The organism is Bradyrhizobium sp. CCGUVB1N3 (genome assembly GCF_024199925.1).
Lineage (GTDB): Bacteria > Pseudomonadota > Alphaproteobacteria > Rhizobiales > Xanthobacteraceae > Bradyrhizobium.
The window spans coordinates 401,651-516,993 of the sequence record NZ_JANADR010000001.1; the positions used below are offsets into that span (position 1 = coordinate 401,651).

Annotated in this window: 104 protein-coding genes (2 of these 104 running past the window's edge); 62 read left to right on the forward strand and 42 right to left on the reverse strand. The window is 63.3% G+C overall.

Annotated elements, in window-relative coordinates:
- The 3 genes from NLM33_RS01800 to NLM33_RS01810 all read right to left on the reverse strand — a co-directional run.
- Positions 1-401: the beginning of an Ldh family oxidoreductase gene (locus tag NLM33_RS01800; RefSeq protein ID WP_254094143.1), read on the reverse strand. 658 nt of this gene lie to the left of the window's left edge; 401 of the gene's 1,059 nt are visible here — the first part of the coding sequence; it begins with the start codon at positions 399-401; its stop codon lies beyond the left edge, outside the window.
- A 24-nt stretch (positions 402-425) separates the two neighbouring features.
- Positions 426-824, reverse strand: coding sequence for a cupin domain-containing protein (locus tag NLM33_RS01805; RefSeq protein WP_254094145.1), 399 nt, complete (start codon positions 822-824; stop codon positions 426-428).
- Between the two features lie 113 nt (positions 825-937).
- Positions 938-1,849 (reverse strand): GntR family transcriptional regulator, encoded by a 912-nt coding sequence (locus NLM33_RS01810; RefSeq protein WP_254094147.1) that lies wholly within the window; start codon positions 1,847-1,849, stop codon positions 938-940.
- Positions 1,850-1,974: 125 nt separating this feature from the next.
- Here NLM33_RS01810 and NLM33_RS01815 point away from each other — a divergent pair, with 125 nt between their 5' ends.
- From NLM33_RS01815 to NLM33_RS01865, 11 genes are all read left to right on the forward strand, one after another.
- On the forward strand, positions 1,975-2,529 hold the full coding sequence (locus NLM33_RS01815) for a gluconate 2-dehydrogenase subunit 3 family protein (RefSeq protein WP_254094149.1): 555 nt from the start codon (positions 1,975-1,977) through the stop codon (positions 2,527-2,529).
- A 6-nt stretch (positions 2,530-2,535) separates the two neighbouring features.
- Positions 2,536-4,110: a GMC family oxidoreductase gene (locus NLM33_RS01820; protein WP_254094151.1), complete on the forward strand. Its 1,575-nt coding sequence runs from the start codon at positions 2,536-2,538 to the stop codon at positions 4,108-4,110.
- Between the two features lie 27 nt (positions 4,111-4,137).
- A complete protein-coding gene (locus NLM33_RS01825; protein WP_254094153.1) occupies positions 4,138-5,712 on the forward strand; it encodes a GMC family oxidoreductase in 1,575 nt (524 codons plus the stop codon).
- Between the two features lie 280 nt (positions 5,713-5,992).
- A complete protein-coding gene (locus NLM33_RS01830; protein ID WP_254094155.1) occupies positions 5,993-7,063 on the forward strand; it encodes a putative 2-aminoethylphosphonate ABC transporter substrate-binding protein in 1,071 nt (356 codons plus the stop codon).
- A gap of 108 nt (positions 7,064-7,171) precedes the next feature.
- Entirely contained in the window at positions 7,172-8,263 is a 1,092-nt protein-coding gene (locus NLM33_RS01835; RefSeq protein WP_254094157.1) for a putative 2-aminoethylphosphonate ABC transporter ATP-binding protein, read from the forward strand.
- Positions 8,256-10,001, forward strand: coding sequence for a putative 2-aminoethylphosphonate ABC transporter permease subunit (locus NLM33_RS01840; RefSeq protein ID WP_254094159.1), 1,746 nt, complete (start codon positions 8,256-8,258; stop codon positions 9,999-10,001). Before NLM33_RS01835 ends, NLM33_RS01840 begins: the two co-directional genes overlap by 8 nt.
- Before the next feature lie 23 nt (positions 10,002-10,024).
- Positions 10,025-10,969 carry a LysR family transcriptional regulator gene (locus NLM33_RS01845; RefSeq protein WP_254094160.1) on the forward strand — a complete coding sequence of 315 codons (945 nt, stop codon included), beginning with the start codon at positions 10,025-10,027 and terminating at the stop codon, positions 10,967-10,969.
- 115 nt (positions 10,970-11,084) lie between these two features.
- On the forward strand, positions 11,085-12,476 hold the full coding sequence (leuC, locus tag NLM33_RS01850; RefSeq protein WP_254105623.1) for a 3-isopropylmalate dehydratase large subunit: 1,392 nt from the start codon (positions 11,085-11,087) through the stop codon (positions 12,474-12,476).
- On the forward strand, positions 12,473-13,063 hold the full coding sequence (gene leuD, locus NLM33_RS01855) for a 3-isopropylmalate dehydratase small subunit (protein ID WP_254094161.1): 591 nt from the start codon (positions 12,473-12,475) through the stop codon (positions 13,061-13,063). Before leuC ends, leuD begins: the two co-directional genes overlap by 4 nt.
- Positions 13,064-13,104: 41 nt before the next feature.
- Complete coding sequence (leuB, locus tag NLM33_RS01860) at positions 13,105-14,190, forward strand: 3-isopropylmalate dehydrogenase (protein WP_371930101.1); 1,086 nt, start codon at positions 13,105-13,107, stop codon at positions 14,188-14,190.
- 112 nt (positions 14,191-14,302) lie between these two features.
- A complete protein-coding gene (locus NLM33_RS01865) occupies positions 14,303-15,301 on the forward strand; it encodes an ornithine cyclodeaminase family protein (protein ID WP_371929890.1) in 999 nt (332 codons plus the stop codon).
- A 51-nt stretch (positions 15,302-15,352) separates the two neighbouring features.
- On the opposite strand, the gene NLM33_RS01870 is transcribed toward NLM33_RS01865, so the two are convergent.
- Positions 15,353-16,300, reverse strand: coding sequence for a 2-hydroxyacid dehydrogenase (locus NLM33_RS01870; protein WP_254094165.1), 948 nt, complete (start codon positions 16,298-16,300; stop codon positions 15,353-15,355).
- Between the two features lie 104 nt (positions 16,301-16,404).
- Between NLM33_RS01870 and NLM33_RS01875 the strand changes: the two genes are divergently transcribed.
- A complete protein-coding gene (locus NLM33_RS01875) occupies positions 16,405-17,160 on the forward strand; it encodes an SDR family oxidoreductase (protein WP_254094167.1) in 756 nt (251 codons plus the stop codon).
- Positions 17,161-17,286: 126 nt separating this feature from the next.
- Positions 17,287-18,168, forward strand: a complete 882-nt coding sequence (locus NLM33_RS01880) for an NAD(P)-dependent oxidoreductase (protein WP_254094169.1) — start codon at positions 17,287-17,289, stop codon at positions 18,166-18,168.
- 22 nt (positions 18,169-18,190) lie between these two features.
- On the opposite strand, the gene NLM33_RS01885 is transcribed toward NLM33_RS01880, so the two are convergent.
- The 8 genes from NLM33_RS01885 to NLM33_RS01920 all read right to left on the reverse strand — a co-directional run bounded on the left by NLM33_RS01885 (position 18,191) and on the right by NLM33_RS01920 (position 26,889).
- Positions 18,191-19,096: an SMP-30/gluconolactonase/LRE family protein gene (locus NLM33_RS01885; protein ID WP_254094171.1), complete on the reverse strand. Its 906-nt coding sequence runs from the start codon at positions 19,094-19,096 to the stop codon at positions 18,191-18,193.
- A gap of 33 nt (positions 19,097-19,129) precedes the next feature.
- Positions 19,130-19,468 (reverse strand): antibiotic biosynthesis monooxygenase, encoded by a 339-nt coding sequence (locus tag NLM33_RS01890; protein ID WP_254094172.1) that lies wholly within the window; start codon positions 19,466-19,468, stop codon positions 19,130-19,132.
- Between the two features lie 104 nt (positions 19,469-19,572).
- Positions 19,573-20,673: a substrate-binding domain-containing protein gene (locus tag NLM33_RS01895; protein ID WP_254094173.1), complete on the reverse strand. Its 1,101-nt coding sequence runs from the start codon at positions 20,671-20,673 to the stop codon at positions 19,573-19,575.
- Positions 20,674-20,771: 98 nt separating this feature from the next.
- Entirely contained in the window at positions 20,772-21,824 is a 1,053-nt protein-coding gene (locus NLM33_RS01900) for an ABC transporter permease (RefSeq protein WP_254105625.1), read from the reverse strand.
- Positions 21,825-21,877: 53 nt separating this feature from the next.
- Positions 21,878-23,377: a sugar ABC transporter ATP-binding protein gene (locus tag NLM33_RS01905; protein WP_254094174.1), complete on the reverse strand. Its 1,500-nt coding sequence runs from the start codon at positions 23,375-23,377 to the stop codon at positions 21,878-21,880.
- Positions 23,378-23,520: 143 nt separating this feature from the next.
- Positions 23,521-24,519, reverse strand: coding sequence for a LacI family DNA-binding transcriptional regulator (locus NLM33_RS01910; protein WP_256570601.1), 999 nt, complete (start codon positions 24,517-24,519; stop codon positions 23,521-23,523).
- Positions 24,520-24,889: 370 nt separating this feature from the next.
- A complete protein-coding gene (locus NLM33_RS01915; RefSeq protein WP_254094176.1) occupies positions 24,890-25,555 on the reverse strand; it encodes a class II aldolase/adducin family protein in 666 nt (221 codons plus the stop codon).
- A 14-nt stretch (positions 25,556-25,569) separates the two neighbouring features.
- Positions 25,570-26,889, reverse strand: a complete 1,320-nt coding sequence (locus NLM33_RS01920) for an iron-containing alcohol dehydrogenase (protein WP_254105626.1) — start codon at positions 26,887-26,889, stop codon at positions 25,570-25,572.
- 142 nt (positions 26,890-27,031) lie between these two features.
- Between NLM33_RS01920 and NLM33_RS01925 the strand changes: the two genes are divergently transcribed.
- From NLM33_RS01925 to NLM33_RS01965, 9 genes are all read left to right on the forward strand, one after another.
- Positions 27,032-28,069 carry a sugar-binding transcriptional regulator gene (locus NLM33_RS01925; RefSeq protein ID WP_254094178.1) on the forward strand — a complete coding sequence of 346 codons (1,038 nt, stop codon included), beginning with the start codon at positions 27,032-27,034 and terminating at the stop codon, positions 28,067-28,069.
- 66 nt (positions 28,070-28,135) lie between these two features.
- Positions 28,136-29,077, forward strand: a complete 942-nt coding sequence (locus NLM33_RS01930; protein WP_254094180.1) for a carbohydrate ABC transporter permease — start codon at positions 28,136-28,138, stop codon at positions 29,075-29,077.
- The gene (locus NLM33_RS01935) at positions 29,077-29,967 is read left to right on the forward strand and encodes a carbohydrate ABC transporter permease (RefSeq protein ID WP_254094182.1); all 891 of its coding nucleotides are present in this window, start codon (positions 29,077-29,079) and stop codon (positions 29,965-29,967) included. The genes NLM33_RS01930 and NLM33_RS01935 overlap by 1 nt, the downstream gene beginning before the upstream one ends.
- A gap of 48 nt (positions 29,968-30,015) precedes the next feature.
- Entirely contained in the window at positions 30,016-31,221 is a 1,206-nt protein-coding gene (locus NLM33_RS01940; protein ID WP_254094184.1) for an ABC transporter substrate-binding protein, read from the forward strand.
- Positions 31,218-31,529 (forward strand): hypothetical protein, encoded by a 312-nt coding sequence (locus tag NLM33_RS01945; protein ID WP_254094186.1) that lies wholly within the window; start codon positions 31,218-31,220, stop codon positions 31,527-31,529. Before NLM33_RS01940 ends, NLM33_RS01945 begins: the two co-directional genes overlap by 4 nt.
- A gap of 66 nt (positions 31,530-31,595) precedes the next feature.
- Entirely contained in the window at positions 31,596-33,125 is a 1,530-nt protein-coding gene (locus NLM33_RS01950; RefSeq protein ID WP_254094188.1) for an FGGY-family carbohydrate kinase, read from the forward strand.
- A complete protein-coding gene (locus NLM33_RS01955; RefSeq protein ID WP_254094190.1) occupies positions 33,122-33,925 on the forward strand; it encodes an HAD hydrolase family protein in 804 nt (267 codons plus the stop codon). The genes NLM33_RS01950 and NLM33_RS01955 overlap by 4 nt, the downstream gene beginning before the upstream one ends.
- Before the next feature lie 16 nt (positions 33,926-33,941).
- Positions 33,942-35,051, forward strand: a complete 1,110-nt coding sequence (locus NLM33_RS01960) for an ABC transporter ATP-binding protein (protein ID WP_254094192.1) — start codon at positions 33,942-33,944, stop codon at positions 35,049-35,051.
- 151 nt (positions 35,052-35,202) lie between these two features.
- Positions 35,203-36,816, forward strand: a complete 1,614-nt coding sequence (locus NLM33_RS01965) for a choline dehydrogenase (protein WP_254094194.1) — start codon at positions 35,203-35,205, stop codon at positions 36,814-36,816.
- A gap of 70 nt (positions 36,817-36,886) precedes the next feature.
- Here the strand turns inward: NLM33_RS01965 and fhuB are convergent, their stop codons facing one another.
- The 5 genes from fhuB to NLM33_RS01990 form a co-directional block, all read right to left on the reverse strand.
- The gene (gene fhuB, locus NLM33_RS01970; RefSeq protein WP_254094196.1) at positions 36,887-38,869 is read right to left on the reverse strand and encodes a Fe(3+)-hydroxamate ABC transporter permease FhuB; all 1,983 of its coding nucleotides are present in this window, start codon (positions 38,867-38,869) and stop codon (positions 36,887-36,889) included.
- Entirely contained in the window at positions 38,862-39,710 is an 849-nt protein-coding gene (locus tag NLM33_RS01975) for an ABC transporter substrate-binding protein (RefSeq protein WP_254094198.1), read from the reverse strand. The genes fhuB and NLM33_RS01975 overlap by 8 nt, the downstream gene beginning before the upstream one ends.
- A 74-nt stretch (positions 39,711-39,784) precedes the next feature.
- Complete coding sequence (locus NLM33_RS01980) at positions 39,785-41,116, reverse strand: lysine N(6)-hydroxylase/L-ornithine N(5)-oxygenase family protein (protein WP_254094200.1); 1,332 nt, start codon at positions 41,114-41,116, stop codon at positions 39,785-39,787.
- A gap of 32 nt (positions 41,117-41,148) precedes the next feature.
- Positions 41,149-45,174: an amino acid adenylation domain-containing protein gene (locus NLM33_RS01985; RefSeq protein ID WP_254094202.1), complete on the reverse strand. Its 4,026-nt coding sequence runs from the start codon at positions 45,172-45,174 to the stop codon at positions 41,149-41,151.
- A 43-nt stretch (positions 45,175-45,217) separates the two neighbouring features.
- Complete coding sequence (locus NLM33_RS01990; RefSeq protein WP_254094204.1) at positions 45,218-45,436, reverse strand: MbtH family NRPS accessory protein; 219 nt, start codon at positions 45,434-45,436, stop codon at positions 45,218-45,220.
- Positions 45,437-45,605: 169 nt separating this feature from the next.
- Between NLM33_RS01990 and NLM33_RS01995 the strand changes: the two genes are divergently transcribed.
- The 10 genes from NLM33_RS01995 (at position 45,606) to NLM33_RS02040 (ending at position 56,826) form a co-directional block, all read left to right on the forward strand.
- Positions 45,606-46,691 carry a GNAT family N-acetyltransferase gene (locus tag NLM33_RS01995; protein WP_254094206.1) on the forward strand — a complete coding sequence of 362 codons (1,086 nt, stop codon included), beginning with the start codon at positions 45,606-45,608 and terminating at the stop codon, positions 46,689-46,691.
- On the forward strand, positions 46,688-48,106 hold the full coding sequence (locus NLM33_RS02000) for an MATE family efflux transporter (RefSeq protein ID WP_254094208.1): 1,419 nt from the start codon (positions 46,688-46,690) through the stop codon (positions 48,104-48,106). The genes NLM33_RS01995 and NLM33_RS02000 overlap by 4 nt, the downstream gene beginning before the upstream one ends.
- A gap of 50 nt (positions 48,107-48,156) precedes the next feature.
- Positions 48,157-48,579 carry an N-acetyltransferase gene (locus tag NLM33_RS02005; RefSeq protein WP_254094210.1) on the forward strand — a complete coding sequence of 141 codons (423 nt, stop codon included), beginning with the start codon at positions 48,157-48,159 and terminating at the stop codon, positions 48,577-48,579.
- Positions 48,576-49,772: a PLP-dependent transferase gene (locus NLM33_RS02010; protein WP_371929891.1), complete on the forward strand. Its 1,197-nt coding sequence runs from the start codon at positions 48,576-48,578 to the stop codon at positions 49,770-49,772. The genes NLM33_RS02005 and NLM33_RS02010 overlap by 4 nt, the downstream gene beginning before the upstream one ends.
- Before the next feature lie 52 nt (positions 49,773-49,824).
- Complete coding sequence (locus tag NLM33_RS02015) at positions 49,825-50,892, forward strand: helix-turn-helix transcriptional regulator (protein ID WP_254094212.1); 1,068 nt, start codon at positions 49,825-49,827, stop codon at positions 50,890-50,892.
- Positions 50,893-51,175: 283 nt separating this feature from the next.
- Positions 51,176-53,377 (forward strand): TonB-dependent siderophore receptor, encoded by a 2,202-nt coding sequence (locus NLM33_RS02020; RefSeq protein WP_256570509.1) that lies wholly within the window; start codon positions 51,176-51,178, stop codon positions 53,375-53,377.
- A gap of 120 nt (positions 53,378-53,497) precedes the next feature.
- The gene (locus NLM33_RS02025) at positions 53,498-54,025 is read left to right on the forward strand and encodes a sigma-70 family RNA polymerase sigma factor (RefSeq protein WP_254094215.1); all 528 of its coding nucleotides are present in this window, start codon (positions 53,498-53,500) and stop codon (positions 54,023-54,025) included.
- Positions 54,026-54,061: 36 nt separating this feature from the next.
- Positions 54,062-54,961 (forward strand): alpha/beta hydrolase, encoded by a 900-nt coding sequence (locus NLM33_RS02030; RefSeq protein WP_254094216.1) that lies wholly within the window; start codon positions 54,062-54,064, stop codon positions 54,959-54,961.
- Complete coding sequence (locus NLM33_RS02035) at positions 54,958-55,794, forward strand: ABC transporter ATP-binding protein (RefSeq protein WP_254094217.1); 837 nt, start codon at positions 54,958-54,960, stop codon at positions 55,792-55,794. The genes NLM33_RS02030 and NLM33_RS02035 overlap by 4 nt, the downstream gene beginning before the upstream one ends.
- Before the next feature lie 240 nt (positions 55,795-56,034).
- A complete protein-coding gene (locus NLM33_RS02040; protein ID WP_254094218.1) occupies positions 56,035-56,826 on the forward strand; it encodes a 4'-phosphopantetheinyl transferase superfamily protein in 792 nt (263 codons plus the stop codon).
- Between the two features lie 21 nt (positions 56,827-56,847).
- Here the strand turns inward: NLM33_RS02040 and NLM33_RS02045 are convergent, their stop codons facing one another.
- Positions 56,848-57,579, reverse strand: coding sequence for an IclR family transcriptional regulator (locus NLM33_RS02045; protein WP_254094219.1), 732 nt, complete (start codon positions 57,577-57,579; stop codon positions 56,848-56,850).
- Between the two features lie 237 nt (positions 57,580-57,816).
- On the opposite strand from NLM33_RS02045, the gene NLM33_RS02050 reads away from it, so the two are divergent.
- The 9 genes from NLM33_RS02050 to dusA all read left to right on the forward strand — a co-directional run bounded on the left by NLM33_RS02050 (position 57,817) and on the right by dusA (position 72,218).
- The gene (locus tag NLM33_RS02050; protein ID WP_254094221.1) at positions 57,817-58,647 is read left to right on the forward strand and encodes a transporter substrate-binding domain-containing protein; all 831 of its coding nucleotides are present in this window, start codon (positions 57,817-57,819) and stop codon (positions 58,645-58,647) included.
- 20 nt (positions 58,648-58,667) lie between these two features.
- On the forward strand, positions 58,668-59,384 hold the full coding sequence (locus tag NLM33_RS02055) for an amino acid ABC transporter permease (RefSeq protein WP_254094224.1): 717 nt from the start codon (positions 58,668-58,670) through the stop codon (positions 59,382-59,384).
- Entirely contained in the window at positions 59,384-60,199 is an 816-nt protein-coding gene (locus tag NLM33_RS02060; RefSeq protein ID WP_254094226.1) for an amino acid ABC transporter permease, read from the forward strand. The genes NLM33_RS02055 and NLM33_RS02060 overlap by 1 nt, the downstream gene beginning before the upstream one ends.
- The gene (locus NLM33_RS02065) at positions 60,196-60,942 is read left to right on the forward strand and encodes an amino acid ABC transporter ATP-binding protein (RefSeq protein ID WP_305880482.1); all 747 of its coding nucleotides are present in this window, start codon (positions 60,196-60,198) and stop codon (positions 60,940-60,942) included. The genes NLM33_RS02060 and NLM33_RS02065 overlap by 4 nt, the downstream gene beginning before the upstream one ends.
- A gap of 124 nt (positions 60,943-61,066) precedes the next feature.
- On the forward strand, positions 61,067-62,383 hold the full coding sequence (locus tag NLM33_RS02070; RefSeq protein ID WP_254094227.1) for an FAD-binding oxidoreductase: 1,317 nt from the start codon (positions 61,067-61,069) through the stop codon (positions 62,381-62,383).
- A gap of 42 nt (positions 62,384-62,425) precedes the next feature.
- Positions 62,426-63,742 (forward strand): FAD-binding oxidoreductase, encoded by a 1,317-nt coding sequence (locus tag NLM33_RS02075; RefSeq protein ID WP_254094228.1) that lies wholly within the window; start codon positions 62,426-62,428, stop codon positions 63,740-63,742.
- 325 nt (positions 63,743-64,067) lie between these two features.
- On the forward strand, positions 64,068-65,717 hold the full coding sequence (locus NLM33_RS02080; protein ID WP_254094230.1) for a ShlB/FhaC/HecB family hemolysin secretion/activation protein: 1,650 nt from the start codon (positions 64,068-64,070) through the stop codon (positions 65,715-65,717).
- Positions 65,718-65,749: 32 nt separating this feature from the next.
- Entirely contained in the window at positions 65,750-71,071 is a 5,322-nt protein-coding gene (locus NLM33_RS02085) for a filamentous hemagglutinin N-terminal domain-containing protein (protein ID WP_254094232.1), read from the forward strand.
- Between the two features lie 151 nt (positions 71,072-71,222).
- On the forward strand, positions 71,223-72,218 hold the full coding sequence (gene dusA / locus NLM33_RS02090) for a tRNA dihydrouridine(20/20a) synthase DusA (RefSeq protein WP_256570510.1): 996 nt from the start codon (positions 71,223-71,225) through the stop codon (positions 72,216-72,218).
- Positions 72,219-72,284: 66 nt separating this feature from the next.
- Here dusA and NLM33_RS02095 read toward each other — a convergent pair whose 3' ends face one another.
- From NLM33_RS02095 to NLM33_RS02120, 6 genes are all read right to left on the reverse strand, one after another.
- Positions 72,285-72,953: an outer membrane protein gene (locus tag NLM33_RS02095; RefSeq protein WP_254094234.1), complete on the reverse strand. Its 669-nt coding sequence runs from the start codon at positions 72,951-72,953 to the stop codon at positions 72,285-72,287.
- A 171-nt stretch (positions 72,954-73,124) separates the two neighbouring features.
- Complete coding sequence (locus tag NLM33_RS02100; protein ID WP_254094236.1) at positions 73,125-73,637, reverse strand: TIGR02281 family clan AA aspartic protease; 513 nt, start codon at positions 73,635-73,637, stop codon at positions 73,125-73,127.
- A gap of 22 nt (positions 73,638-73,659) precedes the next feature.
- On the reverse strand, positions 73,660-73,863 hold the full coding sequence (locus NLM33_RS02105; protein WP_254094237.1) for a DUF1289 domain-containing protein: 204 nt from the start codon (positions 73,861-73,863) through the stop codon (positions 73,660-73,662).
- 43 nt (positions 73,864-73,906) lie between these two features.
- A complete protein-coding gene (locus NLM33_RS02110; protein ID WP_254094238.1) occupies positions 73,907-75,502 on the reverse strand; it encodes a HAMP domain-containing sensor histidine kinase in 1,596 nt (531 codons plus the stop codon).
- Between the two features lie 148 nt (positions 75,503-75,650).
- Complete coding sequence (gene nhaD / locus NLM33_RS02115) at positions 75,651-76,928, reverse strand: sodium:proton antiporter NhaD (RefSeq protein WP_254094239.1); 1,278 nt, start codon at positions 76,926-76,928, stop codon at positions 75,651-75,653.
- Between the two features lie 24 nt (positions 76,929-76,952).
- Entirely contained in the window at positions 76,953-77,822 is an 870-nt protein-coding gene (locus NLM33_RS02120) for an NAD(P)-dependent oxidoreductase (RefSeq protein WP_254094240.1), read from the reverse strand.
- A gap of 214 nt (positions 77,823-78,036) precedes the next feature.
- Between NLM33_RS02120 and NLM33_RS02125 the strand changes: the two genes are divergently transcribed.
- The 9 genes from NLM33_RS02125 (at position 78,037) to NLM33_RS02165 (ending at position 86,311) form a co-directional block, all read left to right on the forward strand.
- Positions 78,037-78,474, forward strand: coding sequence for a VOC family protein (locus NLM33_RS02125; RefSeq protein WP_254094241.1), 438 nt, complete (start codon positions 78,037-78,039; stop codon positions 78,472-78,474).
- A gap of 143 nt (positions 78,475-78,617) precedes the next feature.
- On the forward strand, positions 78,618-79,748 hold the full coding sequence (locus NLM33_RS02130; RefSeq protein WP_254094242.1) for an Mrp/NBP35 family ATP-binding protein: 1,131 nt from the start codon (positions 78,618-78,620) through the stop codon (positions 79,746-79,748).
- A 192-nt stretch (positions 79,749-79,940) separates the two neighbouring features.
- Positions 79,941-81,029: a TRAP transporter substrate-binding protein gene (locus NLM33_RS02135; protein ID WP_254094243.1), complete on the forward strand. Its 1,089-nt coding sequence runs from the start codon at positions 79,941-79,943 to the stop codon at positions 81,027-81,029.
- A 172-nt stretch (positions 81,030-81,201) separates the two neighbouring features.
- Positions 81,202-82,290, forward strand: a complete 1,089-nt coding sequence (locus NLM33_RS02140; RefSeq protein WP_254094244.1) for a TRAP transporter substrate-binding protein — start codon at positions 81,202-81,204, stop codon at positions 82,288-82,290.
- Between the two features lie 542 nt (positions 82,291-82,832).
- Positions 82,833-83,156: a PadR family transcriptional regulator gene (locus tag NLM33_RS02145; RefSeq protein ID WP_254094245.1), complete on the forward strand. Its 324-nt coding sequence runs from the start codon at positions 82,833-82,835 to the stop codon at positions 83,154-83,156.
- Entirely contained in the window at positions 83,156-83,728 is a 573-nt protein-coding gene (locus tag NLM33_RS02150; RefSeq protein WP_254094246.1) for a DUF1700 domain-containing protein, read from the forward strand. Before NLM33_RS02145 ends, NLM33_RS02150 begins: the two co-directional genes overlap by 1 nt.
- Before the next feature lie 19 nt (positions 83,729-83,747).
- Positions 83,748-84,665, forward strand: coding sequence for a GIN domain-containing protein (locus tag NLM33_RS02155; RefSeq protein ID WP_254094247.1), 918 nt, complete (start codon positions 83,748-83,750; stop codon positions 84,663-84,665).
- Positions 84,666-84,707: 42 nt separating this feature from the next.
- Positions 84,708-85,061, forward strand: coding sequence for a hypothetical protein (locus tag NLM33_RS02160; protein WP_254094248.1), 354 nt, complete (start codon positions 84,708-84,710; stop codon positions 85,059-85,061).
- A 140-nt stretch (positions 85,062-85,201) separates the two neighbouring features.
- Complete coding sequence (locus NLM33_RS02165; protein ID WP_254094250.1) at positions 85,202-86,311, forward strand: alpha/beta fold hydrolase; 1,110 nt, start codon at positions 85,202-85,204, stop codon at positions 86,309-86,311.
- 28 nt (positions 86,312-86,339) lie between these two features.
- Here the strand turns inward: NLM33_RS02165 and NLM33_RS02170 are convergent, their stop codons facing one another.
- The 3 genes from NLM33_RS02170 to NLM33_RS02180 all read right to left on the reverse strand — a co-directional run bounded on the left by NLM33_RS02170 (position 86,340) and on the right by NLM33_RS02180 (position 88,791).
- Complete coding sequence (locus NLM33_RS02170; protein WP_254094252.1) at positions 86,340-86,822, reverse strand: GNAT family N-acetyltransferase; 483 nt, start codon at positions 86,820-86,822, stop codon at positions 86,340-86,342.
- Between the two features lie 198 nt (positions 86,823-87,020).
- Positions 87,021-88,268: an acyltransferase family protein gene (locus NLM33_RS02175; protein WP_254094254.1), complete on the reverse strand. Its 1,248-nt coding sequence runs from the start codon at positions 88,266-88,268 to the stop codon at positions 87,021-87,023.
- Between the two features lie 232 nt (positions 88,269-88,500).
- Positions 88,501-88,791 (reverse strand): hypothetical protein, encoded by a 291-nt coding sequence (locus tag NLM33_RS02180; RefSeq protein WP_254094256.1) that lies wholly within the window; start codon positions 88,789-88,791, stop codon positions 88,501-88,503.
- A 49-nt stretch (positions 88,792-88,840) separates the two neighbouring features.
- Here NLM33_RS02180 and NLM33_RS02185 point away from each other — a divergent pair, with 49 nt between their 5' ends.
- From NLM33_RS02185 to NLM33_RS02200, 4 genes are all read left to right on the forward strand, one after another.
- The gene (locus NLM33_RS02185) at positions 88,841-89,074 is read left to right on the forward strand and encodes a hypothetical protein (RefSeq protein WP_254094258.1); all 234 of its coding nucleotides are present in this window, start codon (positions 88,841-88,843) and stop codon (positions 89,072-89,074) included.
- A gap of 171 nt (positions 89,075-89,245) precedes the next feature.
- Positions 89,246-90,007, forward strand: a complete 762-nt coding sequence (locus tag NLM33_RS02190) for an enoyl-CoA hydratase-related protein (RefSeq protein ID WP_254094260.1) — start codon at positions 89,246-89,248, stop codon at positions 90,005-90,007.
- Positions 90,008-90,375: 368 nt separating this feature from the next.
- Complete coding sequence (locus NLM33_RS02195; RefSeq protein WP_254094262.1) at positions 90,376-91,050, forward strand: response regulator transcription factor; 675 nt, start codon at positions 90,376-90,378, stop codon at positions 91,048-91,050.
- Between the two features lies 1 nt (position 91,051).
- Entirely contained in the window at positions 91,052-92,407 is a 1,356-nt protein-coding gene (locus NLM33_RS02200) for a HAMP domain-containing sensor histidine kinase (protein ID WP_254094264.1), read from the forward strand.
- Here NLM33_RS02200 and NLM33_RS02205 read toward each other — a convergent pair.
- The 4 genes from NLM33_RS02205 to NLM33_RS02220 all read right to left on the reverse strand — a co-directional run bounded on the left by NLM33_RS02205 (position 92,371) and on the right by NLM33_RS02220 (position 96,572).
- Positions 92,371-93,087 (reverse strand): hypothetical protein, encoded by a 717-nt coding sequence (locus NLM33_RS02205; RefSeq protein ID WP_254094265.1) that lies wholly within the window; start codon positions 93,085-93,087, stop codon positions 92,371-92,373. The genes NLM33_RS02200 and NLM33_RS02205 overlap by 37 nt on opposite strands.
- A 69-nt stretch (positions 93,088-93,156) precedes the next feature.
- Positions 93,157-94,761 (reverse strand): TRAP transporter large permease subunit, encoded by a 1,605-nt coding sequence (locus NLM33_RS02210; protein ID WP_254094266.1) that lies wholly within the window; start codon positions 94,759-94,761, stop codon positions 93,157-93,159.
- A complete protein-coding gene (locus NLM33_RS02215; protein WP_254094268.1) occupies positions 94,758-95,297 on the reverse strand; it encodes a TRAP transporter small permease subunit in 540 nt (179 codons plus the stop codon). The genes NLM33_RS02210 and NLM33_RS02215 overlap by 4 nt, the downstream gene beginning before the upstream one ends.
- Before the next feature lie 357 nt (positions 95,298-95,654).
- Positions 95,655-96,572: a LysR family transcriptional regulator gene (locus tag NLM33_RS02220; protein WP_254094270.1), complete on the reverse strand. Its 918-nt coding sequence runs from the start codon at positions 96,570-96,572 to the stop codon at positions 95,655-95,657.
- 103 nt (positions 96,573-96,675) lie between these two features.
- Between NLM33_RS02220 and NLM33_RS02225 the strand changes: the two genes are divergently transcribed.
- The 3 genes from NLM33_RS02225 to NLM33_RS02235 are packed head-to-tail and all read left to right on the forward strand — an operon-like array spanning position 96,676 to position 100,484.
- Positions 96,676-97,548 carry an NAD(P)-dependent oxidoreductase gene (locus NLM33_RS02225; RefSeq protein WP_254094272.1) on the forward strand — a complete coding sequence of 291 codons (873 nt, stop codon included), beginning with the start codon at positions 96,676-96,678 and terminating at the stop codon, positions 97,546-97,548.
- An 8-nt stretch (positions 97,549-97,556) separates the two neighbouring features.
- Complete coding sequence (locus tag NLM33_RS02230; protein WP_254094274.1) at positions 97,557-99,086, forward strand: aldehyde dehydrogenase family protein; 1,530 nt, start codon at positions 97,557-97,559, stop codon at positions 99,084-99,086.
- Between the two features lie 39 nt (positions 99,087-99,125).
- Positions 99,126-100,484 (forward strand): DUF3100 domain-containing protein, encoded by a 1,359-nt coding sequence (locus NLM33_RS02235; protein WP_254094276.1) that lies wholly within the window; start codon positions 99,126-99,128, stop codon positions 100,482-100,484.
- A gap of 14 nt (positions 100,485-100,498) precedes the next feature.
- Here the strand turns inward: NLM33_RS02235 and moaA are convergent, their stop codons facing one another.
- The 3 genes from moaA to gph all read right to left on the reverse strand — a co-directional run bounded on the left by moaA (position 100,499) and on the right by gph (position 102,962).
- Entirely contained in the window at positions 100,499-101,533 is a 1,035-nt protein-coding gene (moaA, locus tag NLM33_RS02240; protein ID WP_254094277.1) for a GTP 3',8-cyclase MoaA, read from the reverse strand.
- A gap of 108 nt (positions 101,534-101,641) precedes the next feature.
- A complete protein-coding gene (locus NLM33_RS02245) occupies positions 101,642-102,136 on the reverse strand; it encodes a hypothetical protein (protein ID WP_254094278.1) in 495 nt (164 codons plus the stop codon).
- A 127-nt stretch (positions 102,137-102,263) separates the two neighbouring features.
- Positions 102,264-102,962 carry a phosphoglycolate phosphatase gene (gene gph / locus NLM33_RS02250; RefSeq protein WP_371929892.1) on the reverse strand — a complete coding sequence of 233 codons (699 nt, stop codon included), beginning with the start codon at positions 102,960-102,962 and terminating at the stop codon, positions 102,264-102,266.
- A 179-nt stretch (positions 102,963-103,141) separates the two neighbouring features.
- Between gph and rpiA the strand changes: the two genes are divergently transcribed.
- The 3 genes from rpiA to gor are packed head-to-tail and all read left to right on the forward strand — an operon-like array spanning position 103,142 to position 105,810.
- Positions 103,142-103,855, forward strand: coding sequence for a ribose-5-phosphate isomerase RpiA (gene rpiA / locus NLM33_RS02255; protein ID WP_254094279.1), 714 nt, complete (start codon positions 103,142-103,144; stop codon positions 103,853-103,855).
- Between the two features lie 2 nt (positions 103,856-103,857).
- Entirely contained in the window at positions 103,858-104,388 is a 531-nt protein-coding gene (locus NLM33_RS02260) for a DUF2059 domain-containing protein (protein WP_254094280.1), read from the forward strand.
- 33 nt (positions 104,389-104,421) lie between these two features.
- Positions 104,422-105,810: a glutathione-disulfide reductase gene (gor, locus tag NLM33_RS02265; RefSeq protein WP_254094282.1), complete on the forward strand. Its 1,389-nt coding sequence runs from the start codon at positions 104,422-104,424 to the stop codon at positions 105,808-105,810.
- Between the two features lie 8 nt (positions 105,811-105,818).
- Here gor and NLM33_RS02270 read toward each other — a convergent pair whose 3' ends face one another.
- Positions 105,819-106,760 carry a LysR family transcriptional regulator gene (locus NLM33_RS02270; RefSeq protein ID WP_254094283.1) on the reverse strand — a complete coding sequence of 314 codons (942 nt, stop codon included), beginning with the start codon at positions 106,758-106,760 and terminating at the stop codon, positions 105,819-105,821.
- Between the two features lie 124 nt (positions 106,761-106,884).
- On the opposite strand from NLM33_RS02270, the gene NLM33_RS02275 reads away from it, so the two are divergent.
- Complete coding sequence (locus NLM33_RS02275; RefSeq protein ID WP_254094284.1) at positions 106,885-107,439, forward strand: hypothetical protein; 555 nt, start codon at positions 106,885-106,887, stop codon at positions 107,437-107,439.
- A 44-nt stretch (positions 107,440-107,483) separates the two neighbouring features.
- Here the strand turns inward: NLM33_RS02275 and NLM33_RS02280 are convergent, their stop codons facing one another.
- The 5 genes from NLM33_RS02280 to NLM33_RS02300 form a co-directional block, all read right to left on the reverse strand.
- Entirely contained in the window at positions 107,484-108,935 is a 1,452-nt protein-coding gene (locus NLM33_RS02280; RefSeq protein WP_254094285.1) for an aldehyde dehydrogenase, read from the reverse strand.
- Positions 108,932-109,690: an ABC transporter ATP-binding protein gene (locus NLM33_RS02285; RefSeq protein WP_254094287.1), complete on the reverse strand. Its 759-nt coding sequence runs from the start codon at positions 109,688-109,690 to the stop codon at positions 108,932-108,934. Before NLM33_RS02285 ends, NLM33_RS02280 begins: the two co-directional genes overlap by 4 nt.
- Entirely contained in the window at positions 109,683-111,368 is a 1,686-nt protein-coding gene (locus NLM33_RS02290) for an ATP-binding cassette domain-containing protein (protein ID WP_254094289.1), read from the reverse strand. The genes NLM33_RS02285 and NLM33_RS02290 overlap by 8 nt, the downstream gene beginning before the upstream one ends.
- Entirely contained in the window at positions 111,365-112,240 is an 876-nt protein-coding gene (locus tag NLM33_RS02295; protein ID WP_254094291.1) for a branched-chain amino acid ABC transporter permease, read from the reverse strand. Before NLM33_RS02295 ends, NLM33_RS02290 begins: the two co-directional genes overlap by 4 nt.
- A gap of 66 nt (positions 112,241-112,306) precedes the next feature.
- Positions 112,307-113,527: an amino acid ABC transporter substrate-binding protein gene (locus tag NLM33_RS02300; RefSeq protein WP_254094293.1), complete on the reverse strand. Its 1,221-nt coding sequence runs from the start codon at positions 113,525-113,527 to the stop codon at positions 112,307-112,309.
- A 199-nt stretch (positions 113,528-113,726) separates the two neighbouring features.
- Between NLM33_RS02300 and NLM33_RS02305 the strand changes: the two genes are divergently transcribed.
- The gene (locus NLM33_RS02305; RefSeq protein WP_254094295.1) at positions 113,727-114,662 is read left to right on the forward strand and encodes a helix-turn-helix domain-containing protein; all 936 of its coding nucleotides are present in this window, start codon (positions 113,727-113,729) and stop codon (positions 114,660-114,662) included.
- Between the two features lie 21 nt (positions 114,663-114,683).
- On the opposite strand, the gene NLM33_RS02310 is transcribed toward NLM33_RS02305, so the two are convergent.
- Both NLM33_RS02310 and NLM33_RS02315 read right to left on the reverse strand, forming a co-directional pair.
- A complete protein-coding gene (locus tag NLM33_RS02310; RefSeq protein ID WP_254094297.1) occupies positions 114,684-115,244 on the reverse strand; it encodes a DUF2478 domain-containing protein in 561 nt (186 codons plus the stop codon).
- Positions 115,245-115,311: 67 nt separating this feature from the next.
- Positions 115,312-115,343, reverse strand: partial view of an aldehyde dehydrogenase family protein gene (locus NLM33_RS02315; protein WP_254094299.1) — the final stretch only. Its footprint extends 1,378 nt past the window's final position; the window shows 32 of its 1,410 coding nt (coding positions 1,379-1,410); its start codon lies beyond the right edge, outside the window; the stop codon is at positions 115,312-115,314.

The following is a 115,343-nucleotide window of genomic DNA, read 5'->3' on the forward strand; positions in this document are numbered from 1 at the left end:
CTCAATGCTATCGCCTTGGCGAACCGGCCGGCGGCGCCGAAATGGAAGGTGTCGCGGACCGCAACTGCGCCGAGGCCGTGCTGTTGCGCGCGCGCAGCCGCCAGACTGGCTGCGCGATCGCCGATCACATGGCCGAAGCCATTCTCTCCATCAATCACGATCTGCGTACCTGTATCGGATACGATGCGTCCCTGCGCTGCCGGCGCAACGGAGCCGGCCCGGATGCGGTCGAGATACATCGGCAGGAGCATCAGGCCATGAGAGGGAAGGCCTTCCATATCGGCATCGGTCAATGCCTCTGCCACGCTCTGGCCGTGCGCCGCAGGCGTGCCCGCGCGGATCAGCAGAGCCGCCGCGAATTCCGTCAATGCGCCGGAGGGAACGGTCGCGGTATTGCTCATTGGGTCAGGATCCCCGTTACGCGATCAATGCGCGTCCCTCTCGTCGGCGTACCATGATGGCTTCACCGGATAGTGCGGGCCGTCGTAGATCTCGACGACCACAGTCTCTTCATGCGCGATGGTCGGTCCGTGCACGTTACCTTTGGGGTTGCAATAGAAGCTACCGGCCTTCAGCGTGACGCCGGTCGCCGTGTATTCGTAGTGGCCCGACAGGCAGAACATCATCTGGTTGGACGCATGCAGGTGCGGCTCCGGGATGCTTGCGCCCTTGTCGAACTTGATCAGGGCCACGGATGCCCCGGTGGCCTCGTTGCGCCAGAGCATCTTCTCGTGAACGCCTTTCAGGGATTTCGCACGCCACGGCATGCCAGCCGTTTCGGTCAGGATCTCTTCCAGCTTGGGGGCGCCTTCAGGAAGCGTCATGTTTTGCCAAGTCCTCTCATCGTGCAGATGAGTTCATGATATTTCACATGATACTTTTTGGCAAGCGGGCTCGTCCGGCCCTCGCCCGGCGTAGGCTTGGCGCCGATCGAAGCTCAGGCAGGTTCCTTTGGAGGAGCCGCACGCAGATGCATCGGCGCCCCCGCGCGCGGCGCACCGTGTTGCACCTTCAGGACGCGTTCGCGCAGGCTGTCGAGGTGAGCGCGCATCGCGCGCCCTGCGGCGTCACCGTCGCGGCTGCGGATCGCCTTCAATATGGCGCGATGCTGCTTGTCGGACGCAGCAGTGTCGAGCGTTTGCCAAAGGTGGAGATACCAGGCGCGGGTACAGCGCTCGTGGAGCGACAGGGTGAAATCACCGAGCACGCGGCTGCGGGACATCTTGCTGATCTTCTTGTGAAAGGCATGGTCGCATTCGACGAACGTGTTGATCTCGCCGCCAGCGTTGCGCGCCATGCCGCCGTCCAGAATTGTCTGCAGTTCGTCGATATCCTTCGCCGTGGCGTGGGTTGCTGCCATGCGAGCGATTTCCGGCTCGATGACCAGGCGCGCATCGAGAAATTCGATGATTTGCCCGATAGAATCCGGTTGGATAATCACGCCTTTGCGCGGCACAACATCGATCAAGCCCTCGAGCTGAAGACGCTGGAGGGCCTGGTGGACGGGGGTGCGGCCGAGCTGGAGCAGATCGCAGATCGCGGCCTCGTTGAGGTATTGGCCAGGCAGAAAGTAGAGCGTGATGACCTTCTCTTTGATGGCCTCATAGGCCTGTTGGGTCAGGGACGCGGATCGATCAGGGTGCTCTTTCTGCTGCTTGGCGACCTTCGAGGTTCGCTTTGCGCTGGATTTGCTTTTGCTCATTGGGTCTAGACCATGCAGCCGGTTGATAATGCTGCGCTTATCACAACCGGCCGAGGGCGTCGAGCAACTGCTGGAAGGGTCGTCGGAAGCTGCCGAGGACTCGTCGGTCTCGGTCGAGGCAGGAGATCGATCGGCTGAGGCGTTCATCCGTGTACGAACCCTGTGCAATGCTTGCGCATACTTTGAGCGGCGACAGTCTCCTGGCTTGTTTACAACCAATAGGCCTTCTGTCAATCATGTGAAATATCATGTGATGCGGCAGGTGAGATATGATGCTCGATCGGCGCGTGGTCTTGAAGGGCGGGGCGCTTGGCGGCCTGGTATTCATTGTCGGCGGTGCTGAAACGGTGCTGTCGCCGCGGGAGGCCCGCGCACAGGCGGTGCCGTTGTCGGTTCTCACCCCGGGTGAGCAGGAAACCCTTGAGAGTCTCGGCGACGTGCTGTTGCCCGGAGCCCGAGACGCCGGGATCGCCCACTTCGTCGATCATCAACTTGGCGTTCCACCCGGCGAGGCGTTGCTGCTGGCGCGTCTGGTCAATGTCGCTCCGCCGTTCGCCAACTTCTATCGTGCCGGCTTGAGGGCGTTGGACGAGGCGGCATCGCGATCACATGGTGCGCCGTTCGCCCGTCTTGCCGACGAGGTCAAGATCGCCTTCGTCGACCAGATTCGTCAGCGTCCGCCGGAGGGGTGGAGCGGGCCGCCGTCGCCGTTCTTCTATTACGTGGTGCGTAACGACGCGGTGGATGTCGTCTACGGCACCGTGGAAGGCTTCGAGAAGCTCGGCATTCCCTACATGCCCCACATTCCCCCGAGCGCAAAGTGGTGAACGGTCGTGGCAGACCTGAATGAGGCCGATGCGCTGATCGTCGGCGGTGGGGCGGCGGCCATGCTGATGGCCGCCAAGCTGAGCGCTGCCGGCAAGCGGGTGGTCGTTCTCGAGCAGGGCCCCGACTTCGCATTGAGTGACCTCGTCAGCTCGCAGATCTGGGCGCGGCGGTTGAAATGGGGCGGCGCGCCAATGGTGCTGGAGGGACGCCATCCCGTCGGCTTCGCCTACAATGCGGGCTGGGGTGTCGGCGGTGCCGCGTTGCATCAGTTCGGCAACTGGCCGCGGCTGCATCCAGAGGATTTCCGGATGAAGTCGCTCTACGGCAGAGGCGCCGACTGGCCGATCGACTATGCGGAACTGCGGCCCTATTACGACCGGATCCAGGAGGAGGTCGGCCTCTCCGGCGATGCCGCATCCGAAGTCTGGCGTCCCGACGGCGCGCCTTACCCAATGCCGCCGACGCGGACGTTCCGGCATGCCGATCTGATGGCTGAGGGCTTTCGAAAGATCGGGATCCGTACCGCACCGATGCCGGTTGCGATCAACACCGTGGAACGCGATGGCCGCGCCGCCTGCGTCTATGACGGCTGGTGCGAGGCGGGTTGTCCGATCGGTGCATTGGTCAATCCGCAGGTGACCTACCTTCCGGTGGCGGTGAAGGCCGGGGCCTTGATCAGGTCGTCCTGCTACGTGACGCGCGTGCTGCTGGATACGCGGCAGGAACGGGCGGTCGGCGTCGAATACCACGATCGCGACGGCGCACGCCATGAGCAGAGGGCGAAGCTCGTGATCCTTGCCGCCTTCGTTGTCGAGAACCCACGCATTCTCTTCAACTCGGCCACGGACAAGCATCCAGCCGGGCTCGGCAATGCGAACGGCTTGCTCGGCCGGTCAATCATGACCCATGCCGGCGCGAATGTCTGGGCCATGTTCAACGAGGACGTCGAGAATCATCTCGGCCTGTCGGCTGCGCTGCTGATGTCGCAGGACGGCTACGGCAAGGATGGCCGCGGCGACGCCTTCGGAAGCTATACCTGGACCATCGGCATTGCACAGAAGCCCAACGACGTTCTCGGTTTCGCCAATGCGCGCGGCGCGTTGTTTGGCGAGCCGCTGCATGCGTTCATGAGGAAGGCGGCGCGCGGCGTCGGCAAAGTGCAGGCGGTCTGCGAGGAGGTTCCGAACCCGGAGAACCGCGTGCTGCTGTCGGACCGCAAGGACAAGTTCGGCTTTCCCCTGGCGCGGGTGATACATGGCCTCGACGATAACGCCATCAAGCTGTTCGAGTTCGCCCGTGATGAAGGGTTGCGTGCTCTTAGAGAGACACGCGCATCGGATGTTTGGGCCGGTCCGGTCCCGAACATTTCGCACGTCGCCGGCGGTACACCCATGGGGCACGACCGCACTGCGTCGGTGACCGATGGCTACGGTCGTCTGCACGATTTTCCCAATCTCTTTGTCGCCGGCGCCGGTTTGTTCCCGACCGAAGGCGCTGTGCATCCGACCTTTACGGTGCATGCGCTGACCCTGCGCAGCGTCGAGCACATGCTCGATCACTGGGGCGGAATCGTCGATTAGGTCCATCATCAACTGTGGCAGGCTGGCATGGTCACTCTCGAAAAAGTTGACGCCGTCATCGTCGGGAGCGGGGCGGCCGGATCCATTTTCGCCGCGACGCTGGCGGAAAGCGGAAAGAAGGTGGCCGTGCTCGAACACGGGCCCGATCGCCGCGAGGATCAATGGATTAGCTCGCAGATATGGGGGCGTCGGCTCAAATGGGGCGGCGCGCCCGTCCTTGCAGACGGCAAGAACCGTTACGGACACAATTTCAATTCCGGCTGGCAGGTGGGAGGCTCGACCGTCCATCACTTCGCCAACTGGCCGCGGCTGCAGCCGACGGATTTCCGCATGAAGTCGCAGTACGACCGTGGGCTCGACTGGCCGATTTCCTATGACGATCTGCGCCCGTTCTACGACCGGATTCAGGCCGACGTCGGTATCTCCGGCGATGCGGCCGCCGAAGTCTGGCGACCGCCTGGAGCACCCTATCCGCTACCGCCACTGCGCTCCTTCCGTCATGCCGACATCGTGGCGGATGGCATGCGCAAGCTCGGCATGCGGATCGCGCCGTTACCATCCGCGGTGCTGAGCGAAAGCTACAAGGGACGTGCGGCCTGCATCTATGACGGATGGTGCCATGCTGGATGTCCGATCGGCGCGATCGGCAACGCAAACGCCGTCTTTCTGCCTCGAGCCGTCAAGGCCGGCGCCGAGATACGGCCGTCCAGCTATGTCACCCGCGTCATACTCGATGCCAAGGGGGAACGTGCCGTCGGTGTCGAGTATATTGGGCAGGATCGCGAAAGGATGTTTCAGCCCGCGGAGGTCGTCGTGCTTGCGGCCTTCGTGATTCAGAGCCCGCGTATCCTGTTGAACTCCGTGCACGATCGGCATCCCGCCGGATTGGCGAATTCCAGCGGCCTGCTCGGACGCTATGCAATGACCCACGCGGGATCGGGAGTCTGGGGATTGTTCGACGAAGACGTCGAAAATCACATGGGCATCAGCGGTGGATTGTTGATGTCCCAGGACGGCTACGCAAAGGACGCGCGGCCTGGCACGTTCGGCAGCACCATGTGGCAGGTCGGGTTTGCCCAGAAGCCGAACGATATCCTTGGCTTCGCCAACGCGCGCGGCGCGCTGTTCGGCTCCGACCTGCATGCCCACATGAAGGCGGCGGCGCGCGGCCTGACCCGGATGCTGGGTCTCAACGAGGCGCTGCCTAATCCGGACAACCGCATTATGCTGTCCGATCAGAAGGACGAGTTCGGGCTTCCTTTGGCGCGCGTCGTTCATTCCTACGATGAGAATGCCCTGAACCTCTGGCGTCATGTCAGCGAGGAGGGACTGCGGATCATGTCCGCGGCAGGCGCGAAATTAGCATGGTCCAATCCGGATCCCGGTGGCATCCATTTTCACGGCGGAACGATCATGGGTGATGCGGCCGCTACGTCGGTGACCAACGCCTTTGGCCAGACGCACGATATTCCAAACCTCTGGATCGGCGGTCCGGGCTTGTTTCCAACCGAGGGGGCGGTCAATCCGACCTTCACCGTGAGCGCCTTGGCGTTGAGATCCGCCGAGAAACTGGTGAGCGATTGGAATCTGCAGACCCCATAGTCGGGCGCGCTACGGTGGCTGAGGAAAGCTGTCGTCACGTTTGGATTTAACCGATCATGCTTGGAGCCAGCTCAAACTTGCTCATGACGGATCGGAACGAAAATCCAATGGATTCAATAAACTCGCGCCGGCATGTGCGTGTCGCGGCTCGTTCCACGAGGCGCGCTGGCGGCTTAGCGCCATCGTGTTTCACGATGGACGATTTCCGTATCGAGCATTCTCACGCTGAGAGGCAGCGCCTAGCGTGCTGGCGTGGCAAGGGCACGATGAGGGGAGAACCATGACCAAACATTTCACAACTTCGGAGCGCTTCTGGGCGGATCGGCGGCGGCTACTCGGTCTTCTCGCCGGGGTTGTGATGGCAAGCTCTGTCTCGCTTGCGGTTGCCCAAACCGGCAAGGAAACCATCACCGTTTATACCGCGCTGGAGAAGGAGCAACTCGCTCCCTACAAGGCAGCCTTCGAAAAGGCCCATCCCGACGTTGAGATTTCCTGGCTGCGCGACAGTCCGGGTGTCATACTTGCTCGCCTGCTGGCCGAGAAGGATAACCCGCGGGCCGATGCCGTCTGGGGTGTTCCGCTCATGCACCTCGTCAGTCTCGAAAAGCTTGGCATGCTCGAGCCCTATGCGCCAAAGGAGTACGAGAAGCTGAAGCCCCGCTTCCGCGACAGCAAGAACCCGCCGTCCTGGACGGGCATGGACACCTGGATGAGCCTGATCTGCTTCAACACAGTCGAGGCGAAGAAGCGCAACATTCCGGCGCCCGAGACTTGGGCTGATCTCGCCAAGCCCATTTACAAGGGCCAAATCACCATGCCCAACCCGGCCTCGAGCCACACGGGTTACATGGCAATCAACCATTGGAAGCAGTCGATGGGCGACAAGGCATGGTCCTTCATGGATGGACTGCACGAGAACATCGCGCTTTATACCCATTCCGGCTCGAAGCCTTGCAAGATGGCCGCGACCGGCGAGTACGTGATTGGAATCTCGACCGACATCACCTCACCGCAGCTCAAGGCCAAGGGCGCGCCGATCGACATCATTTTGCCCAAGGACCAGACCGGCTGGGACATCGAGGCCACCGCTATCATCAAGGGCACGAAGAAACTCAAGGCTGCGCAAGAGCTCGCCGATTTCTCGGTGAGCAAGGAGGCCAACGACCAGTACAACAAGTTCATGGCGATCGTAGCGTATCCAGGCGAGTTTCCAACGCCGAAGGCCTACCCGTCTGGAGCGGAAGCGGCCATGGCCGATCAGGACTTGACGGCGAGCGCGCTCGACCGCGAGGCGCTGACCACCGAATGGGTCAAGCGTTACGACGGCAAGTCCGAGCCGAAGAGCAATTGAAACCCCTGGCGCGGGGGAGGCTGACAAGCCGTCACCACCACTCCTCCCGTTCGCTCGGAGCGCATCCGGTAGAAGCGCGATGGGCCATCTGATGCTATCCGGATCCCCATGGTTTCCTCTTCCGGCCCAAACACGCCGCTGCTCACGATCCGCGGCCTAGGCAAGACCTTCGGCCGCCATGCCGTGTTGAAGGCAATCGACCTCGACGTGCATGACGGCGAGTTCGTGAGCTTTCTTGGGCCTTCGGGCTGTGGAAAGTCGACGCTGCTGCGTATCATCACCGGTCTGGAACAGCCGAGCGTCGGCGCGATCATGCATGCCGGGCAGAACATCTCGGCGCTCTCGGCAGCCGAGCGCGGCTTCGGCATCCTGTTCCAATCCTATGCGCTCTTTCCGAACCTCACCGTTCGCCAGAACATCGCCTATGGTCTGAAGGCCAGGGGACGGGCTGCCGACGCGCGCGTCGCCGAGTTGCTGGATATGGTCGGTCTGCCGGATATCGCCGGCAAGTTTCCGTCACAACTTTCAGGGGGCCAGCAGCAGCGCGTCGCCCTGGCGCGCGCGCTCGCGCCGAGCCCGGAGCTACTTCTTCTCGACGAGCCGCTGAGCGCGCTCGATGCCAAGGTTCGTGTCCATCTCCGAGAACAGATCAAGGATCTGCAGCGCCGGCTCGGCATTACCACCATCATGGTTACGCACGATCAGGAAGAAGCGCTCGCCATGGCCGACCGGATCGTGGTCATGAACCACGGCACTGTCGAGCAGGTTGGAACGGCCGCCGAAATCTACAACCATCCCGCGTCGCTCTTCGTCGCTGGTTTCGTCGGCAAGATGAACGTGTTGCCGGGGCGAATGTCCGGTCTGCAGTTCATGCCGCAAGACGCGTCGGCTAGGATCGAACTTGCGTCCGGTGGGCAGGATGGCGCCGCCAGACTCTGTGTAAGGCCTGAGGATATCAAGGTCTCGGCTGCGGCGCAGACACAGGCTTGCAACGGCGCATCCGCGACAGTAACGGCCATGGAATTCCTCGGTGCGTTCAGTCGCATGCGGCTCGTCGTGCCGGCCTGGGGCGGTGTGGAACTTACGGCAGAAGTTGCTGCCCGCCAGATGCGTGAACTGGCGATCGGGCCTGGAGCCGCAGTGTCGGTGGCGCTCGATCCCGCACGCCTGCAAGTGCTTCCGGTCCCCGGCGATGCGTGACACCATCGCGCGAGACCGCCGACGTCGCTCGCCTCTGCTTTCCGAGTCCGTGCTGCGGCTTATCCTGACGGCCGTCTTGCTCTTGGTGTTGGTCGTTTTGGTGCTGTTGCCGGTTGGTGCGATCCTCGGCAAGAGTCTGGAGGATCAGAATGGCGCCTTCGTCGGCCTCGCCAATTTCCGAGACTATCTCGCCAATCCCTCGCTTACGCGCTCGATCGGCAACAGCCTGCTGCTCGGCCTGCTGACGACGACGATCACAGCGTCGCTGGCGTTTCTCTACGCGTACGCGCTCTCGCGTAGCTGCATGCCGTTGAAGCCGCTGTTTCGCGGTATCGGGCTCCTGCCGATCCTGTCCCCCTCGCTGCTGCCGGCGATCGCGCTGACCTATCTCTTCGGCAACCAGGGCTTTCTCAAGGATCTACTCGGCAGTGGCTCGATTTACGGGCTGTCTGGCATCGTCTCGGCGCAGGTCTTTTACTGCTTCCCTCACGCACTGATGATCCTGGTTACAGCGCTCGGTCTCTCGGATGCGCGCCTCTACGAGGCGGCCGAGACGCTCGGCGCCTCGCGCTCTCGCATGTTCCGCACGATCACGCTGCCGGGCGCACGTTTCGGGCTGATCAGCGCCGTCTTCGTCGTCTTCACCATCGCGGTCACCGATTTCGGCGTGGCGAAAGTGATCGGCGGGCAGTTCAACGTGCTTTCGATTGACATCTACAAGCAGGTTATCGGCCAGCAGAACTTCCGAATGGGCGCCATCGTCGGCGTGATTTTGCTGCTGCCGGCGGTTCTGTCCTTCGGCGTCGACCTCTACGTCCGGCGCCGGCAGACATCAATGCTGGGTGCGCGTGCCGTCGTGCTTGTACCCAGGCCGCGCCGCGGGTTTGACCTGGTCATGCTCGTGGTTGCGAGCGTGATCGCAGCGTTCATTCTTTTGCTCGTCGGCACGGCTTTGTTCGCTTCCTTCGTGTCATTCTGGCCGTACGATCTCAGCCTCTCGTTGAAGAATTACGACTTCTCCTCCTATGACGCCGCGGGCTGGTCCTCCTATGCCAACAGCCTGAAGATGGCGGCGCTGACTGCGCTGATTGGCACGGTCTGCGCCTTCGGTGGCGCCTATCTGGTCGAGAAGGGTCCGGGGCCCACGCTGCCGCGCGCGCTCTACCGCGGCCTCGCGATGCTGCCGATCGCCGTTCCGGGGCTCGTGCTAGGCCTCGGCTACATCTTCTTCTTCAACAGCACGGCGAACCCGCTGAACGGCGTCTATGGTGGCCTGTCGATCCTCGTGATGGCGACGGTAGCGCATTATTACACCGTGCCGCATCTGATGGCGGTAACGGCGCTGAAGCAGATCGACGACGAGATCGAGGAGGCTGCGGCGGCCCTCGGCGTTGCGTTCTGGCGAACCTTCGCGCGGGTCACGCTGCCAATTTGCACACCGACCGTGATCGACATCGCGACCTATTTCTTCCTCAACGCGATGACCACGATCGGCGCGGTCGTCTTCCTCTATGCCCCCGCCACCAAGCTCGCCTCCGTCGCCGTGGTCGAGATGGACGACACGGGCGATACGGCCGCTGCGGCCGCCATGGCGGTGATGATCCTGCTAACGGCAGCGGCGGTGAAGGTCATCCAGATGTTCCTGACCTCGGTGATCGTGGCTCGGACCCAGGCCTGGCGCCGGCGCGGCGAGGGAGACTTGATTGACGACGTTGGACATGCTTCATCGGTGGCTTGACGGTGCGAACCCCGGGACCCGCGATGCGGCAATACACGGGAGCTCCGGAGCCGATCCGGATCAATGTCAGCTCCCGAATTGACCTTCTGACGCTACGACTCTTCGTTGCGATCGTCGAGGAGCGCAGCATTGCGCGCGCAGCAGATCGCGAGGGTATTGCCGCCTCCGCCGTGAGCAAGCGTATCGGGGACCTCGAGCAGGCTCTGCGCACGGAACTGCTGCTCCGCCATCGCCAGGGCATCGAGCCGACAGCCGCCGGTCAGGCGCTCCTCCAGCATGCGCGGCTCATCATGCGCAATCTGGCGGAGCTGGAGGCCGAGCTCGTCGATTTCTCGGCAGGCACGCGTGGGCAGGTTCGGATCTGCGCGAATGAATCGACGCTATTCGGCTTCATCCCAGAGCAACTTGCACGATTCGCCGAGTGTTACCCGGATGTGCGCGTCGAGCTGCAGTCCAATCTCAGCCCGATGAATATTCAGGCCGTGATGGACAACAGCGCCGACATCGGCATCTTCTCCGGCGATCTGCCCACTGGTGAGCTCGTGGTCCATTCCTGCTTCAAGGACAGGCTCGTCGTAGTTGTGCCGGCCGGACACACTCTGGCGAAACGGGATGGTGTTGGTTTCGCCGAGTTGCTCGGCTACGATTTGATCGAGCAGGAGCCGCGCAGCTCGATCCAGACCCTGCTGCTGAAGAACGCCGGAGGGCTCGGCAACATCCCGCGTTCGCGCGTCCGGGTTGGTGGCTTTGATGCCGTCTGCCGCATGGTGGAGGCCGGGCTCGGGCTCGGCATCATCCCCGACCGGCTCGCGGCCAAGCTCGGTCCCGTGATGGATATCGCGATCGTCGCGCTCGAGGAGGACTGGGCGGTTCGCGAGCACAAGATTTGCGTGCGCAACGATGCCGAGCTTCCTGTGGCGACCCGCCTGCTGCTTCGCCATCTGCTCGAGGCCGCTCAAGCATCGTGAACCACGCCGCTCGCTTGGCGAACCACGACTTCCGCCCGCCGTTCCGGCTTTCTATCCAAATGATGGAGCCGCTTCAGGCTTTGCCTGACTGGGAGCGAGTGTCGTGTCCGGCACAATGTTTGAGAAGATCTGGGACAGCCACACGGTCTACGAGCGGCCAGACGGGCAGACGCTGCTCTATATCGACCGACACTATGTTGGCGACGATCTGCCGCTCGAGGCCTTCGAGGCCCTGCGGCGCAAGGGGCTCAAGGTCCGCAGGCCCGACCTGACCTTCGCCATGCCGGATCATTACGTCTCGACCCGCGGCCGCAGCCTTGCCGATACGGTCGATGCCGAGCGCCGCGAACTGATCGAGGAACTCGTTCGCTTCACGGCGGAGAATGGGATCTTTCTCTTTCCACTCGGCGATCCCAGGCAGGGCATCGTCCATGTCGTTGGGCCAGAGCAGGGGCTGAGCCAGCCGGGCATGACGATCGTCTGCGGGGATAGCCATACGTCGACCCATGGCGCGCTCGGCGCGCTCGGATTCGGCATCGGCGCGGCCGAGGTCAGTCATGTCTTCGCCACGCAGACGCTCTGGCAGCGCAAGCCGCGCACCATGCGCGTGACGGTGAGCGGTGCACCTGGGCCGGGCGTGGTCGCTAAGGATATCGTCATGGGCATCATCGCCCATATCGGCGTTGCGGGCGCGGCCGGCCACGTTATCGAATATGCCGGCAGCACCATTTGCGGCCTCACGATGGAGGGCCGCATGACTCTGTGCAACATGTCGATCGAGGCCGGCGCGCGCGCCGGGATGGTGGCGCCCGACGCTGCAACCTTAGCCTATCTCAAGAGCCGCCCCTTCGTGCCGAAGGGAGCGCAATGGGAGAATGTGGTCGCGCGTTGGACGGCGCTGGCCAGCGAGGCGGACGCGGTCTTCGACCGCGAGGTCGCGCTCGACGCTGCCGAGATCGCACCGATGGTTTCCTGGGGCACAAGCCCCGAGGACGCCGGGCCGATCACTGGCCGGATACCGGACCCACGCAGCATCGTCGATCCTATCAAGCGCGCTCGGATCGAGAAGGGGCTCGCTTATATGGGGCTGGACGCCGGCACGGCGCTTGAGGGGCTGTCGGTCGACCGCGTCTTTATCGGCTCCTGCACCAATGGCCGCATCGAGGACCTGCGCATGGCCGCTTCTGTGCTCCAGGGACGGCGCACGGCGGTGCCGACGCTGGTCGTGCCCGGATCCGGACAGGTGAGGGCGCAGGCCGAAGCCGAAGGGCTCGACCGCATCTTTCTCGAGGCTGGCTGTGACTGGCGCCATGCCGGCTGCTCGATGTGTCTCGCCATCAATGGCGACATGCTCTCGGAAGGCGAGCGTTGCGCATCCACCACCAATCGCAACTTCGTCGGACGGCAGGGTCGGGGCTCCCGTACGCATCTCATGAGCCCGCCTATGGCGGCCGCTGCTGCCGTCGCTGGTCGCCTCATCGATGTCCGCCAACTGAGTGGGGCATGAGCATGGAACCCCTTACCCGCATCACGGCGGTGGCTGCTCCCATCGAGGGAGCCGATATTGACACGGACCAGATCCTCCCGGCCCGCTTCATGCACAAGCGCCGCATTGATTACGGCCAGTACTGCTTTCACGACCAACGCTTCGACCCCAGTGGAAGACCGCGCGCCGAGTTCGTGCTCAACTGGCCGGGCTTCCGGCAACCGGCGATCCTCGTCGGAGACCGCAACTTCGGCTGCGGCTCATCGCGCGAACAGGCTGTCCATACGCTCGCTGATTTCGGCATCCGCAGCGTCATTGCCGTCAGCTTCGGCGACATCTTCCAGACCAATTGCCTCAAGAACGGCCTGCTGCCCGTCGCGCTGCCCGAGGAGGCGGTGCGGGCGCTGCGCGCCAGCCTCGCGGCCTCTCCCGGTCGCCCGCTGACGGTTGATCTCGAAGCTGAGCTGGTGATCGAGGCCGACGGCACCGTGCACCCGTTCTCAGTCGATCCATTCGGCCGGGCCTGCCTCCTCGCTGGGCTCGACGAGATCGACTACACGCTGACGTTGCTGGATCGGGTCAGCGATTTCGAGATCGAAAGGGAGTGACGGCTCAGTCCGTTGCCGCTCTTTTCACTGACATGTCGGAGATATTCATGAAGATCGCAGTTCTGCCCGGCGACGGCGTTGGGCCCGAAGTCACACGCCAAGGCGTCAAGGTCCTCCATGCCGTCGCGGAGCGCTATGGCCTCGCCGTCGAACTGAGAGAGGCGCTGATCGGGGGCTGCGCTTATGAAGCGCACGGTCATCCGCTGCCGGCGGAGACGCTCACACTTGCGCGGGAAGCCGACGCCATCCTGTTCGGCGCCGAGGGCGGCTTCCAGTACGAGACGTTGCCTCGCGGCTTGCGTCCTGGCGACGCTTTGCTGACGCTGCGGCGCGAACTCGATCTCTTCGCCAATTTCCGCCCAGTCGTTACCTGGCCAGAACTTGCCGATGCCACGACATTGAAGCCGGAGGTCGTCGAGGGCGTGGATCTGACGATCCTGCGCGAGTTGACAAGCGATCTCTATTTTGGTGAGCCGCGCGGTATCGATGTCCTGGCCGACGGATCCCGCCGGGGCGTGAACACCATGAGCTATACGGAAGCCGAGATCCGCCGAATCGCTCATGCGGGTTTTCGTGCGGCGCGAGCTCGGCGTGGAAAGCTTTGCTCGGTGGACAAGGCCAATGTGCTCGAGACAATGGAGCTGTGGCGGGAAATCGTGACCGAGGTGGGTAGCGAGTATCCGGACGTCCAACTCAGCCATCTCTACGTCGATGCAGCGGCGATGATGCTGGTGCGAGCTCCCAAAACGTTCGATGTCATCGTTACAGCCAACCTGTTTGGTGACATTCTCTCCGATGAGGCGTCGATGCTGGTCGGGTCTATCGGTATGCTGCCCTCGGCCTCTCTCAACGCGTCCGGCAAGGGCTTGTTCGAGCCCGTACACGGCTGCGCTCCTGACATCGCTGGTAAGGACATCGCGAACCCGCTGGCGACCATCCTCTCGGTTGCGATGATGTTGAGGCTGAGCTTTGGCCACGAGAGTGCAGCTGCCACCGTAGAGGGCGCAGTACGGAAGACCTTGGCGGAGGGCTACCGCACATTCGACATTGCCGCGCCCGGCGAAGCAGCAATCGGTACGGAGGAGATGGGTGACAGGGTGCTGCGCGCCTTTTCCGTTGGTTCGTAGTTGACCCTGACTTCGCCTTGTTAAAGGCGAGGGCAAGGGCTGGCTCGGTAACCATCTGCTGGTCTTCCGTTAGACGGGTTGCACGACCGCTGAGTTGAGACACGAGGGAATTTTGCTGCGTTTTTTCTCCGCTGCGGAGGTCGAGGCCGGTCTCGATTATCCGCGACTGATCGATGTGTTGTCCGAAGCCTTTCGGCGAGACGGCGAGACGATGCCGGTGCGCCAAAGCTATGAGGTCGGAGCGTCCGGCGCTCCCGGCCATCTGCTTCTGATGCCGGCCTGGCAGCGCGGACAGGCGCTGGGGGTAAAATTCGTGACGGTCTTTCCCGAGAATGCTTCGCGTGGCCTCGGTGCGGTGTCCTCTCTCTATGTCCTGCTCGATGGCACGACGGGTCAGCCGCGCGCGATGATAGACGGCGAGGCGTTGACCAATCGGCGTACGGCGGCTGCATCCGCGCTCGCATCGCGACATCTCTCTCGCGAGGACGCCCATACGCTGCTGGTTGTTGGGACGGGCCGCATTGCGGCGTGCCTGCCGGCTGCGCATCGGGTCGTGCGGCCGATCAAACGGGTGCTTGTCTGGGGCCGAAATCCAGAGCGAGCGCTGACACTTGCAGGAGTATTCTCCCGGCAAGGATTCGAGGCGCAAGCGGTCGCCGATCTGCCGGAGGCGGTGGCCCAGGCGGATATCGTCAGTTGTGCCACGACGTCGACCCAGCCGCTGGTTATGGGCCAACATCTGAGGACCGGAACCCATCTCGACCTCGTCGGTTCATTCACGCCAAGGATGCGCGAGAGTGATGATGAGGCCGTCTGCCGCAGCCGCGTTTTTGTCGACACCTACGGAGGAGCGCTGGCCGAGGCTGGCGATCTCCTCCAGCCGATGTCGGCCGGCCGCTGGCAAGCTCATGAGGTCTGTGGCGACCTTCATGAGTTAACTCGTGGAGCGCGGCCGGGCCGTATCGACAAGGACGAGATTACGCTCTTCAAGTCGGTCGGGGCGGCGATCGAAGATCTTGCAGCGGCATCGCTGCTCGTTGGTAGCCCTCTTGGTGAGAGTTTCGGTCAACACAATACGTTTGGCGTTTCGCACAATAAGACCACCATTTAGCCCGTCGCTACGTCAACTGCATCAATCGGAGCCATGAAGAGTGGAAACACTTCAGAGGACGGGAGTGGGCAGCGGGCGCCCAGCGAAATGCGCGGCAAGATTGTCTTGCATCAACTGGCCCATGGCCTTGCGGGTCTCGACGGTCCCGGAGGCGTGATGAGGTTGCAGGAGGACGTTAGGTAGGCTGAGGAACTTTGGATTTAGCTTCGGCTCACCGTCGAAGACATCAAGCGCCGCCGCCCCGAGCTTGCCATTGGCAAGAGCCTCTATGAGCGCCTCCTCGTCGATATTGGAGGCACGCGAGACGTTGACGACGAGCCCGTCGGGCCCAAGCGCTTCGAGAACCGTACGTCCCACGATGTGCCGCGCTGCCGCTGTGGCAGCGAGCGTGACGAACAAGACGTCTGAACGCTCAGCGAGCGCGACGGGATCGGGAACGAAGGTCCAATCCTTGCCGTAGGACTTCGGTTCGATGTCGGTATAAGCGATGTCCATGTCGAAGCCGGTGAGCCGTCGCGCCACTTCAAACCCGATGCGGCCGAGTCCGAGGACGCCGGCGCGCTTGCCCCAGGCCCGCGTCCTCAGAGGATAGAGCCCCTTGGTCGCCCATGAACCGTCGCGCACCCAGCGTTCGGCGCCGTTCACACCTCGCCATTGTGCCAGCATCATTGCAATCGCAAGATCAGCCACATCCTTCGTCAGCACGTCGGGGGTGTTGGTCACGCGGATGCTGCGAGCTCGGCAGCTGTCAAGATGCACTGCATCGAAGCCCACGCCGTAGACTGAAATGATCTCGAGATTCGGACAGGCCGCGATCAGCTCGGCGCTCGCGCCGAGTTCGCCGCGCGTGGCGATGGCCCGCACGCGCGCTCCGACCTCGGCGAGGAGGGCAGACTTGTCACTGGTCTCGAAATAGCGGCGCATGACGTAAGCTGCGTCGAGAGGGACCTGATCCCACTCCGGATAGGGGCCCATCTGCAGGACTTCAGGCTTCGACATGAGGGTGTCCGCTCTTCTCGGTCATGGTCTTGACAGGTTATGTTATCGATAACATACTCAAACACAGGGTGGTTTGTCGAGATGCAAAAAGAAGAGGAAATGGGGTGGCGCTCAACTTGTTCGATCTGACAGGGCGCCGCGCCCTGGTGACCGGATCTTCTCAAGGCATTGGCCTCGCGCTCGCGCGCGGCCTCTCCGAGGCCGGCGCGGAGGTCGTGCTCAACGGCCGCGACGAGGCCAAGCTCGCGGCCGCCGCCAGTACCGTTGCGGGATCGCGAACACTCGCCTTCGATGTGGCCGACCACGCCGCGTCGCGTACAGCCGTCGACCGCTTCGAGGCCGAGATCGGGCCCATCGACATTCTCGTCAACAACGCGGGTATGCAGCACCGCGCGCCGCTCGAGGATTTTCCTGCGGACGCGTTCCAGCGCCTACTGCAAACCAACATCGCCTCGGTCTTCAATGTCGGCCAAGCCTGCGCGCGCCACATGATCGGGCGGCGCGCCGGCAAGATCATCAACATCGCCTCGGTCCAGACGGCGCTCGCGCGCCCGTCCATCGCTCCCTACACGGCGACAAAGGGGGCGGTCGGAAACCTGACCAAGGGCATGGCGACGGACTGGGCGAAACACGGGCTGCAGGTCAACGCGATCGCGCCCGGCTATTTCGATACGCCACTCAATGCCGCACTCGTCTCGGATCCTGCTTTTTCGGCTTGGCTCGAAAAGCGTACGCCGGCGGGCCGTTGGGGCAAAGTGGAAGAACTGATCGGCGCCTGTATTTTCCTTGCTTCGGCCGCTTCTTCCTTCGTCAACGGACACGTGCTCTATGTCGACGGCGGCATCACGGCCTCGCTCTGAGGCGCTGCGCACAGCCTGGCCCTGTGTTGTTGGCCAGCTGAAAATGGGGGCGCTCACCGTAGAGATCGGACAGGCCCCCGAGACGGTTGTCAAAACTACCTACCGGGCCACCGCGGAGATGTCGAAATGTCCCGTTCAGTCGCATTGATCGGCGCCGGCGCCATGGGCGGCGCGATTGGAACTCGACTTGCTGAAACCAATACCCGCCTCCTGGTGTTCGATCTCGATCCCGCAAAGGTCGCTGTCCTCGTCGAAAAAGGGGCGACTGCGGCCACCTCCGCTGCGAGCGCAGCGGCTGACGCCGACGCAGTGATCCTCAGCCTCAACTCGCTGAGGATCGTGCGAGCCGCCATCTTCGGACCGGCGGGCGTGGCTGAGGGAGCGCGGAAAGGCACGCTCATCATCGACATGTCTTCGATCGATCCGGAGGCGACGCGCGCGCTGGCCGCAGACGCGGCCGCAGCGGGTCTGCGCTGGGTTGACTGTCCCCTGTCAGGTGGCGCGCCGAAGGCGTTGAGCGGTCAGTTGACCTGCATGGCCGGTGGAGAACCCGCCGACGTTGAAGAGGCAGGGGCAGTGCTGGCCGAGGTCGCGTCGAATTTCACCCATATGGGTCCGAGCGGCGCAGGCCAAACCACGAAACTGATCAATCAGGTCCTCTGCGGTCTCAATTTCCTCGCCGTCGCTGAGGCGACCGCGCTGGCCGAGGCCGCCGGCGTCGATGCTGCCAAAATTCCCGAAGCGTTGCGCGGCGGGCGGGCCGACAGCGCTATCTTGCAGGAATACATGCCGCGCTTCGCCTCGCGCGACTATCGCCCGACCGGCCGCATCGACAATATGGTCAAGGATCTGAACGGTGCGCAGGATCTTGCCCGGCAGACGGGCATCGCCATGCCGATGACCGTTGTCTGCGCCGAGATCCATCGCCTTCTGACCGCGGTGGGGTGTGGTGCGATGGATCAGGCCGCGCTCATGGAATTCTGGTCGCGGCGAACGCCGTCACCGTGATGAGCGGCGCGGACCCACGGCCTTACGCAAGCCCGTGGGCGTTGACGAAGATCGCGTAGAGCGAAGTCTGCGCGGTAATATAGAGTCTGTTCCGTTTCGACCCGCCGAAGGTCAGGTTGGAGACGATTTCCGGCACCGGAATACGTCCGATTAGCGTGCCATCCGGCGCGTAGATGGCAATTGCATCCGCTGTCGACGTCCAGATATTACCGTTCCGATCGAGGCGGAAGCCGTCGAAGAAGCCGGCCGGCGAGGTCGCGAAGACGCGGCCATCACCGACTGTGGCCCCAGTCGGCGCGACATCATAGACGCGTATTACGGCCGGCACGTCCGGCACGTGGGTAGCACCCGTTTCGGCCACATAGAGCAACCGCTCGTCAGGCGAGAAGGCGAGACCATTTGGCCTCACCATGTCGGTCACGACCGCCGACAGCGCGCCGGTCGTCGGATCGAAGCGATAGACGTTGCTCGCGCCGATCTCGCTCGCTCCAGCATGCCCCTCATACTCGCTGTCGATGCCGTAGGTCGGGTCGGAGAACCAGATCGTTCCGTCCGACTTGACCACGACATCATTCGGGGAATTGAAGCGGCGCCCTTCGAAGCGGTCGACCAGTCCCACCCATCGGCCATCGGGCTCCAGCCGCGAGATGCGGCGGCCACCATGCTCACAGGCGATCACACGGCCGAGGGCGTCGCGGGTATGGCCGTTGTGATAGCCACAGGGGCTTTCGAACACCGAGACCGAGCCGTCGGTTTCGTCGAAGCGCAACACGCGATCGTTGGGAATGTCGGACCACAGAAGCGACTTGGCCGCTGGCAGATAGACCGGGCCCTCGGCCCAGCGGCTGCCGGTCCAGAGCCTGTCGAGTTTGGCGTGTCCGATGATCAGCGCCTGGAAGCGGCGGTCGAGGATTTCGTAGGTGCTCACGGCGTCAACGTCTCCAGCGTCGCATCGCTGACTTCAGTCAGTCGGCAGAGGAAAGTCGTCGGCCTTGAAGACCGTGTGGAAGATGGAGCCGTCGAACATTTCGAGCAGGCTCTTGGTCACCTCACGGCTCTCAAGGCGAACCGGCGAGGCGAGCGCTTCCTCGATCGCCTCGCGGGAAGGGTAGCGGATCGCCAGTACCATCTCGTAGTGCTGGGCATCGCTATCGCTCTCGTCCTGGCGCAACACGCGAACCTCTTCTGCGCCCGGAAAGCGCGTCCACAGCGGCACAAGGTTTTCGCGGACATAGGCGGTGAATTCGGCTTCGCGCCCGGGCTTTACGCGGCCACTGAAAAAAGCACAACGGATATACATTGGCACTCGCTCGTCTGTCTGGTGGAAGTGATGCAAATTCGGCGGCCAGCTTGCGGCCGACCGCCGAGAGAGCACGGTCATGTGCTCGGGGAGGGAAGTAAGACCTACTCGAACCCCCAGGCCTTCTTGTAGGCGTTACGGTAGCCATTGCCCGGGTCGAACGTATTGGCCGGGCCGCCGTCGAATTCGACGTTGGTCTTGGTCACCACATGCAGCGGCGAGACATAGCCCGACCATTTCTCGCCGGCCATGGCGCGGTTCAATTCGTCGACGAGCTGCCATCCCTGCAGGTTCAGGGGCTCGGCCACGGTGACGGCCTGGTAGGCGCCGGAACGGATGCGCTGATAGGCACTTTCGGAGCCATCGCCCGCGGCCACGTTGACCGGCGCGCCGGTGCCCTTGATGCCAGCCGCAGCGAGCGAGGGGGCCATGAAATCGTAGTAGAGGTCGTTGATGGCAAGCGAATGTGTCCAGGCGGCACCGTGCTTTTGCAGGAGTGAGGTGGTCAGCTGCGGCATGCGCGTCGAGGTTTCGGCGATCGGCGTATCGACCCATTCGAGAACCTTGCCACCGAGCGCTTCGATGACTTCCTTCATCTTCTTGGCCTTGGCAATCGCGATCTCGTAGGTCGAGTCGGTGAAGATGATCACGCCCGGCTTGCCATTGGCGTCGACGAAGCTCCAGTTGGCCGCGGCGGTGGAGACGGCCATGGGGTCGGTCGTCACATTGGCGAAGACACCGGCTTCGGGCACTGGGCCGATGACGGGAGCGGCGTGCCAGGAGACCATCGGGATTTTCGCGGCCTTGGCCGCTTCCATGCCGGGCTTCTGCTCGATCGCGTCGAAGCCGCAGATCACGAGGCCGTCGGGCTTCAGCGTCATGGCCTGGCCGAAAGCGGCGGTACGGCCGGAGACCGATCCGGCGCCATCAAGCGTGCGCACGGTCCAACCGGCGGCCTTGGCAGCTTCCTCGATGCCCCTGGTGACACCGAGCACGCCGCCGTTCTTCATATCGGAGGCGAGCACGACGATGGTCTTGCCCTTGGCAATCTTCGGACCGGAGGTCGGGCCATCCCACTTGTCAACTTTGGAGGCATATTTGTCGACGAATGCTTTCGCATCCGCGAGCGGGTCGGCGTGGGCCGAAGCAAGACCGAATGCGAGCCCGGCGACGACGGCGCCGGTTCGGATGATCGAATGCAACATAGAGCGTTCTCCTTGGTGTGATTGTCGTTCCGGTTTTGCGCCGGACGTTTCGTTGTTGTCGGCTCTCGCCGATCACGAAATTCATCGATCGTCGTGCTTCAGGCCTTGCGATCAGGTGCTCCGGCCGGCAGCTTGGCAACCGCACCGCGCTTTCTCTGCGCGTAGCCGGCCATGCCGATCGCGGCGAGCAGCGTAAGGCCGTTGAAAAGCGGCTCGACCCAGAAGGACCCGCCGAACTGCTGGATGCCGGCGATACCGACTGCGAGCACCGCAACGCCGATGATGGTGCCCCAGACGTTGACGCGGCCGGGCTTGATCGTGGTCGAACCGAGAAACGCGCCGACGAGAGCGGGCAGGAGATATTCAAGGCCGACGCTCGCCTGGCCGATGCGCAGCTTTGAGGCGAGCAGAACGCCAGTGACCGCGGTAAGTATACCGGAGGCCATGAAGGCGCCGACCGTGAAGCGCTGCACGGGAATGCCGTTGAGCGCGGCCGTCTTGGGGTTGGCGCCGATGGCGTAGATGTAGCGGCCAATCGGTAGATATTCGAACATGAGCCACATCGCCACTGCGAGGAGGAGCACATAGAATCCCGTGATCGGCAGACCAAAAACCATCGTGCCGTTGAGGGCGAGGAAACCTTCCGGCAGGACTGCAACGACCTGCCGGCCGCCAGTGTGCCAAAGCGCCAGCGCATAGAGCACCGTGCCGGTGCCGAGGGTGGCGATGAAGCTGTCGATGCGCGCGACCTCGACCAAGAGGCCATTGAGAAGACCGGTGAAGGCGCCGAGGCAGATGACCACGAGGACTGCGACCGGCCAGGGCAGGCCGATGGCGGTTTGCAAGCTGATCACCAGGATGTGCCAGAGCACGATGCCATAGCCGACCGTGAGGTCGATCTTGCCCGCAGCCATGGGGATCATCGCCGCGAGCGACAGCATGGCGATGATCGATTTGTCGGAAATGATCGAGCGCAGGTTGAGGAGCGTCGGAAATGTGTTGGGCAACATGATCGAGAACAGGGCGATCAGCGCGACGGTGATGATCGGCAGGCCGTAGACCGGCAGGAGCCGCGTCACCCTCTGCGGCAGCGAAGCGCCGGCGAGATCGGCGCGCGTCGGCTCCAGTGCGTTCGACTCGATCGAATTCATTCCCATGCGTTCCTCCCGGCGGGCGCCGTTCGTCGGCCCGTGCGATTTGTCCCTTATGCGGCCTCGGACGCCGAGGCGGCGGTGATCAGGGCTTCGGTCGTGAGATCGTCTCCGGCAATCTCGGTAATGATCCGGCCCCGATTGAAGACGAGCGCGCGATGGCAGATGTGCGCGACTTCCTCGAAATCGGTGGAGACGACGACAACAGCGAGCCCCTCGGCTATGGCGCGCGCGATAAGCCGATAGATATCCGCCTTGGCGCCAACATCGACACCGGCGGTCGGGTCCTCGGCCACGAGCAGCTTGCGACCTGTCGCAAGCCAGCGCCCGACAACGACTTTCTGCTGGTTGCCACCTGAAAGCCCCTCGATTGCGAGATGCGGATCGTTTGGCCGCAAGCCCACCAAGGCGCCGAGCCTGATTGCCTCCTCCGCTTCATGCCGGGGCGCGAGCACATCGAACAGGCTGCGCCCGGACGCGCCCGGGTTGAGGAAGACATTCTCGCGGATCGACAGGGACGCGGCGATCGATTCCTCTGTTCGGTCGCGGGCAACGAGACCGATGCCAGCAGCCATTGCCGTCACCGGGCTGGACAGATCCGGCACGGAGCCGTCGATGCGGATCTCGCCGCGATGTGCCACTGCGCCGAACAGGGCGCGCCCTACTTCTTCCTGGCCGGCGCCGCGCAGGCCGACGAGCCCCAGGAGCTCGCCCTCGCGCACGTCGAAATCGACCGGCCCGGACTTCGGGGTGATCAATCTTTTCACCGTGACGCGGGTCGTGCCGGAGTGGCAGGCGGCTTTCTCGAACATGTCGAGCAGCGGCCTGCCGACGATCAGCCGTACCAGATCCTCGGGCGAGGTCTCGCTGATCGCCTTCTCACCGACGAGCTGGCCATCGCGCAGGACGACAACGCGGTCGGCGATGCGGAAGATCTCGTCGAGCCGGTGCGAGACGTAGATCATCCCGACGCCTTGCTGGCGCAAGCGCCGCAGCGCCGCAAACAACCGCTCGACTTCATCCGCAGGCAGGCTCGCCGTCGGCTCGTCGAGCACGAGGAAATCGCATTTGACGACGAGCGCCCGGGCGATGGCGACGAGCGATTTCTCGGTGCGCGACAGGCTTGACACGCGCGTGGTCGGATCGATATCGCAGCCCACCAGGGCGAGAGCCTTGGTCGCGCGTGCCTCGGCGTCGCGCCAGTCTATAAGGCCGAACGGCCGCGTCCGCGGAAAGCCCTGGGCCAGCCCGACATTCTCTGCGACCGTCATCCATTCGACGAGGCCGAGATCCTGATGGATGAAGGCGACCGGCTGGTGATCGGCACGGCCACCCGGGGCATGGTGATAGGGTTCGCCTGCGATCGTCACCGCTCCGGCATCTGGACGATGGATGCCGCCGAGCACCTTGATGAGAGTCGACTTGCCCGCGCCGTTCTCGCCGAGCAAGGCGACGATTTCGCCGCGCTCGACGCCGAAGCTGACGCCTTTGAGTGCGCGAGTGCCACCGAAAGACTTGACGATTCCATCAAAGCGCAACGCACCCGACGCCATCCTTAGGTCCCCTCCGCGATCGCCGGCCGGGGCGCGAACGATTGCGAGGATCCCGCAACCGGCGGCCAAGCTCTTTACGATGGCAAGTTTATTGTTATCGATAACATCGTAGCCGGTTGGTGTGAGCTGTCAAGCCGCACGGCTCACGTGCTTTCGCGTTCAATGACCTGGAAGGGGACGATCAAAGTCTCTGGCCCCGGTGCCCGATTCTTCTGAACGTCGTCGAGGGCGCCAAGCAGGACACGGCCCGCCTCCAGCCCGATATTGCGGCAATCGACGGCGACAGTTGTAATCCTCGGCCAGGAGCAGCGAGAAACTTCGAAGTCGCCGAAACCGGCAACCGCGATCCGGCCGGGTACCGCCCAGCCGCGGCGGTGGCATTCCATGATCGCGCCAAAGGCAGACAGGTCGGATACGCAAACAGCCGCGTCCACATCCGGCCACTGCTCGATCAGGTGGACGATGGCCTCGCCGCCTTGTTCCATCGAGATCGGCGGATTGCCGAACGAGATGGTGCGCCCGGGTGGCAGGCCCAGCTCTTCGACTGCGCGCTTGTAACCGAGCCGGCGGTCGGCGCCGCGGGTGTCGCGCTTGCTCGCACCGCCGATGAAGGCGATGTTGCGGTAGCCCTGATGGTAAAGCCGGTGGACGAGCGCGCGTGAGGCCTCGGCGTTGGAGAAGCCGACGACATGGTCGATCGGATCGGCGGGCAGGTCCCAAGTCTCGACCACAGGAATGCCCGCGGATTGCAGCATGCGGCGCGCCTTCGGCGTGTGCCGGCCGTCGGTGACGATGATCCCGTCGGGCCGGCGCGTCAGCATGGCCCGCACGAGCCGCTCTTCCTTATCCATGTCGTAGTCGGTGTAGCCGAGAAGCATCTGGAGCCCCTGGCTTTCGATTGCCTCGGTGATGCCGCGAGCGGTATCGGAGAAATTGGAGTTGTTGATCGAGGGGATGAGCACAGCCACGAAGCCCGTCCGCTTCGAGGAAAGTGCTCCGGCAGAAAGGTCGAGCACATATCCGAGTTCTTCGACGGCTGCGAGGATCCGGCGCCGCGTCTCCTCGGAGACGGCACCGTCGCTCTTCAGCGCGCGTGAGACGGTCATTGCGGAAACCCCGGCCCGTGCCGCCACCTCCGCCATGGTCGCCGGCCGCTTTAGGCTCTTCCTGATCTGAGTTCGTTTCATCTCAATGCAGTCTCTGCTTGGTGTGCAGTCGGGATCGAAACCGGCAAGCCTTCTCTGCCGACGGATTTCGGTGCTGCCGCTGCGACGGCGACGAGTTTATGGTATCGATATCAATTGCTGCAATGGTGTCGATAGCAGACTGGGGCGAGGGCCTACGAGTAGTCTTGCTTGTCGGAGGTAGATCGTCACTGCTTCATCGCGCAATTGCGGCGCTCCCATTGACCCAGCTAAGAACGAAAGGCTCTTGGGGTTAGCTAGGGTCGCCATGGCCACGAGTCGGCACGCCAGACTCGGCTATTGCTCTGAAGCTCTCGCGCCGGGACCGCTACTTGCCGCGCGGATCCTGCACGCCGTAACTTCCGAAAGCGGCGGCGGTTTCGGCAATTTCGGCCTCGTTCAGCAGCATCGGTCCACCGATTGCCAAGGTGAGATAGTACTGCCGGGCAATGGTCTCGAGTTCGACCGCAAGCCACATCGCCTTGTCGAGAGAGGCTCCCGTGGCGATCATGCCGTGATTGGCGAGCAGGCAGGCCGTACGCCCTTCGAGCGCCTTGAGCGCATGCTCCGACAGTTCCTTGGTGCCGAACCTGGCGTAGCCGGCGACCCTCACGTTCATGCCGCCAAACGCCGCCATCATGTAGTGGCACGCCGGAATTTCCTTGCGCGCGATCGCCAGCACGGTGGAGTAGGTTGCGTGGGTGTGGACGATGCCTCTGACGTCGCGCCGCGCCTTCATGATATCGAGATGAAAGCGCCATTCGGTCGAAGGCTTGAGCGGCCCCTCCCACGATCCGTACTCGCCTTCAATCGGCATCGCTGCGATCATGTCGGGGCTGAGCGAGTCGTACGGCGTTGCCGAGGGCGAGATCAGCATGGTGTTACCATGACGGGCCGAGATGTTTCCGGAGGTGCCTTGGTTCAGTCCCGCGGCGTTCATCCAGCGGCATTTCGCGATGATCGCTTCGCGCAACTGAAGTTCGGTGTCGGTCATGTCACGGCCTCCCCTCAAAGTTCGCCTTGCGCAAACGTCTCCAGCGTTCCTGCATCGGCAGCTATGTCGAGAAACGAAAAGCGATTGCGCATCTCGCGGCAGTGAACGATGGCTTCGCGGTAGAAATCGACGGGCACGCCGAGCTCGGCGGCCGTCGTGGCGCCGCCGGCGGCCGACAGCAGACGCTTGATCTCATCGACAGGGATCGTGAAAGCGGCCAACTCGCGCTTGAGGTCCGGCCACGTCTCCGCGAGCTTGCGGTTGAAGACTGCGGCGCCTTCGCGGTCGAAGGCCTTTTGCTCGAACTCGGCGCGGCACTGCGATGCGACTTCCTCGCCGAAACGGCGAGCCATGCCCGCTACGTCGATACGGGTGGCATCGACGGAAGGCGGCCGATCGCTCGCAAGCATCTGCTGCTGCAGCCTCGCCATACTCAGCGATGCGATGCCCACCTGCTGGCCGTGCAGGCTTCCCGGATGCCGCGCTCCGGCAAAGCAATCGATGTAATGCGAAATCTGGTGTTCACCCATCGAACCATGGTGCGAGACGCCGGTGAATGAGATGCCGAGCCCGCACAAGGTCAACACGCGATAGAGGTACCCCAGGGCCCCGATATCGCCCTTGGGCAGGTTTCCGGCTCTCTTGTTCAGCTCGACTTCGTCGGCGGCCTGAATCGTGTAGGGCTCCTGAAAATACGCCGTCCCCAGCAGCCGGTGCGACATCCACCAGTCGTTCTGTGCAACCGAGCGGGCCAGGCAGTCGGCGAAGCCGGAGGCAGCGAGATAGGAGGGGGCGGCCGCGGATACTTTGAGATCGACGAAAAAGCCGGCCGGAGTGTGCGAGGGCAGCGATACCTTCAAGCCGCTGTCGAGCGTCAGCGAGGCGGTTGAGGACGTGTATCCGTTCATCGACGGGGCCGTCGCGAACACGCTATAGCGCCGACCATCCAGGCCGGTGACATATTTGCAGAGGTCGTTGACGGTGCCCGAACCGACGGCGACGACGGCATCGTACCCGCGCAGCTTCTCGGTCAGGCTGCGCACCTCCGCCATATCGGCATGGGGATGGTCGAGGACGATCGCTTCGACGGGACCGAGGCTGCGGAGTGCGTTGCAGATGCGCGCGCCCATCGCGTCGTAGGTCGCCTCGTCGCCCACGACGGCAAGGCGGTGTCCCAGTTTCAATGACGCGACCAGCTCGGCCTCGCGTCCATCGAGGCTGTCTTCGATCACGATGGAATCGTAAGGCACCTTGATGCGGTCGCCGGTCAGCGGATTGGTCCAGCGGCCGGCCACCAGATCGTCGATCAGGGCGGTCCAATTCTGCTTCGACATCGACACATTCCCGCGCCGCGCCGTCCGGCGCCGCAGTCCCGCTCGTGACAATCGACAAAACGGATTGGCAATTAAGCGAGACAATTGACAATTGTCAACTCGATGTGCATTTTGTAATTCCGACACCCGGACCGGACCGCCGATGATCAAGACGCTGCAACGCAATGTGACGCCGCCGCGGATCAAGCGCAGGGCGCTGTCGATTCCCGCCGAGTTCGACAGTGATCCCGTCGTCTGGGCGGCCTGGCTGTATTACGAAGAGGGCATGACGCAGGAGGAGGTCGCCGATCAGCTCGGCGTCTCGCGCGCCTCGGTGGTGAACTTTCTTCAGGAGGCGCGCGACCGCAACATCGTCACCATCGCGGTCTCCTCGCGTCACTTGCAGACCATCGGCCTCGCGCGCGAAGTGGCCAACGCCTACGGGCTCTCCAATTGTCTGGTCGTGCCTGATGACGGAGGCCGGCTGCCGGTCCACGAGCGGATCGGCATGGCGGGGGCGCGATTGCTGATCGAGCGGCTCCAGCCGGACGATGTGCTCGGTGTTTCCTGGGGGCGCACGGTGCAGGCGCTGTCGGCGGCGTTGCCCGAGATGAAGCTGCCCGGCGTGACAGTGGCCCAGATCACCGGCTGTTCGATCGGCACGACGGAATTCTCGCCGGAGCTGTGCACCTCCAACATCGCCAACAAGCTCGGCGCACGCTGCGTCAATCTGCACGCGCCCGGCATCGTCTCGACGGCGCAGATCAAGCGGCTGTTCATGCAGGAGCCGGCGCTCGTCGAGACGTTCAAGATCATCCGCTCGAGCAACAAGGTGCTGTTCGGCGTCGGCAGCGTGGACGATGCCGGCACGGCAATGCGCAGCGGCTACATGACGGCAGAAAAGATCGCGCCGTATCTCGCGCGAGGCGCGGTCGGCGTGGTGAGCGGGCGCTTCATCGACCGCGAAGGCAAGCCGCTGCTGGGCGCGCTCGACAACCAGATGATCGGCCTGACTCTCGACGAGATCGCCAAGGTGCCGGAACGGATCTGCATTGCCGGAGGCACCGACAAGATCGACGCCGTGTATGCGGCGCTCAACAACAACTACGCGACGATACTGGTCACGGACGTGGCGACGGCGAAAGCGCTGGTGCCGCGTTCGGGCCGGTCTCCCCGAACTGGAGTGTCACGCCGGCCCTAGAAAACGACAGCGAACCGGGCCGCAGAGCCTGGCGCCGAGAGAAAAGCGATGCGCGAGGAAGCGTCAATGGTTTCGCAGCAGGTTTCAACTCTGGCCGTAGACGTGCCGGTATCGGACCCGGTGCGCCGCCGTGTCTGGCCACGATTCCTGACCTCCGAACATCCGTTCCCCTGGTTGGCGCCGATTACGGCGCTGATCCTCGCGTTCGGCGTCTATCCGTTGCTGTACGCGCTGTGGCTTTCGTTCTTCAAGCGCAACCCGATCACCCGGATGAACGTCTTCAATCCGACCTGGAATTGGGGAAAGCTCATTGCCGACGAACGGGTGTGGGGCGCTATCGGCCACACCTATCTGTACACGACCGCCGCACTGGTCATCGAACTCTCGCTCGGGCTCGCCATCGCATTGCTGCTCGACAGCGATCGCAAAGGCTATGGGCTGCTGCGGGCACTGATGACGCTACCCCTGGTGGTGCCGCCGGCCGTCACCGGCATGATGTTTCTCCTGATGCTGGATGGATCGTTCGGCGTGCTGAGCACGGGGCTGGTCTCGCTTGGGCTGTGGCCACCGCAGCATCCGATACTGGCTTCGGGCAGCACGGCGCTGGCCGGCGTTCTGCTGGCCGATATCTGGCAGTGGACGCCCTTCATGGTGCTGATCATGCTGGCCGGTCTGCGCGCCCTGCCAAAGGAGCCCTTCGAGGCCGCGGCAATCGACGGTGCAACCACGAGCCAGGCCTTCTTCCATCTCACGCTGCCGATGCTCTCCAGGATCATCGCGCTCGCGGTTCTGATCCGCGGCGTCGATCTGTTCCGCATCTACGATTACGTGAAGGTGATGACGGACAGCGGGCCGGGCACCGCGACCGAGACGCTGACCTCCTATGCCGGCACGATCTACTTCAAGAATGCCGACTTCCCCTACGCATCGACGATCTCCCTGTTCACGCTGTTCCTGGTGATCGTCACCTCCAGCATCTTCATCAAGCTGTTCAGGGTGCGCTTCTGATGCAGGAAACATTCTGGCAGGCGCGCTTGCGCGATGTGGCGGCGGTCCTGGTGGTCGGCGTCTTCATGTTTCCGCTGTTCTGGTGGGCGCTGACGTCGTTCAAGCCGACGTCTGCGATCTTCGACAAAGACGAGATCGTCTGGTTCAATTTCAAGCCGACGCTGGTCAACTATGCCGTGACCATGTTCGGAAAGTCGCGGGCCGAGCTCGCGATCGAGTCAGGCAACACGTTCGGGATAGGGGGAGCGAGCTCCTACGACAGCCGCCAGACCATCGTCGATTCGTTGATCGTTGCTGTGGGGGCGACGGCGTTGACGGTCCTGCTGGCGGTGATGGCGGCCTACGCGCTGTCGCGGATGCGCTTCCGATGGCGACAGGCCTATCTGAACTGGATTCTGTCGCAGCGCTTCATGCCGCCGATCGCCATCATCGTGCCGGTGGTCTTCATGTTTCACTACATGTCGCTGCTCGACACGCGGCTTGGCCTCATCATCGTGGACACGCTGATCAACCTGCCGATCGCGGTGCTCCTGATGAAGTCGTTCTACGACGACGTTCCCGTCGACGTCGACGAGGCCGCAATGATCGATGGCGCCACGCGGCTACAAATCTTCTGGCGCGTCGTCCTGCCGATGGTGCGGGGCGGAGTCGCGGCGACCGCCGTCCTTTGTTTCATCTTCGCGTGGACCGAGTTCCTGCTGTCGCTGTTCCTGACCAATTCGATACGAACGTTGCCCGTCAAGATCACGACCTTCGTCACCTCGACCGGATCGGAATGGGGCTTCATCGCGGCACTCGGCACAACGGCCGTGATCCCGAGCTTCATCTTCATCTTGCTTGTCCAGAAGCAGCTTGTCCGTGGCCTAACCCTCGGATCCCTCAAGGAGTAGGCGCATAGACCGGAACTGAAAACTCAGAAAACATCGGGAGGAGTATCAATGAGTTTCAAGAAGTTCGATCAGCAGACTTTCATCATCGATACGGCGAACGCCTACACCAACAGGCAAATCTCCAAGCGCGACTTCCTGCGCAAGATGGGACTGGCGGGCGTCGGCTTTTCCGCCTTCAGTCTTGGCATGCTCGGCAATCCGCGCGGCTTGCGCAGGGGCAACCTCATCGGCACGCAAGCCTATGCCGACGGGCTGCCGGACAACCAGGCCAAATGGCTGAAGGAAGTCGGCAGCAAGTTCAAGGGCGCAAAGATCCGCTATTCGACCGAGTCGACGCCGCCGTCGGTCGTGCTGAACCAGATCAAGAAGGAGTTCACCGATCCGACCGGCATCGAGGTCGAGGTCGAAATCGTGCCGCTGGAGCAGGTGCTCGCCAAGGCGACGCAGGACGTGCAGGGGCAGCTCGGCTCCTACGATCTCTATTATCTCGATCAATCCTGGATCTCGATGTTCCAGCCGGACTGCGTCGATCCGGTCGCCTACTACAAGGAGAAGCCTGAGCTTGCGATGCCCGATTTCGATTGGGACGATTTCTCCAAGCCGCTGGTCGACAATGTCGCGAAGGTCAACGGGCAGTGGATGGGGATTCCCTTCGACATCCCGCTCTTCACGCTGATGTACCGCAAGGACATCCTGGAGAAGCACAAGATCGCGGTGCCAACGACCTACGAGGACTTCCTCGCTGCCGCAAGGCAGATCTCCGAAGCCGAGAAGAGCAATGGCATCTTCGGTACGGGCCTGCAGGCCAAATCCGGGCACTATTCACTCGAATGCGACTGGAGCCAGGCTGTTTGGGGGCATGGCGGCTCGATCTTCAACAAGAACAAGAAATTCTCGGGCAATGACGAGCAGGGCATTGCCGGTCTGAAGTGGTACCAGGAGCTCTTGAAGATCTCGCCGCCGAATTCGACGGCATCGACCTGGGACGGCCAGTTTGAAATGATGCATTCCGGCCAGGTCGCGCTGGTGCAGAGCTGGGACGAATTCTTCCCGGGGCTCGATGCCGACGACTCCAAGGTCAAGGGTCTCTGGGAGCCGGCCAAGCCGCTCACGGCCAAGAAGCTTCGTCCGGCTTCAACGAGCAACCGAATCTTGGCCATCAGGGCGGATCGTGCATTTCGTTGTCGAAATATTCGAAGAACAAGGAAGCCGCATGGATCTTCATGCAGTGGGGCTGCTGCAAGGAGATCATGACGCGATGCACGCTGCTCGGCGGCTTCGCGCCGATGCGCAACTCCTCCTTCGCCGATCCGCGGGTCAAGGCCAAGGCCAAGGTCGGCCCGGGCACGACGCGGCATCTCGAAACGGTGAAGTACGTCATCGACAACGTGATGGCGACCGAGCCGCATATGGCGTTGTGGGCTGGCCTTTCGACCAACGAGATTCCGACCGAACTCGGCAAGTTGCTGACGGGCCAGGCTTACGGCGGCGATCCGCAGAAATGCATGGATGCTCTGGCAAAGGACATCGACGCCAAGATGAAGGACGCTGGCCTGCTTTAAGGGCCGTGGAGCCGGAGTGCGCGAGGACGGCGGCAGTCGTCTTCGCGGCTCTTGAGATGGCGCGACATGACCAAAGACCTGGTGATCGGTATCGATAGTTCGACTTCGGCAACCAAGGCGATCGCCTGGGACCGAAGCGGGCGTGCCGTTGCGGAGGGACGCAAGACCATCGGCCTTGCCAATCCGCAACCGGGATATTTCGAGCAGGACCCGGACGAGTGGTGGGATTCGACGGCAGCGGCGTTGCGCCGCATTACCGATCAGGTTGGGGCCTCGCGCATTGCCGCCGTGGCGATCTCGAACCAACGGGAGACGTTCAGCGCCTTTACGGAAGAGGGGACCGCGATCAGGCCGGGCATGACCTGGCTCGACGAGCGGGCGCGGCCCCAGGTCGTGCGCTTCGGCAAATCGTTTGGCGCCGAGCGCGTTCACGCCATTTCCGGCAAACCGCTTGATGTCCTGCCGTGCCTTTACCGTATCATCTGGATGGCGGAACAGGAGCCGGAGATCTTTGCACGCGCCGCACGGTTTGCCGAGGTCCATGGCTTTCTGACCTATCGCTTGACCGGCCAATGGCGGACGTCGACGGCTTCGGCCGATCCGACCGGCCTGCTCGACATGGAGAGCAACGTCTGGTCGGCCGACATCCTCGACGCCATAGGCATTGCGACCGAAAGGCTTCCGCTCCTCACGCGCCCGGGAGTGCAGACGGGCGAAGTTACGTACACCGCGGCCGCGATCACCGGCTTGTCCGTCGGGACGCCCGTCGTCGCCGGCGGGGGGGACGGCCAGTGTGCCGGCACGGGCGCCGGCGTGACGTCGCCGGGCAGCGCCTACATCAATCTAGGGACGGCGGTCGTTTCGGGAAGTTATGGCCGTAGATACGCTTATGACCGCGCCTTTCGCACCGAGAAGGCCGTATGTGACGACGGCTACATCTACGAGCAGTGCATCCGTACCGGAACGTTCCTGGTCGATTGGATGGCACGCGAGATGTTTGCGGCCGATCCGGCGGCGCAACAGAGCATCTTCAAGGCGCTGGAAGCCGAAGCTGCGAGTTGCCCAATCGGCGCGGGCGGGGTCGTGGTGTTGCCATACTGGCTCGGCTGCATGACGCCCTATTGGGATCCCTATGCGCGTGGCGTGATCGCGGGATTGTCAGGCTCGACCCGGCGCGGCGCAATCTATCGTGCGCTGCTGGAAGGCATAGCGCTGGAGGTTGCCGCCCAGATCGAACGGATCGTGTCGGTCACGGGGAGCGAGATTCGGCAGCTTTCAGCCATTGGTGGCGGTTCGGACAGTGATCTCTGGCTCCAGATCTTGGCCGATACATCGGGCCGCTCGGTTCTGCGCTCGACGGCGCGGGAGGCATCGTCTCTCGGTGCCGCGATCGCAGCGGCCAAGGGGGCGGGCTGGTACGGAACAATCGCTGAAGCCTCCGCAGCAATGACGCGGCCGCCGGCCAAGACGTTCCAGCCCGACCCCAAGAGCGTGGTTCGCTACTCCGAGCTCCGCGCGATCCACGCCGATCTCTGGCCGAGGCTTCTCGATTGGAACGCCCGGCTTGCATCCTTTGCCGAGGGCGCGCAGTCATGAAGCCCATTGCAAGTTTTCCCGCGGAGACCGCGCGCCGCATCGTCTGCGTATTGACCGATATCGACGATACGCTGACCACCGACGGCCAGCTTCCCGCGGCGGCTTACGCAGCACTCGAAAATCTCCGTGGTGCCGGCCTCTCGGTGGTTCCGGTGACCGGCCGCCCGGCGGGCTGGTGCGATATGATCGCACGGTTCTGGCCTGTCGACGGAGTGATCGGCGAGAACGGCGCGTTCTATTTCCGGCACGATCCTGTGGCTCGGAAAATGATCAGAAAATTCATCGCAACCGAAGCCGAGCGCGCCGCCAACCGCCGCAGGTTGCTGGCACTCGGCGAAAGGATTCTCTCTGAAGTGCCGGGTGCGGCGATCTCGTCCGACCAACTTTATCGCGAAGCGGACCTTGCGATCGATGTATGCGAGGACGTCCCACCCTTGTCGCGCGCAGCCGTCGACAAGATCGTTTTCCTGTTCGAGAGTGCGGGCGGCATCGCCAAGGTCTCTTCCATCCACGTCAATGGATGGTTCGGTCGCTACGACAAGCTGGCGATGACCAGGATCTTTGTGCGCGAGAGGCTCGGGCTCGATCTCGACGAGGCGAGGGACCGCATCGTGTTCTGCGGCGACAGCCCCAACGATGCTCCGATGTTCGGATTCTTTCCCTACGCCTGCGGCGTTGCGAACGTACACGATTTCGAGGGAGCGATGGCCGCAACTCCTGCCTTCATCGCAAGCAAGCGGGGGGCTGAGGGCTTCGTCGAGATTGCGGACAGAATATTGTCCGCGAGGGCACGCGCGTAGCGAGGAGATTTCAGGCATGGCATCGGTCACCATCAGCAATGTGCGCAAGTCCTACGGCGGATTCGAGGTGCTGCACGGCATCGATCTTTCCATCGCCAACGGTGAATTCGTCGTGCTTCTGGGACCGTCCGGCTGCGGCAAGTCGACATTGCTACGGATGATCGCGGGGCTCGAGCCGATCACATCCGGGCAGATCAGCATTGGAAGCGTGGTGGTCAATGGACTGCATCCGAAAGACCGAGATATTGCGATGGTGTTCCAGAACTACGCGCTCTATGCGCATTTGAGCGTATTCGACAACATGGCGTTCTCGATGCAGCTCAAGAAGCTTCCGAAGGACGAAATCCGGCACAAGGTGGAGTGGGCGGCCTCGATCCTCAATCTTACAGACTATCTGGACCGCCAGCCGCGGCAATTGTCCGGCGGCCAACGCCAGCGTGTTGCGATGGGGCGGGCCATCGTACGCGATCCGTCCGTATTCCTGTTCGACGAGCCGCTGTCGAACCTCGACGCGAAGCTGCGCGTGCAGATGCGAACGGAGATCAAGGAACTTCATCACAAGCTCTGCACGACAACCGTCTATGTGACCCACGACCAGATCGAGGCCATGACCATGGCCGACACGATCGTGGTCTTGCGTGACGGACATATCGAGCAGATCGGCAGGCCGTTGGAAATCTACGATCGTCCGGCAAACCTGTTCGTCGCCGAGTTCATCGGGTCGCCTTCGATGAACTTCCTGTCCGGTGAGATCGCCACTGACGCGGGACGGCTGGTGCTGCGCTCCAACGGCGTGACCCTGCCGTTGCCTTCGAATGCAAACGTGAGAGCGGGGCAGGCCGTGACATACGGAATCCGGCCGGAGCACCTGCGGCCGGGTTCTGACGGCCTTGGTATCCCCGCCAGGGTTTCTATCGTCGAGCCGACAGGCCCCGAGATTCATATCTACGCGGAGATGGGTACGCAGGAGGTTTGCGCCATTACGCAAGAACGTCTCGAGCTAGGTCCTGGTGACGAGATCACCCTGGTCCCTGCACTCGACAGGATCAGGCTGTTCGACCCGGCAACGGGCCTCGTCATCAACGCTCCGCATGACGTCGGGGCGCGCGACCTGATGCGAGCCTAGAGCATGATCCGCAAAAAATGTGCAGCGGTTTTCTGAAGAGATCATGCTCAAACAATAACCGAAAGCGCGACGATGAGTCGCCCCAATCGCATCGCGATTTAGGTAGCCGGAGCAAACGCCGGCCATCTGCGGATCAACGGGCGGAGGAAACATGGTGGACTACGTTATCGTCGGCGCCGGATCGGCCGGATGCGTCCTGGCAAATCGCTTGTCGGCGGATCCGGAGCACGAGGTTGTTCTGCTCGAGGCCGGCGGCAAGGATAGCAATCCCTTCATCCGCATGCCGGCGGGATATCTTGCGCTCATGAAATCCGGCAGCGTCGATTGGCATTACCATACCGACCCTCAGCCTCATATGGACAACCGGGTCATGTATTGGCCGCGCGGAAAAGTGCTCGGAGGATCGAGCTCCATCAATGGAATGGTCTACATCCGCGGCCACGCCTCCGACTACGACATGTGGGCTCAGTTGGGCAATCGCGGCTGGTCCTACAGCGATTGCCTGCCATACTTCATTCGTTCGGAAGGGCGGGAAGCCGGCGCCGACGAATATCATGGCGGTGATGGTCCTTTGCGGACTAGCCGGCTGCCGGAGTTGACGCATCCGCTGACGAAGGCGTGGTTCGAGGCCGGGACGCAGGCGGGATTTCGCGCGACGGATGATTTCAACGGCGCCGAGCTGGAAGGCTTCGGCCCCGTCGACAGCACGATCGCCGACAACCAGCGCGCCAGCGCGGCCCGGTGCTATCTGCATCCGGTCCTGGATCGTCCCAATCTCAAGGTGATTACGAAAGCGCTCGCGTCACGCATCCTGGTGGAACGCGGCCGCGCCGTCGGCGTCGAGTACATCAAGGACAATCGGGTTCACACATTGAGAGCCGAACGCGAGGTGATCCTGTCCGGCGGCGCCATCAACTCGCCGCAACTGCTTCAGTTGTCGGGCATCGGCGATGGAGACCACCTCCGTTCGCTCGGCATCGACGTCGTTCACGAATTGAAGGGCGTCGGGCAGAATTTGCAGGATCATCTCGCCTGCGGGGTGAAGCAGCGTTGCACCCAGCCCATTTCGTTTCTCAAGCACACCAAACCGTTGGGCGCGACCAAGGCCTTTATCCAGTACGTGCTCACCAAGACAGGTCCGGCGACGTCGCACGGCCTCGAGGCGATGGCGTTTCTCAAATCGCAGCCTGATCTTGTCGCTCCGGACCTGCAGTATTTCTTGGTGCTCCTGATCTACAGCGACCATGGCCGCAAGATCGCGAACGAACATGGCTTCATGGCGTACTTCAATATCGCGCGCCCCGAAAGCCGCGGCAGGATCATGATCAGATCGGCAGATCCGCGGCAGCATCCATCGATTCAACCGAACTACCTGGAAGCGCAAAAAGATGTCCTCAACATGCGCGATGGCATAAGGATCGGTCGGGACATTATCGCGCAGAAGGCGTTCGACCCATATCGTGGTGAAGAGTATGGTCCTGGCTCCCGGGCGAAGTCGGATGCGGACGTCGACAGCTATGTTCGGCAAACTGCCGAAACCATCTATCACCCCGTCGGCACCTGCAAGATGGGGGCGGACCCGCTTGCCGTCGTTGACGATCGGCTTTGTGTCCATGGTGTTGGAGGGCTGCGGGTGATCGATGCGTCCATCATGCCGCGGCTGGTTTCGGGCAATACAAATGCGCCGACGATCATGATCGCGGAGAAGGGGGCCGACGCTATCCTTGGCTGCCAGTCGAAAGCGACACGTACCAAGCCGCAGTAGGCCGTGGAGCAACGTGCCTTACAGGAAAAGTTCATCTAGACCACGTGTGGCCCGTTGGATTGAAGACTTATCAATCCCTGCGGGCAGCCAACCACATCATAACGGGAACGCCGACAAGCATCGCAACAAGTCCAGCCGGCATCTGTCGTGGAAACAGCGCGACGCGCCCAAGCCAATCGGCAACGATCATGATCAGGCTCCCGAACAGCGCAGAGCCCAACAAATGGGGCAGCGCTCGTTGAAGGCCTAGCTTGAGGGCGAAATGAGGGGCCATCAGGCCGACGAAGCTCAATGTGCCTGCCACAAGACAGCCCGCAGCGGTCAGCAATGCCGTGAGCACAATAATAGCAAGTCTGCTACAGCCGAGATCGATGCCGAGGGCCTGAGAGGTGACCGGCCCCAGAGGCAGCAGATCCAGCCATCGCACCAAGAGTATCGCGGTGCTTAGCAATGCGCAGGCGGCGATCGCCGTCACCGCTGCGATCGAACCATCGATTCCATAGGTCGATCCGCTGAGCCAAGTTAGCAGCAGCATGGCGCGCGGATCTCCGCCGGCCTGGAGGACGCCGATCAGGGCGTCGACGATGGCACCGAAAGCGATCCCAGCAAGCACGATTCGGTTCGGCGCCAAACCGCTGCGGTGTCCGAAGGCTAGAAGGGCCGCGAGAGCGAGTCCTGCGCCTGCGAACCCCGCGAGTAGCGCCGTCTCCTGTCCGAGGCCGCCGAGTCCCAACAAAGCCAGCAGTAGACCGAGCGCCGCCCCAGCGGTTACGCCGAGGACCTCCGGGCTCGCCATCGGGTTGCCGGTCAGGCGTTGCAGAAGGACGCCGGCGGTGGCGAGCATTGCGCCGGCCGCTGCGGCCGCGGTGACGCGGGGAGCGCGCCAAGTCAGGAGCATGTCAAGCTCTGCTCCAGCGCTCCATCGCCAACCTGCAGTGCCACGGCCGATCGTCAACGAAAGCGCTGCGCCCAGCACGAGCAGCAGAGCAATGGTCAGGAGGGTGCCCCCGGTTGCGCGTCTGTATTGAGAGTGCCGGTCCTCGTGGACCGGAGCTGGCGTCAGATGTGAGCGGTTGATCACCCACAGCAGAACTGGGGCGCCAGCCAGCGCCGTCACGGTGCCGGTTGGGAGCTCGGTATCGAACATGCGGTTGAGGACGAGAACGGCCTGGTCGGCGAACCAGAGCAGTGCTGCGCCGATCACAGGAGACCAGATCAGACGTTCACGAAATCGTCGCGCTCCGGCGGACTGGACGATCGCGGGAGCGGCCAATCCGACGAAAGCGATGACACCGACTGCACTGACCACGGATGCTGTCAGGGCAACCACCGCCATGAGGCCAACGAAACGAACGATAGCGAGACGCAGACCAAGCTGTTCGGCACTGGCGCTGTCAAGGCCGAGAAGCGTCAAGGGGCGCGTCATTGCGATGAGGATGGCCATGACGACAATGAAGCGCGGCGCGATGTAGGTGACGGCGCTCCAGTCCTGCTGGTTGAGCGATCCTTTTCCCCAGATGAACAGGCCGGCGAGGGCCCGTTCCTTTAACAGCATGAGCGCCGCAGCGATGGCGCCGAAGAAGAGGCTGACCAGCAGACCCGCAAGAATCAGGCTCAGGGGGGCAGATCCGCGTCGCCACGACAGCGCAAAGACCAGACCGGCGGCGGCCAGGCCGCCTGCGAAGGCGATGGCCTCGCGTCCGTCGTTGAGCAGTTCGGGAGCGAAAAGCGTCGCAAGTGCGAGTGCCGCACTTGCGCCCGATTCGACGCCGAGCGTCGTCGGCGATGCCAATGGATTGCGCAGAAGTTGCTGAAAGGCGGTTCCGATCAGAGCGAGCGCCGCACCGGCGAGAAGGCTTGTAACGAGACGCGGCAACCAGCTGTAATGAACGACCATCTGCCTCACGTCATCGGCCGGTGGCTGGAAGACGGCGCTGATCCACAATTCGCCCGGCAACTGCGCAGCCAGTGTCGTGAAGCTCAGCGCGAGTGCGGCCGTGCCGAGGATTGCCGCGAGGATCGCCGGGCGATGACCGACGTGACCATCAACCATTCGGGCGAGCCATCAATGTGAACTGCCTGTCGAGCAGCCGCGCAAACCGCTCCGCCGAGGGCAAGGCGCCGAACATCAAGACCGGAGGAAGGTCCACGATCCGGCCATGTCGTACGAAGGACATGTTGCGCCAGAGCGGCCCGTGGGAGAGCGCGGCATAGTCGCTCGCTTGGGCAAGACGCACGAGGTAAACATCATCCGCCGTCGCCAGCGCTTCGATCCCGATCGTCGTGAAACCCCAGTAGTTGGTCTGGCGAGCCCAGGCGTTCGTCAAGCCGATACGGTCGAGTACGTCTTGGAATAGGCTTTTTGCACCGTAAACCCGCGCATGACGGCGATCCATGAATTGAACGATATAGACCGGCAATGTGTTCACTGCACGTAGTCGCTTGCGTACCCCCTCGAAAGTGGCGTCGACGCGGGCGATCAGGCGTTCCGCCGCCGCGGTCGTATCGGTGATATGGCCGAGATGCCGCGTCGCTTCTCGCGCACGCATGAGCGGCTCGCCGGCTTCGTCATACAGTGGCAGTGAAAGCACTGGCGCAATGCGGCGAAGCCGGTCGGAAAGACCGGCAAGATAGGGGGTCAACAAGATCAGATCCGGAGCCAGTTCAAGCAGCAGCTCGATGTTCGGCTCGAAGGTGCCACCGATATTGACCACATCGGCGGGGAGGCGCGGTTCGGCGACCCAGTCGTTCCAGTCGTCGGCAGCAGTCACTCCGACCGGGACAATCCCGATCTCCAGAAGGGTTTCGGCCAGCCCGAAGTCCAGTGAGACGATACGCTTGGTCTCCCGTGCGGTAGCGGGGGCGATCCCGCCCGCGGCGAGCGTAGCCAGCATGCCTTGCCCGAACGACCTCCGCGACAGATGCGAGCGCAGACAATGCGCGCTTTCACACATACCCCGCCCCGGTCTCACAACGACATGGCTTCACTCGAATGCCGAAACGCCGAGCCCCAGCGGACGACCGGCTGTGGCAGGCCCAGCTCGAAATGGTTGCGGCCGAGCAAGGCGTTGACGATGACCGCGCTTCGCCAAGCCATGAGGCTCAGTTGCGAATCCGCAATGCCATGGCTGTAGCGACCTGCATTGAGTGCGAAAATACGGTTCTCCCGCGGACCATCCCAGGTGGCAGAATAGTCATCGGCAAGAACCAGGCGATGGTTTCGATCGAGCGCGATGCGGTCCTGCAATGGGGCGATGGCATCCGGAAGCTTGAATTTATATCCAGTCGCGAGCACGAGGACGTCAGCAAAGCAGATCTCGATGCCGCCATCGAAGCCATTGCGGATGATCAAGCGGAAGCCATCTTGAACTCGGTCCACTTGGATCACATCGCGGTTCGGCAACAGCTCGACATCGGGATTGCGAGCCTCGATATGTCGCAGCGTGTAGAGGCGGCGGTATATCGCATTGATGGTCGAGAGTGACAGACCGTCGCTCGTCAGAATGTGAGTGCCGAGAGCCGCGTGCTTGCGTTCGTCGTTCAATTGGCGGAATGCGTCGATATATTCCGGCGAGAAGACCTGATTGGAGAACGGCGTATCGTTCATCGGCTCGAAATTGTGCCGGCGGCTGATCCATTTGAGGCTATTCGGCAACTGGTCTCGCGACAGCAGATGCTGAACGATCTCGCCCCCGCTTTGACCTCCTCCGATCACGACGATGCGGTCGGAGGTTATGTGTGGCAGACGATCGACGGCTTCGGAACAGTGAAAGCAGCGATCGCCTTGCAGGGAAAGCGCCCAGGTGGGCAGGGAGGGGCTAGCCCCAACACCGAGCGCTATGTTTCTAGCGCGATGGCGGCCTCCGTTCGTCGTCAGCACAAAATCGCGCCCGTCGTGGGATATCTCGCGGATGTCGGTTCCAAAAGTCAGATTGGCCAGGCTATCCGCAACCCATTCGAAGTAGCGGGCGAATTCCCGTCGTGGGACCGCGTCATAGCGGGCATTGAGGAAGGTGAAGAGACGCTTGTGAGCCACGAGGTAAGCGACGAAGGACCAACGGCTCGTTGGGTTCGTTGATGTCACCAAATCCTTCAGAAAGGAGGACTGCAGCTCGACATCCGGCAGCATCATTCCAGGATGCCACTCGAAGCAGGGACGCCTTTCGAAAAATCTCGCGTGAAGCGTGGGTGTGCTGTCAAGCTGTGCTGCGAGGCTGAGGTTGAATGGGCCGATACCGATCCCGGCGAGATCGAGTGATCCGCCATGATCTGACGTCGGCAAGTGATTGGCAGGGCTCATCGTCGTCGTCCTTTGCGATTGGGGGTATTGCGTTAGCGGCGCGCGTGCTGGGATTGCGGGCACCCGAGGTCCGCAATCGCTTGCTCGATCCGGTGCGCAAAACGGCTGTGGAAGGCGTTGGACCCGATCACGTGCAAATGGGTCGTCCCGGCGATGATCTCGGCCGGGTTGGCACGACGCGAGTACTGTCGCCAGTCGATCAGGTTGAGGCCGCGATGGAGGCTGTCCTCTGCTGTCCACGAATGGAGTGGGCAGTCGTATCGTTGCATGCGGTAGCGACGGAAAATGAGTGCGTTGTCGATCAGGATCCAGAATGTATGTTCGCGGCTGGAGACATCCGGTCCGTCGGTTGGAAGCTCGTCTTTCTCGTTGCCGATGAAGCGCAGGAACTGTTCGTAGGTGAGCGCATCCATTGACGCCAGGAGGCGCTCCCAGTCGCTGCGCATGCGCGTACGCGCGAGCCAGTCTGTCACCTGTGACCGCAAGAGGTCTCGTTCGCCCGGGGCAAATTGCGGGATGGCGCCGAGCGCGAACTCGCTGCCGATCTCGCAGACGTCGACCATTCCGATCAAACGCAGATCGACGTCATTGCCGAGCATCCGGGCGGCTTCATAGGCGAGAAGGCCGCCCCACGACCAGCCGAGGAAGAGGCAGGGTTGACCGCGGCTCTGTCGCCGAATGTGCTCGACATAACGGCCTGTGATCTCTTCCACGGTGGCATTCAGCTTCAGGTCTTCCGAGAGGGAGTAGCAGATGAAGCCCGTTGCAGGCTGCTCAGGCCCGAGGAAGTCGACGAGCTTGACGTACTCGCGAGTGCTCACGAGCAGTCCTGGAAAGCAGTAGAGCATCGGCTTGCTCCCGGACGTGCGTAGCGCGATTACCTGGCTGCCGATCTCTTCTCCGCCTCCTTCGATACGGGCCGCCAAGGATCGGACCGTGGGATAGTTGAAGAGGTCGGCGATGGTGGTGTGCAGGTCCGGTCGCTGGCGCTTCAATCGTGTCAGGATCTTGATCGCCGCGAGTGAGTGCCCTCCGATCTGGAAAAAGTCATGGGTCACTCCGATCGCCCGGAGGTCGAGCACCTCGCACCAGATCTCGAGAAGCTCACTCTCCAGGGACGTGGTCGGCGGCACGGCGTCCGTTAGTCGCTTGACCGGTGCGGGCAGCGCCGCACGATCAAGCTTGCTGTTGGGATTGATCGGCAGCCGCTCGAGCGGGACGATCGCGGCTGGGACCATATAGTCCGGTAATTTGCCGCCGACGGCCCGGCGTAGATCATCGGGATCGAGCGTCGCGCCGACCTCGGGGACGACGTAGGCGACAAGGCTCGGCTGGCCGTCATCGTTACGCAACAGGGCGACGCATTCGCCGACGCCAGGCTGCTCCACCAGGGCTGACTCGATTTCGCCGAGCTCGATCCGGTAGCCGCGCAGTTTGACCTGATGATCGACACGGCCGACGAATTCGACCGTGCCGTCTTCGCGCCAGCGAGTGAGATCACCCGAGCGATACAGGCGTCCGCCGTCGGCGGCAAAGGGATCGGGCACGAAACGGTCCGCGGTGATGCCGGGACGACCGACATAGCCGCGAGCGACTCCCTCGCCCCCCAAATAGAGCTCGCCGGTGACGCCAATCGGGCAGGGATTCATGTCGGCATCGAGGACATAGATGCGTCTGCGTCCGACTGCACGTCCGATCGGAGCATAGGTTCCGTGAAAGCGGGTGCCGGGCCGGACCTTCCAGACCATTGGCGTCATGATTGTCTCTGTCGGACCGTAGCCGTTAATGAGCCACTTGGCCGGAAGCGATCGGGTCAAAAGGTCAAACGTCGTCTGGGCCAGTCCTTCGCCGCCGAAAGAGTAGAGCCGCAAGGGAGGCGCGTCACCGGCTATGTCCGCCCATTCCGCAAGCTGCTGCATGTAGGTGGTCGGAATACTCGCATTATTGGCGCCGTGCCTGTGCATCGCGCTCAGGGTCTGTTCCGGTGTCCATAAGGCCTGGTCGGGCAAGACGATGCTGCCACCCATCATGAGGGGTACCATCCACCGTTCATGCCCGCCATCGGAGCTGAACGGCAGGAACGGTAGCTCCCGCGAGGCCTCCGACATTTCGTAGATGCGCGCTGTGCTCTGGCAATGGTGGGTGAGGGGGCCGTGCTCAACCGCCACTCCCTTCGGCAGTCCGGTCGAGCCTGAGGTGTACATCACATAGGCGAGCTGGCTGTGATGAACGGACACGGGCGGAGGCGTCACCGGGACCTCGGAGAGATCCAGTCGGTCCAGTTCCAGGATCGTTGCATCGATATCCGAGGGAATGCGCTCGCGCAGCCAGCTGTTTGTGATGATGACCCTCACGCCGGCGTCGCGGAAGATATGATGGTTGCGCGCCGGCGGTTGATCCGGTTCTACGGGAATGTAGGCGCCGCCAGCTTTCAGAACGGCAAGGATCGCGGCAATGGTCTCCGGCGAGCGCTTGACCAGCACGGCGACGCAGACCTCCGGACCCGTTCCGGCGCCAATCAGGCGATGAGCGAGCTGGTTAGCGCGCCGATCAAGGTCAGCATGGGTCCAGCGCTCGTCTGCATAGATGATCGCTGTCTTGTCGGGCGTCAGGGCGGCGTGCGCCGCAATCCATTCGTGGACCGGGCGATCATCGTCCGTCGCCTCGTCTTCATAGGGGGCTGAGAGACGGTCCAGCTCTTCCGCGGAGACCAACGCGATGTCGCGCAGGCACACATTCCCGTTGAGCGTTGCGGATTCCAAAATCCGCAGGAAATGATTCGCGGCGCGGGCCAGCAGTGCGTTGTCGTAGAGTGCCTCCGATGCATCGATGACCACATCGAGATGACCCGCAACATTCACTTCCGTAACCAGCACCAGGTCCGCGTCAGCGCGCGTTGCTGGCGCGAGTACCGTCCCGATTGTGATGTCCGGCGGCGTCGAGGGTGCGTCGATCAGGCTGTCGCGATGCTCGAACAGCGATGCAATGTAGGTGCCGCGCATGTCCTGATCGTCACGCCACAGCTCCTGCGTTAGCCGTTCCAGGGGTAAGTGATGTCGCAATCCCTCATCCAGGCGGTCGCGAGCATGCCGTGCAGCCGCGACAAAGGTCATGGCCGGCGAGAAATCGAGACGAAGCGGAACGAGGTCCTCCAGTCTGGCGATAACATCAGTAGCGTTCGAATTTGCGCGGCCATCACAGACGAATCCCGAGCGCAATCTGAACTGGCCCCCATACAGCGCCAGGAGCACGTTGAAGGCCGTCAGGAGGACCAGCCGCTCGGAAAGACCGGACGCCATGGCGAGATCGAGCACCTTCATCCGGAGATCCGGGTTGAGGGTGAAGCGATGCTGCTTGCGCAGTCCGGCGGCACCGTCCCCGAGAGCTGGCCGGACCGGAAGAGTTGCACAGATACGCTCCTCTCCAAACGTCGATCGCCAATAGGAAAGGGCGTCATCGTGGGCCGACGAGTGCAGCCACTGATGCTCGACGGCCGCCCGGTGCAGGCCGGCGTCGAGCACCGAGTCTACCCGAGGGCCAGCCAAGGCCCTTGGAAGATCTCGCGCGAGGACTCTTAATGATGCGGCATCGCAGACGATCGGATGCAGAGCGATGACGACGACTTGGTCGGTGTCGCCGAGCCGTATGATCCGCGCACGCGCGGAGACATCGATTTCGAGATCAATGGGTGAGGCAAGAAAGTCGGCGATTGCGTCCAAGAGCGCCGCATCCCGCTTCTCAGCGGCGATTTGCGAAATATCCCCCGTCGAGACCTGAAACGCGTCCATCGTGGCTGCGGTTTGTTCGACATGTCCGCCGGCCAAGCGCCGGAAACGCATTCGCAGTGCCGGATGACGTCGGGCCAGCCGGCGCAGTGCTGATCTGAGCATCTCGGTCCCAACGGCCCCCTGAAGCCGCAAGGCGAGGACCTGGGCCGGGAAAACGCTGTGATTGCCGATCTGGCCGAGCGACCAGATCCGTTTTTGGGCCAGTGTCAGGGGAAAGTGGTGTGCTCCGGCGTCGATCACGCCAGAGAGTTCGGCACTAAGGACTGTCATATGGCTCCGCGGCTGCTGAAGTTGTCGCTAGGGGGCGCTTTCGTCAGGATCTTCCGGTCGTCGGGCTTTGGCTGTCCATCAACTGCGCCCAGCTCGCGGGCCGCGAGTCGCACCATGTGGTCTCGATATGCGCGAGGCACTCGTCTCGTGAACCGTTGAAAGGGATGGCTTTCCATCCGAACGGCACGGGGCGACCGTCCCGCCAAACGGAATAGCGGCCTTCGCTATCCCTCACCACCTGCCAAACGTCGTCGATGTCCATGGGTTGGTCTCTCTCGCCGATGCTGCTTGCAAGACGAAAGCGGCTGTCCTGGATTTAGGCTGTGCGCGATTTTTTTTGGTTCGGCTAAATCGGCGGGTAGGTCAGTCGTCTTGTGTATGAATGCCGGGTTTGGCAGAGCCCATCGCAACGATTCACCGAGGCCTTCAGGATGAATGCCAAGACGCAACTGATGTCCTGGCGCGAGCAGGGACCGCGAACTGGAATAACCAAAGCGGGCCTTGGTGGTCGGATATCGGTCACCTCAGGAGATGGCACCATGGAGGTCTGCGATGACGTGGGCCTGCGCAGTCATTTTGGGGTGATCCGGGATGGCGATGCGCTGCGTGTCCGCGTGCCGCCTGATTTGCGGAGCGATGCGTATCACTTGCTTTGCGGCGCGATTGAGGTTTTGACCGCTGTCGATCGGGCCGTTCGTGTGAGGCTGGAAGGTGTCGACCGCGAGCTTGCGGGTAGGCTGCATCGGGAAGGTATCGCAATGCATCAGGGCGGGATCCTGATCGTCGAGCCAGCCCAATTCTGGCAACAGCCTCGGTTATGGCTGCCGCATGCGGAGTCCCATGGAGGTCATCCGCAGCTGCACGTGATGTCCGGTGATCGCCGGCACCCGCGACGTGCGCCCAAGCCAGGCGGCATTTGCTATGCGCGGTACATTCCGTGGCTTGATCGGGTACTTTCCTTTGTCGTCGTCGATCCCGAGCGCGATCTTCCACTCTATCATCGTTGGATGAACGATCCCCGTATCGAAATCATCTGGGGAGACGGTGGCGACCTCCAGCGCCATCGACGCGACCTCGAAGAGCGGACGGTCGATCCGCACGTCCTGCCTTTGATTGGCTATGCCGATGACGCGCCCTTCGGCTATTTCGAGGTTTACTGGGCGAAGGAAAATCGAATCGGACCGCACTACCGTGCGGACGACTATGATCGCGGTTGGCACGTGGCGATTGGCGAGGAGGCGTATCGTGGTCGCGCCTGGATCACCGCATGGTTGCCGTCGCTCATGCACTTCATCTTTCTTGACGACATTCGCACCCAGCGGATTGTCGGAGAGCCAAAGGCCAGCCACAGCCAGCAAATTCGCAATCTCGATCGCGCGGGTTTTGCGAAGATCAAGCATTTCGACCTACCGCACAAGCGTGCCCTGCTGGTCATGCTGTTGCGCGAGCACTTCTTTGCAGACCGATTGTGGGCGACGGAACGCGATTCCGCAGCCGAAGTGTCCACGCAGGCATGACGATATCGGTTTCCGCAGCGGCGGACGCGCCCGAACCTGGCTTTGCGGCCCCGCTCGACCTCGCCGCGCCAGACATCGGGCGAACGATCGTTCGATTGGCGCTGCCCGCGGTGATCGGGCTGTCAATCAACGCGTTGCACCATGCTGCGAATGCCGTGTTCGTTGGAATGATCGGCGCGCATGCCATGGCCGCGGTCAGCGTGGTCTTGCCGCTCGCGATGGTGATCGGCGCGATCGGCGAGGGGCTGGGAGTGGGGGCCGCGGCCATGATCGGTCGCCTGCTTGGCAGCGGCGCCGCGGGCCGTGCCAGCGTCACGGCTTCCACCATATTGACTCTGGCGGTACCCGTCGGTCTGGCGATCACGCTTGTCGTCATGTCCGTTCGCCAGCCGCTGCTGGCGACGTTCGGTGCCAACCCGGACACGTGGCTGATGGCGGACAGCTATGTGGGCGTGATGGCATTCGGCGCGACCTTGACGCTTCTTCAGATCATCGCCGACTTCATCGCAATCGCGGAAGGCAACACCCGTTTCAGCATGTGGACGTTGCTTGGCGGATTTGCCCTCAACATCGCCCTCGATCCGGTGCTCATCTTTACGCTCGAGCTCGGAGTCTCCGGCGCGGCGTTGGCGACGATCCTGTCGCAACTCGCTGTTCTGGCCGCGTACGCATTCTACTTTCTCGCGCGAGCGGGGCGGGTCCACGTGACGCTCCATCTGGTGCGCCCGCGCTCTTCCATCTTGCGACCGGTCATCGTCTTGGGCTTGCCAACGACGCTTGCAAGCATCGCCACTGCGGCGGCCTTCGCCATGGTCTACTACCAGGCCGGTTCGTTTGGCGGGGATACCGCTATTGCGGGTCTCGGCATCGCACTGCGGATGCTTGCGCTCGGCTCCTTGCCGCTGATCGGCTTCGCGCTTGGGGCGCAGACGGTGCTGAGCTTCGCCTATGGTGCTGGCAATCGTGCCCGCGTGCTCGCGGCGACCCGTTTCGCGCTGGCCGCCGCCTCCGGCTTTGCGCTCCTGTACGGTTGCATCGTCGTCGTCCTCGCGCGGCCGATCGCTTGCCTGTTCTCAGCGAATCCCGCCGTGCAGGATGTGGCCGTGACCGCGATTGTCGCGGTCCATGCTGCCTTTCCGCTCGCTGGAGTTCGGTTGGTTGTGCTTGTTCTGCTTCAGGCGATTGGGCAAGTACGCGAGGCGGCGCTGGTGAGCCTTGCCCCACAAGGCTATCTGCTCATTCCGCTTCTTGTGGTGTTGCCGCCATGGTTTGGCTTCGGCGGGATCCTGGCAGCTCTCGCCGTTGCGGCGGCGCTCGCAAGCGTTCTGGCGGTCGCCTTGCTGATCCCGGTCGTCCGGCGTCTCGGCGCCTCGCAATTCGGTCCTGAAAGCGTTGGCGGGGAGAAGGCTACTTGACTGTCATTTCTCTCGTTCGATCCGGCAAGTCTGGTCTTTGCAGCGAAATCATGGGCGAGCTTCCGGAGTGGTTCGATCATCCCGAGGCCAATGCTGCCTGTGCGGAGGTCGTCGAGGAGTTGCCGATGTTCGCCTGCCAGTTGGAGGGCAACGTTGCTGGCCTTGTGGCGCTGAAGCTGCATCCCCCATCTGCCATCGAGATCTTCGTGATCGCTGTGCGCCGCAGGTTCCATGGTCAAGGCGTGGGGCATCTGCTCATCGGAGCCGCGGCTGACTACGCCCGAAACACCGGTTGCCGGTTGCTGACGGTGAAAACGCTGGCGCCCCGTGATCGAGACGAGCCCCAATATGCGGAAACGCGCGCCTTCTATGAGCGCAATGGGTTCATTGCCGCCGAGATATTCCCCACGCTCTGGCACGAGGACTTTCCGTGCCTGTTCCTGGTCAAACCGCTCGACAGGAGATCTGCTTGAACAAGCATGCTTCGGCTTCGGCCCATTTGATATCGGATCACGAGTTGATTGCCGGCAACACCGCACTGTTTGCGCCGAATGGGCCGGTGCCGTTCAACGCTGCGTCGCCACCGATTTTCCAGACGTCGCTCTTCACCTTCGAAAGCTACGCGGCGATCGAGGACGTATTCGCTGGGCGGTCCGAGGAGTTCATCTACTCTCGCGGCAACAATCCCACGGTTGCGGAATTCGAGAGTCTAATTGCCGCGCTCGAAGGTGCCGAGACAGCCCGTGCCTTCTCCAGCGGCACAGGCGCCATCACTGCCGCAGTGCTCGCCTTCGTCGAGCAGGGTGACCGGATTGTCGCAGTTCGTAACGTCTACAACGATGTCTACTGCCTGTTCGGCAAGCTGCTTCGGAAGTTCGGCGTGACCGTCGACTACGTCGATGCGACGGATCCTGCGAAAGTTGCTGCCGTGCTGCCCGGTGCGAAGCTGCTCTATCTGGAGAACCCGACCTCCATGGTGTTCGAGGTCCAGGACATCGCAGCTCTTGCCGGGCTTGCCCGACAGCACGGCGCGATGACCATGATTGATAACTCCTGGGCGACACCGTTGTTTCAGAAGCCGCTGCTGCACGGCGTCGATCTCGTCGTTCATGCGGCTTCAAAATATCTCGGGGGACACAGCGACACGGTCGCGGGGGTCGTGGCGGGATCGAAGGCCCATATCGCCCGCATCAATCGGACGAGCTATCCCTATCTCGGTGCCAAGCTTTCGCCCTTCGAGGCGTGGCTGTTGCTGCGTGGCATGCGGACGCTGCCCTTGCGCATGTCTCAGCACATGAAGAGCGGGCTGATCCTTGCGGAACGGCTGGGAAATCATCCCTTGATTGCACGGGTTCGGCATCCGGCATTGTCCGATCATCCTGGGAAGGCATCGCTGTCAGGTTTTTCCGGCCTATTCGGCTTCGATGTCGCGGACGACGTCGACGTGCCTGGTTTCGTCAATGCGCTAGAGCACATCCGCCTCGGCGTCAGTTGGGGCGGTCCCGAAACACTGATTGTCCCGGCGCAGGCGGCATTGCAGCTTCCTGAGGAATCCAATTCCTTCCGACGCTTCGGTGTCGTCGATCGCACGATCCGCTTTGCGGTTGGTCTCGAGGATCCCGACCTGCTCTGGCAGGATATCGAGCAGGCTTTGGCGGCGTCCTGACGAGGTAGGCCGAGATCGCTCTTGCAGCCGGGGCTTTGCCCGGCGGCAAAGTTTGAACGGGCCGAACTCGCTGGCGGCTGTCATCGACGGGCTCGCGATGCGCCCACGGGAATCGCGCTCATCTGTTTCAACGAAATCTAGTGTTGAAGGTCTCCAAACTGAACGGGGACGTCTTGAGCGCGCCGCCGATGATCAGCAAAGTCGCAACGCGGCGGACTTGATGCAAGACTTCTACGATCAAATTGTCGAACTGTGGGGCAGCGGGGAGGTTGCTCGTGAATCTGTGCAACCTGGCTCTGCATGGTCTGCCCAGTGGCTGGAGTTTCCTGGTTGCGTGGCCATCAGGGGTGGATTTGGCTTTGACACCAAGACCGACGTAGTTCTTCCACCAAGCTTGTTTATCTGCCTGCATTTCGACAGCACAGGCGAGGGGGCCAGTGGCTCAGCGCACAAGGAAGTTGCTGGCGAAACGAAAATCTCGGTAGTTGCCGTCCGCGAACCCGGCGCGGTGGGTGAGACAATTCGACGCGGCGAGAGCTTCGCGATCGGCTTGGCATTCGCCCAAGGTTCGATCGGCGGGCTTGGCCTCGAGAAAGAGTTTCTTGCGCTCTTCAAGGAGAGCAGAGCGAAGACGACGGTTGCTTCGTTGAAAGCAACTCCGCGGATTCAGGCCATCGCTGCGGAGATGTTCTCGGCATCCCTTGACAGAAGCGGTGCTCAACTGCTGTTGCGTGCGCATGCCGCGGAGATCTTGGTCTATACGCTGTTCAATGCGCACGGCCAGGTCGAGCCGGACCTGGCTGTGGATCAGAAACGAATCCGACTTCAATCCGTGAAGGACCAGATCGACGCGGATCCCGGCTATCCGTGGAGCATCCCGGAATTGGCGCGGCGCGCTGGGCTAAGTCACCGATCTCTCAATCAGCAGTTCCAAATGGTCTATGGCGAAAGCGCGATCGACTATCTGAGGAATAAGCGGCTGGATGCCGCACGCGACATTCTGCTTCACCAACGCTTGTCGGTCACTGAAACGGCCTACCGGGTCGGCTATGCGCACCCGGCAAATTTTGCCACGGCTTTTCGCAGGCGCTTTGGCCACTCACCGAGTCGTTGCCGCTGATTTCAATCTGCCGATCTTGTAGCGGCCTGCATTCACATGCGTCTTTCTGCATGACATCCCGTCGCGCCGATGAAGCGGTCGCGACGGCGCAGGTTTGGAGAGCCTCCACAAGAGATCAAAAGTCATTTGCGCGCTCGCAAAGGCGACGCGCGCTCAAATCTGATTTGTCCGGGTTGGTCGAGAATACAACTTTGGGATGACAATGGGGCGCAACGATAAGAAAACATTCATTTGCGGTCAGCTGGTGAAGGCTGGCTTGGGATTGGTCGGCTTGGGAGTGGCCATGCAGGCAACTCCATCCGCCGCGCAGGTGTCCGAGGCTGGTCCGGATGGGAAGACATCATTGCCTCCGGTCACGGTGGATGCTCCCAGTCAGCCCCGGGCGCGCACCCAGACGGCCACGCGGGGCCCGCAATCACCCCGCGGGCGGGCGGTATCGCAGCGCAATTCGGGCGGCACGTCAGCAGGCAGGAATCCGAACGAGCGCAGTTCCGGCGTTGAGCGGGCCAATGGCTCGAGTGAGACCAGCTACGTTGCGGAAACAAGCACAGCGTCCACGAAAACGAGCACGCCGCTGATCGAAACGCCGCAATCGATTTCGGTCGTGACGCGCAAGCAGCTCAGCGACCGGGCGGTTCAATCGTTGACGGAGGCGGTCGGTTATGAGCCGGGGGTCCGCATCGATGCGGCTGGCTTCGATCCGCGATTTGATTCCATCTCGCTACGCGGCTTCGATGTCACCTACAATGGCGTCTATCTCGATGGGCTGCGCCTCGTCGGCGCAGGCCTCGGCGTGTTCAAGACCGAGCCCTACGGCCTCGACAGCATTACGGTCGTTCGCGGGCCGAGCTCGGCGCTGTATGGCCTCGGCTCCCCCGGCGGCCTGATCGATCTATCGAGCAAGTTGCCGACAAGCCAGCCGTTCCACGAGGTGCAGACGCTGTTTGGCGACCGTAGCCGCTATCAGGGCAATTTCGATCTCTCTGGTCCGCTCGATTCCACCGGTCAGTTCCTCTATCGACTGACGGGCGTCGTTCGCGACGCGGATGTGTTCGTGCCCGGCGGCAAAGACGATCGTGTCTATATCGCGCCGGCCTTTACCTGGAAGCCCGACCAGTCGACGTCCTTTACGGTTCTCGCGGGCTACCAGAAATCCAAGACGCCGGGATCCATGTTCACCTATTCGTCGTCGACGGGGACCACTACCGATATCTATACCGGCAGCCCCTCTTACAACTCGCTCGACCAGGAGCAGGGCCGCGTCGGCTACATCTTCGAGCATGCGTTCGACAACGCGGTCACCGTGCGGCAAAAATTCCGCTACACGGATCTCGATTCGACCACGCGGTATGTAGGCTTTCTTGGCGCGCCGGTGAATGACGTCGTTTCGCGCTATACGGGCTACGTCCATGATCTGCTGAAATCGGCCGTTGTCGACAACCAGGTCGAGGCCAAGGTTGCGACCGGGCCTGTACAGCACACCGTACTGATGGGTTCCGACTACACATGGTCAAAGTTCAACGACATGCAGGGATTTGGGGGCGGCGTTTCCGATCTCAATCTGGCCGCGCCTGTCTATGGGCTCGAATCCATTCCCGATCCGGCGATTTCAGCTTCGATCGAGCAGCGGCAGACCCAATTGGGCGTCTACATCCAGGACCAGGCCAAGTTGGATCACTGGATCCTCACATTGAGCGGTCGCAGCGACTGGGTGCGCACCACGGGGGAGGATCTGATCGCCGTTTCCCGGCAGGTGCAGTCCGACCAGGCCTACAGTGGACGAGCTGGACTGTCCTACGTCTTCGAGTCCGGTGTCGCGCCCTACGTGGCTTATTCGACCTCGTTCTTTCCGAACCTCGGTGTTGATCCGAATGGCGTCTTTTTCAAACCGACCACGGGTCGGCAGACGGAGATTGGCGTCAAATATCAGCTGCCAGGCACCAGGAGCTTCATCACTGCCGCGGTCTTCGATCTGACCCAGGATGGCGGCCTGGTGACGACAGGAACGGGCGTCACGGTTCAGCGGGGTGAGATCGAGAGCCGCGGTTTTGAACTGCAGGGGCTCGCGAGTCTCGGTGGCGGTTTTGATATCACGTCGTCCTACACGTATCTCGACATGGTCACTAAGCAGGCCGCGGACAGCGCGACGATCGGAAAATTCCCATCGGGCAATCCGCCGCATACCGTCACGCTATGGGCAAACTATGCGATCCCGCAGGCCGCAGGGCTCAGCGTCGGCGGTGGCGTGCGATACATGTCGTGGAGCTACGGCGACGACGCGAACACGTTCAAGAACAGTGCAGTCACCTTGATCGACGCAGCATTGAAGTATGACCTGGGCCAGGCGGCCAAGGAGCTGAAGGGGATGCAGTTTCAGGTCAACGCCAAGAACCTGTTCAATCTGCACTACACCACGTGTCAGGTCGGCTACTGCTATCGCGGGGCGCCGCTGACGGTGATCGCGACGCTCGGCTATCGCTGGTGAGGTCCTCTCGGAAAAGTCCGCCAGTTCGGAGGCCTCCGCTTCGGCGTAGGCCTCCGCATCCCCGGGTCAACGGATGACATCATGTTGAACGTCACAGGCAACGCGGATCAAGATGGACTCTTGAACACGCTGATCTGCAACCGGCGTCGTCTGATGGCGATTGCCGCGCGAATCCTGGCATCGGAGGAGTTGGCGGAAGATGTCGTCCAGGACGTGATCCTCAAGGCATGCGATCTCAGGGGATTTCGTCCGGACTGCCCGTTGAGCTTTGCTTGTCGGATGGTCCGCAACCTCGCCATCGACCGGGCAAGGCAGCAGCGATGGGAGTTGCGGCACGTGCTGCCACCGGACGATCTCGATACTATTGAAGCCCCGATCGCCGACCCGCAATGCACGTTAGAAGGATGTGAAGCGCTGCGGATTGTCCTCAACGCTCTGGATCACCTTCCCGAGCGGACGCGCTCGGTCTTTACGGCGCACCGGCTGGATGGCGTTCCGCAGAAAGCATTGGCCGCGAGTCTCGGCGTATCGCCGACCCTGGTGAACTTCATGATCCGGGACGCGCAGCGACATTGCGTCGCCTGCCTCGAATCTCACGGGCCGCCACTGCGGACCGGTGTCACGGATCAATCTTGCAAAGCTGCCTGAGGAATAATCTGTCGGCTGCCTGTGTTGGAGACTATCGTGAACGAAATACCGGCGCGCATCGCCGATACGCTTCAATTCGATCTCGCACCACGACGTGGTGGTGCGCCGTATCGGATCTTCTATCGCGCTCCGGCGGGTGAGGCGCCGGCCGATGGGTGGCCGATCCTTTATCTTCTGGACGGCAATGCGGTGATCGGTACTGCAGTGGATGTGCTGCGGGTTCAGGGCAGCTATCCGCTCGGGACGGGCATTTCGAATGGGATACTGGTAGGGATCGGCTATCCCACGGACGATGCCTACGACAGCGTCCGCCGGTCATGGGACATGGGGCCGCCGCCCGGCCGCACCTATCCACCGCACAGTCCGGGCGGGCCGGATGTTCGAACCGGAGGAGCCGACGAATTTCTCGCTTTCATTGAGGATGAGCTCAAGCCAGAGATCTCGCGGCGGATCGCCGTGGATTTGACGCGTCAGGCGATTTTCGGCCACTCGTTTGGAGGACTTTTTGTTCTTCATGCTCTTTTCAATCGGCCGGATGCGTTCGCAACCTGGATCGCGATCAGCCCCGCAATCTGGTGGGAGGAGGGAGCTATCCTGGCTGCCGCGACGCGGTTTGAGGCCACCAGCGGACCGCGTTTCGGGAGGGTTCTGCTTGCTGCAGGCGAATATGAGCAGCGACTTGCTCCTTTCCAGGAGACCGCACCTGATGCCGCGTCGCGCGCAGTGCGCTTTGCCGAGAGCCGGATCGTCGATAATGCCTGCGCCATGGCGGATCGTCTGTCGTCCATCTCCGGCCAGCATGTGCGATTTGAATTGTATTCGGGTGAGACCCACATGTCGGTGCTTCCGGCCGCCGTCAATTCGGCCGTGCGATTTTCGTTCGGGCCGGAGTCCGGACCAGTGTCTCGTGTGGGCGCGCAGCAAACGCGGTCATGACGTTCTCGCCAGGATGCCACTCCGATCCGTCTGCGGTTTCCCTCGATCCGATTTCGGATACACCGCTGTTCGAGTTGAATGGTGCCGGCTTCAAGCTGGCTGAGCGCACGCTGTTTGATCCATTGACGCTCGACTTGCGCGCTCGGAAGGTCATCGGGGTGATTGGCCGAAATGGCTCCGGCAAGTCGACATTGGTCAAGTTGCTTGCGCGTCAGCAGCCGGCCTCCGTGGGCGTCATTCGCTTCAAGGGGATCGATCTGCAAAGATGGAGCAACCGGCCGTTTGCCCGCAAGGTTGCGTATCTGCCGCAGCAGACGCCTCTCGCCCCGGCCGTTCTGGTTCGTGAGTTGGTCGCGTTCGGCCGCTATCCGTGGCACGGCGCGCTCGGCCGTTTCGGCGCTCTCGACAAGGACAAGGTCTCAGTGGCGATGCGGCAGACGGGAACCGAGGTCTTTGCCGATCGGCTCGTCGACACTCTCTCAGGCGGGGAGCGTCAGCGAACCTGGCTTGCCATGCTCCTTGCGCAGGATACCGAATGTCTCTTACTCGATGAGCCAACCTCGGCCCTGGACATTGCACATCAGATCGAGGTCCTCTCGCTCGTGTGCCGTCTGTGCCATGAACGCGGTCTGGGAGTCGTCATGGTTTTGCACGACATGAACATGGCCGCGCGCTTCTGCGACGAGATCATCGCGCTCCAGTCCGGACGTGTCGTCGTGTGCGGACCGCCGAAAGTGATCATGACGCCAATGATCCTTGAGAAGATCTATGGCGTGTCCATGGGCGTCACGCGTTGTCCGGAAACGGGCCGCCCCATCAGCTATCCACGCTGACAAGGATAGAACGCGCGGCTCTTAGAGCGGTCGGAGCGGCAAATCACGGATTGGCTCTCGTTGGCTGCAGCTGGCTTAAGCTTGCTCATGACGGATCGGATGGATAGTTCAAGTGTTTCAGTTGCCTAGAGGGCGGCGTGTGCGCGACCTCCACGGGGAAATCAAGAGAAATCTGGTCACGTCGAGTGTGGGCAGGCCTAGTGAACGGGGCAGAGTGGGCAAGTCTGGCGACGTCAGCAAATGAAGACGATTTATCGAGGCATCATTGGACTCTCAGTAGGCGAAATCCATCTTTGGCTTGCGGACGACCGGCTTGATCTCGTGACGGCAGCCGCTTCACGCTCTTTTTTGGCTCCGGACGAAAAGCAGCACGAACTGCGCTTTCACTTCGAAAGAGACAGGGACCGGTACCTTGCGACGCGTGCGCTGGTTCGAAGGGTACTATCGAGGTATCAACCCTTGCACCCAGCAGACTGGGTGTTTTCGCAGAACGCGTACGGGCGTCCGGAAATTGACGCCATGCGGACGGGAATCCGCGATCTGTTCTTCAACGTTTCACACACAACCGGTCTGATTGTTCTGGCAGTTGCAACGGGCCGGGCGGTAGGAGTGGATGTCGAGAACACCCAGAGGGACAAAGATCTGCTAGATGTCACGAAGCAGGTCCTTTCGCCAGAGGAGCTGCAGGATCTTGTCAAAGTGCCGGGCGAGCTCAAGGTTGAGCGGTTTCTTCAATACTGGACTCTCAAGGAAGCCTACATCAAGGCACGCGGAAAGGGAGTGTCCATACCTCTAGAAAAGCTTGGTTTCCGATTCGACCAGAGCGGCACTATTGATCTGGAAATCGCTCCAGAACTGGCTGACGCCCCCTGTCGTTGGCAATGTTGGCAATTCCGTCCTGAGGATGGCTACCTCATCGCGCTCTGCGCTGAGCGCATTGAACACATACCGACGGGCATCGTTGCAAGAAGAATGACTTCATCCGGCGTGGACGAAATTATCCCGGTGCAAGTTGATCGCGTGTCGGCATAGAGCCATTCGCTCCGGCGCTTGCTACTGATCGACGATCGCGTCGATTTCCTCCTTCAGAAGTTCACCATAGCGTTCGATGACGCCGGGCGTCAGTTTCGCGCAGAGCAGCGTGAAGCTGAGCGCGGCGCCCGGCTTGTCGCCCGGCGTGATGATCGGCATTCCAACTCCGGCAATGCCGGGAATGAGTTCACCCAGGTCCACGGCGTAGCCGCGCCGGCGGGTATCGGCGATCAATTGGCGAACCTTGTCCTCGGTGAGGTTGCGATAGGACGCGAAGCGCCCGAGATTGGCGCGGATGATGTAGTCCTGCTCGTCCTCGTCGAGGAATGCGAGCATCGCGATCGAGCCAGGGCCGACGCCGAGGGGCACGAAGCCGCCGACCGATCCCGTCAGCGTCGGCACGATGCATTCGCCGTCGCGCCGGTCGAGGCAGACTGAATCATGGTTGAAGCGGGCCATCAGGTGGGTCGTGTCGCCGGTGCGGCGCCTGAGCCGAGTCAGCGCGACCTCGCAGCGGCTGATGATGCCGGGGCCGCGGGCTGCGCGGACGCCGTAGATCGCCATGCGTGCACCTAGCCGGTAACGCCGCTTCTTGTCGTCGCGGGCGAGCAGCTTGTGGCCGACCAGCGTGTTGAGGATGCGGTGACAGGTGGCGGTGTTCAGCCCGGAACGGGCCGTCAATTCCTTCAGCGACAGGCCCTCGACGCCGCCATCGGCGACGAGATCCAGCAAGACGACGGTACGGTCGAGCAACTGGGCTCCACCGGACGGCGGTTGGACGATCGTGGGCACAAAATCTCACATTGTGAAAAAAGAACGTTCGATAGCTTGTACATTGAGAAAGATGTGTCTCCAATGATGAAAATTAGATCGCTCAAGAGGGGTGCATATTTTTTGAGCGACCTGATTTCTGCATTCGCACAAGGCTAATGGCTGACGCGGCGCCGCGGCAACGGCACCGGAAGGCCGTGATTTATCCAGAGGAACAGGATGACAGGCTTCAAAAGGATGATGGGCGTTTCCGTTCTCGCGCTCGCTGCCGTCTTTGCGGGTGGCGCCGCCGTGGCGGGTACGCTCGAGAACGTCAAGGCACGCGGCAAGCTGATCGTCGGCGTGAAGAACGACTACGTGCCCTACGGCTATTTGAACGACAAGGGCGAAGTCGTCGGCTTCGAGGTCGCGCTTGCCAAGTACGTCGCCAAGGAGCTCCTCGGCTCCGAGGACAAGATCGAGCTCGTGCCGGTCATCGCTGCCAATCGCATCGATTTCCTGACCGCAGGCCGCATCGATGCCATCTTCGCCACACTTGGCGTCACGGCCGAGCGCGCCAAGGTCATCGACTTCACGACGGAATATGTTTCCGCCGCCGGCCCATCGGTGCTGATGGCCAAGGACGCGACGCTCTCCAAATGGGAAGAGCTGAAGGGCAAGTCGATCTGCGGCATCCAGGGCTCCTACTACAACAAGAAGATGACCGAGGAGTTCGGTATCACTCTGGTCGCCTTCAAGACGCAGCCGGAAGCCTATCGCGCGCTGAAGGACAATCGCTGCATCGGCTTCGTCTTCGACGACATGACGCTTCAGCAGAAGCTCAAGGAGCCCGATTGGGCGAGCTACAAGATCGCCGTTGCACCCTATGAATTCCAGCCGATGGCCGGCGGCGTCCGCAAGGACGACGCGGGGTTCCGCGAAGCCGTCGACAAGGCCATCGGGAAGGCCGAGGCCGAAGGCAAGCTGATTGCGTGGGAGACCGAGTTCGGCATGCCGCACTCCGACTACATCGCTGCGCGGGCAAAGGCTGCTTCTGCGAAGAAGAACTGACGGACACGGAGCAGCAGCCTTTGTTAGGTCTCGACTATTCCTGGCTCGCGGATCCAGCGTACCAGCGATGGCTGCTCATCGGTGTCGTCAACACGCTGAAGCTGGCGGCGCTCTCGTCGAGTGCCGCCATCCTCATCGGCATGCTGGGGGCCCTTGGCCTCACGCTGCGGATATTCTGGCTCGACGCCCTGATCGAGCTGTTCGTCGAGGTGTTTCGCAACACGCCGCCGCTGTTGCAGATGCTGTTTGCCTATTTCACCCTCTCGACCCTCGGCCTCAAGGTGACCGATCCTTCAACCGGGCTGTCGGTGCCGCTGCTCAGCGCCTTCGCCTGTGCTGCGATTTCGCTCAGTCTCTTCGGCGGGGCGCTGGCGATAGAAACCTTTCGCTCGGGCATCGAAACCATGCCGCGATCGATCATCGATGCGGCGCGGTCACTGGGGTACGGCCGATGGGCCCGCTTCTGGCGCATCGAGGCGCCTATCGCGACCCGCATCTGCCTGCCGGGACTGACGAACATCCTGACCAACCTCTTCAAGACGACCTCGCAGGCGTCCGTCATCACCGTGCCGGAGCTCATGTACTACGCCGGGCAGATTTACAACGATACGTTTCGCACGCTGGAGGTAATGATCCTCGTGCTCCTCATCTACGTGACGCTGGTGTCCGTTCTTACATTCGCGATGGCAAGGCTCGAAGCCTTCATGGCTTTCCCTGGTTACGGAAGGGGGCATTGATGACGGGTTTGGTGCTCCACTACGAGGACAAGAAGCGCGCCGTTCAGTTGCTGATCGCCCTTGGTGTGGTGGTCTGGATTGGTGTCGATGCCGCGACGGGCGGCTCGGCGTACTGGACCCGTGTGCTGGTGCGGCTTCCCGTGCTTCTGACCGGCTCCGCAACCGGTTGGCCGGTCACCGGCGGTTTTGTCCTCAATATTCTTCTTTCCGTTGCGTCGATGGTTCTGGCGACGGCGCTTGGCACAGTTGTGGGGCTTGGAACGCTCGCGCGGTTCGGACCGATCCGGATCGTTTCGCTCCTGTTGGTGAACTTCCTGCGCAATTCACCCTGGCTCGTTCTGCTCTTTGCAACGCTCTATTTCCTGCCCTTCGAGATGCGCATCTTCGGCACGATTGTTCCGTTCCCGCCATTCGTGAAAGCCGTGATTGGCCTTGCGCTGCCGACGGCGGCGAATTTCTCCGAGGTGATCCGCGGCGCGGTTCAATCCGTTCACAGCGGCCAGTGGGAGGCGGCCCGTTCGCTCGGCTACAACACCGGCCAGATCTACCGCCACGTGATCATGCCGCAGGCCATGCGGCGCATGATTCCGGGTTGGATGAATCTCTACGCGCTGCTCATGATCGCGACCGCGCTCGCCACGGTCACCGGCATCCAGGACGTGCTGACGATCCTGAACACTTTGCTGGCCACGGAGAACGAGCGCGTGATCGTCTACTTCTATCTGACCGTCCTCTTCCTGTTCATCGCCTACTGCTATCCGATTGCGGCCCTGGCGCGCCGGCGGGAACGTGCCGTGAAGGGAGAAAACCTGTGAGCCGCACCGATGCGCTGATCGAACTCGACAACGTCCGCAAGTCCTTCGGCGACTTCCAGGTTCTCAAGGGCATTTCGATGTCTGTGCAGAAGGGAGAGGCCGTCTGCATTATCGGTCCCTCCGGGTCGGGAAAGTCCACCATTTTACGCTGCATTAACGGCCTATTTCCGGTGGACGAAGGCTTTATTCGCGTCGGTGCGCATCGCGTGCATGAAATGAAGTCGGAAAAGGCGATGCGTGCGTTGCGCCATCAGGTGGCGATGGTGTTTCAGCAGTACAACCTCTTTCCCCATCGCACGGCGCTGGAAAACATCATGATGGCGCCGATCCAGGTGCTCGGACATGATGGCGCCGAAGTCGAGGAGCGCGCCCGCAATCTCCTGAAGAAGGTTCGACTCTCCGAAAAGGCGAACAGCTATCCGGGACAGCTTTCCGGCGGACAACAGCAGCGCGTGGCAATCGCCCGCGCACTCGCCATGCAGCCGGAGGTGATCCTGTTCGACGAGGTGACGGCGGCGCTCGATCCGGAAACGGTGAAAGACGTTCTCTTCGCCATCCGCGAACTTGTGGAGGAAGGCCTCACCTGCATTCTCGTGACTCACGAGATGAAGTTCGCCCGGGAAGTCTCGCAGCGAGTCTGCTTCACCGATCATGGTCTGATCGTGGAGAGCGCGCCTCCCGCAGAGCTTTTCGACAATCCGCGAGATCCGCGCACTCGCGAATTCCTCGGTCAGGTTCTCTGATCGCATCACCGGGCGGACGGGACGTCGTTGGTCCGGTGCAATCGACCTGTCGGGACTGGCAATACGCTGCGCGGTGCGGCCATCCCACAAGCAATGAAGGGTGGGCCGGAAGGTCCAATGGATCATGCCCCGTTTTGACGATATCTACGCCCAAGACTTCAAGGAGGCGCCCTATTGGTGGGAGGCCGCGGAACCGGAGACCGATCTCGATCCGCTGCCGGAGCGCGCCGACGTCGTGGTCATTGGTTCGGGCTATGCCGGGCTGAATGCGGCGACCCATCTGGCGCGCGCCGGGCGCTCGGTCGTGGTCATCGACGGTGACCGGATCGGGGAGGGCGCCTCGACGCGGTCGGGCGGCATGGTGTCGAGCGGTCAGAAGCTGGTGGTTGGCGGCGCGATCAAGGGGATCGACCCCGTGCTGTTCTCGCGCCTGATCGGCGAAAGCAATGAGAGCTTCGATTATCTGAAGATGCTGGTCGAGACGGAGAAGCTGGATGCGGGCCTCGCGCTCACCGGCCGCTTTTTCGGCGCTCACGCGGCGCCCGACTACGAAACCTTGAAGCGGCATGGCGCACTGCTGGCGGAAAAGACCGGCGTGACCGTGCATTTCCTCGATCGCTCGCATCAGCGGGCCGCGATCGGTTCGGACTACTATCACGGCGGCATGGTGATCGACCAATATGGCGGTCTGCATCCGGGCAAATATCACAAGGCGTTGCGCGACCGGGCGCGCGCCGCCGGCGTCGTGCTGCGCTCGCATGCGCGTGCGGCTGTCGTCCAGGATGGAGCGGGTGGGGAGAAGATCGTGCCGACCGCGCGGGGCAGCATCCGAGCCGCTCACGTCGTCGCAACCACCAACGGCTACACCGCCGCCGACGCGACGCCGGGGCTCGCCAGCCGCATCGTGCCGGTCAAGAGCTATCAGATTGCCACCGAGCCGCTGCCGGCTGATCTCCTCGCCGAGCTCATTCCGCAGGCCCGCATGGTGTCCGACACGCGCCGTGACCTGATCTATACAAGGCCATCGCCCGACGAGACGCGACTTCTGTTCGGATCGCGCCCGGGCATCTTCGACATGCCGGACAAGCTTGCCGCCAAGCGGCTCTATGCGCGCATGCTGGCCGTCTGGCCGCAGCTTGCGGGCGTGAAGATCACCCATGCTTGGAGCGGTCGCGTGGCCATGACGGTCGACAAGATCGCCCATCTCGGTGCCCGAGACGGCACTGATTTTGCGGCCGGCTGCAACGGCAACGGCGTCGCGCTGATGACCTATCTCGGTTACCAGACGGCGCGCAAGATTCTCGGGGAGCAAAACCTGCCGTCGGCTTTCGACCGCGAGACGTTTGCTGCCGTGCCCTTCTATGCGGGCACGCCGTGGTTCGTGCCACTTTTTGCCGGCTGGTATCGCCTGCGCGATTTCCTCGACCGTCCGGGGCGCTGAATTGGAGCAGTCCGCTACGCGCTCGTCTCGAAGGGGGACAATTTGTCCAGAATAATTCCCGAGCTCGTCGTCACGCCGCAGGATCTGCCCGCGAAGGTCGACGTCGTCGTCATCGGCGGCGGCATCATCGGTGTGTCGACGGCGCTCTCGCTGGCCGAGCGCGGCGTCAGCGTTGCCCTGTGTGAAAAGGGACTGATCGGGGCGGAGCAGTCGTCGCGGAATTGGGGTTGGGTGCGCCAGATGGGGCGTGACCCGGCCGAGTTGCCGCTTGCGATCGAAAGCCTTCGACTCTGGCGCGGCATGAACGCGCGCATCGCCGGCGAAACGGGCTTTCGGCAGGCGGGCATCGCCTATCTCTGCGACACCGACGCCGACGTTGCGATGTATGAGGAGTGGCTCAAGCATGCCGCCCCGCTTGGTCTCGATTCCCGCCTCGTCGGCGGCGAGGCGCTGAAGAGGCTTATTCCCGGAGCGGCGAAGCCGTTTCGCGCCGCGTTGCACACGCTGAGCGACGGCAAGGCCGAGCCGTTTGTCGCAGCCCCGGCAATTGCGCGCGGTGCGGCCGCTAGGGGGGCGCACATCCTCACCAACTGCGCGGTCCGCTCCATCGAGCGATCGGCGGGCCGGGTGAGCGGCTGTGTGACCGAGCACGGTGAGATCCGCTGCTCCTCCGTGGTTCTGGCGGGCGGAGCCTGGTCGCGCTTGTTCGCTGGCAACATGGGCATCGATCTTCCAGTCCTGAAGATCCTCGGCAGCGTCGTCCGCCTGTCCTCGGTCGACGGCGTTCCGGATTTCGCAGTTGGTGCGGGTAACTTCGCTTTCCGTCGCCGTCTGGACGGCGGGTTCACTGTCGCTCAGCGCAACGCAAATATTGCCCCAATCACGCCGGACAGCTTCCGCTTGTTCTGCGATTATACGCCGACGCTCATCAAAAGCTGGAATGAGCTGACGCCTCGCATCGGCGGTCAGTTTTTTCGTGAGCTGTCGATGGCGCGAAGCTGGCGGAGCGACGAAGTTACGCCTTTCGAGCAGGTCCGCATTCTCGATCCCGATCCGTCGTGGCGATTCGTCCGAGGCGGCGTTCGCCATTTGCGCGAGGCTTTCCCGGTGTTCGGCGACGCCAAGATCACAAAGATTTGGGCCGGCTTGATGGACGTTACGCCGGATGCCGTTCCAGTCATGGCGCCGGTCGGCTCCGTTCCCGGCTTCTATCTCGCGACAGGTTTCTCCGGTCACGGTTTCGGTATCGGCCCGGGCGCCGGCGCGTTGATGGCCGACCTCGTGACCGGATCGACAGCTTGCGTCGATCCGGCTCCGTTTCGGATGGAGCGATTCAAGCGGTTGAAAAAGGTCGCCTGATCTGAGCCTTCGTGTCCGTCGTCAAGGATTTGGGCGATGGTCGCGCTGGCGTTATCGACTTCCGATTCGCGCTGATGGGCAAGCTCGCTTTCACTTGCGGCGCAATTCCCGTGGCAATACGGATGTGCACTGCCTGGTGCCCGATGCGCAACGCTTTGTTAAGATTAACGCGGCAGTTTCGAGTGAATTCCATTTTTGAAGTGCGCGCTTGAAGATCGTCTTGGGTGCGATTGTCTCATGAACATTCCCCGAGATATCTCGAATGCTCCGTCGCTGCCTTCGCATTGCGATCTGCACAGGAGTGGGCGTAGGATCTCCTGTCGGATTGACGGCCCGCGCGCAAGTCACTGCGCCAAGTCAGGTCACGCCACAGGAATTACGTCCGCCCGCTCTGACGGGTGAGCAGACGACGATTCTCCCGGGGACGTCGGTCACCGCGCCTCCGGCCGGCGATCGCAACATGACGGTGCTGCTGCGCGAGGTGCTGATCGATGGCGGATTCGCCGAGGTCGCCAGCGGAGGCATGATCGCGGGACTGAGCGGACGACGGGTCAGCGTGACGGAAATCTACGCCGTCGTGGCCGAGCTGGAGCGCATCTATAACGACGCCGGCTATCCGCTCGTGCGTGTTGCGGTGCCGCCGCAACACCTCGTCGATGGGAGCGTGTTGCGGCTCCTCGTGATCGACGGCTTCATCGAGGCGATCAATGTCGATGCTGTGCCGGCGCGCGCCCGATCCGTCGTTGCGGCGCGCACCGCCGGGCTGGTCGGCCGCAGGCATCTGCGGCGTGCCGAGCTCGAGCGGGCGCTGCTGGTCGCGGGCGATCTGCCGGGTCTCGCGCTCCGGAGCACGTTGATGCGCGGCGATCGCGAGGGAGGCACCAAGCTGATCCTCGATGGGGAGCATCGGCTCGTTTCGGCATCGACCGGCGTTGACGATCGGCTGCCGGCTTCAGTCGGCACGTGGCAGCTTCGCGGCACGATGGCCGTCAACAGCGCACTCGGGTTGGGGGATCAGGTCTACGGCTCGGTCGGCCTCGGCGCAAATCTAGAGGCCGCGGCGCAGGGGCGGACGCCGCTCGCGGTCTATGGCGGCGGCGCGGTCATTCCCGTCGGCGTCGACGGACTGACCGTGAATCCGGAATATACCCACTCGACGACGCGGACGCCTCAGGCGCAGGGTGTAGTCGGCTCGCTCGGCACATTCGAACGCGTTGCCGTCAGGCTGCGCGGGCCGATCAGCCTGACGCGAGCCTCGTCGCTCTATGCGAATGTGTCGCTCGAGCATATCGACCAGCAGATCAGCGCACCCGATTTCGACGTAATGCTGAGCCATGATCGCTACGCCGTCGCGCGCGCTGGCGCAGACTATGCGACGACCCTGCCATGGGGTGCGGGCCTGCAAGCCGGTATGACGTTTTCGGGCGGGCTTGGCGGCCGGGGCGCGCTCGACGCCGCGGCATCCGGGGTCCCGCTCTCGCGGCTCGCTGCGAGCGCAGATTTCACCAAGCTCTCGGGCAGCTTTCATGTCATCCAGCCGATGCCGGGAAGCTTCCGCTGGGATTTGATCGGCGCCGGGCAGGCGAGCTTCAACAAGCCGATGCTACGCTCGGAGCAGCTCTCGCTCGACGGTTCCGATGCGATCTCCGCGTTTGCGTCGGGCACCTTGACGGCGGATCAGGGTGTGACGCTGCGCAGTGAATTGTCGCGTTCGTTCCGGTTCGACACGGTCAACACGACGGTGTCGCCTTATGTCTTCGGTGCGGCCGGCCGCGGCTGGCTGGCTAACGTGACCGCCGTCGAGCGGCCCGCATTCAATGCCGGTTCGGTCGGCGGCGGCGTGCGCGGCGTCGTCGACGCCGTTGGCGTGTTGCCGGGATCCTCGCTCGGCCTGGAGGCCGCGCGCGGTTTCACGGATCTGCCCGGAGCAAGGCTGGGATGGCGCGCCAATGCCGTCGCTTCGATGGCCTATTGATGCAGGCCCATCGTCCCAGGGCGACGCTGCCGATGCATCGCGCAGGAGCCGTAGCGCTGCTCCTCTGTTTGCCGATCATGGCCTGGGGCTCCCAAGCATATGCGCAAGTCCTGCTGCCGCAGGGCGGAAAGGTTGTCTCGGGCCAGGCCAGGATCGACGCCGCCGGCAATGGGCTCACGATCACGCAGAGCTCCTCCAGGTCGGTGATCGACTGGAACGGTTTCTCGATCGGGGAAAGCGGCGCCGTCAATTTCGTCCAGCCCAATGCCGGTTCGGCCACGCTCAACCGGGTCACCGGGCAGACGTCCTCGGTGATCGCGGGCAAGATCAGCGCGAACGGTCAGGTCTTTCTCGTCAATCCGAACGGCATTGCCATCACCTCGACCGGAACGGTTCAGGTCGGCGGCGGCTTCGTGGCCTCGACGCTCGACATCGATACGGCGGATTTCAATGCCGGACGCCTTGTCTTTGCGGGCAAAGGCGCTTCCGCAGCGGTCAGCAATGCCGGGGTGATCTCGGCCGCTCCGGGGTCCTTCGTCGGATTGATCGGCGGAACGGTGTCGAACAGCGGCACCATCAACGTGCCTCTGGGCCAGGTCGGACTTGGCTCAGGAGAAATGGCGACTCTCAATCCGACCGGTGACGGCTTTCTTCAAGTCGCGATTCCCACCAGTGCGACCGCCGCCAACGGTCGCGCGCTGATCGACGTGACCGGCCGCATCAAGTCGGCGGGCGGGCGCGTCCAGATCAAGGCCGCGACGGCGCAACGGCTGGTGCGGGACGTCATCAATGTTTCGGGCGCCGTGACGGCGCGCAGCGTCAGGGGACGCAGCGGAAGCATTATCCTCGATGGCGGCGACGGTGGTGCGGTCACCGTCTCGGGCAGGCTCTCGGCCAACGGTGACAGGGTGAGCAAGGGTGGCACCATCGTAGCGACCGGCAGCAAGATCGCCTTGACGTCGACGGCACGCGTATCCGCCGACGGAGCGAACGGCGGTTCTGTGCTGATCGGCGGCGACATGCGCGGCGGCGTCGATGCTGCCGCGAAGCTCGTGAGCGAGACTGTGCGCACCGCGGCCACGACGTCGATCGCACAAGGCGCGATCGTTTCGGCCAATGGACGCACAGGCGCCGGCGGCAATGTCGTGATCTGGTCCGACACCGTGACCGATTTCCGCGGCTCGATTCTCGCGACTGGTGCGGGGTCAGCGGCGGGTGGCGCGGTCGAAGTCTCCAGCCACGGTGTACTCGGCTACAACGGACGCGTCGACGTCACCGCCGCCAGCGGTAGCACCGGGACGCTGCTGCTTGACCCCTACAACGTGACGATATCGACCGGCGCCAACAGCAACATCTCCGGCAGCACGCCTTTCACGCCGTCGGGAAACAGCTCCGTCCTCAACGTGACCACGTTGCAGAATGCGCTGGCGACGGCCAATGTCACGGTGAATACCGGCAGTTCGGGCGCGCAGAGCGGCGATATTACGGTCGCCAACGCGGTGACCTGGAGCAGCGGCAATTCGCTCACTTTGACGTCGGCGCGAGACATCCTTGTCAACGCCAACATCACGACCAATGGCGGCGCACTCAACCTGAATGCGGGCCGCGGCGTCACCGTGACCGGTGCGACCATCAATACATCCGGCGGCGGTCTGATTGTGACCGGCAGCACCACCGACGGCACCACGGGCATCACGCTCAACGGCGCCACCATCAGCGTTGGTACCGGCACGGCCACGCTGACGGGCACGGCGACCACCGGCAAGGGCGTCTTCTTCACCACCAACGCTAATACGCTCACGGCGAGCGGCGCAGGCTCGATCACCATCGTCGGCAATTCGAGCACGACCGTCACCAATTACGGGGTGGCGCTCAACACCAGTCTCACGACCTCCGGCTCGGTTTCCATCTCCGGCGCGAACACAGGCTCTGCGTCGCAGGCCTATGGTCTGTATGTCAACGGCGGCAACACGATCACCGACAGTTCGGGCAATTTGTCCCTAAGCGGCACGTCCACGTCCGCCAACGGCGTCTGGTTCAATTCCGCGACGACGACGCTCACCAATTCAGGTGCGGGAACGCTGGCGCTCAATGGCATCAGCGGAAGCCTCAATGGTATCCGGTTGAACACCAGCGTGGGCCTGGCGACGTCAGGCACAGTCACTCTGTCCGGCACCTCCACCAGCGGTTCGGGTTTCTCCGCCAAGGGCAGCAACACGCTGACGGTCTCGAGCGGCAATCTGACCATCAGCGGCGCGACCAGTTCCGGATCTCTCGGGATCGACCTGTCGTCCAGCGGCAATGCGATTACGAACAGCGGCAGCGGCACGTTGACGCTCAGCGGCACCGGCGGCACCAATCTGGCTGCGACCATCACGTCCTCATCCGGCGTGCTCGCGATCGGTGACACCAGTGCGGTGACGCAGTCGGGAGGCACGATCACCGCCGGCAGTCTCCTGTTGTCCGGCGGCGGCAGCTTCTCGCTCGGTCAGGCCAATCTGGTCGGCACGCTGGCGGCGACCGGCGTCGGCTCGATGTCCTTCGTCAACAATCAGAGCCTGACCATCGGCACCGTTCAGACGACATCGGGAATTTCTGCGCTGGCGTCTGCGAGCGTCACGATCACGACCAGCGGCACCAGCGACATCACGGTCAACAATGCGGTGACCGGGAGTAGCGGCAATGCGGTGAGCCTGACGGCCGGGCGGGATATTCTCGTCAACGCCGGTATGACGACCAACGGCGGTGCGCTCGCGCTCAATGCCGGCCGCGCCGTCAGTATCTCCAATGCGACCATTGCGACGTCCGGCGGCAATCTGATCGCAAGCGGCACGACCACCGACAGCACCACGGCCATCACGCTCAACGGTGCCACGATCAGCGTCGGCGGCGGGACCGCGAGCTTGAGCGGAACCGGTTCGACCTCCGGCCTAGGTGTCCGGTTCACGAGCGCAGCCAGTGCCCTGAGCGCGAGCGGTAGCGGCTCGATCACCATCACCGGTCAATCTGGCAGCACCAATGGCGTGCAACTCGATGCTGGTCTGACGACATCAGGGACCGTCTCGCTGTCGGGGACGTCGAGCGCCGCAACGGGCGTGCAGTTCGGGGCGGTGACGTTCAATGTCGCGAGCGGCAATGCGACGGTCAACGGGACCTCAAGCGCTACCACCGGCTCAGGCTCGACCATTGGGACGCGCTTGGCCGGCACCGCCGTGAGCAATTCGGGTAGCGGGGCTCTCACGATCCAGGGAACGTCGAACGATGCCGGCACGGCCAATTCCGGCAGCGCCGGCGTGCTCTGGAGCGGGACGAGCTCGCTCGCCAATTCCGGCGGCGGCAGCCTTTCGATCAGCGGCACAAATACGTCCGGTTATGGGACCGAGGTGAAGACCTCGGCGACGTTGACGACATCGGGTCCGATGTCGATCTCGGGAGCGTCGACCTCAGGCTACGGATTGTTCCTTGCGAGCGGGACCACCGTCACGGCGTCGTCCGGAAACCTGAGCCTGTCGGGCAGCTCGAGCTCGACCATCGCCCTGCGGCTTCGGGGTAGCTCGATCACCAACAACGGCGCGGGAACGCTGGCGCTGATTGCATCGGGTGATACGGATCTGCACGAATCGATCTCCTCGACAAGCGGAGTGCTGAGCCTTTCACAGAGCGGGACCTTCACGCAGGCGAGCGGCACGATCGCCGCGACCAATTTGCTGCTCTCAGGCGCGAACGGAACCTTCAACCTCACCGCTAGCGGCAACAGCATAGGGACCGTTGCGGCGACCGCCGGCAGCGTTGCGCTGACCGACAGCTCGTCGCTCACGATCGGGACAATTGCGGGAATTTCGGGCCTCACCGCGACAGGCACCGCGACGATTCTCACGTCGGGCGGCCTCACCATCGCGTCCGGTGCGTCGGTCAGCGCCGCGAGCCCGGTGCTCTCCGCCGCCGGCGCATTCGTCAACAATGCGGGCAGCAGTGCCGTGACAGCTACGTCCGGCCGGTGGCTGATCTACTCGAGCGCGCCCGGCTCGGATTCGTTTGGCGGGCTGGACAGCGCCAACACGGCGATCTGGAATGCGACCTACGCGACGCTTCCGCCGGCCAGCGTCACCGCCTCGGGCAATCGATATCTGTTTGCCTATCAGCCGACGCTGACATTCACGTCGACCAATGCCACCAAGACCTATGGCGCGGATGTCACTTCTGCGATTGCATCGAGCTACAGCGTATCAGGATATCAAAGCGGCGTCAGCGGCGCCTTCGCCGGCGACAGCGCAAGCTCTGCGTTCACCGGCAGTCCCGTGGTGACCTCGAGCGGGTCGGGTGCGAGCGCTACCGTCGGCGGAGGTCCCTATGCCATCACTGTCGCGCAGGGTTCGTTGTCGGCGGCATCGGGCTACGCTCTGGCGTTCAGCAGCACGGGCACCCTGACGGTCAATGCCGCGCCGGTGACGGTGACCGCGCTCGGGGGCTCTTCGACCTACGGCGCTTCGCTGTCGAATCCGGGATTGTCGGCGACGGGCTTGCAGAACGGCGAGAGCGCCAGTGTTCTCACCGGCCTGTCTAATTCATTCGGCATCACCAATACGACCAATGCCGGCACATACACACTGAGCGTTGTGGGTACGCTGACCAATGCCAACTACACGGTGGCCGGGACGAACAATGGAAGCTGGAGCGTCAATCCCGCACCGGTGACGGTCACGGCGTTCGGCGGCTCGTCGACCTATGGTTCGTCGCCCGGCAATCCGGGTCTGGCCGCGACCGGCTTGCAGAACGGCGAGACCGCGAGTGTGCTGACGGGCCTCTCCAATTCGTTCGGTATCACCAATGCGACCAATGCCGGCAGCTGCACGCTGGGCGTAACGGGTACGCTCACCAACGGCAACTACACGGTGGCAGGAACGAGCACGGGAAGCTGGACCGTCAATCCCGCGCCGGTGATCGTCACGGCGCTCAGCGGTTTCTCGCTCTACGGCCTTTCGCCGACCAATCCGGGCTTATCCGCCACGGGCCTCCAGAACGGCCAGTCCGCCAGCGTTCTCACCGGTCTGTCCAGCTCGTTCGGCATCAGCAATACCAGCGCTGCCGGCAGCTACACGGTCAGCGTGACCGGCACGCTGACCAACCCGAACTATGTGGTGGCGGGTACGGTCGGCGGGACCTGGCTGGTCTATTCGGTGCCGCCGGCGGCGTCGCTTCCGGCCGAGCCGACCCTGTCGTCGTTCGACGTAGGTCACTTCGACCGCCGCATCGGTTCCGGGTCCAATTGCGGTCGTCGTTCAAGTCGACAATGTCTCGATGGTTGGCTGGACGCCGCGCAGCGCGCAGAAGGATTGCGCAGGTCGGTGCGATAGCTGAGCATCTATCCTGCGATGCCTACCCAGTCGATCGCCATGAGTTCAGCTTTCTAAAGGTCGGCATTGCGTGTGCACTCCACCCCGATTTCGTGTGCGCTACGCGTGCACTTGTTCCTGCTCTAGTTCATTGTAAGAATGGGATAAGTAATTGGAATATCAAGGCTATCGCTTTTCCGTGGCCCCGATGATGGATTGGACGGACCGGCATTGCCGGGTGTTCCACCGTCATCTGACGCGGCGGGCGCTGCTTTATACGGAGATGCTGACGACCGGCGCGGTCATTCATGGCGACCGGGCGCGCCTCTTGGCCTTCGATCCGTGCGAGCACCCGGTGGCGCTGCAGCTTGGCGGCTCGGATCCGCGCGCGCTCGCGCTGGCGGCGCAGATCGGTGCCGATGTCGGTTACGACGAGATCAACCTCAATGTCGGCTGCCCGTCCGACCGGGTCAAGGACGGTCGCTTCGGTGCGTGCCTGATGGCTGAGCCGGAACTGGTGGGCGCCTGCGTCGACGCGATGAAACGCGCCGTGCGCGTGCCCGTGACGGTAAAGTGCCGCATCGGCATCGACGACCAGGATCCGGAGGTCGCGCTCGATCGGCTGGCGCGCGCGGTGGTCGCCGCTGGTTCTGATGCGCTGATCGTGCATGCCCGAAAAGCCTGGCTCAACGGCCTGTCGCCGAAAGAGAACCGCGACATCCCGCCGCTCGACTACGATCGCGTCTATCGTCTCAAGCGGGCAATGCCCAACGTACCCATCGTCATCAACGGCGGGATCCTCGGCATCGACGAGGCGAAAGCCCATCTCGCCCATGTTGATGGCGTGATGCTGGGGCGCGCCGCCTATCACGATCCGTGGCGGCTGCTCGCGGTCGATCCGGAGTTCTTCGGTGAGGCTGCACCGCATGCGACGATGCAGGCCGCGTTTGAAGCCATGATGCCCTACATCGCGGAGCAGCTTGCGCGTGGCACGCGGCTGCACGCCATCACCAGGCATTTCGTCGGCGCGTTCCATGCCGTGCCCGGCGCGCGCGCCTTCCGCCGCCATCTTGCCGAGCACGGCGTGAGGCCAGGCGCCGGGCTCGATGTCCTTCGTGATGCGATCGCGCGCGTGAGCGATCGCGCGGTGGCGGAAGCCGCGGAATAGCGACACCCCTCTGAACGTTGAAGCGAAGAGCGGGATCGACAATCCGGCTCTTCGTCGCATCGCCGATCAGCGGAACAGGTCGAAATGGTAGTTCACGCCGACGCGGAAGCTGTGGAATTTTGCGGCATTCCAGTCCGGCAGATCGTCGTGCTTGAACTCGGTGTAGAGATACTCGGCCTTGGCCGACCATTTAGGCAGGAATGCCCATTCGACGCCGCCACCCGCGGTCCAGCCCATCTTCATCTTGTTGATCGGACCGTCCTTCAACTCGCCGGTCGCAAGACCGGCGGTCCCGAAGAACAGCAGGCGCGAATCCATCGTCGCGATGCCGGCGCGGGCACGACCCGTCATGTACCAGGGCACGCTGACGGCAGCGCTGCTCAGCGCGTCGCGGTTCTTGATGTCGCCACCCTCGAAGTCGTTCTCGATACCGACCACGAACATCGGCGAGAGCTGGTAGTTGTAGCCGATCTGCACGCCGCCGACGGCGCCCTTGACCTTCCCGCCGCTCGTTCCAACGAGGTTGTTGTAGGCGTCGTCGCCGCTCGTGGCGTAGCCGGCGTTGAAGCCTGCATAAAGGCCCGTCCACGAATAGGCCGGCTGCGGCGCCGTGTACGCCGAGGCGGGCGCGGCATAGCGCGATGACAGGTCGGCAGCGCTTGCGCCGCCGGCGGTCAGCGCGACGGCAAAGGGCAGGGCGCAAATCGTGCGACGGAATGCGGCTCTGGCAGTCATGACTCTCAATCTCCCACTGGGCCGCGTCATCAACGCAGCGCTTGTCCAACCCTGATCCGGGATGAGGTTTCATTATAAACCGACCAGGCGGTTTGTAAATAGACGGAAATGCCGCACCCACGATCTTTCGCGGCGCCGCGCCATGTCCCGTGTGTCTAATGTCCCGTGTGTCTAGGGGTAGCCGTGCAGCATCAACCGGTCGGCGCGGACTTCCCAGCGTTCGAGGCGGTCGAGGAAGGTCATGCCGAGCAGGTTGGTCTTCATCGTGCCGTGCGGCACCACGAGCGCCGGCACGGATCGCTCGACGAGCTTGCCGATCGCGAGCCGGTCCAGCGTCAGGCGTGCCGCCTTGGTGCGGCCGCCGGCGGTCTCGACGTCGACGTCATAGTCGAGCAGTTCCAGCGGGAGGCCCGCTGCCTTCGCCGTCTCGTAGGTGAGCACGACGGAGGTCGCGCCGGTATCGACCACCATGGGCGCGGGCACGCCGTTGATCCGCGCCTGCAGCGCGAATTCGCCGCCGCGGCCGCGCTGGACCTCCACGGCGCGCGTCTTCGGGCTGGTCCGGTGACGCATGAGATTGGAGACGGTGTCACTGGCGCGAGCGACCTGCTCGGGATCCCTGTAGGCGACCACGGCGCCTGCGGTCGCCGTCAACAGGAACAGTACCAGGAAGAGGCGGCTCATCGCGCGCCTCCGTCCATCAGTCTCAGGCGGATTTCGATGCCGAGTTGATCGGCGAAAGTCCTGCATCCGCCATGCGCGCCGGAAGCTGCGCCATGACGGCGAGCCGTTCCGCACGCTCCATGGCGTGCCAGCGCGCGATTTCCGGCAGCGTGCGACCGCAGCCAAAGCACAGCCTTGTCTTGGGATCGATCATGCAGACGGCGACGCACGGTGTGTCTTTGCTCATTCCCGCATAGTGAAGGATCGCTGGGCAGTTCTGCAAGCATCTCTCAGGAACCCGTGCCTGCGCTCATGATCGGCTTGTGGCGCGGCCGGCGTTTCTCGTCCGTGACACCGGAGCTGTCGGGCTGCAGCGGCGGAGCTTCTTCTGTCATCGGCGCAAGCGCGCTCATGACGCGCTCCGGCGGCAAGGTGACGATCACCTCGGTGCCGATGCGCAGTTTCGATTTCAGCGTAAACGTGCCGCCGTGCAGGTCGATGAGATTCTTGGCGATGGGAAGCCCAAGGCCTGCGCCCTGTTCGGCCGATTTGATCGAGTTCGAGCCCTGGCCGAAGGAGGCGAGCACGACCGGGATTTCGTCTTCGGGAATGCCCGAGCCGGTATCCTTCACCGAGAGATATTGCCCGCCCGAAGCGGTCCAGCCGACCTTCAGCCAGATCTCGCCGCCTTGCGGAGTGAACTTGATCGAGTTGGACAAGAGGTTGAGCACGACCTGGCGGATCGCGCGCTCGTCGGCCCACAGCCGCGGCATCGCCTGCTCATAGACCTCGTGGATGGTGATGCCGCGGCTCGAGGCTCGTAGCTTCATCAGATGATGGCAGTCGGCGACGATGCCCACCAGCGACACCGCCTCCTCGTTCAGCTCGTAGCGGCCGGCCTCGATCCGCGACAGGTCGAGGATCTCGTTGATGAGATTAAGCAGATGTACGCCGGAATTATGGATGTCGCCGGAATATTCCTTGTAGACGGCGACCTGATGCGCGCCGAAGATCTCGCTCTTCATCACCTCGGAGAAGCCGAGGATCGCGTTCAGCGGCGTACGCAGCTCGTGGCTCATCTGCGCGAGGAAGCGCGACTTGGCGACGTTGGCGGATTCGGCGCGGTGCCGCGCCTCGTCCGAGATCGCCTTGGCCTGTTCCAGTTCGCCGATCAGCGCGTCCTTCTCCGCGCGGGCTTCCAGCGTTGCGAAAGTCGAGGAATGCAGCCGGTGCGCCAGGAGCACGAAATAGCCTTCGGCGGCCAGCGACAGCGCCGCCAGGATGTAATTGTCCAGCGAGCCGCTCATCGCAAAGCTCAGCGCCATCGCGACCGCGACGGGCGCGGTGGCCGCAAGCGCTGCAATCGGCAAATTGGCCGCCAGCATGCTCGATACTGCGATCACCAGCAGCATCAGGAACATCATCAGCGTTTCCGTGACGACGTCGAGCACGGGATGGATCAGGATCGCCATCCAGCACAGGCCGTAGAGCAGGTCGAGCACGACGAATCGCGTGCGCCATTTGCGCGTGACGGCGGGCAATGCCGGCTCGGCGAGATGGCGGCGGCAGCTCCGGATCATGGCGGCGTGGATGCAGAGCATGCCGACGGTCCAGAGCGCCGCCGGAACCGGCTGCATCCAGAGCCCGAACAACAGACCGGTCGCGACCACCAGCAGCATCACGACGTAGGACGCCGACAGCCGTGTCTGCGCATATTGGCGCAGCATTTCGCTGTCGAAGGCGGGCCGTGTTCCGCTGGTCGACGTCAACTTGTCGCGCGCCTCGCGCACCCGCTGCGCCGCAGCCCGGCGATTGCTCGCCGATGGCACGCTCGCCGGCTCGGCCGGAAGCTGCACGACCTCGGGCTTTTCAGCGGGGTTACTCATCAAGCAACACGAATTCCTGCCCACGTCGACGCGGGCCTTCTGCATTCTCTATCTCTGGCAACAAATCCTTAAGAGCTGACTTAAGGAGCTAAAGAATTGCGTTAACGGGGAGTTAATTCGACATATCGAAGTGCGGCGAACGGCCGCCTCAATGCATCGCTGCGTGCTGCGCGATATAGACCACGGCCCCGGCCAGATATCCGGCGAGCGCCGGTCCTGCGATGCGGCGGGCGTACCAGAAGAACTCGATCTTCTCGAGCCCCATGGCAGCGACGCCCGCGGCCGAGCCGATGATCAGGATCGAGCCGCCGGTGCCGGCGCAATAGGCGATGAACTCCCAGATGAAGCTGTCGGGCGGGTAGTGCGCGAGGTCGTACATGCCCATGGTCGCGGCGACGAGCGGCACGTTGTCGATAATGGCGCTGAGCAGGCCAAGCAGGATGACGATGATGTCCTGGCGGCCGATCGTGGTCTCCAGCCATCTCGCCAGCATCGTCAGGAGGCCGGCATGCTCGAGGCAGGCGACCGCGAGCAGGATGCCGACGAAGAACACGATCGAGCTCATGTCGATCCGGGTCAGCGCATGCGCGAGTGTGAGGGGCTTCCGCACGTGCTCGTCCTTGTCGCGATGGATGATCTCGCCGACCAGCCAGACGATGCCGAGCCCGAGCAGAACACCCATGAAGGGCGGCAGATGCGTGAGCGTCTTGAAGGCGGGCACGGCGATCAGCACACCGAGCCCAAGGAAGAACATCAAGTTGCGCTCGAATAGCTCGACGCCTTGCAGCCGGTCTTCCCGCGGCGGCGGGGCAATCGTCTTGCCCCTTAGCGAATAGCTGATGAACGCGAGCGGCACGAGCAGGTTGACGAGCGAAGCCGGAAATACCGCGCCCATGATGTTCACCGGCGAGACTTGTCCGCCGATCCACAGCATGGTCGTGGTCACGTCGCCGATCACCGTCCAGGCGCCGCCGGCATTCGCGGCGATTACGATGAGGGAGGCGAATAGCAGGCGGTCATCGCGCCTGGCGATCAGTCTCTGGATCAGCGAGACCATGACGATGGTGGTCGTCAGATTGTCCAGAACCGCACTCAGGAAGAATGCCACGAATCCGACCAGCCACATGAGCTGAACCTGGCTCGTGGTGTGGATTCGCGAGGTGATGACCTCGAAGCCATCGTGGGCGTCGATGACCTCGACGATCGTCATGGCGCCGATCAGGAAGAACACGATCTGCGCCGTGGCGGCGACGGATTCGTCGAGCTGATGTCCGACTAGGGGGTGGTCGCCGATCGTGACCGCGTACACCGTCCAGAGCAGAACCGCGCCGATCAGCGCCGCCGCACTCTTGCTAATGCCGAGCGGATGTTCGAGCGCGATCGCCGCGTAGGCAACGACGAAGATGGCGGCGATCGCGATCAGCAAGACAGGTCCGCGCCTAAGCAGCCATCAGCGTTGCAGCCGCGCCAGCAGGCTCGACGTATCCCAGCGCTTGCCGCCCATCTTCTCGACTTCGGCATAGAACTGGTCAACGAGCGCGGTCACCGGCAGGTTCGCGCCGTTGCGGCGGGCTTCCGCGATGCAGATCGAGAGGTCCTTGCGCATCCATTCGACGGCGAATCCGAAATCGTACTTGTCATCGTTCATGGTCTTGTAGCGGTTCTCCATCTGCCAGGACTGCGCCGCGCCCTTGGAGATGGTGTCGATCACGGCGGCAACGTCGAGGCCCGACTTCTTGGCGAAGTGAATACCTTCGGAGAGGCCCTGGACGAGGCCTGCGATGCAGATCTGGTTGACCATCTTGGTGAGCTGTCCGGAGCCCGCAGGCCCCAGCAGCTTGCACATCCGCGCATAGGCCACGATGACCGGCTCGGCACCGGCATAGGCGTCAGCGGCACCGCCGCACATCACGGTCAGGATGCCGTTCTCGGCGCCAGCCTGTCCGCCGGAGACGGGGGCATCGACGAATTTGAAGCCACCCTTGGTGGCGGCCGCGTCAAGCTCGCGCGCGACTTCGGCGGAGGCGGTGGTGTGGTCGACGAAGGTCGCGCCCTTCTTCATGCCGGCAAACGCGCCGTCGGGACCGATCGTCACGGCGCGCAGGTCGTTGTCGTTGCCGACGCAGCACATCACGAAGTCCTGGCCCTCGGCTGCAGCTTTTGGTGTCGCTGCGGTCTTGCCGCCGAACTTGTCCGCCCATTCCTTCGCCTTGGCCGCGGTGCGGTTGTAGACGGTGACCTCATGGCCACCCTTCTTGACGAGGTGGCCGGCCATGGGGAAGCCCATGACGCCGAGACCGAGGAAAGCGACTTTAGCCATATGGGTGACCTTGCTTGTGCTTGGGTGTTCTTGCGGTTTTGACCGGCCTTTGAGGCAGCCGGCCCACGCTATCGCGGGATTTTGGCGGTTCCGCCCGAAAAGGGCGGATCGGAGGCGCACCATAAACCCTTGAGGCCGGAGGGCAACGGCTTCGTTTGAAGGTCTCCTGTGCTAGGATGCGCGAACAAGGACATAAAAAAAGGGAGTGCAAGGTATGGCCGTGAGCGTTGGGGTGCTCGATCATTTCAACATCCGGACCCGGAAATTGGCCGAGACCGTCCGCTTCTACGAGGACGTGCTGGGCCTCGAGAACGGCCCGCGGCCGAATTTCGCTTTCCCGGGGGCGTGGATGTACAGCGAGGGCAGGCCGGTGGTGCATCTCGTCGACATTTCCCCGACGGGCGAGGCTCAAAAGCCCGATTCAGGCGTTGTCCATCATGTTGCCTTCGTCAGCCGCGGTTTCGACGGCATGAGGCAGCGCCTGAGCGGCAAGGGCATGAAATTCGAATCCCGGCAGGTGCCCGGCGGCGACCTCTGGCAGATCTTCGTGCACGACCCCAACGGGGTCATGATCGAGCTGAATTACGAGGCGGCCGAGGAGCAGGGGGCGGAGGCCCCGGTCGAGACGGCCGGCGATATCGGCAGGCAGTAGCCTTTTGCGCGTTTCCGCTCTAATGGGGCGCATCACCCTAAAGCGCGATCAGGATCGCGCTCTAGGGGCTTATAGTCGAGCATGATCCTATCGGAAAACCGCTACATACTTTTCCGGATCATGCTCCATTCAGGAGATGCGCATTGAGCGTGACGCAGCAGCAGGTTCTCGACAGCCTCAGCCGGATCAAATCGCCGCGCGGGGTCGCGCTCACCAATGCCAATGTGCTGAGTGCGATCAGTGCCAGTGACGGCAAGGTGTTCTTCTCGATCAATGTCGATGCCGCGGAGGCGCGGGCCTGGGAGCAGGTCCGGGCCGAGGCCGAGGCCGCCGTGCGCGCCATTCCCGGCGTCACCACGGCCATGGTGGCGCTGACCGCCGAGCGCAAGCCGGGCAGCGCACCACCGCCGCCGCCGAGCCGCGGTGCGCCGGGGGTACAGCCGGCCCATACCCATCGGCCGCCGCAGGGCGGCACCTCGCCGATGTCGCGCCAGGCCGAGATTCCGGGCGTCGCCGCCGTCATCGCGGTCGCCTCGGGCAAGGGCGGGGTCGGCAAGTCGACCACCGCGCTCAACCTGGCGCTCGGCCTGCGCGACCTCGGCCTCAAGGTTGGGCTGCTAGATGCCGACATCTACGGTCCCTCGGTGCCGCGGCTGACGGGCCTGCACGCCAAGCCCGAGCTGAACGAGGAGCGGAAGATGATTCCGCTGAAGCGTTTTGGCCTGTCGATCATGTCGATCGGATTCCTGGTCGAGGAAGAGACCGCGATGATCTGGCGCGGGCCGATGGTGATGTCGGCGGTGACGCAGATGCTGCGCGACGTCGAGTGGGGCAAGCTCGACGTCCTGGTCGTCGACATGCCGCCGGGGACGGGCGATGCGCAGCTCACGCTCGCGCAAAACGTGCCCCTGAAGGGCGCCGTCATTGTCTCGACCCCGCAGGATCTGTCGCTGATCGACGCGCGGCGGGGCCTTGCCATGTTCAAGAAAGTGAACGTCCCTGTGCTCGGCATCGTCGAGAACATGAGCTATTTCCAGTGCCCGCATTGCGGCACGAAATCGGACATTTTCGGCCATGGCGGAGCGCGCCACGAGGCCGAGAAGCTCGCCGTCCCGTTCCTTGGCGAAATCCCCTTGCACATGGCGATTCGCGAGACCTCGGATGCCGGAAAACCGGTGGTCGACAGCGAGCCGGATGGGCCCCATGCGGCGATCTATCGCGCTATCGCGGGCCACATCCGGGACCAGCTCAAGTCCGTGATTTCCACGGGCTAAAGCCCTCCCGCCGAGGCATGCGACTTTCGTACAGTCCCGTCATGCCATTGTCGCGTTCCGAAAGCTGGGCTTCCGTGCTAAAGGCCCCGGCAGTCAAGCGCCTTCGGTTCGACGCGGCCATCACGCATCGCCGAGACTAGTGGCGGCAAAAGAGACGTCGGGGAAAACGCCCCAGCAAGGAGAGACCTGAAGATGAAGCGTCGTGATTTCTTGAAAGTGTCGGCAGCAGGCGCGGCGGCGACCGCGGTGGCCTCGCCGGCGATTGCGCAGTCCTCGCCCGAGGTGAAGTGGCGCCTGACGTCGAGCTTTCCGAAATCGCTCGATACCATCTATGGCGGCGCCGAGCAGCTGGCGAAGTACGTCGCCGAGATGACCGACAACAAGTTCCAGATCCAGGTGTTCGCGGCCGGCGAAGTCGTCCCGGGCCTGCAGGCGCTGGATGCGACCTCCAACGGCACGGTCGAGATGAGCCACACCGTGTCCTACTATTACGTCGGCAAGGACCCGACGTTCGCGATCTACGCCTCGGTGCCGTTCGGCCTCAACGCGCGCCAGCAGAACTCCTGGTGGTACCAGGGCGGCGGCGCCGAGCTCGGCAACGAGTTCTTCAAGAAGTCGAACGTGATCGGCTTCCCCTGCGGCAACACCGGCACGCAGATGGGCGGCTGGTTCCGCAAGGAGATCAAGACGGTCGCCGATCTCTCGGGCCTGAAATTCCGCATCGGCGGCATCGCCGGCCAGGTGCTCCAGAAGGTCGGCGTGGTGCCGCAGCAGCTCGCCGGCGGCGACATCTATCCGGCGCTGGAAAAGGGCACCATCGACGCGGCCGAGTGGGTCGGCCCGTATGACGACGAGAAGCTCGGCTTCGCCAAGGTCGCGAAGTACTATTACTATCCGGGCTTCTGGGAGGGCGGTCCGATGGTCCATGCCTTCGCTAACCTGGACAAGTGGAACGCGCTGCCGAAGAGCTATCAGGCGATCCTCACCAATGCGACGGCCAACGCCAATAGCTGGATGGCCGCGCGCTACGACATGCAAAACCCGGCTGCGTTGAAACGGCTGGTGGCCGGCGGCACCCAGCTCCGTCCCTTCACCAACGAAGTGCTGGAAGCCTGCCTCAAGGCAACCAACGAGTTGTGGGCCGAGATTTCGGCCAAGAACCCCGACTTCAAGAAGTCGATCGACGCCATGCAGGCCTACCGCTCGGATGAATATCTGTGGTGGCAGGTTGCCGAATACACCTACGACAGCTTCATGATCCGCTCGCGCACCCGCGGCTGATCAGGATAGGGGTCCCCCAGGCCCCAATCCTAGGTCTTAAGTCTTAGTCGGGAAGCCCGGCCTCGTTCGCGAGGCCGGGCTTTTGCGTATGGAAATCGGAACCGGGATGTTCCATGCTGCCCGCCAAGCCTCGCAAGAAGGCTCGCAATCGCAAACCATCAGGGCAGGAAACATGAAAAGAAGAGACTTCATCAAAGTCACCGGACTTGGCGCTGCAGGCGCCGCCACGCTCGCCGCTCCCGCCATCGCGCAATCGATGCCGGAGATCAAATGGCGCATGCCGACGAGCTGGCCGAAATCGCTCGATACGCTTTATGGCGGCGCCGAGATGATGTGCAAGATGGTCGCGGAGGCGACCGACAACAAATTCCAGATCCAGATCTTCGCGGCCGGCGAGATCGTGCCGGGCCTGCAGGTGCTCGACGCCGTGCAGAACGCGACATGCGAGATCGGTCACACCGCGTCCTACTATTACTTCGGCAAGGACCCGACCTTCACCTTCGGCTCGTCGGTGCCGTTCGGTCCCAACATGCGCATCAACCAGGCCTGGTACATGCTGGGCGGCGGACGCGAAGTGCTCAACGAGTTCTACAAGAGCTACAACGTGATCTCGCTGCTGGCGGGCAACACGGGTTGCCAGATGGGCGGCTGGTTCAGGAAAGAGGTCAACACGCCCGGCGATCTCGAGGGCATGAAATTCCGCATCGGCGGCTTTGCCGGCCGCGCGCTGCAGAAGCTCGGCGTGGTGCCGCAGCAGCTTGCCGGCGGCGACATCTATCCGGCGCTGGAGAAGGGCACCATCGACGCCGCCGAATGGGTCGGTCCCTACGATGACGAGAAGCTCGGCTTCTACAAGATCGCGCCGCACTACTACTATCCCGGCTGGTGGGAAGGCGGCCCGATGCTGCTCGCCTTCGTCAACCTCGACAAATGGAATGCGCTGCCGAAGTACTATCAGAGCGTTCTGGAGCAGGCCGGCCACTACGCCAACAACTACATGATGGCGCGCTACGACCAGGCCAATCCGATGGCACTGCGCAAGCTGCTTGCGAACGGCGCCAAGCTTCATGCCTTCCCGCCGCCGGTCATGGACGCCTGCTACAAGGCGGCGAAGGAGCTGCATGCCGAGGTCAGCGCGACCAACCCCAACTTCAAGAAGGTCTACGAGTCCCTGACCAAGTTCTCGAACGACGGCTACGCATGGTTCCAGGTCGCCGAGGTCGGCTACGACATCTTCATGGCGCGTCGCGCGCAGGGCTGATCGCACGGTCGCTCGCGGCGCGATGATCCGTCAAGCAGCCCGGTCTCGCAAACGCGAGGCCGGGCTTTCTTTATCGCGTATGGGTGAGATCAGGTTCGGTTGCGAACCGCGAAGGAGGTGCGCTCCCTCCTGCCGTTGCGGGCGCTCTCCAAAATGCGGAAAACAACCCCATGCAAAGTAGAAACCAGGGGCAGGATGCTCGCCTGCCGTCTGCGAAACCGTTTGACACGTCGGGCAAATCAGTGGTTAAAGGCCATTATCGAAAAATCCGAAATATGCAGGGCTGTGGCGCCGGCGGTCGTGCAAGAGCGTACATTCAAGAGCGGACATCAGCGCTGCCTACCGGCATGTCCGCAAAGGGCCAATTCCGGACGTAAGAGGGCTGTTGCTCGTCCTCAGAGGACGGCTGCTTTGTTCCCTTACGTCGTCGCTCTGGTGGTGCGCACGATCTCCTCGATCCTACCTTTCATAAGTATGTACCTTGCAATAAAAGGTACCTTGTAATATGTTCGTCCCGAATCTGGCCAACTCGCACGGCTGCGATGACCGAACAGAATCAGGTCCAGCTCAAGAAGGGCGCGCTCGAATTGTGCGTGCTGGCGCTGCTCGCGCGCGGCGAGAGCTATGCCTACGAGATTGCCAGCGCGTTGGCAGCCGGCGTCGGCATGGGCGAAGGCACGATCTACCCGCTGATGCGGCGGATGCAGGATGACGGGCTGGTCGATACCCGCCTTGCCGAATCGAACAGCGGCCCGCCCCGCAAATACTATCGACTCACAGCGGCCGGCCGCGCCGCCTTCGCAGCGCAGAAGCGCGAGTGGCAAACGTTCACCGATGCCGTCAACAAGTTGCTGGGAGAGCGCTGATGAACCGCGTCGCCTTCTTGACCATCCTCAATGACGGGCTCGCCGGGCTCCCGGCGCGGGAGATCGACGACATCATCGCCGACTACATGTCCTATTTCGACGAAGCCGAGGCCTCCGGGCGAAGCGAGGCCGAGGTGGCTGCGGCACTGGGCGATCCGCGGCGGCTGGCGCGCGAGCTGCGCGCCGAAACCGGACTGCGCCACTGGGAAAATCATCGCAGCCTGGGTAATTCGGCCGCCGCACTGCTGGCGCTTGGCGGATTGGCCACGGTCGACATTCTGTTCCTGCTACCGCTGCTGCTCGCCGTGACGCTGATCATGCTGGTGATCGGCCTCGTCGTCTTCGCGCTCGGCATCGTCGGCATCGGATTGCTGCTGAGTCTCGTGAAGATCGGGCACTTCGCCTCGATCGCCGCGATGGTGCTGCGCGCGGTGGCGGGCATCGGGTTGATCGCCGGCAGCGTCGGAGGCGGCGCGCTGCTGCTGCTGGGACTCAACGCCGCGGTGAAGATGCTCGGGAATTACGCCCGGCTGCACTACCGGCTGCTCAAGCCGGAACACGACCCGATTTAACCAGGATCAGAGGTGCGTCATGAACAGACGTCTTGCAGGAATTGCGCTGGTGTCGCTGAGCATTGCGGCCGCGTGCGGGATAGTCACGGTTTTGACTTCGGCAACGGACTGGATCAACGGCGACTACCGATCCTGGGCCAGCCCGTTGCGGACCTGCGGATCGGCGAAAAACACCGGCTCGGGCGAGCGCCGCACCGTCGATCTCGATTGGGCCGGGAGCGACGCGGTCAACATCAAGATTCCGGCGCAGGTGCATTATCAGCCTGGGCCCAAGCCACAGGCCAGCGTCAGCGGTAACGCCGATCTGGTCAGTCATGCGCGGCTGCGCGATGGCACGCTGCAATGGGACACGGTGGAGTGGGACAATCTGGTCGACTGTTTTCCGGCGAGCGATCTCGTCGTCCAACTCGCTGGCCCCGCCGTCACCGCATGGACGTTGAATGGTTCGGGTGACCTCGACCTCTCCCGCGTCAAGCAGGATCTGCTGCGCATCACCATACACGGCAGCGGCGTCGTCACGGCAAGCGGCGAGGTCCACGAGGTTGCACTCGATGCCGCTGGCTCCGGTCGGGTCGATCTCAGCCGGCTCGTCACACAGAAGACCACCGCGAATGTCCACGGCAGCTCGGATCTCAAGCTCGCCGACATCAAGCAGGACGTGCTTCGTATCGCGATGCATGGCAGCGGCGGCGTCACAGCCAGCGGAGCGGTCAATGAGCTGTCGCTCGAGTCCGCCGGCTCCGGCCGCGCCGACCTTGGCCGGCTGATCGCCGAACGGGCCAACGCACAAATACACGGCAGCGCCGACGTCGACCTCGCGCCGCGCCAGGATGCCGATATTTCCGTCTCCGGCAGTGGGGTGGTGAGACTGCATGGCGCCGTGGCGCGGCTTAATTCGCACGTGTCGGGTTCAGCGCAAATCAAGCAGGTGCCGTAAGCCCGTCGCAAATCAGCTCCGAAAAACAAGGAGGAGACGTTGATGCGCGCGTCCAACCACGCCGGCAGATTGCTTTCCGTCATCGCCTTCTGCCTCACGGCGACGCTAGTGCAGGCCGCTGGCCTGCGGTCGATCGACATTCCTGCCGACGCCGATGGTCCGGCGATTCACGGCATGATCTGGTATCCCTGCGCCGAAACGCCCGTAGAGATCCATGTCGATCCTTTCAACTTGCCGGGAGTGAAGGATTGCCCGCTCGCAGGAGACCATCTTCCGCTGATCGCCGATTCCCACGGACAAGGTGCCACGCTTCTCGTAAACCACGACACTGCCGAGACGCTCGCCGACAATGGCTTCATTGTTGCAGCCATTAGTCACCGAAACCCATCATCGTGAATTGACGCAATGTGCGGTTCAACGCGATGATAGAATAGGTCAGGAGCGTTTCCTGCGGTAAACGCGCTCAGTACCCATCGTCGGCAGACATGTCGAAATCTCTGTATGCTTAGCGGTTTATAGCCGAGGGCGGCGCGTCGATGAAACGATGGATCCCGAGGATTACCAAGGCCAGCTTGCTTGCAGTGACCGTCCTGGCGGTTTTGGCAGGCTCAGGACTTGGATTTCGCGCTTATCGCCAGAACGTCAGCGCACGTGTCCTCGCGATTCAATCTCCAAACGGCATCCAGGAGGGAATGTACGTCAAAATCGGCGGCATCGATCAATGGATTCAGATACGCGGCGAAGATCGCGGCAATCCGGTTATCCTCTTTGTTCACGGTGGTCCGGGTGCTTCGACCATTCCGATCTCGTCGAGCTGGCAGCCGTGGGAAAAATATTTCACGGTCGTTCAATGGGACCAGCGTGGCGCTGGACGTACCCTTCGCATGACCGGCGAATCGATTGCGGCGACCATGACTTTGGCGCAAATGACGGAGGACGGCGTCGAAGTGGCGGAGTATCTTCGAGCGCATCTTCACAAGGACAGGATTGTCTTGATCGGGCACTCATGGGGCTCGTTTCTCGGCATTCATATTGTCAAACAACGCCCGGACCTGTTTTATGCGTATGTTGGCACTGGGCAAGTCGTCGGCAAGCAAACCTTCGAAAAGCAGTTCGAGCTCACCGTTACTCATCTGAAGGCACTGGCGCAGGCCGCAAACAATAGGGTGGCGTTGACGGAGCTGGCATCTATTTCCCCATCCCCAGGTTGGGATCCAGCCAAGCATGACATCATGCAAAAGTGGGAAAAACTGCTACCCCTTCCTTCGATCGAGGCATTCCAGCTCGTCAGCCCCATCCCGCCGCCTTTCATGCCGGATTTTTCGCTGCTCGATTGGTACTATTGGCGAAGAGGCGTTGCGTTTTCAGCGACGCAGCTGCGCGGGAGGAACGGGCCAATGCTTCAGAGCGACCTGTGGTCTCTAGGCACCGATTTTTCGATTCCGCTGTTCTTTTTCGAAGGCACAGAAGATTTCAATACGCCGATTGAGCCTGTCTACGCATACTTTCAACAAATGAAGGCGCCACAAAAGGAGTTCGTGCGGTTCGAGGGCGCTGACCATTTTATTCCATTGGATCGCCCCGATGAGTTTCTAACGCAATTGATAAAGCACATTCGGCCGCTAGTTGGACTGTCGGATGGGTAGAGCGAGACGCTTTACTCCACCTACGAGCTTACATTCCAGCCAGCTCCGTCAGCTTTGTGCCGGCCAGTCGGAAGAACTGTTTCTTCGGAAGCGCGCGCCCTCCGAGCATCTCGTAGAATTGTTGAAGTCGTAGATCATCTGCATCGACGGTCCAATCGATGCGATCGTGGCCCTCTTGCCGAGCCATTGCGGCCAGTCGCGCCATAAGCCGTTTCCCTAATCCAGCCTTGCGTCGATCTTGACGAACGTAGAGCTCTTTCAGGAAAAATCCTGATGTCAATCCAGGCCCAGGATAGATGGCGCTAAAGCATGCAAAACCAGCGATCCCATCGTTCTCACAAGCAAGTAGAATTCGCGATCCCACGGGCCTCGACTTCAGCCCGTCAATGATCGAGCCCCGGGTGGGACAGTGGACGCGATAATGAGCTTGCATCTCGATCAGCGCATCGGCCACGTCATCGAAATCGGTTTCCGCAATCTCCCTGAAAACCGTCAGAGCAGTTTGGCCCATGGTCCGTCGATCCCTGTGGTTGCCGAGTGTCCAGCCCGTCTCCGAGCAGCGATGATCCTCCTCTTGCACTCGGTTCTGTTCCTCGTCGAGGTGATTGGAGGTATGCCGCAGAATAAAGGTCAGACTGCAGGATGGGTAGAGCGAAGAAAAACCATCGCGTGATCGGAAAGCGCCGGCGTCGACACCCGGCGCCCCGCATCATGGCGCGGCGGGGCCGGCAACCGCGGCGGCGGGCGTCGCTTCGCGGGGCGCGCGGCGGCCATTCAGCACCACGCCGATGATGGTGAAGCGCACCAGCAGGTGATAGCTCGCCAGCATCACAAGAATCGCAACGCCGAGAATGGTCGCAAACTTGATCGGCCAGGGCCAGTCGAGCTGCGACACCGCGACCTGCAGCGCCATCACGATCGGCATGTGGATCAGATAGAGCCAGTAGGACGCATCGGCGAGGTAGCGGCGCGTCGGACTGAAGGTGGACATGAAGCGGAGCGCGAGGCCGATGGCCGCGAACGTCGAAATCCATATCGCCGGGGCATACAGGATGGCGGCGACGAGCCTGAGCGTGTCGGAGCCAACCGGCAGTTTTGGCGCACCCGGCGCGGACGTCATCACGCCGGCAAGCACGAAACAGATCAGGATCAGGCCGAGCGCCAGCATGAGGTGCGACAGCCAGCGCTGCTCGAGAAACCGCAGCAGATCGCGCTGCCGATGCAACAGCCAGCCGATGCCGAATGCGATGCCGAAACCGATCCAAGCCTGCAGGTTGGTGACGAGCGATTGATCCGGCGTCCTGATCCCCATTACGCTGATCCATGTTTGGTCGAGGCTGAAGGCGATGCCGATCGGGATCGCCAGAACCAGGGGTGCCAGCGGATTTCGCATGATCCGTGCGAAGAGACGGTCAAGGATCGTTCGCAGAGCGCCGGACGCATCGAGCCAAACGAGGGCGCTGCGCAGCAGAAGCATGGCGACATAGAACTCCAGCAACACATAGAGAAACCAGAGATGGGCGAGGGGGAAATTCGGCAGCACCGGCGGCCAGCCGCGTCCGCCGGAGACCGGACCGCCGTTCGGAAACCCCGAGGCCCAGATCACGATCAGAGCCATGGGCGTAAATACGATCGGCCAGCCGATCACGAGCGGCAGCCCGATCCTCTGCAACCTGTCCCTGACGAAGCCCGAGATCCCCCGGCGATGAAAACTCATGCGGGCGAAGAAGCCCGCCATCAGGAAGAAGGTCGTCATCCGGAAGACGTGGATGGCGAAGAACAGCAGGCCCAGGGTCATGCTTTGATGGGTGTCCTGGATGAACCAGAACCTGGTCGGGGCAGGGACGAATGACAATGTCGCGTGCAGGACAATGCCGAGCAGCAGGGCGAATCCCCTGACCGCATCGAGGGCGTGCAACCGTTCCGATGAGGGGATGGCGGTGGTCAAACGGGACATGGAGGGGCTCGTGCTCGCTGGAGTGGGCCTTCTGCCTGACAATCTGCCCGATCTTGTCAGGGCTTTCTTGCCCGATCCGGAAATCGGCTAGCCGATTTCTCGACGCCGCCGGCCGATTTTGAGATCGCGGTCGCCGACCGGCGCCATTTGCGGCCGGATTGGCGCCTCGCGTCGGAATTAGCTCGGGTCATGCCGGTTTCGGCCTTGAAGGCGCGATTGCATTCAGGGCTGATCAGTTCCTCAAATGCCTTCGGAAGAAGGCCAGTATGGCGGCGTTGAAGTCCGTATGAAAGGCGACCCGGTCGAACCCGGGTCGGTCGGTACATATGCTGGGCAGTCTCTTCGCCAGATCCGGCGCGCAGGGCGCAAGGAATGCAAAATGACCGGCGCCCAGTACCAGATGGTAGTCGGGTTTGATCGGCAGGTCGCGACCGATCGCTGAAACATAGTCCGGCGTGACTTCGCCGCCGGTCCTGTCTTCTCCGCTCAGCTCCGATGCCCAAAGTTGAAGCGGGATTTTCACGCTCCTTAGGCCTTCTGGGTCGAACAATGGACCGAAAGCCGGATCGGCAATGACAAGGGCCCTTATGCGCGGGTCATGCGCGAATGCTTGTGTCGGTATCTCGTTTCCGCGCAATGGCCGCAGCCGCGGCAATTCGGGGCCGCCGGTCGAAAACCACCCGAAGGTCGACGAGAAGGCGTATAATGCAGCTCTCGACAGGATTCCCGTGCCTACCGAGAAGTATGATCCGTGGGGCGGCGCACGCGCCGCCGATCCGGCCAGGCCGCCGAAAAAATCGAACTAGAGCATGATCCGGAAAAGTGCAAAGCGGTTTTCCCTCGCGACAAACGCGGAACGCGTTTGCGCGGAGATCATGCTCAAACAATAACCTAAAGCGCGATGACGATTCATCCCAATCTCATCGCGCTTGAGGAGCGTCCCACGGTTCGTTCACGGAAATTGCGAGGGAAACGTCATGACCGAGCACATCATCGTCACTGACGACGGCGCCACCCGCATGATCACGATGCGCCGGCCAGAGAAGAAGAACACGCTCACGCAGGACATGTATCTGGCGATGAGCGATGCAATAAACGCCGCGCAATCCAATCCCGCGATCCGCTGCCTGATCCTGACCGGTCGCTCGGGTGTCTTCACCGCCGGCAACGACATCGGCGACTTCCTGAAGGCTGCGACCGAAGCCGACGACGGTGCGCGGCCGCGCAATTCCGTGACTTTCCTTCAGGCGCTGGTCAACAACACAAAGCCCATCATCGCCGCGGTCGACGGCATCGCGATCGGCATCGGCATGACGATGGTCGTGCACTGCGACTACGTGATCGCGAGCACGACGACGACCTTCTCCTCGCCCTATATCCAGTACGGCCTCGTGCCCGATGGCGCCACTAGCCTGCTCGTGCCGCACATGGTCGGGCATCAGCGCGCGTTTTCGATGCTGGTCATGGGTCGCGAGATGAGCGCGGAGGACGCGAGGGAGGCCGGCCTCGTCAACCAGATCGTGGCGCCCGGGCACGCTGTGGTCGAGGCCCAGAAGGTGGCGCGTGAAATCTGTGCGCTGCCGGTCGATGCGGTCGCGATTGCGCGGAAGCTCCTGAAACCCTCGACCGACGAGATCGAGCGGCGGATCGGACAGGAGAACCACTATTTCGCAGAACGCATGCGCTCGCCCGAGGCGCTCGCAGCATTCAAGAAATTCTTTGCGCGCAAGACCGGGTGAGGCCCAAGGGCCTTCATTTTGAGCGGTAGCTGATGTTGCTCATTCCCTCGGCATCTGCCGATTAATCTTGCGCGCAGCGCGGATTGGGATCTGCATCACAGCAGGCGGTGAGGGTGCGCGGCCGGCAGGATTTCGGCCCGGGCGACGGTGCATCGACCACCGTCGCCGCATGAATGGCTGCGATGGCCGCGACGATGCTTGTCTAGCCGAAGCTTACACCAACCTTACAAAAAGCGCGATCGGCGAACCTCGCAGCTGGGCTCGCTCGCGCTTTTTTTGCTGGCCGAAACCAACCGAATGTTGGAAGAGATCGTACGAGCGGCGGTAGCCGTAAGGTCATGAGTATCGGAACATCCGGCGGGACTACGATGCGCCTCCTGATCGTCGAGGACAATGTCGAGCTGTCGCGGCTCGTGGCGAACGGCCTGACCGCGGCGGGCTATCAGAGCGATATCGTCAGTAGCGCGGCCGAGGCGCGCGAGGCTGTTCGCAACGTCAGCTATGCCGCGATGATCCTCGATCTCGGCCTGCCCGATGGCGACGGTCTTGCGGTGCTGCGCGAGCTGCGCCGCCACATGGACCCGCTGCCGGTGCTGGTGCTGACCGCGCGCGGTGGCTTGCAGGATCGCGTCAACGGCCTGCGCAGCGGCGCCGACGATTATCTCGCAAAGCCGTTCGCGCTCGAGGAGCTGGTGGCGCGGCTGGAGGCGATCCTGCGCCGCCCCGGCCAGTTGCTCGGCCGCTCGCTGCGCCTTGCCAATCTCGTCTATGACACCGAGAGCCGGCAGATCTTCGTCGACGACCAGCCGCGGATCATCTCCTCGCGCGAGACCTCGGTGCTGGAGATCCTGCTGCGGCGGCAGGGGCGGGTGGTGCCGAAGAAGAACGTGGAGGACCACATCTTCGGGCTCGAGGGTGAGGTCGCCTCCAATGCGGTCGAGGTCTACGTCTCGCGGCTGCGCAAGCAGCTCGCCGAGCACGGCGCGAGGGTCGTGATCCACACCATCCGCGGTGTCGGCTATCTGATGGCCGAGGAGAAATAGCGTGGTGCGCCTGAGGTCACTGACGTTCAAATCGCTGATCTGGCGCATCGTCTTCCTGCACATCGTCGCGATCGCCGTGGTGGCGATCTTCCTGCCGCCGGTCTTGTTCTGGCTGCTGAGCTCGGAGATCGGGCAGTTGCATCGTGCGGCCATGCGGGCGCAGGCCGAGGTGCTCGCCGAGCGCATCGCCGTGCAGCCGGACGGCAGGATCACGTTCAACCTGCCTGACAGCCTCCGGGGCCTCTATTCGGAGGCCTATGGCCGCTACCAATATGACATCAGCGATGCCGACGGCCGCGTGCTGTTCTCCTCGCACAAGAAGACCGGCGCGCCGGCCTCGGAGACCATTTCCGGCGCGGGCGTCACGCGCACCGTCGACGACAAGACCATGCGCATTCAGGTCGCCGAGGATCTCGCCCATCGCGACGTCATCATCGACGACATCGTCGCCAACTTCTTCCGGCGAGTCGGGTGGATCACGATTCCGATCCTCCTGGTCCTGCTTGCCACCGACATCATCATCTTCCGCCGCGCCATCGCGCCGTTGCTGAAGGCCTCGGAGGAGGCGACCAACATCGGCCCCGCGCGCACCGATATCCGCCTTCCGACGGAGCAGATCCCGCGCGAGATCCTACCGCTGGTCACTGCCGTCAACCAGGCGCTCGACCGGCTCGAGGACGGTTTTCGCGTGCAGCGGCAGTTCACCGCGGACGCTGCACATCAGCTGCGCACGCCGCTCGCGATCCTGCGCACGCGGATCGAGACGTTGGGCGATGGCGCGGCCAAGGAGGCGCTGCTTGCCGACATCGAGGGCATGAGCAGGATCGTCGCCCAGCTGCTGGAGATCGCCGAGCTAGATACGCTGGTGCTCGATCCCGGCGAGACCGCCGATTTGCGTGCCGTCTGCGCCGAGGTGATCGGCTCGATCGCGCCGCTCGCGCTCGCCCAGCACAAGGACATCGCGCTGAAGGGCACCGATGCGCCGGTCCTGATCCACGGCAATTCCGAGATGCTGCAACGGGCGATCTTCAATCTCGCGGAGAACGCCATCAAGTTCACCGCGAAGAATACCGCCGTCGACGTCGAGGTCGGCGGCGACGGCGTGGTACGGGTGCGCGATTGCGGCCCCGGCATCGCGGAGGCCGAGCGCGAGCTGATCTTCCAGCGCTTCTGGCGCGCGGACCGCCAGCGCAGCGACGGTGCGGGCCTTGGGCTGTCGATCGTGCGCGGCGTCGCGGAAGATCACGCGGCGAGCATCGCCGTCGAAAATCTCCCCGGCGGCGGTGCGCAGTTCACGCTGTGCTTCAAGCTGGCGGAAGGTCACAGCACGCATCCGCAGCGAGCCGATCGCGCATAGGCCAAAATCCGGGGGTCGGCTCCAGAATGTGACTCGCAAAAGCGGTCTATGATTTGGGTCACTTGTTCACCGCAGTCTCGATGCCAGTGTCCCAGCCCGTGCAGAGCGCTCTCCTGGCACGCAATCGAGTCGAGGCGAAGGGTGCGCTCCATGACGTTCAGCGCGCAATCGTGGAGAGTTGGCAGGTCTGGGTCGCCGGCAAGCGCCAAGCTCGGAAACACATCCCACCACATATAGCAAACACAGTTCAGCGTTCCGGCATCGGCTTCGCTGAGGTGAGACAGACTAGGAGCGCAGCGAGGCTCAAACAGTTTCTCAAACAGAATGGCGACAGAGTTTATGCAGCGGACACGATCTTTGATCGGCACATCGGTCGAGCAAAGCCATCGGTTATCGCCGCTTGCGCTCGTATTTACGAGGTAGGTCAGCCCTTGCGCAATTTGGCTGTCGGCAAATCCCTGTAATGCAGATTCGGGGTCTTCAAACAATCGAGTGAGATAGGACACGGCTTCCACCGGCAGCGGGTCCCACCAATCAGTATCCGGGTCGAAGTACCAAGGTGCTTGCTGAAAGCGAACTTCGCGACCGAATGAGTGCTCCAACCATGCATCAAAAGAGAGGTTTTGCAGGCGCATCACAAAGACCGCGACTGATACAACAATGGCACGGGCCGACCACAAGCGCGATCATGATGAGGCCCATCGTCATGATCGACCGCTGGTCCATGCGCTCCGTCTCGGTCCGGCCGCCTACTTCTGCGGCGGGCCGAGGTCGAGCGGGGGCAGTTCGATCTGCGGCACCTCGATCTTCACCTTGTCGAGATCGACATTGACCGGCTTGTCGAGCAGGCCCGTCACCACGGAGGGGAAGACGATCACGAGCAGCACCATGATCATCTGCAATCCGATCCAGGGCACCGCGCCCCAGTAGATGTCGGAGCTCTTCACCGAGCGCGGCGCGACGCCACGCAGGTAGAACAGCGCGAAGCCGAACGGCGGATGCAGGAACGAGGTCTGCATGTTCACGCACAGCATGACGCCGAACCAGATCAGCGCGGCGTCGGGGCCGACCACCGGCGCCAGCATCTTCTGTGCGATCGGCGCGATCATCGGCAGGATGATGAAGGCGATCTCGAAGAAGTCGAGGAAGAACGCGACGAAGAAGATGAAGAGGTTGATGAAGATCAGGAAGCCCCAGACGCCGCCGGGCAGGGAGGTGAGCAGGTGCTCGAGCCAGACGCCGCCGTTGCAGCCCAGGAACACGATCGAGAAGCAGGTCGAGCCGATCAGGATGAAGGTAACCATGCAGGTGATGCGCATGGTCGTCTCGTAGCCCTGCTTGATCAGGTCGCGCAGGTCGGGAATGCGCGCCGCCTCGATGCAGATCCAGGCAACCGCGAGGTAGGTGATCGCATAGGCGAGCTTGAAGACGATGTTCTCGCTGAACAGCATCGCGACGATCGTGCCAATGCCGGCCGTGATGACGCCGATGATCAGGATCTTGCGTCCCGTGGAGGAGAAGTCCTTGTGGTGGATCGCGGCGAGGACGATGGCGCCGACCGCGCCCATCGCGCCCGCTTCCGTCGGGGTCGCAAGGCCCAGCATCATGGTGCCGAGCACGACGAAGATCAGGACCGCGGAGGGGATGATGCCGAGCAGGCACTTCTTCCACAGCGCCCATCCGGTCAGCGTGCGCGCCTCTTTCGGCACCGCCGGAACGTGGCTCGGCTTGAAGATACCGAGCATGAAGGTGTAGCCGGCGAACAGGATGATCTGGAAGATCGAGGGGCCCCAGGCGCCGAGATACATGTCACCGACCGACTTGCCGAGCTGGTCGGCGAGCACGATCAGCACCAGCGAGGGTGGCACGAGCTGCGTGATGGTGCCGGAGGCGGCCAGCACGCCGGTGATGTAGCGGATATTGTAGCCGTAGCGGATCATCACCGGCATCGAGATCAGCGCCATGGCGATGACCTGCGCCGCCACCGTGCCGGTGATGGCGCCGAGGATGAAGCCGACGATGATGACGGAGTAGCCGAGACCGCCGCGGATCGGGCCGAACAGCTGGCCCATGGAATCCAGCATGTCCTCGGCCAGCCCGCATCGCTCCAGCACCGCACCCATGAAGGTGAAGAAGGGAATCGCGAGCAGCAGCTCGTTGGCGAGCACGCTGCCGAACACGCGGCCCGGAATCGCCTGAAGGAAGTTCAGGTCGAAGAAGCCGAGATGGATCGCGAGAAAGCCGAAGGAGAGTCCGAGCGCCGCCAGCGTGAACGCGACCGGGTAGCCGATCAGCATCGCCACCACCAGGCCGCCGAACATCATCGGCGGCATCATCTCCAGCGTAATGGTCATTGTGTCGGTCTCTCGTACTTGGCGTCGATCGTCACATAGCCCTGGAGAGCCGCGATACGCTTGATGACTTCGGACACACCCTGCAGCGCCAGCATCACGAAGCCTGCGGGGATCACGAACTTGATCGGCCAGCGAACCAGGCCGCCGGCGTTGCCGGACATCTCGCCGACGTCATAGGCCTGCATGAAGAACGGCCAGGAGAGCTTTGCGAGCAGGAGGCAGGAGGGGATCAGGAAGAAAAGCGTGCCGATGAGGTCGAGCCAGAGCTGGCCGCGCTCGGACAGCATCAGATAGAAGATCTCGACGCGGACATGCTCGTTGCGCTTGAAGGTATAGGACGCGCCGAACATCACGAGCACGGCGAACATGTACCATTGCAGCTCCAGCCAGCCGTTCGACGAGTAGCTGAAGGCGTAGCGGATCATGGCATTGGCGGCGCTGACGAGGCACGCCAGCAGCACCAACAGGTTACAGAAGTTGCCGATCTTTTCATTGAGGAGATCGATGGCGTTGCTCACCGCCAACAATGGACGCATCTTACTTTTCTCCGCCGCGGCCTTGACTTCACGGAGGCATCAACACGCATCGCTCGGCCCGCGTGCAAATTGCACGTGACCGCACGGCCATCGTCCGGAGCGATTGCGGCGTCAGTCCTCCTCATGCCTTGCCGTCTTGACCGCGACCGCGAAAAGGGGCGGGCCAGCTTATCTCTGCCGGGCAAGCAAAGGCGGATGCACCATTTCAGCGGGTTGCCGCGCCGTCAATCGGAAAATGGACAAATTGACGTGCCGTCAGCGGGTTAGTAGGCGGTGGCACGAATCTACCACGTCGGCCCGACGGCAGTCGCCGGAATTCGTCTCTGACGTAACTCTTGTGCAGGAGGGCATACCCGGTCAGGCGGGGCTGAAGGCTTTCATCTTGCTGATCAGATATCTGAGCAATTGGCTGGCTGCGTTTGGCAGTTCGCGGCCTGATCGTGTGATGACGTGGGCCTCGGCCGCCGCGAGCAGAGGGTTATCTACGGGGATCGCGACCAGCGAACCGTCTGCGATGTCGGCCGCCACCGAGAAGGCCGGAAGCAGCGTGACGCCAAGGTCCGAGCGTACGAAATGCCTCAGAATGTTGATCGAGGTTGTGGTGAGCTTGGGTGAGAGGCCGACCTTCTCCGACATCTCGGCCATGGCGAGGAGCTGGCGCGTCCCATAGCCGGGATACATGGTGCCGAGCGAATATCCGGCGACGTCGCGGAGCTTCACCGGCCGGCCGAGTCCCGCAAGTGGATGGTCAGGACGCGCGATCAGGCAAATCGGCTGCCGGATTGCTGCGTTATCGCGGATCCTCGGATCCTGGGGAGGATGATAGAGGAGGCCGATGTGGCAGCGGTCGTCGGCAATCGCGCGAATGACGTCGCTCGTACCGGCGAGTTCGAGGGATATCGTCAGCGCGGGGTACCGACGCCAGAATTCACCAAGCGAGGCTCCCATCAGGTCCGCGACGAAGCCCTCGCCCAACACGAGGTCGATGTGTCCGCGCTGAAGCCCCTGGATTTCCCGCAGTTTGGTCAGGGTGTCGTCCCGGTCGGCGGCGTGGCGGCGATAGTGCTCGACCAGCAGTTGGCCGGCCTCGGTCGGACGAACCCCGCGGCTGTGCCGATCGAGGAGCGTTGCGTCGAGATCCTGCTCCAGCTGGGCGATCTGGCGGCTCACGACGGATGGATTGACACCCAGGGCGTCGGCCGCGGTGCGTACGGAGCCGTAACGCGCGGATTCGAACAGGTATCGAAGCCGATTGTCGTCGATGGGATCGCTCATGCCCAAGTGTTGCTCATGAGGCAACAATAGGCAACCGCACTGCTGATGCCGCGGCGCGGAGGTAACGCCTATGGTTTCCCCACACTATCCGCGAGGGGGAACTATGGCGGCCATCGGCGTCATTGGATTGGGGAACATGGGGCGCGGCATGGCGCTCTCGCTGAAGCGCGCCGGGCACGAGGTGCTGGCGACGGACGCCTCGGAACCGGTCCGTGCAGCGCTCGCTTCGGACGGCATTGCCGTCTTCGACGGCATCGCACCTCTCTGCGCTCGTGCGGATCTGCTCGTCCTGTCGCTACCGACCGCCGAGACCGTGGAGGCCGTCGTGGCCGGCGAGGGCGGCATCATTACGCATGCGAGGCCCGGCCTGCGTGTGGTCGACACCTCGACATCCCACCCTGAGACCACGCGTCGGCTCGCCACCGCTCTCGCGGCGCGCGGCATGGCGATGATCGACGCTCCCGTGAGCGGCGGCCCGAAAGGCGCGATCAGCGCGACCATGACCATGGTGATCGGTGGTGCCGATGAGGACGTCGCCGCGGTCGAACCGATCCTGGCGGACATGAGCGCGAAACGGGTCCATGTCGGATCGGTCGGCGCCGGGCACGTCTGCAAGATCATCAACAATCTGCTCTGCGCTGCACATCTGCTCACGGCCGCTGAAGCCATGCGCATCGCGCGCGAAGCCAAGGTCGATCCGGTCCGCCTGTTCGACGGCATCAACGCCGGCTCCGGCCGGTCCGGTGTCACGCAAGTCAATTTGCCGACCTGGATTCTGAACGGTGCCTTCGATTCCGGTTTCACCATGAAGCTGATGCGCAAGGACGTGCGCCTCGCCAGCCAGCTCATTGGCGAGCTCGGTATCGACCTGCCCATCGCAGAAGAGGCCGCGCGGATCTGGGCCGCCAGCGCAACCTCAATAAGCGATCCGGAAGACTTCAACAGGATCGTCGAGCTGCAGCTCGGCAGGATGTGAGTGACACCATGACGCCTTTCATCGAAAGACGGCTGCGCGACGCGCTCGCGCCGTTTTGGCCCGACTGCATGGCGATCGGCTCTCATGTCGCCGGTCGTGCCGTTCTCGGGGCGGGCGAGATCATCAAGATCGACGATCCTGCAACCGGTGAGCCGCTCTATGCCTATCGCGATGCCGGCGATGCGGTGGTCGCTGAAGCGGCTGCGGCCGCCGTCACCGCGCAGGCCGTCTGGGCGCGGCAGACCGGTGCCGCTCGTGGCAGGATCATGCAGGCTATCGCGCGCGCAATTCAGGGCAGGGCGGAGGAGCTGGCGCGGCTCGAATCCCTGTCGGCCGGCAAGCCGATCCGCGACACGCGCGTTGAGGTCGCCAAGGTCGCCGAGATGTTCGAGTACTACGCCGGTTGGGCCGACAAATTCCACGGTGAGGTGATCCCGGTCCCGTCGAGCCATCTCAACTATACCCGCCGCGAGCCGATGGGGATCGTCCTCCAGATTACGCCCTGGAACGCGCCGATCTTCACCTGCGGCTGGCAGCTTGCGCCCGCCATTGCGATGGGCAATGGCGTGCTCCTGAAGCCGTCGGAGTTGACGCCGCTCACCTCCATGGCGGTCGTGCTGCTTGCGGAAGAAGCCGGATTGCCGGTCGGACTCGTCAACGTGCTCGCCGGATACGGCCATACGACGGGCCAGGCGGCTCTCGGCCATCCGGCCGTCAGGAAGGCCGTATTCGTCGGCTCGGTACCGACGGGCAAGCTGATCGCGCAGGCCGCGGCCAGGCGCGTGCTGCCTTGCGTTCTCGAACTCGGCGGCAAATCCGCGAACATCGTGTTTGCTGACGCCGACCTCGAGCGCGCGGCGATCGGAGCACAGGCCGCCATCTTCTCCGGCGCCGGACAGAGCTGCGTCGCCGGCTCGCGGCTTCTGGTCGAACGCTCCGTCTACGACCGCTTCGTCAGGATGGTCGCCGACGGCGCTGCGAAGCTGAAGGTCGGCTCGCCGGATGGTGCGGATACCGAGGTCGGGCCGATCAACAATGCGCGGCAGTACGCCCACGTGCTCGCGATGGTGAAACGCGGTCTCGAGGAGGGCGCGACGCTTGCAACCGGAACCGACGGGAGTGCCGGACAAGGCGGCTTCTTCGTCCGACCGACCGTGCTGCGCGACGTCCGCAACGACATGGGCGTTGCCCGTGCCGAGATCTTCGGCCCGGTCGTCGCAGCGATCCCCTTCGATTCCGAAGAAGACGCGATCGCGATTGCCAATGACAGCGACTTCGGCCTCGCCGGCGCGGTATGGACCCGCGATGTCGCTCGTGCGCACCGGGTCGCGGCGCAGATCAAGGCGGGGACATTCTGGATCAACTCCTACAAGACGATCAACGTTGCGTCGCCCTTTGGCGGCTTCGGCATGAGCGGTTACGGCCGCTCGAGCGGGGTCGAGGCGCTCCATGAATACACGCAGGTGAAGAGCGTCTGGGTCGAGACCGCTGCCGAACCGGCGGTGGCCTTCGGCTACGCGCCGGGAATCCGGGAATGACGTCTCGAGGGTCAACGTCATCGTGAAAGGGGGCTTTGCATGAGCAACGTGACATCCGCATCTCCGACCGGCGTCGACGTCGGTTGGGCAGGCTTGCCGAGGGTTTTCGTCGGCGTTGGCGTAACCGTGCTGTTCGCCGAGTTGATCGGTGCGGTCACGGTCCCGCTTGGCGGCAGCTATAAGGTCGTGCTGTTGCCCTTGCTGTGGGCCTTGCTCATAGGAGCGGCGTGGGGGCTCGCAAGCCCGCGGCTGCCCGCGGTGATCCGCTTCGACGCCCGGACCCAGGCCGTCGCCGGGGCGGCGCTCCAGCCCGCGCTGCTCCTGTTCGTCGCGAAGCTGGGCCTGCTCGTCGGCGGCTCCCTGCCCAAGATCCTGGCCGCAGGCTGGGCGCTCGTATTCCAGGAGTTCGGGCACTTCTTCGGCACGATGGTATTTGGCTTGCCGCTCGCGCTGCTACTCGGCATCAAGCGGGAGGCCATCGGCGCGACCTTTTCGGTCGGCCGTGAGCCGAGCCTTGCCATAATCGGTGAAAAGTATGGGATGAACAGCCCCGAGGGGCGCGGCGTGCTCGCCGAGTATATGACGGGCACGATTTTCGGCACGGTCTTTATCGCGATCTTCGCCGGTGTCGTCACCGGCCTTGGGATATTCGATCCGCTTGCTCTCGCGATGGGAGCAGGCGTCGGCTCCGGCAGCCTGATGGCGGCTGCGTCCGGTGCGATCGCGGCTCAACAAACGCCCGAGGTCGCCAAGGACGTCGCCGCCTTCGCCGCCGCGAGCAACCTGATCACGACCACTGTCGGCACCTATTTCACGCTGTTCCTGTCGCTGCCCTTCACGGTTTGGGCCTACGGTGTACTCGAGCCGATCCTCGGTCGCCGCCAGACAACCTCTGAGCCGCTGCCTCCGCCGGAGGCTTCGGTTCCAGCGAGCTCGCATCAGCCCGCGACGACCTTTTCTGCAGTCGAATTCCTGTCGATCTGGTTGGTGAGCGCCTTGGTGGCCCTGGTCGGCAACTACATCGCCTACAAGACGGTGCCGGACGTTTCGGTTTTGGCAGGCGCCGCAATGATCGTCGCAGCCGTCGTGGCCGGCCACCTGGTCTATGTCTTGACGAAGCGCGTTGTGCCGGCCGTGGTTTGGGTGTCCCTGGTGGCGATGGCACTGACTTATCCAACCACGCCGTTCGCCGCCGATGTCGCCGCGATCACCGGCAAGATCAACTTCCTTGCCCTCGCAACGCCGCTGCTCGCATTTGCGGGCCTGTCCATCGCAAAGGATTTGCCCGCGTTCCGGTCGCTCGGCTGGCGGATCGTCGTCGTCTCGCTGATGGCGAACGCCGGCACTTTCCTGGGCGCGACGATCATCGCCCAGTTCTTCATGCACAAGCCGGTCTGATCGTTATCACCGGCCTAGCCGCCGGTGACGCTCATGTGCCTGGAGACGCTCGGCCGGTTGTGCCGGCGGTCGATGATGAAATCGTGCCCCTTGGGCTTGAGGCCGATCGCATGGTCGATCGCAGCCGCAAGCAGCGCATCCTCAGTCGATTCCCGCAGCGGCTTACGCAAATCCGAGGCATCCTCGTGGCCGAGGCAGGTGTGCAGCGTGCCCGTGCAGGTGATGCGCACCCGGTTGCAGGCTTCGCAGAAGTTGTGGGTCATCGGCGTGATGAAGCCGAGCTTGCCGCCGGTTTCCGTGACGCTGACATAGCGCGCCGGACCGCCCGTGGTCTCGCTCAAGTCCGTCAGCGTGAACTGCTGGGCGAGCCGCGCGCGCACCAGCGACAGCGGCAGATACTGGTCGATGCGGCCCGAGCCTATCTCGCCCATCGGCATCACCTCGATCAGCGTCAGGCCCATGCCTTTGCCGTGCGCCCACTGCATCAGCGAGGGGAGCTCGTCCTCGTTGAGATTCTTCAGTGCCACCGCGTTGATCTTCACCGCGAGCCCAGCCGCGCGTGCCGCCTCGATGCCCTCCAAAACCTTGTCGATCTCGCCCCAGCGGGTGATCTCGCGAAACTTCTGCGGATCAAGCGTGTCGAGCGAGACGTTGATGCGGCGGACGCCGCAATCGGCGAGTTCCGCCGCGTGCTTGGCCAGTTGCGTTCCGTTGGTGGTCAGCGTCAATTCGCGCAAGCTCCCGCTCGCGAGGTGACGCGACAGCGAGCGCACCAGCGACATCACGTTGCGGCGGACCAGGGGTTCGCCGCCAGTCAGCCGCAGTTTTCTCACGCCCTTGGCGATGAAGGCCGAGCAGAGCCGGTCGAGTTCCTCCAGCGTCAAGAGGTCCGCCTTGGGCAGAAAGGTCATGTCCTCCGACATGCAGTAGAAGCAGCGCAGGTCGCAGCGATCGGTGACGGAGACGCGCAAATAGGTGATGGTCCGGCCGAACGGGTCGGTCATCGGGCTGGCCAGCGGGGACAGGGGACTCACAGCGGGTCCGTTCATTCAACAAGCCTTGTCACGATCGTCATCACCGCGCTTTGCGCGGTGACAAATACATTGGATGCAATCTAAGCATCCCCGCCGTTGTCGACAATCGTGCGCTGCACCGTATTAGCGCGCAGGTGCGGCGGCTGTGGGCGGCGGCGCGGCGGGAGGCGGGGCCGAGTTCGGGTCGGGGAACGGAGAGCCTGTCGCGGCGGGCGCCGCTGCCTTTGGCGCCTTCGGCTTCTTCGGTCGGTGCGGTTTCTTCACCGGTTTCGGCGGCGCGGCCGGTTGCAGCTCGACGAAGACCGGATTTGGGTCGGTCGTCACCGAGGCGGGTGTGGAGAAATCGCCGGGGGTCTTGACGACGTTCACCGGCATTGAGGCCGGCAGGTAGTTGTTCAGCGTGAAGCTGACGGTGAAGGGAGCATCCGGGGCGGGAACCGACACCGAGCAGGGGGTCTTGCAGCCCGGGCCGAGCGAGGTTGCAGCATCCGCGCCGGGCGGGTTCGATTCGAGCCGGACCTGAACGGCAGGGGGCGTCGACTTGAACATGTCCCAAGAGACCGAGGAGCACCCGGCCAGGCTCGCACCCGCAAACGCAATCGCGATCACAAGACGCATGACATCCACACTACTGCGACGATCCGCCACAATCCCCGAGCGGACCTTAGGAGCGTCGGTTTGCCCACGCAACGGGCCGGGCGCGCATAGTTAATAGATGGTTAATGCAGCGGGTTTTGTAACGATATCAGGCGCTTGCCTCGGCGTTTGGGCGACCCATCAGGCTCGTCGCCGCAGCCGGCAGGTCGCGCATGTGATGGATCAGGCGGTCCGGCTTGAGTTCCTCGATCGGCACATCGGTGTAGCCGAAGCTGACGCCGATCACTGGAACCCCGGCGCGCCGGGCCACCCCAACGTCGGTTCCGGCGTCCCCGACCATGATGCTGGCGGCGAGCTGTCCGCCGGCGCGGGCCACGGTCTCGCGCAGGATGGTCGGGTCGGGCTTCTGCACCCCAAAGGTATCGGCGCCGCAGATGGCGGCAAAGCGCTGGCTCAGGCCCAGCGCGTCGAGCAGCCGCCTGGAGAGCCATTCGAGCTTGTTGGTGCACACCGCGAGCCGGTGTCCACGCTCCGCGAGGTGGTCGAGCGCTGCCTCCAGCCCCTCGAAAGGGCGCGATTCGTCGGCGATATGGTCGGCGTAATAGGCGATGAAATCCGCCGTCAGCCGGTTGATGTCCTCGACGCCGACGATCCGGCCTTCGGCCTCCAGGCCCCGCTCGATCAGCTTGCGGGCACCGGCGCCGATCATGTTGCGGGCCGTTTGCAACGGCACGGGCGGCAGGCCCTCGCGGTCGAGCACATGGTTCAGCGCGCTGATCAGGTCGGGCGCCGTATCCACAAGCGTGCCGTCGAGATCGAAGACGATGGTATGAGCGGTCATGATCATGCGCTACCGGCAAGACGGAGCTTCTGCAAGCGGAGCGGCCATAAGATCAGCTTATAACCTCGTTCCGCAGGCCTGTTCTCCGGGCCAAAACGGGGCTAGATAGGCCGCCGAAAACGACCTATTTCCGGCGGTCTCTCCAAACGAGACCCCCAAGACAGAGATAAAGGGCAGGCCCGAACGTGGACATGGACCAGTTGAAGCGACAGGCGGCTGCACGCGCCCTCGAGGAGGTGCGCGACGGCATGCAGCTCGGTCTCGGCACCGGGTCGACGGCCAAGCACTTCGTCGAGCTGCTCGGCGAGCGTGTGCGCGCCGGCCTCAAGGTGATCGGCGTGCCGACCTCGGAGGCCACGCGTGCCGACGCGGTCCGTTGCGGCGTGCCGCTGACCACGCTGGACGAGATCGAGCATCTCGACATCACCGTCGACGGTGCTGACGAAGTCGATCCCGAGCTCAACCTGATCAAGGGCGGCGGCGGCGCGCTGCTCCGCGAGAAGATCGTCGCAGCTGCTTCCGATCGCATGATCGTGATTGCGGACGACAGCAAATGGGTTGCAACGCTCGGCCGTTTCCCGCTGCCGGTGGAGGTTATTCCGTTCGGCCTTGGCGCGACACGACGGGCGATCGAGAAGGCATTTGCGCTAACCGGCGTTTCCGGGCAAATGGCGCTCCGCAAGGCCAAGGACGGCCACGTTTTCGTCACCGATGGTGGCCACTGGATCCTCGATGCCCATCTCGGACGGATCGAGGACCCGGCACGGCTCGCGGTCGCGTTGAGCGCGATCCCCGGTGTGGTGGAGCATGGACTGTTCATCGGCTTGGCCGGCTCTGCCGTTCTGGCGGGCGGCGAGGGAATCCGCGTGATTGAACGGCGAAAGCCGAAAGGAGACTAGGAATGAAGAGCGTTTTGAAGATGCTGCCCGTGGCCAGCCTCGCCCTGGGAGTCGCCTTGGGACTGGCTTTTGGCGCCGTCCCGGCGGCGGCACAGCAGGCGGCAGCGCCCAAGGCCTCGCCCGCGGCGATCGCGGCCGCCAAGGAAATCCTGACCATGAAGAACGCCAACGCGCTGTATGCCAACGCCGTCCCCGGCATGGTGGAGAAGGTCAAGGGCGCGCTGATCGGGCAGAACCTTAACTACCAGAAGGACCTCAACGAGCTGGCACCGGTGGTGGTGCAGCAGCTCGCCGGCCGCGAGAAGGAGATCGGCGACGGCATGGCGCAGGCCTACGCCGCACAGTTCACCGAGCAGGAGCTCAAGGATCTCGTGACGTTCTACAAGTCTCCTCTGGGGCAGAAGCTGATTACCGCCGAGCCGCGTGCGATCGAACAGGGCATGGCCTTCACGAATACGTGGGCGCAGAACTTCTCCGAGATCGTCGCGAGCGCGTTCCGCGCCGAGATGAAGAAGCGCGGCAAGGACATGTGACGAGGACGAGAGACAAAGAGGTCGGAGTGGACAATGGCTGAATTCGACGTCGACCTCTTTGTCATCGGCGGTGGTTCGGGCGGCGTGCGCGCCGCGCGCATCGCGGCCGGTCACGGCGCGCGCGTGATGGTCGCGGAAGAGTACCGCATGGGCGGTACCTGCGTGATCCGCGGCTGCGTGCCGAAAAAGCTGTTCGTGATCGGATCGCATGTCCGCCACGAGATCGAGGACGCCGCGGGCTTCGGCTGGACCATTCCTCCTGCGAGCTTCGACTGGCCGACGCTGATCGCCAACAAGGACAAGGAGATCGCGCGGCTCGAGGTGGCCTACACCACGAACGTCGAGAAGTCGGGCGCGCGCATCGTCAAGAGCCGCGCGGTGATCGAGGATGCTCACACCATCCGCCTGCTCGAGAACGACAAGACGATCACCGCAAAATACATTTTGATCGCCACTGGCGGCGCGCCCAACCATGGCGCGGCGATCCCCGGCATCGAGCACGTCATCTCCTCCAACGAGGCGTTTCATCTCAAGACATTGCCGAAGCGGATCGTGATCCAGGGCGGCGGCTATATCGCGCTGGAATTCGCCGGGATTTTTGCCGGCTTCGGCTCCGACGTCACCGTGATCTATCGCGGCGACAACATCTTGCGGGGCTTTGACGACGACGTCCGCGCCCATGTCCGCAGCGAGATGGAAAAGCAGGGGATCACCATCCTGACCGGCTGCACGGTGAGCAAGGTCGATCGTCACGGTGATGAGTTCACCAGCCATCTGTCGAGCGGCTCGAGCGTTGCCTCCGACCAAGTGATGTTTGCGATCGGCCGCCATCCCGCCGTCGCCAATATGGGCCTCGAGAAGGCCGGCGTTGCCATCAATCCGAAGAACGGCGGCATCGCGGTCGACGGCTTCTCGAAGAGCTCGGTCGACAGCATCTATGCCATCGGCGACGTCACCCATCGCCACAATCTGACGCCGGTCGCGATCCGCGAGGGCCACGCCTTCGCTGACACCGTGTTCGGCAAGCGCGAGGTGCGGGTCGACCATTCCAGCATCCCGACCGCCGTGTTCTCGCAGCCGGAGGTCGGCACCGTCGGCCTCACCGAGACCGAAGCGCGCGCGCAATTCAGCCTCGTCGACATCTACAAGGCAACGTTCCGCCCGATCAAGGCGACGATGTCCGGCCGCGACACTCGCGTGCTGATGAAGATCATCGTCGATGGCACCTCCGACCGCGTGCTCGGCTGCCACATCGTCGGCGATGCCGCCGCCGAGATCATCCAGGCGGTCGCGATCGCCGTGAAGATGAAGGCGACCAAGGCCGACTTCGACGCCACCATGGCGCTGCATCCGACGGCCGCCGAAGAGCTCGTCACCATGCGCACCCCGACAGCGCGCCACGTGCGGCAGGCGGCGGAGTAGGGCGCGCCTTACGCGCCGACCTTGCCGTGGTCGGCGTTCTCCTGCCGTTCCCGATCGCCGAGCTCGCGCACCAGCTCCTGGAGAAACGACTCCGTATGGGCGGGCAGGACCCGTTCGGCGCGGACATAGACGCCGAGGTCTGACCACACCGGACTGCCAGCGTTGTCCAGCGGCAGGAATTTGAGCTGTCCGCTCTTCGCAAGGCGGCCGATGCCGATCTGGGTCTGGATCGCAACGCCGACGCCGCGCGCCGCCAGCTCGCGCATCAGGTCGATGGAATTGGCCTGCACGGCAGGCTCGGGCGTTTCGGTAAGCTGCGCGATGAGTGGTTGCAGCAGGTGGTAGATCGACAGCTCCGGAAGTGCGTGGATGATCGGAAAGGCGAGGCACTGCGCCAGCGTCACGGTCCGGCGCCGCGCCAGCGCATGATCGGCGGCGACGATCGCCCCTAACCGGAAACGCTTCAGCGCGACCTGGCGCAGATCCTGGGGATGGCGCAGCGCCATGGCGATGCCGATGTCGGCTTCGCCGCGGCTCAGCGCGTCCAGCACGTCGGCCGATCCCATTACCTGCGTGGTGAAGGTGACGCGGCGGGCGCGGCCGCGATGCGATGCGATCAGGTCAGGCAGGAGCGATTCCGCGAGCGACTCGATGCAGGCGATGCTCACCGAGCCGCGCCATGTGCCGGACAGTGACTGGACGTCGGAGCGGAAGCGGTCGTGGTCCTGGAGCACGGTCATGACGTGCCGAGCCAGCATCTCGCCGACCGTGGTCAGCGTCAGGCCGCGCGCCGTCCGCTCGAACAGCGGCGCGCCGATCTCCTCCTCCAGCTTGAGGACCTGCCGGCTGACCGCAGACGAGGCGACATTCAGGGTGCGCGCGGCGGCGCGGATCGAGCCGGTCCGGCGCACGGCGTGGAAGTAATAGAGGGCAGGGGCATGAAATCGCATCCCCCACTATAGCTGTTGCCGATTCGGCAGCAAGGTGTACGAAATTATGTTCTTTTCGAGAGCAGTCTCCGGCCCTAGTTTTCGGCCGCGGCCGCCAGGGCGGGCCGAAGAGGGGGATTGGGCGGTGGACGGAAAAGGCGCGTGCGCGCTGGAGGCGGCGGAGCCGCATTGTTTGATCGATCGGCGCCGCGCGGCCGCCTATGTCGGCGTCACCGCCGGCCGCTTCGAGCAAATGGTGCGCGACAACGTCGTGCCGCCGCCGGTCATGGTGGATAGGAGCCGCCGCTGGCCGGTCGCGGCGCTCGATCTCGTCAGGCAATCGGTCAGCACAGGGGCGATGGAGGCAGCGGTTGCAGTCTCGGAGATCGCGCCTTGCGGCGAATCGATCGAGCCCTTGCGGGTGCTGCCGGATGAGGCCTGGCTCCAGCAGAAGGCGAGGCTGGTGCAGCGCGTCCGCAGGTCGCTGTTGTCGGGCAACGAGATCCGCGCGCTACGCGAGTTCAGGGCGCGGCGGCAGAGCGAGATCAGCATGCACGGCTATTATGGAAGCTTCGAAGCGCTGATGGTGCGCGGCTATGTCGTCGAACTCGCGCGCAAGCCGCCGTCGAGCCGTCCGCTGGTGACCTACCGCCTGACCGAGCTCGGTGAGCAGGTGCTCGCCGCGCTCAGGGACGAGTAGGGGAGCGCGCCACGGCCGGATGGCGCGCCGCCGCTCGGCCGACCTCAGAACGGATAATGCCGCGGCCCGGTCTGCACCGTGATCCAGCGCAGCTCCGTGAACTCGTCGATCGCGGCCTTTCCGCCGAAGCGGCCATAGCCCGAGGCCTTGGTGCCGCCGAACGGCATCTGCGGCTCGTCGTGCACGGTCGGTGCATTGACGTGGCAGATGCCGGCCTCGATCCGCTTGGCAATTTCGAGCGCGCGTGCGATGTCGCGGCCGAACACCGCGGAGGACAACCCGTACTCCGTGTCATTGGCGATGCGCACGGCCTCGTCGATGCCGCTGACCCGGACGACCGTGACGACGGGGCCGAAGCTTTCCTCGCCATAGATGCGCATCGCCGGCGTGACGTGATCCACGATCGTCGCGGGCATGATGGTGCCGTTGCCGCGGCCGCCCGCCGCGATCACCGCGCCCTTGGCGACGGCATCGTCGATCAGGCCGCCGACGCGGTCGCAGGCGGCTTGGCTCACCAGTGAGCCCAGCACGACATTGCCCTTGCGCGGATCGCCGTAGGGCAGGCCCTTCGCCTTCGCTGCGAATTTGGCGACGAAGGCGTCGGCCACCTTGTCGTCGACGACGATGCGTTCGGTCGACATGCAGATCTGGCCCTGGTTCATGAATGCCCCGAACGCGGCTGCGTTCACTGCCGCATCAAGATCGGCATCGTCGAGGATGACGAGCGGGGCCTTGCCGCCGAGCTCGAGGAGCACGCGCTTCAGATGCTTGGCGCAGGCGAGCGCGATCAGGCGGCCGACCCGGGTCGAACCGGTGAAGTTCACGCGCCGCACCGCCGGGTGCGCAATCAGGGCTTCGACCACGGCCTGCGCGTCCTCCGGCGCATTGGTCACCACGTTGACGACGCCATCGCCGAGGCCCGCCTCGGTCAGACAGCTTCCGATCAGCCGGTGCACGCCGGGGCTCATTTCCGAGGCCTTCATCACCACCGTGTTGCCGCAGGCGAGCGGCATGGCAACCGAGCGCACGCCGAGAATCACGGGCGCGTTCCACGGCGCGATCCCCAGCACGACGCCGACGGGTTGGCGAAACGCCATCGCGAGATTGTCGGGCTTGTCGGTCGGGATGATCTCGCCGGAGATCTGCGTCGTCATCGCGGCGGCTTCGCGCAGCATGCCCTCCGCCAGATGCACGTTGAAGCCGGCCCAGCCTGCGGTGGCGCCGGTCTCGGCGACCATCAGCGCGGTGAAGTCGGGGGCACGTCGCGCGAGGATGTCGGCCGCGGCGCTGAGGCGCTTGCGGCGTTCGGAGGGCCCGAGCTGCGACCACGCGGGGAACGCGGCCGCGGCCGCATCGGCGGCGCGCATCGCATCGTCGACCGAGGCCGCCGCCACGATGGTTGCGATCTCGCCGCTGATCGGATTGCGACGTTGGAATGTCCGCTGGTCGCTGGCCGACTGATCTTTGCCGCCGATGAGAAGGTCGATTGCGTTCATGGAGCTCTCCATGGGTTGCTGGGGGATTGGGCAGTTGCAGGTGCGCGCGCTTTGCCGAGATAGGCACGCTGGACGTCGGGGTTGTTCTTCATCTCGCCGGCCACTCCGGAGCCTGCGTTGCGGCCCTGTTCGATCAGATAGACGCGGTCGGCGATGTCGAGGCTGGCGCGGGCGTTCTGCTCGACGAGCAGCACGCTGACGCCGCCGGCGCGAATCTGCGTCAGCGCACGAAAAACCTCGCGGCTGAGCAGCGGCGAGAGGCCGAGCGATGGCTCGTCCAGCAGCAGGAGAAGAGGATTGGACATCAGGGCGCGCCCGATCGCGACCATCTGCTGCTCGCCGCCGCTCATGGTCCGTACCGTCTGCGTCATCCGCTCGGTGAGGCGGGGAAACAGTGCCAGGATTTTCGCGAGCCTGTCCGCTTCTCCGGCGCGGGCCCGGGCGGGGTAGGCGCCGAGCTGGAGGTTCTCTGCAACCGTCAGGTCGCCGAACACGCCGCGCCCTTCGGGCACGAGCGCGATCCCGCGCTCGACGATCAGATGGACCGGAAGCGCGGTGAGGTCTGCGCCGTCAAAGCATATGCTTGCGCCGGGCGCGGGATCGATGAGGCCGGCGATGCTCTTGAGGAGCGTCGACTTGCCCGCGCCGTTTGCGCCAAGGATCGCGACGATCTCGCCGCGGGCAATATCGAGCGTCACGTCGGCGAGCGCCTGATGCTTGCCGTAGAAGTGGGAGAGCGCGGCGACCTCAAGCATCAGCGTCTCCCAGATAGGCGGCCACGACCGTCGGGTCGGACAGGACCGTGTCGGGGACACCGTGCGCGATCACGCTGCCCGCATTCATCACGATGCAATGCCCGCACAGCGCGCGGATCGCATCCATGACATGCTCGACCATGATGATGGTCACGCCGCGGTCGCGCAGCCTGGCGATCAAGGCGATCCCGGTCTCGAGCTCGCTCGGATTGAGGCCGGCGAGCCATTCGTCGAGCAGCACGAGTTGCGGCGCAAGCGCGAGAGCGCGCGCGAGCTCCAGGCGCTTCTGGTCGATATAGGTCAGCTCGCCGGCGGGCGTATCAAGCATGGTGCCGAGGCCGACGAGATCGAGCAGCTCGCCGCTGGTCTCCGCTCCGTGGTCCGGTGCCGCCGATCCTCCGCTGAAATAGGCTGCGGCGGCAACGTTCTCTGCGACGGTCAGGTCTGACATCACGCGCACGAGCTGGAAGGTGCGGGCAAGCCCGAGCCGGGCGATCCGGTGCGGTCGAAGCCCGCCGATATCCGCGCCGTTGAACCGGATCGCGCCCGACGACGGCACCAGCGCGCCGGAGAGCATGTTCAGGAGCGTCGTCTTGCCCGAGCCGTTGGGACCGATGATCCCGATGATCTGTCCGCGTGCGACCTCGAAGCTGACCCGATCGACTGCGCGCAGCCCGCCGAACGACTTGCCGACGCCGTCGACCCGAAGCAGCGGTCCGCTTTGCTCACTGCCTCCGGCAGGTATGGCATGGTCCGCCGGTCCATTTCGCCGCCACGGCTTGATCAGCCCGATGACGCCCTTCGGCAGCAGCAGGACGATGATCACGAAGATCGCGCCGAGCACAATGCTGAAATGGTTCGGCAGCGTCGCTGTGAGGACTTCGAACAGAAGGACGAGGGGAACGACGCCAAGCACCGGGCCAAACAGCGAGCCGGCGCCGCCCAAGAGCGCCATGATGACGACCTGGAACGAGATCATCGGATTGAAGGCGATCGACGGATCGATATAGGTCCAGCGCGGCGCCATCACCGCGCCGGTCACTGACATGAAGACGGCGCTCAGCATGAACACCCCGAGCTTGATCCGCGTCGCGTCGATCCCGGAATGACCGGCGGCGGTCTCGTCGGCACCGATCGCGCGCAGCGCAAGGCCGTAGCGGGAGCGGCCGAGAAAAAAGCCGGTCAGGAAGACGATGGCGGCGAGGCCGAGAAGCTGCCAGTAGAGAACGTCCTGGGTCACGGCGCTGAAGAGGTAGCGGCCGACCGATTTGTGGACGTTGACTTCGTACCAGATCACGAGCTGCCGGATGAGCTCCGCAAGTCCGAAGGAAAAGATCACGAAGTAGATGCCGGACAATCGCAGCGTGGAGAGACCGGTGATGGCAGCGACCAGCGCGCCCAGCGCCGCAGCGGCCAGCAGCACGACCGGCCAGGGCCAGGTCTCGCCCAGCACCGCCGCGGTGTAGGCGCCGATGCCGAAGAAGGCGACGGTCGCAAGCGAGATGTATCGGGTCGGGCCGGAGAACATCGCCCAGGCGGTCGCCAGGATCGTGAAGTAGAGGATGCTGATGCCGAGCGCGAGATAGTAGCCGTTGGCATAGAGCGGGTAGGCGACGATGGCCGCGGCGAGGGCACTGCCTGCGCACCATGCGAGCGTTTTGGTGGGGCTTGCGATCACGAGGCGGCCCTTCCGAACAGGCCGGTAGGCCGGATGAGCAGAACCGCGAGAAACAGCGCATAAGTGGCGGCAAGCGTCAGGCCGGGATCGACCAGCCGGGCGACTGCGGTTTCGACGACGCCGAGCATCAGCCCGGCCACGAGCGCGCCCATCACGTTGCCGACGCCGCCCATGATCACGACGACGAGCGCCTTCATGGTGAAGACCACGCCCATCGAGGCGTTGAAGGTGAGGAACATGCTGACCAGCACGCCGCCGACCGCCACCAGGCCGCCACCGAAGGCAAAGGCAAGGCCCGACATCGCCGGCACGTCGATGCCGACCAACCGTGCTGCGTTGCCGTCGACCGCGATGGCGCGGACTGCGGTGCCGACGCGTGTGCGGGTCAACGCCAGATAGACGGCGATGCCAATCACGGCGGCAAACAGCAGCGCGACGAGCCGGTTGACGGCAAGCGTCGTGCCGAGCACGATGACGGGAATGGAAAGATAGCTGTAGCTGTAATACTGGCCACCGAATGCGACGAGCATAATGCCCTGGATGGCGAACAGCACGCCGAACGTCACGAGGATGCTATCGACCTCCTGCGCGCCTCTGTCCTTGCCGCGTCGCATCAGCTTTTCGAGCAGGAAGCGGTAGAGCAGCCAGTTCAACGCCATCGCGCAGGGCACGGCGAGCAGCAGCGCCACCAGCGGGCTCAATCCGAGACCGGTGTAGAGAGACAGCGCACCGAACGCGGCCGCGACGAGCGACTCGCCATAGGAGAGATTCATGACGCGCGCCACGCCGTATTGCAGCGTCAGGCCGAGTGCGATGAGGGCATACATGCCCCCAAGCACGAGGCCCGGCAGGACGATATCGAACAGCAGCATGAAGCGGTGTCCTGTTGGCGCTCCGGCGGGCAGGTCTTGCGGCGAGACCTGCCTGCCGGGTTGGCGTCACTGCCACTGCGGCTTCGGCACCACGGGTGCGCGCGCGCCCGGCAGTGAGGTTGGCGCAAGCCCGTAGAACTCGCCGTTCTGCCACTGACCGACGCTCCAGATCTCCTGAAGCAGTCCATCCTTCAGCTTGACCTTACCGATGATGGTGTCGAACGTGCCTGAGCGGATTTCCGCCGCGACCGCGGCGCGATCCACCTTGCCGAGCTTTTCGATCGCCTGCTGGAGCACCTGGAGGCTTGCATAGGTGATCGGGCTTGCCCAGCGATCCGGCTCCTTTCCGGTCGCCGCCTTGTGGCGCGCGAGATAGTCCTTCAGTTGTGGCGAGTCCGCGTTCCAGCCGCCGATCCCCATCACGCCGTCGCTGTTGGCGGCAAACTTGCCCTTGTAAAGCGGAAAGGCAGTGCCGACGCCAACATAGAAGATCTTGGGGTTGAACTTCAGGAGCTGCGCCTGCTCGGTCAGCGCGATGGTATCGGGTGGATAGCTGAAGGCGATGAACGCATCGGGCTTGGCCGCGATCGCGTCATTGAGCAGAGGCTGAAGATCCTGCGACCCCAGCGGATAGGTCTTGTCGTAAGCGAGCGTGAAGCCGTGCTTCTTGAAGGCCTCCCGGCCGGCGGCGGCAAGCTCGATGCCGAACTGATCGGCGACGCTGACCATCGCGACATTCCCGCCGATCTTGCCTTCACTCTTCAGCTTGGCCAGCAACTCGGCAAGCGAATCGGAGATTTGCGCGGACGTGCCGAGCCAGAAGGTCGCGTTCGACCAGCGCTTCGCGAGCTCCGGCGCCTTGTCGGTGACCGAGGTGACGGCGAGGTGAGGGTAACCGAGCCTGTTCAGGGTCGGGCCGACAGCGAGATTGAGGCCCGTTCCCCACGGCGGCAGAATGAAATCGACCTTGTCCTGGTTGGCGAGGCGCTCGATCGCCTTCACCGCTTCCTCCGAGCTCGAGCGATCGTCGTATTCGACGACCTCGACCGGCAGTCGCTTGTCGCCAAGCTTGATGCCGCCGGCAGCGTTCACGTCCTTCACCCACAATTCGTAATTGGGCAGTGTGGTGATGCTCGCGCCGCCAGCATAGGGGCCGGTCTTGGAAATCGCGTAGCCGATGCGGATCTTGTCTTGCGCCTCGGCGGCGGACGTCAAGGTCCAGAGCGCGGCGGCCATCGCGGTCACGCTGGTGATGCGCAGCAGCGTTCGACGGTTCGTTGAGAACATGTCGAGTCTCCCTCCGTGGTTCTCCCATGCGATCGCTCGCAGGGATGAAAGTGCGTCGTTTCCTCTCCATCCCGGCTTTTCTGCTCGGCAGCTTCTGGAGGTGCCGTGGCCGGGACTTGACCCAGCAAGCACCTTCGGCTTTTGTCCTTCAATGGACAGATCCGGCGAAAGATTGCACGTTTCTGGTCGCGCCGGCCAAGTGCGTCGAGCGGTCGCGGACGCCGAGCGTGTTCCAATTGTCGCCCCGCCCAATGGACCTGCTGCGATCGGCGCCGAAGTCATCGTGTCGCACTATGAGCCGCGGCGCTGGTCGCTCGATTCCAGGGCGGCGCGGCCCTTCATTCATCTGCTCTGCCTGCACGGCAGTGGCGTCGCGGACATCCGTCGCGAGGGCGAGAGAATCGCATTGTCCGGCCCCGCCATCGTCTGGCTGCCGGCCGGATGCGCCAACTATCTGGACGTGGCGGCGGGCACGACCGCAGAGCTGCTCCGTCTGAAATCGGGCGCGTGGCATCGCTACCTGCCGCCGTCGGCCGAGGCGGCCTATCTGGCTCTCGATCGCGCCGACGGGATCATGGCGCTTCCGGGCGATCCCGATCTCGTCACCACCGTGTCGCGCTCGATTGCCGCGATTGCGACCGAGATCGCGACACCGGCGCGCAGCGGTGCCGCGTCGATCATGTCCGCGGAGCTGACGCTGATTGCATTGCGCTTCTGGCGTCTCTTTGCCAGCGACAGCGATCCGGAAGAGGAAGGCAGCAGCGCGGAGATCCTGAGCCGATTCCGCAGCCTGCTCGAGGAGCGATACCATCAGCAACTCCGGGTCGCCGATTACGCCAGCCTGCTCGGCATGACGCCGGACCGCCTGCATGCTCTGTGCAGCCGGGAGCTGAAGCGGTCACCGAGCGCCCTGATCCAGCAGCGTGTCGTCAGGGAAGCGGCGACACGACTGGAAGCGAGCACCGCGACCGTGAAACAGATCGCGTTCGCGCTCGGCTTCAAGGACACTGCCTATTTCAGCCGCTTCTTCAGCAAGCACGCCGGCGAAGCCCCCGGGGCTTGGCGGCGGCGCGCCGGCGCCCGTGGCGCGATGGGACGGTCGAAGCCGACGCTGAACTTCGCCGACTGGCCGTGAGCACGGCAAGGCACAGATCGTTCACTTCAGAACTTCGCAAACCGTAAGATGCTGATCGGGGACCGGGTCCGCGCCTCGCGCTGAGACGGCTCGCCACCACGCATCGAGCGCGTGGCGGTCGCAGCGGAGCTTGACGCTCATGCCGCCGGCGAACTTGATCCAATGGGCGAAGTGGTCGTCGGAAACCGCGATCACCACGGGAATGTCGGAGTCGAGCGCCCGCTTGATCAGGTAGGCTAGTCCCCTGCCATCGCGCTCGCGTTTGCCGAAGCGGTTGATGATGACGAGGTCTGCGCCGTGGCTCATCGTCTCGGCGATCCGCCCGGCGGCGTTCTGGAGCCGCGCGAGATCGAGCCGGCAGCCGCTCGCGGCCGGATCAAGATCCTGCGCCAGCAGCAGCTTCTCGCCGTTGTGGAGCAGCACCGCCGAAAGGCTGGAGTCGGCGCAATGGCCCGCCTGCACCATGCCCACGACCCGCAACCCGCGCGCATTCAGGTCGGCCGCGAAGCCACGCAAGATGGCGTCGGGGTCCTGATGCGGTGAATAGACCAGGGCGGCAAGATCGCATTGTGCATCGAACATCGTCCGCCTCCGCTTCACTGGAAATGAGCCGGGGCCGCGGCGGTTGCGCCGCGACCCCGCGTGTTCGTCAGGCCGCAGGCGGTCCGTTGATGATCTGAA

Excerpts from the sequence above, each read along its gene's own strand:
- NLM33_RS01900 (WP_254105625.1), bottom strand. The coding sequence starts at position 21,824 with ATGAATTCGATCGAGTCGAACGCACTGGAGCCGACGCGCGCCGATCTC.
- NLM33_RS02175 (WP_254094254.1), bottom strand. The coding sequence starts at position 88,268 with ATGTCCCGTTTGACCACCGCCATCCCCTCATCGGAACGGTTGCACGCC.
- NLM33_RS02185 (WP_254094258.1), top strand. The coding sequence starts at position 88,841 with ATGACAAGGGCCCTTATGCGCGGGTCATGCGCGAATGCTTGTGTCGGT.
- NLM33_RS01835 (WP_254094157.1), top strand. The coding sequence starts at position 7,172 with ATGGTTTCCTCTTCCGGCCCAAACACGCCGCTGCTCACGATCCGCGGC.
- NLM33_RS01945 (WP_254094186.1), top strand. The coding sequence starts at position 31,218 with ATGACGCGATGCACGCTGCTCGGCGGCTTCGCGCCGATGCGCAACTCC.
- NLM33_RS01910 (WP_256570601.1), bottom strand. The coding sequence starts at position 24,519 with ATGGCGGAGGTGGCGGCACGGGCCGGGGTTTCCGCAATGACCGTCTCA.
- NLM33_RS01955 (WP_254094190.1), top strand. The coding sequence starts at position 33,122 with ATGAAGCCCATTGCAAGTTTTCCCGCGGAGACCGCGCGCCGCATCGTC.
- NLM33_RS02150 (WP_254094246.1), top strand. The coding sequence starts at position 83,156 with ATGAACCGCGTCGCCTTCTTGACCATCCTCAATGACGGGCTCGCCGGG.
- NLM33_RS01960 (WP_254094192.1), top strand. The coding sequence starts at position 33,942 with ATGGCATCGGTCACCATCAGCAATGTGCGCAAGTCCTACGGCGGATTC.
- NLM33_RS02260 (WP_254094280.1), top strand. The coding sequence starts at position 103,858 with ATGAAGAGCGTTTTGAAGATGCTGCCCGTGGCCAGCCTCGCCCTGGGA.
- NLM33_RS02210 (WP_254094266.1), bottom strand. The coding sequence starts at position 94,761 with ATGACCATTACGCTGGAGATGATGCCGCCGATGATGTTCGGCGGCCTG.
- NLM33_RS02300 (WP_254094293.1), bottom strand. The coding sequence starts at position 113,527 with ATGTTCTCAACGAACCGTCGAACGCTGCTGCGCATCACCAGCGTGACC.
- NLM33_RS01965 (WP_254094194.1), top strand. The coding sequence starts at position 35,203 with ATGGTGGACTACGTTATCGTCGGCGCCGGATCGGCCGGATGCGTCCTG.
- NLM33_RS02165 (WP_254094250.1), top strand. The coding sequence starts at position 85,202 with ATGAAACGATGGATCCCGAGGATTACCAAGGCCAGCTTGCTTGCAGTG.
- NLM33_RS02100 (WP_254094236.1), bottom strand. The coding sequence starts at position 73,637 with ATGAGCCGCCTCTTCCTGGTACTGTTCCTGTTGACGGCGACCGCAGGC.
- NLM33_RS02000 (WP_254094208.1), top strand. The coding sequence starts at position 46,688 with ATGACGATATCGGTTTCCGCAGCGGCGGACGCGCCCGAACCTGGCTTT.
- NLM33_RS01870 (WP_254094165.1), bottom strand. The coding sequence starts at position 16,300 with ATGTCGAAGCCTGAAGTCCTGCAGATGGGCCCCTATCCGGAGTGGGAT.
- NLM33_RS01890 (WP_254094172.1), bottom strand. The coding sequence starts at position 19,468 with ATGTATATCCGTTGTGCTTTTTTCAGTGGCCGCGTAAAGCCCGGGCGC.
- NLM33_RS02270 (WP_254094283.1), bottom strand. The coding sequence starts at position 106,760 with ATGCGATTTCATGCCCCTGCCCTCTATTACTTCCACGCCGTGCGCCGG.
- NLM33_RS02005 (WP_254094210.1), top strand. The coding sequence starts at position 48,157 with ATGGGCGAGCTTCCGGAGTGGTTCGATCATCCCGAGGCCAATGCTGCC.
- NLM33_RS02160 (WP_254094248.1), top strand. The coding sequence starts at position 84,708 with ATGCGCGCGTCCAACCACGCCGGCAGATTGCTTTCCGTCATCGCCTTC.
- NLM33_RS02020 (WP_256570509.1), top strand. The coding sequence starts at position 51,176 with ATGCAGGCAACTCCATCCGCCGCGCAGGTGTCCGAGGCTGGTCCGGAT.
- NLM33_RS01880 (WP_254094169.1), top strand. The coding sequence starts at position 17,287 with ATGTCCCGTTCAGTCGCATTGATCGGCGCCGGCGCCATGGGCGGCGCG.
- NLM33_RS02195 (WP_254094262.1), top strand. The coding sequence starts at position 90,376 with ATGCGCCTCCTGATCGTCGAGGACAATGTCGAGCTGTCGCGGCTCGTG.
- gor (WP_254094282.1), top strand. The coding sequence starts at position 104,422 with ATGGCTGAATTCGACGTCGACCTCTTTGTCATCGGCGGTGGTTCGGGC.
- fhuB (WP_254094196.1), bottom strand. The coding sequence starts at position 38,869 with ATGGTTGATGGTCACGTCGGTCATCGCCCGGCGATCCTCGCGGCAATC.
- NLM33_RS02135 (WP_254094243.1), top strand. The coding sequence starts at position 79,941 with ATGAAGCGTCGTGATTTCTTGAAAGTGTCGGCAGCAGGCGCGGCGGCG.
- NLM33_RS02220 (WP_254094270.1), bottom strand. The coding sequence starts at position 96,572 with ATGAGCGATCCCATCGACGACAATCGGCTTCGATACCTGTTCGAATCC.
- NLM33_RS02060 (WP_254094226.1), top strand. The coding sequence starts at position 59,384 with ATGACGGGTTTGGTGCTCCACTACGAGGACAAGAAGCGCGCCGTTCAG.
- NLM33_RS02035 (WP_254094217.1), top strand. The coding sequence starts at position 54,958 with ATGACGTTCTCGCCAGGATGCCACTCCGATCCGTCTGCGGTTTCCCTC.
- NLM33_RS02145 (WP_254094245.1), top strand. The coding sequence starts at position 82,833 with ATGACCGAACAGAATCAGGTCCAGCTCAAGAAGGGCGCGCTCGAATTG.
- NLM33_RS02110 (WP_254094238.1), bottom strand. The coding sequence starts at position 75,502 with ATGAGTAACCCCGCTGAAAAGCCCGAGGTCGTGCAGCTTCCGGCCGAG.
- NLM33_RS01930 (WP_254094180.1), top strand. The coding sequence starts at position 28,136 with ATGGTTTCGCAGCAGGTTTCAACTCTGGCCGTAGACGTGCCGGTATCG.
- NLM33_RS01925 (WP_254094178.1), top strand. The coding sequence starts at position 27,032 with ATGATCAAGACGCTGCAACGCAATGTGACGCCGCCGCGGATCAAGCGC.
- NLM33_RS01975 (WP_254094198.1), bottom strand. The coding sequence starts at position 39,710 with ATGCTGGCTACGCTCGCCGCGGGCGGGATCGCCCCCGCTACCGCACGG.
- NLM33_RS01985 (WP_254094202.1), bottom strand. The coding sequence starts at position 45,174 with ATGACAGTCCTTAGTGCCGAACTCTCTGGCGTGATCGACGCCGGAGCA.
- NLM33_RS01935 (WP_254094182.1), top strand. The coding sequence starts at position 29,077 with ATGCAGGAAACATTCTGGCAGGCGCGCTTGCGCGATGTGGCGGCGGTC.
- NLM33_RS02280 (WP_254094285.1), bottom strand. The coding sequence starts at position 108,935 with ATGAACGCAATCGACCTTCTCATCGGCGGCAAAGATCAGTCGGCCAGC.
- leuC (WP_254105623.1), top strand. The coding sequence starts at position 11,085 with ATGTTTGAGAAGATCTGGGACAGCCACACGGTCTACGAGCGGCCAGAC.
- NLM33_RS02125 (WP_254094241.1), top strand. The coding sequence starts at position 78,037 with ATGGCCGTGAGCGTTGGGGTGCTCGATCATTTCAACATCCGGACCCGG.
- NLM33_RS02285 (WP_254094287.1), bottom strand. The coding sequence starts at position 109,690 with ATGCTTGAGGTCGCCGCGCTCTCCCACTTCTACGGCAAGCATCAGGCG.
- NLM33_RS01980 (WP_254094200.1), bottom strand. The coding sequence starts at position 41,116 with ATGAGCCCTGCCAATCACTTGCCGACGTCAGATCATGGCGGATCACTC.
- NLM33_RS02050 (WP_254094221.1), top strand. The coding sequence starts at position 57,817 with ATGACAGGCTTCAAAAGGATGATGGGCGTTTCCGTTCTCGCGCTCGCT.
- NLM33_RS01815 (WP_254094149.1), top strand. The coding sequence starts at position 1,975 with ATGCTCGATCGGCGCGTGGTCTTGAAGGGCGGGGCGCTTGGCGGCCTG.
- NLM33_RS02170 (WP_254094252.1), bottom strand. The coding sequence starts at position 86,822 with ATGGGCCAAACTGCTCTGACGGTTTTCAGGGAGATTGCGGAAACCGAT.
- NLM33_RS02190 (WP_254094260.1), top strand. The coding sequence starts at position 89,246 with ATGACCGAGCACATCATCGTCACTGACGACGGCGCCACCCGCATGATC.
- NLM33_RS02140 (WP_254094244.1), top strand. The coding sequence starts at position 81,202 with ATGAAAAGAAGAGACTTCATCAAAGTCACCGGACTTGGCGCTGCAGGC.
- NLM33_RS02225 (WP_254094272.1), top strand. The coding sequence starts at position 96,676 with ATGGCGGCCATCGGCGTCATTGGATTGGGGAACATGGGGCGCGGCATG.
- NLM33_RS02295 (WP_254094291.1), bottom strand. The coding sequence starts at position 112,240 with ATGCTGCTGTTCGATATCGTCCTGCCGGGCCTCGTGCTTGGGGGCATG.
- leuD (WP_254094161.1), top strand. The coding sequence starts at position 12,473 with ATGAGCATGGAACCCCTTACCCGCATCACGGCGGTGGCTGCTCCCATC.
- NLM33_RS02085 (WP_254094232.1), top strand. The coding sequence starts at position 65,750 with ATGCATCGCGCAGGAGCCGTAGCGCTGCTCCTCTGTTTGCCGATCATG.
- NLM33_RS02215 (WP_254094268.1), bottom strand. The coding sequence starts at position 95,297 with ATGCGTCCATTGTTGGCGGTGAGCAACGCCATCGATCTCCTCAATGAA.
- NLM33_RS02120 (WP_254094240.1), bottom strand. The coding sequence starts at position 77,822 with ATGGCTAAAGTCGCTTTCCTCGGTCTCGGCGTCATGGGCTTCCCCATG.
- NLM33_RS02245 (WP_254094278.1), bottom strand. The coding sequence starts at position 102,136 with ATGCGTCTTGTGATCGCGATTGCGTTTGCGGGTGCGAGCCTGGCCGGG.
- NLM33_RS01940 (WP_254094184.1), top strand. The coding sequence starts at position 30,016 with ATGAGTTTCAAGAAGTTCGATCAGCAGACTTTCATCATCGATACGGCG.
- NLM33_RS02040 (WP_254094218.1), top strand. The coding sequence starts at position 56,035 with ATGAAGACGATTTATCGAGGCATCATTGGACTCTCAGTAGGCGAAATC.
- NLM33_RS01950 (WP_254094188.1), top strand. The coding sequence starts at position 31,596 with ATGACCAAAGACCTGGTGATCGGTATCGATAGTTCGACTTCGGCAACC.
- NLM33_RS02230 (WP_254094274.1), top strand. The coding sequence starts at position 97,557 with ATGACGCCTTTCATCGAAAGACGGCTGCGCGACGCGCTCGCGCCGTTT.
- NLM33_RS02070 (WP_254094227.1), top strand. The coding sequence starts at position 61,067 with ATGCCCCGTTTTGACGATATCTACGCCCAAGACTTCAAGGAGGCGCCC.
- NLM33_RS01825 (WP_254094153.1), top strand. The coding sequence starts at position 4,138 with ATGGTCACTCTCGAAAAAGTTGACGCCGTCATCGTCGGGAGCGGGGCG.
- NLM33_RS01845 (WP_254094160.1), top strand. The coding sequence starts at position 10,025 with ATGCGGCAATACACGGGAGCTCCGGAGCCGATCCGGATCAATGTCAGC.
- moaA (WP_254094277.1), bottom strand. The coding sequence starts at position 101,533 with ATGAACGGACCCGCTGTGAGTCCCCTGTCCCCGCTGGCCAGCCCGATG.
- NLM33_RS01830 (WP_254094155.1), top strand. The coding sequence starts at position 5,993 with ATGACCAAACATTTCACAACTTCGGAGCGCTTCTGGGCGGATCGGCGG.
- NLM33_RS01915 (WP_254094176.1), bottom strand. The coding sequence starts at position 25,555 with ATGACCGACACCGAACTTCAGTTGCGCGAAGCGATCATCGCGAAATGC.
- NLM33_RS01995 (WP_254094206.1), top strand. The coding sequence starts at position 45,606 with ATGAATGCCAAGACGCAACTGATGTCCTGGCGCGAGCAGGGACCGCGA.
- NLM33_RS02310 (WP_254094297.1), bottom strand. The coding sequence starts at position 115,244 with ATGTTCGATGCACAATGCGATCTTGCCGCCCTGGTCTATTCACCGCAT.
- NLM33_RS01905 (WP_254094174.1), bottom strand. The coding sequence starts at position 23,377 with ATGGCGTCGGGTGCGTTGCGCTTTGATGGAATCGTCAAGTCTTTCGGT.
- NLM33_RS01810 (WP_254094147.1), bottom strand. The coding sequence starts at position 1,849 with ATGAACGCCTCAGCCGATCGATCTCCTGCCTCGACCGAGACCGACGAG.
- NLM33_RS02105 (WP_254094237.1), bottom strand. The coding sequence starts at position 73,863 with ATGAGCAAAGACACACCGTGCGTCGCCGTCTGCATGATCGATCCCAAG.
- NLM33_RS01805 (WP_254094145.1), bottom strand. The coding sequence starts at position 824 with ATGACGCTTCCTGAAGGCGCCCCCAAGCTGGAAGAGATCCTGACCGAA.
- NLM33_RS02095 (WP_254094234.1), bottom strand. The coding sequence starts at position 72,953 with ATGACTGCCAGAGCCGCATTCCGTCGCACGATTTGCGCCCTGCCCTTT.
- gph (WP_371929892.1), bottom strand. The coding sequence starts at position 102,962 with ATGATCATGACCGCTCATACCATCGTCTTCGATCTCGACGGCACGCTT.
- NLM33_RS01895 (WP_254094173.1), bottom strand. The coding sequence starts at position 20,673 with ATGTTGCATTCGATCATCCGAACCGGCGCCGTCGTCGCCGGGCTCGCA.
- NLM33_RS01920 (WP_254105626.1), bottom strand. The coding sequence starts at position 26,889 with ATGTCGAAGCAGAATTGGACCGCCCTGATCGACGATCTGGTGGCCGGC.
- NLM33_RS02235 (WP_254094276.1), top strand. The coding sequence starts at position 99,126 with ATGAGCAACGTGACATCCGCATCTCCGACCGGCGTCGACGTCGGTTGG.
- NLM33_RS01840 (WP_254094159.1), top strand. The coding sequence starts at position 8,256 with ATGCGTGACACCATCGCGCGAGACCGCCGACGTCGCTCGCCTCTGCTT.
- NLM33_RS02155 (WP_254094247.1), top strand. The coding sequence starts at position 83,748 with ATGAACAGACGTCTTGCAGGAATTGCGCTGGTGTCGCTGAGCATTGCG.
- NLM33_RS01990 (WP_254094204.1), bottom strand. The coding sequence starts at position 45,436 with ATGGACATCGACGACGTTTGGCAGGTGGTGAGGGATAGCGAAGGCCGC.